We start from the raw sequence: 115,343 nt of genomic DNA on the forward strand, positions 1-115,343 counted from the left end.
TCTGTCCAAACAATTTTCTCTACTAACCATGGTCTGTTGATTCTTGTTAGTTTTGATGATGCTTCTTTGTCTAAAACAAAAACCACATTGTTATGCTCTTGCAAAAATGACGCAGGGATTCTATTAGTAACTTCTCCTTCTACAGATTTTTTTACAACGTCTGCTTTTCCTTCTCCCCAAGCTAATAGAATAACTTGTTTAGCTTCCATTATCTTTTTTACTCCAAGTGTAATGGCTGTTCTTGGTGTATTGTTTAATCCAAAAAAGTCTTTACTTGCAGCAACTCTGGTGATATGATCTAATGCTACTAATCTTGTTTTTGAGTTTTGTAAGGAACCTGATTCGTTGAATCCGATATGTCCATTTGCTCCAATCCCAAGAACTTGTAGATCGATTCCGCCCAGAGCTTCTATTTTAGCTTCGTAATCTGCGCAATAATCTGCTATTTCTTCTTTTGTTAAAAGTCCGTCTGGAATATGGTAATTTTCAGGTAAAATATCGACTTGATCCATCAATAATTCTTTCATGAATCGTACGTAGCTATTTACTGAATCTGGCTCCATTGGATAGTATTCGTCCAGGTTAAAAGTGATTACGTTTTTAAAACTTAATCCTTCTTCTTTGTGTAAACGTACTAGCTCAGCATATAATCCTTTTGGGGATGATCCTGTGGCTAATCCTAATACACATGATTCGTTTTTCTCTTGTTTTGACTTGATAAGTGCCGCTATTTGCTGCGCAACTGCTTTGGATGCATCGGTGGAATTCTCAAAAACTACCGTGTCAATATTTTCGAATCGTTTTTCGAAACCTGTCGCCTTATCTATGGAACTTTTTAACATTATTCGCTTCTTTTTATATTTACTTTATTTATTTATCCTGTTTTTTATTTGCGTGACCAACTTCTGTATTTATGTCCTTTGAATGCAAAAAATATAATCATTAAGTAGCATGGCACTAACATTAAATATGCTATCTGATTTCCGCTTTTAGCCGTTTTAGCAACTCCATTTGCTATATTGGCTGCATTAACACTTTCTGCCCAAGCTCCATAAATTAAAGGAAAGATTGCTCCTCCTATAATACCCATGATTAAAATTGCGCTTCCTATTTTGGTATATCCTTTTAAATCCTGTAATGCCATTGGCCATATTGCCGGCCAACAAAGTGCATTTGCAAGTCCCATTAATGCTACTAAAATAACAACTAATGGTATCGCTGGAATCCCCGAAAACTGAACTGTTATTGCAGGTGATATTACAACTATTAAAATTACTAAAATTAATCCTAAAATTCCAGATGCTTTTAATGCAGTAACTTGCGAAAGATATTTAGGTATTAATGTAATCCCTAAAACATATCCTACTACCATTGCTGACATTGTAAATGAGGTTAATTTTAAATAAAAATTACCGTCTTTACCATATACTCCCAAATGTTTTCCGAATCCTCCAATGGAATCTCCTGCTAAAACTTCGGCTGCCAGATATAGCATTAAAGTTATTACTCCTAAAACTAATTGTGGATGCTTGAAAGCATTTTTTATTTGCTTAAAAATACTTAAATGTAGTACATCACCTTCTTCATCTAAATCAATTTCTGGTAATGGTGATAGCTTAACTAAAAGTGCCAAAACCAAAATAACCAATCCCATATAAAGATATGGTGTTTGCAATTGTAATGTGAGCAAATTTAAGGCTTCTGTTTTAGAAACTTCATCTAAAAGTGCAATTTTATCTGCTGTGTATTCTTGCATATTTGATAACACCAAAGCTGTCAGGGCTAATGGGGCTATAAATCCTGCAAACTTATTTGCAATTCCTAAAACGCTAATTCTTGCTGCTGCGCTTTCTCTCGGTCCGATAACAACTACATAAGGATTTGCAGCGGTTTGCAAAATTGCTAAACCTGTTCCCATGGTAAATAATGCTAATAAAAAGAATACGAAAGTTCTTGTTGCTGCTGCTGGATAAAACATAAAAGCTCCTACTGCAATTACAATTAAGCCAAGCGAAATTCCGTTTTTATATCCTACTTTCTCGATAACCCAAGAAGATGGAATTGCCATTACAAAATAGGCAATGTAGAAAGCAAATGTTACAAAATAAGCTTGAGAAGCAGTTAACTCACAGGCTAATTCGAAAAAAGGAATTAGCGGCCCGTTAAGCCAGGTAACAAATCCTAAAATAAAAAATAATGCGGTTAAAATAACCATAGGAATAATGGTACTCCTCTGGTCTATACGTATTGCACTTTCAATCTTTGACATAGTTATTTTTTGGTTGATGGTTAATAGATTAGTTATTTTTTTTCAATCTAAAATAGCACCAACACTTTCATAATTTTTGCAAATTAATCACGGGTTGTGCGATTTTTTTGCAATACTACGACAAAAGTAGCTCAATAAGTTCTTCTTATTCCTAAATTAGATATGAAATTTTTGTTAATTTTTTATGATTCCCAGTTTAGTTCTGGGTAGTTTTTTTTAAGATATTCTTTTACTTCTGCAATATCTTCTTTGGCAGTTAAATCTGGAACATGTTCCGAAAAAGGGATTCCTAAAGCTGCATTTGGGTTGTCTTTTATTGTATTTAAAAGCACTGTAGGCAATTCTTTTTCGTCTCTTTCTGGATTAACCGGACAATTTTTTAAATAAGGATACAGCATTGCTCCATCAAATTTAAAAGCATTCATACTTACTCTTAATTTCCCTTCGGAATCTTTGTAATTTTCTAAATCGTCTGCGGTTGGTTTTTCCAGAATATCCAATAAGTGATTATTTTTATCTAGTTTGGCTATTGCAAAACGAGAAATTCTTTCGGATGGAAAATCCAATGCGTCACGGTCGTAGCCAATAAAAGCATTTGGGCTGTTAGTTTCTCTTAGCGCCAGCAAAGCTGCTGTAGAATATAAATTATCACTATTGCAAGCTGAGTAACTTTGGGTGTTCATCTCTGGATATTGTTCTACTGCCTGAAATAACGCATCGGCTGTGCCAAATGGTTTTACTCTGCCTTCGGGAATATACTGTACAGCAAATGAAATATTTAATCCATGAAAATCATTGTTTTTATCTTGATTTCCGTAGAATTCTTTAAACAAATCTCCTTGCTCTCCTATAATGATGATGATATTTTTATATCCTGCTTTTTTTGCATTTAGCAAAAGATAATCTAACAAAGGTCTTCCATTAGGACCAACTCCTATTAATCCTTTACTTCTTTCATTCGCCTGAGCGATTTCTTCTTCGGTTAAATTATTTAATACAACTTCTTTTTTCATTCGAGAAGATGCACCGCCTGCTAAAATAATTAAATTGTCATGCATAATTTGTTCTTTAAAATTTTAAAATTATTATATTACTCTTGCTCCCGGATCAACGGTTACAGTATATGCTTCTTTTGCTCCTGCTGCTAATATTGCAGCTACAACCGCATCTTCTTTTTTAGGATCTGCAATTACAACAATGCTTCCGCCTCCGCCTGAACCAACAATCTTGGCACCATAAGCTCCAGCACGTAAGGCTGCATTAATCATATCGTCGATTTTTGGTACTGTTATTTTTAATAAATCCCTCAAAACAGCATGGTGCATGTTCATTAATTCACCAATTCTAACCAAATCAAGTGTTGGTTTATCAAATTCTTTTAAAGCTTCTTTTGTATATTGATAGTTCTTTATAGCTGCTTCAAAAAACGGAATCAATCTGTCTGGCAAATAATTACGATATTTATCTATATCTTCTAATTCGGTTTTATGTAAATCAAAATCTTTAAAATTTTGCTTTATAATATCGATAGCCAATAATGCATTGCCTTTTAATTCTCCTATCAACCCAATTGTTTCTTTTGGAACTCCCGAAACACCTGTAATTAATCCTTTTAATTGTGTGCCAATTATATTGTACGAGAACGGAACGCTTGTATTAATATGAACAATATTCCCTACTCCTATACTAAAATGATCCATCATTCCGCCTGGTTCTCCATGTTCCAAAACTTCTGAAGCATACCCCATTTGCGCAATAAACTCTGGAGTAACTTCGCAATCAACTCCATAAGCTGTAATTAAAAAGTTAATCCATGCCATTAATAATGCCGATGAACTTGACGTTCCTGAATTAATCGGAATATCTCCTTTTACAGTAATATCATATCCAACTGTAGGGATACAACCGTATCTTCTTAAAACTCTCAGCGAAGAAGCGAAATAATCACGTGGTTCTAATTCTTCAAAAGTTGCATTGATATCAATGACTCTAACTTCATTAATATCCTCCATGTTTAGTTTAAAAATAGAAGTCTCATTTTCTACTGCTGTTAATTGTATATTTCTATTTATTGCACAAGCTATAACAGGTAATCCTAAATAATCCTGATGATCTCCAAAAAGGCACGTTCGTCCTGGTGCCAATGATATAATTTTCTTCACTTTTAAAATATATTAAAATACTGCAATACTGGTAATTACACTATTATTAGTTTATAAAATAGGCTTTTATTTTAGTTTTAACTTTACGAAACTAGATATTAAATTTTAATTAACCTAAGAAAAAAACAAAAAATGTGCTCGAACACACTTAAATAATGTTATCGAGCACACTTATATAGATGCCTGAAAATGTTGATAAAAATCTTCTTGAAATTTATTAAGATTTTTATGTTAATTGAAATTAAGAATACCTAATTTTATATTTTTGTTTTACATTCCGTTTTTTCAGTAAATTAACCATTTATTACACAACCAAATACTTCATTACAAATAAAAAAGCCATTTACTTTATAAATATCTCCTAAAAAGAATAAATACAAAGTTTTTATATATTTGCCTCCTTATGAATAAAAAATATACGATTAAAGATATTGCTAAATTAGCAGGTGTTTCGAAAGGTACTGTTGACAGGGTTTTGCATAAAAGAGGAAAAGTTTCTCCGCTGGCTCTAGAGAAAGTAAACGAAGTTTTAAATGTAATTGATTACGAACCCAATCTTATTGCTCGAAATTTAAAGAACAATAAGATATATCATATCTGTATTTTATTACCCGATCCTCAAATCGACCCTTATTGGCTTCCTTGCATTCAAGGAATTAAAGATGCTATTCAGGAATTTAAAGCATACAATATACGTGTTGAAACATTTTACTTTAATCCCGAAAAAACAAAATCGTTTACAAACACAAACGAAACGATTATAGAGAAATCGCCAGATGCAGTTTTGCTAGCTCCTTTATTTCATAAGGAAACATTAGATGCTATAAAAAAATACGATTCTTTAAATATTATTGTAAATACATTTAATAATCAGGTAGAATCTACTTTAATCAAAAATTTTGTAGGGCAAGATTTGTTTAGAAGTGGTCGTGTAGCAGCCAAATTATTAAATACAATTATAGATAAAGGCCAAATTGCAATTATACACATTGATGAAACTTACAAGAATGCAATTCACATGCAGGAAAAAGAAAGAGGTTTTAGAAATTATTTTAGCGAAAAAGAAAACCTTAATTATAAGATTACAACATTAAAACTAAAAAGCCCGAATGTTGAAGTCACTCTAAAAAACTTCATCAATGAAAATCCAGATTTATCTGGTGTTTTTATTACTACATCCAGAGCATATCAAATAGCCAAGACAATTAACGAGGTTAAGGATAGAAAAATTCGAATTATTGGTTATGACTTAATCGATGAGAATGTAAATAATCTAAATCTTGGCGTAATTGATTTTTTAATTCATCAAAACCAAAAAAGACAAGCATATCTTGGCATAACATATCTTGTAGAGCATTTCCTTTTTCATAAAGAAACACCTGCTGTTACGCTCTTACCTATTGATATTATTAACTCCGAAAATGCCGATTTTTATCTGGAATAATCTAGTTTTTCAAGGTTAAAATTCCAAATGATGATGCAATATGAAAATTAGGCGTTTCGGTAACAGGATCCACCCAAGTTATCCAAGTGGGTTCATAATCGGAATCATTGGTTTTAGAATACTTGGCTCTAAAAATTCCAGTTTCGATTTGATTGTTCTTTATTAAATTAAGCTTCTTTAAGGATGCAATACGTATTGCGCCTTCTACAACAAAAGAATCCTTATTTACAGATGATTTAACTAATAAATCATCTTTTGGCCAAGACCAGTCAAAATTAAGATTCTTATCAGGATACGCTATAAAATCCATTACTCTGGCTGCGGTATCAATCTCCATACAATAATACGGATTAAGCGAACTGTCTGGTCTAAAAAAGAGCTCTACCCTATCGGAATTATTGATACTATCAATACTATCGTCTTTCTCTACTATATGAATTTCAGAATCATAAACGGTAAAACAAAAAAACAATTGCTCAGCATCCCATAAGGCTTTAAACTCGATTCGGGAAACCGCTTTAGAATCCCAAGGCGAACAAAAATCATCCAGGATAATTGCTGTTTTCCATAAATCAGAATCGCCTTTTCCGGATACAATTAATTGGTTTGCAGCTATTGACTTTACTTCGTAATTCTTAATTCCCTGATTCATATTATTCTTCAATTATCTTTTTGACATAATATTACAACAACACAAATATAATGTGCTCGAACACATTTTACAATACTTTTCTTTGTTTAATAAAATATAATCTATAGTTTCGTTCCTATTAACCTCAAAAGAACAACCTTTTTAACTATAAATAACCAAATTTTTATCTTTTATGAAAGAAGAAAAAAACTCCCGTCGCTCATTCTTAACTAAGACTATTGCAGGTATTTCGGGAACAGTTATAGCAACAGGCTTACCATTATCAGCATTAGCATCAAACACAAATATCGAAGTATTAGACGTTAAACATGATTTTTTAACAAAGCCCTATTTGCAAGCTCCCACAAATGATGGCATTACAATAATGTGGCTCACTAACCAACTTTGCTTAAATTGGGTAGAATATGGCGAAACCGAAAAATTAGGGATCAAAGTCCAGCAATGTGCTCATGGTATGATGAATATTAATTCTAAAATCAATACTGTAACACTCACAAATCTTAAATCAGATACGACCTATTACTATAAAGTTTTCTCCAAACAAATTTTAGATTTTCAACCATATAAAATCACTTTTGGAGATATTATAAATAGCGAAACATATCATTTTAAAACACTCAATCCAAAAGCAAAAGAAGTAAGCTGGCTCGTTTTAAACGACATACACGACCGCCCGAAATCTTTTGGAGAACTCATACAACTTAACCAAAATAAACCTTACGATTTTGTTTTCCTTAACGGAGATATGTTTGACTATCAAACGGATGAAAACCAAATCATCAATCATTTACTTAATCCTTGTAGCATATTTTCAACTGAGAAACCATTTATGCTTGTAAGAGGAAATCATGAAACCAGAGGTAAATACTCAAGAAATCTATTAGATTATTACTACAACTACGATAAGAAAGAGTATTATACTTTTAAAATGGGTCCCGTTTTTACAATTGTTTTAGATACTGGCGAAGATAAAAAAGACTCACATCCTGTATATGGCGGAACTGTAAATTATGATTCTTATCGAGAAGAACAAGCAGTTTGGCTAGAGAAACAAATGAAGTCTAAAGCTTTTAAGAATGCTCCGTTTAGAGTAGTAATGATGCACATTCCGCATTATCATTCCGATGAAGAACACGGAACAACCGAATGTCGCAGGTTATTTGGTCCTTTATTCGAAAAATATAGAATTGATTTGTTTGTTGCAGGACACACACACGAATACGGAATGTTCGAACCAAATAAAGATCACTCCTATCATTTTGTTATTGGCGGCGGACCAGAAACTGGAATTAGAACTTTAATACGAATTGAAGCCAATCCTAAAGTTTTAAATTTGCAAATGCTTAATGATTCTGGTAAAGAAATTGGCTTGTTTCAACTTAATAGCAAAAGGTAATTTTTTAAGGTTTAAACTTTTTTAATATTCCGTTTGTATTCGATATTTCGATTACTATTTAAACTGAAATTACAGCCTGGTTTCTTTTCATTCCAAATTCACATTTTTTAACAAAAATTAACTTAAATACACACAATAAAAATCCTTCAAATGATTGCGGTCATCTGAAGGATTTCCTGTTATCTCCATTAAGCTAAAAAGACACACTAAATCTTAAGTTTATAATACCGTTATTGATACTATATTATCGCCTTTGTTAACACAATATTTCAGGAATATTTAATATTCAACTGTACCCTTATATAAGAATTTGATACTTTTTTTATCAATCCTCTTTCTTTATTTCATCTTCTTATGGTAATTACCATCAAAACACTAGTTTTTAAATAATCAAGAAGCTTCATATTTTTTAATAAGAAACTAGAATTTTATTACTAAAAAAACATTTTCCATAAAAAAAATGTGCTCGAGAACACAAATATTGTGTGTTCGAGCACATTTTTTGTGTTTTTCCTTGTTTAATAAAAATTAAATATATAGTTTCGTCATATCTTAAAAAATAAAGTACAATTTATGTTAAAAAAACATAACTAAATAAACAAGAAAAAGTGTACATATTTAAGATTGCAAAAATTGAATTTTCAGCTAATTAATAGTAAAAAAAGAATAGCATCACGATTTCATTTAAGGCAGATTTCCTTAAATCGATTATAATAAAAATGAATACCAGTTAACACAACAACACAAAACAAATTATTAACCAAACCCATTTTTAAGAGTATGAATTTATTAATTAAACAAAAACCTAGAAGTTTTCGGTTAAACGCCCCTTCTAGAAAGGAAATTAAATTAGCAATTCTTTCATTGTTCGCTTTGACTTTTCAAATTTCAAACGCTGCTTCATCAAAAGAAGTAAGCACAAATAGAATTGATTTATCATTGGTACAAAAAATTGTTAAGGGTAAAGTAACCGATTCTAATGGAATGCCACTTCCTGGAGTAAATGTTCTTATTAAAGGAACTGCTATCGGTGTACAAACAGATTATAATGGTGAATTTGCCATAGAAGTAGCAGATAATCAAACAGTATTGGTTATTTCTTATATGGGAATGCAAGAACAAGAAGTAACGATTGGAAAAGGGCCTATCGTTGTAACTTTAAAAGAAGCTGGAGAAGTAATGGACGAAGTAGTTATCGTTGGTTACAGCAAAATTAAAAAAGAAAGTCTTACTGGAGCTTTACAAACGTTAGATAATAAAAAACTTACTGATATTACTACTCCATCTGTAGAGAATTTATTAGCTGGTAAAGCTACCGGAGTTTATGTAAGTTCAGGAAATGGACAGCCAGGAGATACTGGTAAAATCGTTATTCGTGGAAAAACTACTGTTAACGGAAGTACTGATCCTTTATGGGTCATCGATGGTGTAATTGTAGGAAGTAGTTCTGGAAATATGAATCCAGCCGACATCGAAACCTTGACTGTACTTAAAGATGCAGCATCTACAGCGGTATATGGTTCACAAGGTGCAAATGGTGTAATCATTGTTACTACAAAAAGCGGAAAGAGTGGCAAGGCAACTATTAATGCCTCTATCAAAACTGCTGCAACAACTGTAAATACAGGAAATTTTGACATCATGAATGGTCAGGAATTATATGACTTATATGACTCTTTCCCTAACAAACAAGATTTTAGTAATGCATGGTGGTGGAACCCTGAATTAAGAAACAAAAATTACGATTGGTGGAAAAATGCTACTCGAACTGGTATTGCAAGAGATTTTAACTTATCAATTAACGGTGGTAGTGACGTATTTAAAAGCTATGTTTCTCTTGGTATATATGACGAAACTGGTGCTATAAAAGGATATGATTATACTCGTTATAACTTACTACTTAAATTTAGCTATAAAGTAAACAATTGGTTAACCATACGTCCTCAAGCTAATATTACACGTACAGAAACTGAAGACAAACAACATTCTGTCGGTGCTATGTATGGCAATATGCCTTGGGATAGCCCATATCTTCCTGATGGAACTTTGGTAGGCAACCAACCAAATCCTACTTGGGTAAACACAACGGGTTCTAACTATTTGTATGACTTACAATGGAATTATGGAGAATCTGAAAGATATAGTGTTCGAACCAATTTAGACTTTGATGCTAAAATTAATAGTTGGCTATCATTCACTTCTACAAATAACTATACCTTCTCAAATTATAATTCAATGACCTACATTGATCCAAGATCTTCTGAAGGGTTATCAGTAAAAGGAAGAATTACAGATGAAACTACTAGTAGCAATCGTTTTTATACTAGTCAATTATTCAAATTCAACAAATCATTTGGAGCACACGCTATAAACGCAATTGCTGGATACGAATGGAATGAATATAATGGTAAAAGTACTGAAGGTGTTTCAACTGGAATACCTCCAGGATTTATTGTTGCAGATGCTGCAACTGTTCCAGAAAAAGTTAAAGGTAACAGATCTCAATGGGCGGTTCAATCTTTGTTTACCAACATCAACTATACATATGACGACAGATACATGGCACAATTTTCTATACGCCGTGATGGGGCTTCTAATTTTGGAGAAAATGCAAGATATGGTAATTTCTTTTCTATTAGTGGTGGTTGGAATATTCATAAAGAAAAATTCTTTAAAGCCGATTATATCAATAACTTAAAACTTAGAGCTAGTTATGGTTCAGTAGGAAACAGACCAAATGGTTTATACTTGCACTTACCTTTATATTCTGTGTCTTCTGGTTATAATGAAAATCCTGGTGCGCTTATTTCTCAAATAGGAAACCCTGATTTAAGCTGGGAAAAAACGTTTACAACTGGTATTGGTTTAGATGTTAGTTTCTTAAACAGAATTAATCTAACATTAGACTATTACAATAAAGACACCTCTGGTTTATTATACGAGGTACCCTTACCTGGAGTAATTGGAGTAACAAGTATCTGGAGAAATGTTGGGGCTGTAAACAACAAAGGTTTTGAGGCATCTATTAACGTAGATATCATTAAAAATGAAAACTGGAGATGGAATGTAGATGCTAATATTGGTTTAAATAGAAATGAAGTGACAAGCCTTTACGGAACAAAACAACAAATTATTGTTCCTGATGGAACTGGAATCTCAGGTTCAGCAAACAAACTATTAACACCTGGTAAAGATGTAGATACTTGGTACCTTACAGAATGGGCTGGTGTAAATCCTGATAATGGAAAGCCAGAATGGTTTACAACCAATGCAGCTGGAGAACGTGTTAAGACATCTAACTATGGAGATGCATCTAAAAATCAAATTGCTATCGATGCCTACACGCCATCTTATTACGGAGGATTCTCGACTAGTTTAAATTATAAAAATTTCGATTTTGGAGCAACATTCAGTTATTCAGTAGGTGGTAAAATTTATAACTATGCTCGTGCAGAATTTGATTCAGATGGAGCTTATACAGATCGTAACCAAATGAATCTTCAAAAAGGATGGAGTCGTTGGGAAAAACCAGGGGATATTGCTACACACCCACAAGCAATTTATAACAATTCGAGCAACTCAAATAAAGCATCATCACGTTTCTTAGAAGATGGGTCATACTTAAAAATGAGAAGTGTATCATTTGGATATAATTTATCTATTGAGCGTTTGAATATTTCTAATCTAAGAATATTTGTATCTGGTGAAAACTTGTTTACAATTACCGATTTCTCAGGTGTAGATCCAGAAATACCTCCATTTGAAAGAAATGGTGTAAGAACAATAACTGGAGTTTCAACCTCAGTATATCCACAGACACGCAGATTTGTATTAGGTTTTAATCTTACTCTTTAAAAAACAGAACCATGAAAAAAATATTCATATTATTTATTACCCTTAGTTTTCTATCTTCATGTGAGCTGGAGCGAGAACCATTTGGCTCATATACAAAAGATAAAATTATGCAGGATAAAGAAGCTGCTGTCGAAGTACTTCTTAACGGATGTTATGCACAACTTAAAGGTTGGTCAGATGTAATGCACCGTGTTGGTGAATATCCTGGAGACAACATCATGATTAGAGGTACCTCTACAGATGCATTCTATACTTTTATTTCTTATCAGCATAGCCCTGTCAATGATAGACTATCTACTTTCTGGAATAATAGTTATAAAGTTATCTCACAATCTAGTGACTTAATGAAAATGATTTCTGAAGGAGAAAGCCCTAAAATGGATCAGCAATTAGGAGAAGCTTATTACCTAAGAGGAATGGTTTATTTCTATTTAGTTAAAACATACGGCAGACCTTATGCACAATCTCCAGAAACTAATTTGGGTGTACCAATTGTTAACGGATTACCGGAGGATATTGCCAACATCAATCTTCCGGATAGAGCTACAGTAAAAGCATCTTATGAGCAAGCTATTAGCGATCTTAAAAAAGGAGAAGCATTAATGAATGAAAGCAGAACTGCTGCTTATGCAACCAAAGAAGCTGCTCAGGCAATGCTTTCAAGAGTATATTTATACATGAGTGGAACTTATGAAACGCCAAATCAACAATACGCTGATTTATCTATTGAGTATGCTAACAAAGTAATTTCTAGCGGTCGTTATAATATGCTTAGCAGAGCTGATTTTATGAAATATAACACTTTTGCACCAGATGCAAGCGGACAAACAGAAACTATTTTTGCTGTTAAACGTGTGGCTTCAGAGTACTCTGGTTTTGATCATTATTATGGTATTGGTGGTATGTATGCTAATATTCAAGGACAAGGTTGGGGAGAAATGTACGCTAGTGCAAAATACTTAGATTTATTACGTAAATCTGGTTTAAAGAAAGATGCAAGATGGGCTTTTATCGATCCTCAATATGCATTGGATGCTGCTAACAATAAAACAGAAGCTTTCCGTTTTATAACAGATGCTTTTAATGCCGCAGGAGTACAAACGGGTTATAACTATGTACAACAACCTCTTAAAACTAATTCTAGCGGTTCATACTATATTACTATAGCAAATACAGATTACAATCTTACTGTAGTAAATGCTGCCGAAAATAGTTATTCAATAAATTATGCTGGTAAAACCTATGTAGGAGAAAAAGATTATATGATGTTATTAAATCGTGTATATCCTATGTACTACGTTACAAAATGTTCTTTGCAAGACAATAGCTCTCACCTACACTCGCCTATTATTTCAAGATTAGCCGAAATGTATTTGAATATGGCCGAAGCTTATGCTAAAAAATCAGATTATCAGAATGCTCTTAAGAATTTAAATATTGTTAGAGAAAGATCAATTGTAGGTGGTGGATATACTTCTTTAACTAGTACAAATGCTGTACAACTTATTGATGAAGAACGCCAACTGGAACTAGCTTTTGAAGCACAACGTGGATATGACGTTTATAGAAACGGACAAACAATGACACGTCATTACCCTGGTCCTCATACACCAATGGTAGATTATCCGGCAACAAGTCCAAGAGTAGTACAATACATTCCGCAATCGGAAATAAATGCTTATCCTGGAACTTTAACTCAAAATCCTTAATAAAGATTTTGAAAAACTAATTTTGAGTTTAATGGTTAGTTAGTAAATAAGGCTCTCTTTAGAATTTCCCTCTTATATAAATAAGGGGGATTCTAGAGAAGTTAAATGCAAAAACAACAATAGCTAAAATCAGGCTAAATGAAATATTATAAAATTATTTTCTCTTTCCTTACATTGCTGCTTATTAGCACAAATGTATTAGCACAAGATTCAAAAAACGAAATCCATTTGCCACTTGGCGGAAATGCTTTTAGTTCTTACAATCTTGAAAGTAATAATACTATAACCGATAACGGAATAGAAAACTGGACAGATCCTAAAGAATACTTTACAGTTTATTTTAGAGTTTCAACTCCAGGATTAATACGAATCTCAACAGATGAATTTGTAAATATTCAAGGAAAATCTACATTAGAATTTGGTATTAACAAAGAATTCAAAAAAATCGAATTTGACGAAAGTAACAAAAGACCAATTGTAATAAACGAATGGAAAATTATTGATACAGGATATGTTGCTTTAAAAATAAAAGGGATTAGTAAAACACAAAACAATTTCCCTTCTATTTCTAAATTAATCATTAGCGGATCAGCACTCCAAGGAAAAACTGCTTTTGTACCTAATAATGATGACAACTTTTTTCACTGGGGACGAAGAGGTCCTTCGGTACATTTAAATTACGAAGTACCCGAAAAAGTAAACGTTCAATGGTATTATAACGAAATTACCGTTCCTGTAAACGAAGATAAAATAGGTTCTTATTATATGGCAAACGGTTTTGGCGAAGGGTACTTTGGAATTCAGGTAAATTCTGAAACAGAGCGCCGCGTATTGTTTTCTGTTTGGAGCCCTTTTGTTACAGATGATCCAAAAAGTATTCCTGAATCGCATAAAATTAAAATGCTAAAAAAAGGAGAAAATGTACAAACTGGTGAATTCGGAAATGAAGGTTCTGGTGGACAAAGTTATTTAAGATACAACTGGAAAGCTGGCAAAACATATAAATTCTTGCTTAACGGAGTTCCTCAAAATGATAACTCAACCACATACACTGCATATTTTTATGCACCCGAAGCAAACAAATGGATGTTAATAGCAAGTTTTAACCGTCCGCAAACCAATACTTATCTAAAAAGATTTCATTCTTTCTTAGAGAATTTCGTGCCACAACAAGGAAATAAATCTCGCAAAGTTTTGTTTAACAACCAATGGTATTGCGATGATAAGGGCGTTTGGACAGAAATAGATTCGGCTATTTTTACAGTAGATAATACTGGAAGAAAAGGATATAGAATGGATTATTCTGGTGGAGTCGAAAAAGATTTTTTCTTTTTAAAAGGCGGAGGTTTCTTTAACAAATATACTAAAGCCAAAACTAAATTTACAAAACCATTAAAGCATAATAAGCCAAGTATAAATTTTAGTACTTTGCCATAAAAAAACAGTAAGACAATCCCAAAATAGATTGCCCACAATTTTAAATTAAAATTAATTCAACATGAAAACTAGTATCTTTAAATTTATTCTGATATCCTGCTTCTTTTTAGGATATGCTACTTCTTCAGCTCAAATGATTAAGACACCTACTCCTGCGCGTGCCAAAGGACAAAAGGATGTATTACGTTTGGCACTTGCTCCAATCCCAACAGTTCGTGTAGCCTTTATTGGTTTAGGAATGCGTGGTCCTGGTGCAGTAGAACGCATGACACATATTCCTGGTGTAGAGATTGTAGCACTTTGTGATATGCTTGAAAAAAATACCAAATCAGCAAACGAAATCCTTACTAAACAAGGTCTTCCTAAAGCAAAAGAATTTTATGGTGATGAGAACATTTGGAGACAAGTAACTGCGCTTCCAAACGTAGATTTAGTTTATATCGCTACCGACTGGAAACACCACGCTATTATAGGAGTTCAAGCTATGAAAGATGGTAAAAACGTAGCTATTGAAGTTCCTGGTGCAATGACTATGAAAGAAATTTGGGATCTTATCGATACTTCCGAAAAAACTCGTAAACACTGTATGCAATTAGAAAACTGTGTGTATGATTTCTTCGAGCTTACTACATTAAACATGGCTCAACAAGGTTTATTTGGAGAAATTCTTCATGCAGAAGGATCTTACATTCACGGTCTTCAACCATTTTGGGGAGAGTACTGGAATAACTGGCGTATGGATTATAATATAAAACACCGTGGTGATATTTATGCTACACATGGTATGGGGCCAGCTTGTCAAGCATTAAATATCCACCGTGGTGACAAAATGAACTATTTAGTTTCTATGGATACAAAAGCAGTTGGAAACCCTGCTTACATCAAAGAAAAATCAGGAATCGATATTAAAGATTTCAGAAACGGAGATCATACAATGACTATGATTCGTACTGAAAATGGAAAAACTATCCAAATTCAGCATGATGTAACATCTCCACGCCCATACAGCCGTATGTACCAACTTAGCGGAACTAAAGGATTTGCTAATAAATATCCAGTAGAAGGATATGCATTAGATTCTAAATCTATTAGCTCAGACATTAAGCCTGATCATGAAAACCTAAGTGCACACAAATTCGTACCAGAAGATGTGAAAAAAGCATTAATGGAAAAATACAAACACCCAATTGTAGTAGGAATCGAAGAAAAAGCAAAACAAGTTGGTGGACACGGTGGAATGGATTTCATCATGGATTACCGTTTAATTCACTGCTTACAAAACGGATTACCTCTTGATATGGATGTTTACGATCTTGCTGAATGGTCTTGTTTAGGTCCATTAACAGAAATTTCTCTTGACAACAATTCTTCTCCAGTAGAAATCCCAGATTTCACACGTGGAGGTTGGAATAAATTAAAAGGTTTAGAATTTTCTAAATAAAATAAAATTTTGAAGTTAGTTAAATTGCATCAAGAGGGCACCCTTATAAAGTGCCCTCTTTTTGTTATAATCATTTGCTTAGGCAAAATGTCAAACTAATTTCATTCAACTTTACTCTAGATAAACTTAATCAATATCAAGCTTAGTCAGGAACGCGGATAATACGGATTCGTCAAAGACGGAAACGCAGATAAAAACGGATTTTTCTTATCCTTAATTAAAAAAAATCTGTTTTTATCCGCGTCTTTACGGAGTAAATCTGTGTCATCCGCGTTCCCAACTAAGCGCTATTGAAACTCAATATAGCGCTTCGCCTCAGGGTGACATAATTAATAACCAACCTCTATAAACCCAAAAACACAATAAATTATAATCTTTAATTCAATTAAAAATGAAAAAAGTTTATTTAACCCTTCTGTTTTCTTTCTTTATACTCTCCCCACTAGTAGCACAGCAAAAACAAACTTTTGCCATAAGCGATGGAAACTTTTTGCTAAATGGCAAACCAGTACAAATACATTCAGGCGAGATGCATTACTCGCGTATTCCTCAACCGTATTGGCGTCATCGCTTAAAAATGATGAAATCTATGGGATTAAATGCCGTTGCTACCTATGTATTCTGGAACTATCATGAAACAGCTCCCGGAGTTTGGGATTTTAAAACCGGAAATAAAAACTTAGCCGAATATATAAAAATAGCTCAAGAAGAGGGTTTGTTCGTAATCCTACGCCCAGGTCCTTATGTTTGTGCCGAATGGGAATTTGGTGGTTATCCGTGGTTCTTGCAGAATATTCCTAATATGGTAATTCGTGGTTACAACACAGCATATTTGGCTGCGACCAAAGCCTATTTTACCGAATTATATAATCAGGTTAAAGATTTACAAATTACCAAAGGCGGTCCAATAATCATGGTACAAGGTGAGAACGAATTTGGTTCTTATGTTGCTCAACGCAAAGATGTTCCTCTCGAAGAACATAAAAAATATAGCGCAGCCGTATTTCAGCAATTAAAAGATATTGGTTTTGAAGTTCCTTTCTTTACCTCTGATGGAAGTTGGTTGTTTGAAGGAGGTGCTTTACCAGGTGCATTACCCACTGCAAATGGTGAAAGTGATATCGCTAAACTAAAAGCAGTCGTGAATCAATTTAATAATAATCAAGGTCCTTATATGGTAGCTGAGTTTTATCCTGGTTGGTTAGATCATTGGGCAGAACCATTCCCAACTCAAAAACCAGAACAAACTGTTCGACAAACGAAAAAATATCTGGACAATCAGGTTTCATTTAATTATTATATGGTACACGGAGGAACTAATTTCGGTTTTACTTCGGGCGCTAATTATGATAAAGAACACGATATTCAACCCGATATGACATCGTATGATTATGATGCTCCGATTAGTGAAGCAGGTTGGGCAACTCCAAAATATAATGCTTTAAGAGAATTATTAAAAACAAATGAAACTCCAGCTATTCCTGACCAAATACCAGTAATCACTATTCCGAATATAAAGCTGACAAAAGCAGTAGATTTAGCCGATTTAAAATCTAAAATCTCACCTGTAATCGAAGATAACCCACAAACATTTGAACAATTAAACCAAGGCGATGGTTACGTTTGGTATAGCAAAAAATTTACTCAACCAATTAGTGGGAAATTAGAATTAAATGGATTACGCGATTATGCAATAGTATATGTAAATGGAAAAAAAATAGCGGAGTTAAATCGTTATTACAAAAAATACGATTGCGAAATAGAAATTCCATTTAATGCCACATTAGATATTGTTGTCGAAAACATGGGACGCATTAATTACGGTTCACAAATCAATGCCAATAATAAAGGAATCATAAGTCCTGTTATTATCAATGGCGAAACAATTACTGGCGATTGGGAAATGTATAAATTACCAATGACTACAGAACCAGATCTAGCGTCTTATAAAAATTCAGCAAAAGTGAATCGACCAACTTTATACCAAGGTAATTTCAATCTTAATAAAACTGGAGATGTATTTCTGGATATGCGCGATTGGGGCAATGGAATTGTATTTGTAAACGGAATAAACATTGGTCGTTATTGGAGTGTTGGCCCACAACAAACACTTTACCTACCTGGTTGTTGGCTTAAAAAAGGTAAAAACAACATTGTTATTTTTGAGCAAAAAAATGAAACCATTCAAAAGGAAGTAAAAACCATCCTTACTCCTATTCTTGAAGATTTAAGACCTGAGAAAGGATTATAGAATCATTTCAGTAAATACAAAAAGCCATCAAAGAATAATTCCTTGATGGCTTTTTAAATATGTGTAAAACAAAATTACTTCCAGTTAAAAGTAATTCTCTTTTCGATATCAGTATTCAAACTTAGGAAAACTGGACAAGTCATTCCTGCACGTTCCAGAATTGTTCTACTTTTTTCATCTGCAACACCTTGCATATCAAAAACAATTTCTATTGCTCCAATTCTTCTTGGTTCAGCATTCATTATCTTAGTTACTTCGGCAGTTGAGCCAATGAAATCTACATTTAAATCACGGGCTTTAATTCCCATAATGGTCATCATGCAACTTGCCAAAGCATTTGCAACAGTATCGGTTGGAGAAAAAGCTTCTCCTTTTCCGTTGTTATCTATAGGTGCATCAGATATGATTTCATTTCCTGATTGCACGTGTACTGATTTAGTTCTTAAATCCCCTAAGTAGGTTACTTTTGATGTCATTAGTTTGCTTCTTTAATTGTTAAATCACTATCATAATATAAGATGTAAACGCCTTTATTAGCAAATCCTCCATCTTCTTTTTTATAAAACTGAAATTTATTATCTACTTGTTCAGTTGCAATTTCACTTGCAGTTTCTTCATACGTTTTTCCTTGTGATAATCGCATCATAGTATCAAAAGTTACATCAAAACCTCTCGTAGCATACGTATTTGGATTGATTTTATTTTTGTTCCTATACTCTTTTTCAAAGATAAGCGCTCCCGCAGATTCATTTTCACGTGTTACCGATGGGTACATTAATTTCAATTTAGTTAAACTTTCAAAACTAACTTCGTCTGTATCTAATGTACTGTTTGGTTCTAAAATCACCAACTGTACCTGATATGATGACATAGAACTCAACATAACTTTAATCGTAGCATTAATCATAGCTGTATTTCCTGTTTCCATTACAACATAATTCATTCTGTTAGGTACAAACTGAATTTTTAAACCTGCCGGATTAAAATCTCCTGCTTCAGTAACTGGTGCAAAAATTACACCTTTCTGATTTTGCTGAATATACTGTCTTATTGATTCTTTTTTCTTATCAACAACTGCAACTATATTACCTCCTTTAGAACGCATGTAATCAAACATTGCATTTTTTAGAATATCATTAGATGGGATTGTTTGATATAAATTATCAAATGAATTTCCTTGATCTTTAGACAACGGCGAAATTACAGGAACTTTATTTTCTCCTAATAACTTAGCAGTTGCTTCGGCATTACTTTGATAAAATGGTCCGATAACAGCATCAGCTTCTTGCAATCTGTTGTTTTGTATAATAGCCGCTACATTTGATCCGTTTTTGGTTTCCTGAGAATCAAAAATCGAAACATCTATTGGTAGTCCAAGAACTTTAGCAGAATCTATTGCCATTAATGCTCCAGAATAAAAATCTAAAGTCATATTCAAGAATTTATCTTTTTTCAAACGAGTAGCAGCACTGGTAGTATCACTTTGAATTTTAGATAAATTAAAAGGCAATAATAACGCTATCTTCTTACGGTCATTACTTCTCTTTTTAGTCAGAGTAACGATCTCTTTTGCTTCCTCTTTAATTTCTGGTCTTGTCTCAGATTTAATTTCTGGCGGAGGCATAATTCCTGCAGGAACTTTTAAAATCATTCCTTCCTGAACTCCTCCAGATAAAGTAGGATTTAATTTAAGCAACTCATCTTGCGACACACCAAATGTTTTAGACAAACTATATAATGTCTCTTTTGGTTTTACCTGATAATCTGCATACGATACTTTTTTGGTAGTTTCGATTACAGGAGCTTTTACTTCGTTTTTAACAGGAGTAGTTGTTGGAACAACTGTTTTTGGAGCTGTTCCTTTTATTGTTAAACGATATCCTACTGGCAAACTCGGCACCACTTCTGGATTACGTTTCTCTAATTCTTCTATTGTAATACCGTATTGTTTTGCAATCGAATATTTAGTTTCTTTTGCCAAAACATCATGGTAAACATATTTATCTTGTTGCTTAGCAGGAACTAATTTTGTAGCAGGTATCTTAGAATCTTTTGATGCCGCTTTAGAACCATTTCCTGAAGGAATAGTAAGCGTCTGTCCTATTTGTAAACCATCTTTTTCAAGAAATGGATTTGCTTTTTTCAAAGCTTCATCCGAAACATTATACTTTTTTTCAATACCAAAAAGCGTTTCTTTAGCAACTACTTCATGCGTAGTTGCTCCGTTTGCTTTTTTAGGAGTAACGGTTGCTGTAGATTTATCTGAACTTGTTGTTTTTCCTGAATTATTCGGAATCAACAAAACACTATCCAACTTTAATCCACTTTGTGCATCTGGGTTAAGCTTATAAATATCATAAGGTGTTACTTTGTACTTTTGGGCAATTTGGTTAATTGTTTCTCCTTTGGTAACCGTGTGTTTACTAATTTTATCCTGTGGAAAAACAGAATAAGACATCAAAAAAGCAGTTGTAATTAGTATTGAAATGTATTTCATAATAAGATAAAAAATTTTAAACAAGATAGTATTTCTGTATAAAACAAGATTCCACAAGCTTGTTAATTATTTGCTAATGTATAATTCTAATTTAGCGATACTCCAATTTTTATAAAGCGGTGAATTTTCTTTTTGTTTGTATTTATACAAAGCTTCTTCTATGTTTTCAAAACTCTCAGCATAAACATAATACGACTGACTGTTTACATTATAGAAAAAACTAGCATTAAAATCCCCCGAATCTATTAGTTTCATAATAAATTGATCCCTTGGCGTAGCGTCTGTAAATATACCTAAAACCAAGTAATATCCATTGGGAACTGCTTTCAGGTTATCAAAAAATTCAACTTTAACATCTTTATTAGTATAAAGAGGATCTTCTTTTATTTTCTGTTTTATTTCGTCTAATGATAACGCTACAATTGAAGTTTCAGTATTTCCCTGATTCTGAATTGCATTATCTTGGTATCTTTTTAATTTAACCAAAGCTACTTTATCATCAAATGCTCTGGCCTCAGATCCATAAAATGATGCTTTACTAATATGTCGCTTTACCTCAATTTTTTTCTGAGTATCTAATGAATCAATTTTGGCAATCAATTTCTGATTCTGAGCATCATTTTTCTCCTGATCAATCTTATAATACTTGATTTTTTCTAAAGAAAGACTTTGCAAAAGTGTTTCATCAGTTTTATTCTTTGTGTTTTCACGAACCTTTCTCTTATACTCTTGATTTTCTTCTACAGCAATTCGCTCTACTTTATTCATCAAACCTGCATACGATTTTCTGTTCTCGGCCAATTCTTTTTTAAGTTGAGAAGAAAGTTCATTAGTTTTAGCAATACCTTCGTATGATAGTTTTTCTAAACGTTTGGATTCTTTCATATTCAAGACATCCATCTTTTTTAAGTCATATAAATCATCAGTCATACTAACTACTAATGAATCCAATTTTGACATTAAAACCTCCTGAACATTTTTATTAGCTTCCAGAACTAGTCTTAGTTTCTCTACCGAATTTCCTTTTAAACCATCCATTCCCTTAAGATTAACATTAAGGTCATTGATTTTAATAACTTTCTCGTTCATCTCTTTCTGAACTACCAATCTATCTTTCAAGTCTTCTAGTTGAATAGTCTTGGCTTTCGTTTTCTCAACTACAACTTGTTTCTCTGCCAATACAAGCATCAACTCTTCATTGTCGTTAGTAGGCGTAATTTCTTTGGTATTGATGGCTAGTTTATTTCCTTCAACTAATCCGTTTACAATTTCAGGATTTTGAGCTTCGAGCTGATCAATTGTAATTCCGTATTTTTTAGCAATCGAATATTTTGTCTCTTTTGGTGCTACAACATGAAAAATAGTTTCTCCGTTGATAACACGAACACGACCATCGAGTGTTTTTCTTTTATTCGGGATCGCAATTGTTTGTCCTATTTGCAAACCATTTAATAAGGTTTCTTTATTTAAGGTTTCTAAATCCTGAACCGAAACATTGTATTGTCTGGCAATACTAAATAACGATTCTTTAGCCAAAACCTCATGTGTCACTTTTGATGAAGTAACATTATTTGCAGATGCAATCTTAATTATACTGGCAGTATCTTGTGGAATAATAAGTTCCTGACCAATTTTTAATCCATCAGTAAGAATTGAAGCATTTGCATTTTGAATGGCTTCAACACTCACATTGTATTGTTTTGATAATCCAAACAGAGTTTCTTTGGCAGCAACTGTGTGCGTAAGTTGTTTGGTTTCTTTCTCCTTGACTGGAGAATGTACTGGAATTCGGATAATCTGACTATCCTTTAATCCGCTTTGCGATTCGGGATTTAATCTGTAAATCTCGTCTAAGGAAACTTTATACTTCTGAGCAATGAAATAAGCAGTTTCTCCTTTTTGGATTTTGTGTTCAATAATTGATTCTTGCGCAGTTATTTTGTTAAAAGACAAAATAAAGACAAGAGAAATCGTTAAAAGTTCTCTCATAAATAGTAGGTTTGAAAAAATTAAGGCATTACAAATGTAATGCCTTAATTTGAAAAAAAATACTATTCCCACTCAATTGTTGCAGGTGGTTTTGAGCTGATATCGTAAACTACACGATTCACGCCTTTTACTTTATTTATAATGTCGTTAGAAACTTTCATTAAGAAATCGTACGGTAAATGTACCCAGTCAGCAGTCATACCATCGGTAGATTCTACAGCTCTAAGCGCTACTACCTTTTCGTAAGTACGCTCATCGCCCATAACACCAACACTATTTACAGGAAGTAAAATTGCACCTGCTTGCCAAACTTTATCATATAATCCCCAAGATTTTAACCCGTCGATAAATACGGCATCAACATCTTGCAAAATTTGTACTTTTTCTGGAGTAATATCTCCAAGAATTCTAATTGATAATCCAGGTCCTGGAAAAGGATGTCTTCCTAATAACTCTGGATCTATTCCTAAAGTAGCACCTACTCTACGTACTTCATCTTTAAAAAGCATACGTAATGGTTCTACAATTTTCAGTTTCATGTAATCTGGTAATCCACCTACATTATGGTGTGACTTAATAGTTGCCGAAGGTCCTTTTACAGAAACCGATTCGATAACATCAGGATAAATTGTTCCTTGTGCCAACCATTTTACATCTTCTATAAGGTGCGATTCATCATCAAAAACTTCGATGAATACACGACCAATCGTTTTACGTTTGGTTTCTGGATCACTAATTCCTGCTAATTGAGACAAGAAACGATCTCCAGCATCTACTCCTTTTACGTTCAATCCCATTCCTTTGTATTGATCTAATACATTTTGGAATTCGTTTTTACGAAGTAAACCGTTATTTACGAAAATACAATATAGGTTTTTACCAATAGCTTGATGCAATAATACAGCTGCTACTGTCGAATCTACTCCTCCAGATAATCCTAAAACTACTTTATCATTACCTAGTTTCTCTTTTAATTCTCCCACCATCTCTTCTACAAAAGCATTTGGTGTAAAGTTTTGAGGAACTTCAGCAATTTTTACTAAAAAGTTTTCTAGCATTTTTGATCCATCTGTAGAATGGAATACTTCTGGGTGATATTGAATACCATAAGTAGTTTCACCTTCAATTTTGTAAGCAGCAAATTCTACGTCGTGTGTACTTGCTAATTTCACTCCATTTGTAGGCAAAGCTTTAATACTATCACTATGACTCATCCAAACTTGACTGTTTTCAGAAACACCTTCAAAGAAAACTTCGTTCTCTTTAATATAAGTCAAATTGGCTCTACCATATTCTCTAGTATCAGAAGCAGCTACTTTTCCACCACTAAAATGAGCTAGATATTGTGCTCCGTAACAAACTGCCAACATTGGAAGCTTACCACGAATTTGAGATAAATCAGGATGTGGAGCATCTTCTGCGCGAACAGAGAATGGACTTCCTCCTAAAATTACTGCTTTATAACTTGATAAATCACTCGGAAAATGATTGTAAGGGAAGATTTCGCAGAATATATTTAATTCGCGAACTCTACGCGCAATAAGCTGAGTATATTGCGATCCGAAATCTAAAATAAGTACGTTGTGTTGCATGCGCAAAAATACTTTTTATATTCCGAATTGAAAAATTGAATTCTGATTTTTTTTTCAAAATTAGGATCAAAGCTTCAAAGCCACAAAGGTTCTGAGATTTCAAAAGCATTACAATAACGTCTTATCGTTTTGAACGTTTATCTTTTAAGGTTTTATCCATTCTTAAGCATACATCCTTTATTCATTTTCAAATTTACCCGAAAATTTTATTACAAGACTTTATTATTAGTTAGCTGTCTGACTTAAACACACACACAAAAAACAAAATCATTACTAACTAAAAACCAGTACTTTATGTAATTTTTAAAAGCCAAAAACCTACAAAATAGTTAAATATTAGTCTAAATTTTGTGTAAATTATTTTTACAAAAAGAGCAACGAAATAACTCTTTAATAATCAATAACTTAAAAATTGAACACCAATTAAACATTTTCTATATTAAAATCATTTTTTTTCAGAATAAAAACTATCTCAATTGCTCTCAAAAGAAAAAAACCATTTTAATATTAAGAAAAAATTTACATAAAGATGTTCTACATTTGCAAAAAATATAATACTTTTTTTACAAAAAAATATTAAATATTAATTACGTCCTTTAAATTAAATCTATTTTTTTAAGGATAAACTAAAAAAACAAGTCAATGAAAAATAAAATTACGCTATTACTCTTTTCGGTCCTATTCACCTTTTTAGGATTAAAAACATCGGTTGCGCAAACCAAAAAAAATCCAATAAATGCTAATGATGTTTCCTATGATGTAATTTTGGTTGCGGGTCAATCAAATACACATTATGGTTACCAACTTAACAAAGCTATTGATACGGTAAGCACAAGAGTATACTCTCTTAATAGGTTTGACGGATTAGATTACAGAATCGCACCTGCTAAACCAGTACTAGATTTCTGGACAAGAGCAAATGACAGAGTCGGCTTTGTTACGACTTTTTCTAATCTTTATGTAAATGATATTTTAAAGAATTCAAAAAGAAGAGTTCTAATTATTCCTTGTGGTTATTCCGGAAGCAGTATTACAAGCTGGACAAAAAACCAAAACTTGTATAATGATGCGATGCAAAGAGTAAACTATGTTTTAAAGAATGTTCCAGGTAGTAAGTTAACAGCTATACTTTGGCATCAAGGTGAGGCTAACGTAGGTTGGGCAGATTATCAAAAAACACTTGATAAAATGATTGCAGATATGCGATCCGACATTGATCAAAAAAACATACAAGACGTTCCTTTTATACTTGGTGGTATGGTTCCGTATTGGGTAAATGCAGCAAGCAACAGAAGAACACAGCAAGAAATTATAAAAAGTACACCAAGTAGAGTACAAAATACAGGATTTGCTGATTCAGAGTTTCCAACTGTAATTACAAAGCCAAATAATAATTTCGATGATATTCATTTTGATGCAGCTGGACAAAGAGAAATGGGAGCAAGATATTATAAGGAATTTTTAAGAATGCTTAATAATGATACAAAACCTCAATTATTAAGTACATCCAAAGTAATTGAACCAACGGTTGAGAAACAAGCGGTATTAATTGAACCGGCAATTGAGGCACAAACGGTATCGATTGAACCTGAGATTACAGCAGAAAATGTAATGGTTTATCCAAATCCTACAACTGACAATATAACTGTATCGGCAACGTCAAAGATTAAAAATATAACCATTTTTAATCAAAGTCAGCAAGTAGTCTTTCAAAAAAAATATGACCAAAATGAGGTTGTAATTGCAGTAAACCATTTTCAAACAGGAATTCATATTGTATCGGTAACACTTGAAAACAATGTGACTAAACAAATAAAAATTATCAAAAAATAATCGACATGAAATATATAAAATTACTATTAATACTATTTTGTTTCCAATTATCAATTGCACAAAACAATACAAATTTAGATCAAAGTGAAGGTTATGACATCGTTTTAGTAGCTGGACAATCTAATACGCACTACGGTTATCAACTTAACAAAGCTATCGATACGGTAAGCTCAAGAGTTTATTCGCTTTATAGATTAGACGGACTTAACTATAGAATTGCACCTGCAAAACCAGTACTAGATTTCTGGACAAGAGCAAATGACAGAGTAAGTTTCTCTACTACGTTTTCTAACCTTTATGTAAATGACATTTTAAAAAATTCAAAAAGAAAAGTTTTAATTGTTCCTTGCGGATATTCAGGAAGTAGTATTACTAGCTGGACAAAAAACCAGAATTTATATAAAGATGCTATGGAAAGAGTAAATTATCTATTAGATAATATTCCTGGAAGTAGATTAACTGCTATACTTTGGCATCAAGGTGAAGCCAATGTTGGGTGGGCTCCATATCAAACAACGCTTGATCAAATGATTGCTGATATGCGTAGCGACATTCATCAGGAAGATATTCAGGAAGTCCCATTTATACTTGGTGGTATGGTTCCTTATTGGGCTAATTACAACATTTCAAGAAAGCAACAACAGCAAATTATTAAAGCTACTCCTGATAGAGTTATGAACACAGGATATGCTGATTCTGAATTTCCTACTGTAATTTCTAAACCTAACAATAATTTTGATGATATTCATTTTGATGCAGCTGGACAAAGAGAAATGGGTGCAAGATATTATAATGAATTTCTTAAAATGCAAAAAATCGCATTAGGTTTGAAGATTAATAGATACCATGAAGTTCAATATCAGATTGACTCAACAAAAACTATTGCTGTTGATAAAATTGATGTTACAGCCAATAAAAATTTAAAATCAGGAATTGTGTATGATAGTACTGGAAGTAAAGTACTAGAAGTAGATAATCTTACTAGCAACAAATTTTCTATAGAGGTTGATAAATTGCCTTTAAGCGACAGCCCATATAAATTACAAATTATAGATTCGTATAATCTTACTCACGATTACAAATTCTTTCGCTAGGCTAAATATAAATTAGCTTAACTCTTACTTTATAAATCCCTTATTTTGTTTTAATTGAATTAACGATTAAACAGAATAAGGGATTTTTATATAATAAAGGTAAACAGTAAAGCAAAACCTTAAAAGAAACCTTTGCAGCTCTGAGCCTTTGTAACTTTGAACCTCAAAAAGAGAAACCTTAGAACCTTTGTATCTCAGTACCTTTAAAAAACTAAATTCTATCCTATTTTAATCATAGCTCATGGTTTCAACCGTATAATACGGTTTGCGATAATGCATTGTGCTCCAACGGTTGAAACCGTTGGCAATGTTTATAACATGTTATTTGTATTTACAATACGCTGTAGAGCTATTGGTTTGATTTATATGGCATGAGTTTCACTCACATCAAAAGACAAGAATGTTTCTGTTTCTATAAAAAACCTCAGAACCTTTAAACCTCAAAGAATGAACCTCAAAAAGAGAAACCTTAGAACCTCAGAACCTTTGCACCTCTGAACCTTTAAAAGACCTACTCTTCCTTAGTAACTACTACAGATGCTTTAAATCCAGCTGCAAGATTGTTCCAATAGTCATGAACAATCACATTTTTTTGATCATCTAGTATTTGGATTTCGGCAGTATTACCTCCTAAAGTACCTATATTTAGTGCTTCGAACTCCATTTTATTAAATCCTTTTTCGAGAATGATTTTGATGTCTTTAAAATTAACATCCAAAAATATTTCCGACTGTATAACTTTATCATTAGAAGATACCTTAACCAAATCGCCATCAATTGCTCCAAAATCTCTAAGCCTGATAATAAAATAATTTGCTTTGGTTTTAAAATCTCCAAACGAAATATTCTGTTTAAGCAACGTCCCTCTTCCTTCTTTTAAACCTTGATCTTTTAGTGTTTTATTCAAATCTTTTTCCATTCCTGGTATGAATCTATCTCCAGGATTTGCAAATTCATCAGAAGGTGTCATTGTAAAGCTATCTTTTTTACCTATTTGATATGTAGAGTTTAATTGTGACTGTACGGGCGCAATACTTGTGCTATTAAAAACATTTGGTGCTTTTATACTAGGTATTTCAGGCGGAATTGTTCCCGCAGGCGGTATTTTTTTAGGCTTAATGCCAAAACTTGCCGGAGGAATTGGTTTAAACTTAGTATTAAATTCTGCTTGAGCTGATGCTGTAACAGTTGTGATTAATAGTATAAAAAATAAAAGCTGTTTCATTCGGGTATAATATTATGGAATCAATTTTTAGATTTTTTTAAAATCAAGAGTATACGCAAAAATAGCATAATTTAAATGGGCTCTACAACTTTAAGAGTTTTATAACAATATATTAGGCTAATTTTTAGATACAAAAAACCTGCCAAAAAATTATAAAAGACTTAATTAGCATTACATAATATTAAAACTTTTCTTTCAAATTTTTAATATAAAAAAAATATACTATTTTGATAATTAATAACTTATTCATAACTTCAATGCTTAAATTTACCATTATTAAAACCTCATAAAAATGGATTATATAGACTATTATAAAACATTAGGAATCACAAAATCTGCGACTGAAGCCGAAATCAAGAAAGCGTATAGAAAGCTGGCTAGAAAGTACCATCCTGATTTGAATCCGAATGATAAAGAAGCCGAGCAAAAATTCAAAGAAATAAACGAAGCTAATGAAGTTTTAAGCAATCCTGAGAATCGTAAAAAATACGACAAATACGGAAAAGACTGGAAACATGCTGAGGAGTTTGAAAAAGCAGGATATGATCCTAACCAGCAACAATATTCCAGACAACAACAAAGTAATCCCGATTATTCTGGTTTTGGCGGAGGTGATTTTTCGGGAAGTGATTTTTCTGAATTCTTCAATTCTATGTACGGTTCTGGCGGAAGAAGTTCCAGAGGTCAGGCTAAATACAGAGGACAAGATTTTAATGCCGAATTACAATTAGATCTGGCATCGGCCTATACTACGCACAAACAAAATCTGACTGTGAACGGCAAGAATATCAGAATTACAATTCCTGCTGGGGTAGAAAACGGACAAATTATAAAAATTCCTGGTCATGGCGGTCCTGGAGCAAATGGTGGCCCAAATGGCGATTTGTATATTACGTTTGTAATTGCAAACGATTCTGATTTTAAAAGAGAAGGAAATAATCTATACGCTGATGTTGATCTTGATTTATACACGGCAATTTTAGGAGGCGAAGTTTTAGTAAATACTTTTGATGGAAAAGTAAAAATTAAAGTTCCTGCAGAAACTCAACCCGGAACTAAAGTTAAACTAAAAGGGAAAGGTTTTCCTGTATATAAAAAAGACAATCAGTTTGGAGATTTGTATATTACTTATACCATCAAAATTCCAACAAATTTATCCGAAAAGGAAAAAGAATTATTCCAAGAATTAGCTAAAATAAGAAATCATGAATAGTGAAAATTTAATCCAGATAAAGCAATTTTGTATATATCATGAAATTGAAGATACCTTTATAGCTAAGCTAAATAATTATGGTTTAGTAGAAATTATTGTTCTGGAAGAAGAACAATATTTGCAACCTGAACAATTACCTGATATCGAAAAAATGATACGCTTGCATTATGATCTCAAAATTAATTTAGAAGGTATCGATGCTATTGCTCATTTATTAAATAAGATTGAATCATTACAAAAAGACCTTACTGCGACCCAAAATAAGCTTCGCCTTTTTGAACAATATCAAGTTGACTAATTTAATTAGTATACTTAATTATAATGATGTTGCTTATACGAATATATTTCTTCGGAATAATATTCCTTTAATTCTAAAAGACTTCTTGCTTTTAGTGATTTTCTTTATGAAACTTAACTAAATGCAAGTAGTCTTTTTATTTTCAAATTACGCTGACAAGAAATAAATGGATTCATTCAATTAGTTTTTTCATCCTCTTAAAACAGGTATTTATACGTAACGACTAGATTTTTAAATGCATTAATTTTGAGTCATATTTTTTTTAATACAGTCTACAACTTCCTAAAAAAAATGCACTATGAAAAACAATTTCACCCCAACTTCCAATGCTTTAATTACAATTCCCAGAGGTTTAAAACCAATAGATCATTTTGAAAAAGGAGATGCTGTATCGGCAATATCAGTAAAACTATACAGGGGAAAAATTAAATTATCATCATCTAAAGCAAAAATTTCTTTTAGTGCAGGTAATCAATACCAATCGAATAAGATGGTATATATGACTTTAGATCGTAATGATACTCCTTATTTAGTTTGTAACTCTAATTTGCCTTTTTTACTCCCAAATGGAAAATATACCAGAGCCGACAAACTTTTTTCTGGACAGGAAATAGTTGATAAAAACGGAAAATCATTAAAAATAGATAATCTTAGTATTAAAAATCAGAAAGGTAGCTTACCTCATATTTCTACAAACATAAAATGGGACAATACTCCAAATGGTCACTTATTGTTAGTAAATGATATTGTAGTGGGTGATTTTATACTACAAGTCTATTTTGACCAATTACCACATGAAATGATACAGTAAATCTGATTATTTCTTAATTTTAAACCACATCTATATTTTAAACTATGCCTTGGAATATTCTTGAAAATCTATGGAATCGTACTTTAAACCCAAATACGTTTACTACTAATAAAAATATAACTTGGGATAAAGAAATTGAAATGCTTTACCAATTTGGAATTAGCATGGAAGATACTTTACAATATCTGTATTTTGAGAAACCCGATTTTGAAGCTTTTAAAATTTGGATTAACAAAAATAAGAAAGACAAAACTTTAGAACCTGAGGACCTTACTGAAAATGTACTGTCGGATGATGATCTAGCTTTTTGGAATAAAAACGGTTATGTTATTGTAAAAAATGCTATTTCTAAAAAAGATTGCAAAGACACACAACTTGCTATTTGGGATTTCTTAAAAATGGATCCTGATAAAAGGGAATCATGGTATAACAATCATCAAGATCAAAAAGGATTGATGCTTAATTTTTCTGATCATGAAACGTTAAATAAAAATAGACTTTCTCCTCGTATAAAAAAAGCGTATGAACAGCTTTATAAAACTAACGGCATATATAAAACGATTGATAAAGTAAGCTTTAATCCGCCAGAAACTCAGAAATTTGTTTTTTTAGGCGGCGCTCTTCATTGGGATGTTAGTTTAAGTTTGCCTATTAGTTTTGGCTTGCAAGGACTACTTTATCTAACTGATTGTGGCGCTCAAGATGGTGCTTTTCATTGTGTTCCTGGATTTCATAACAAAATAGATTCTTGGTTAAAAAACCTTGAGTCTGATATAAACCCTCGAGAGGAAATTTTTAAAATAACTCAACCTGTGCCAATTGTCGCAAATGCCGGCGATTTTATTATTTGGCAAAATACATTGCCTCATTGTGCATCTGCAAACCGAGGTACATCTCCTAGAATGGTACAATATCTTACTTATTTCCCTAATGATTATACTAGCAACGAAAAATGGATATAGGTCACAATATGCTATAAAACACTTTCTTATTTGTGTTAAAAAACAATCTTTAATTGGTTTAAGAAGTTTCTCTTATTCGCAATCTCGCGTGAGGGATGGCAACAGAAAGCCCACAGCCTGACGAAGGAAGTGCGAGGACTTGCCGTGAACAGCCCGACCCGTAGGGACACGCCCAAATCTTGAAATTTTATCACAAAAACTGGTTATTTATAAGGAATTATTAGCGCTGTTTTACAGATTTTCTTGTGCATTTTTTATAAATTGCAGCATATTAATCTAACTATGAATTGCTCTTTAAAACCACAAAAAAGCAGTTCGAAAACACACAAAACAACCTTATAATGAAAAGAGAAAACATCTTGACGGGATCACCATGGGAGGACAAAATGGGATACTGTCGCGCAGTTCGCATTGGTAACATCGTAGAAGTTTCGGGAACTGTTGCAATTGTTGATGGCGACAAAGTTAAAGCAGATGATGCTTACGCACAAACTTTGAACATACTGGAAAGAGTCGAAAAAGTATTGGAAGATTTAGGAATCGGCATGAAAGACGTAATTAGAACACGAATTTTTACCACCGATATTTCGACTTTTGAATCTGTAGCTGGAGCACATTCGGCGTTTTTTAAAGATATAAAACCAACAACTGGTTTTTACGAAATTAGTAAACTTGTATCTCCTGAATACTTGGTAGAAATAGAATTTACTGCTGTAATTGTAGAATAACAAACAATCATTAAATTATAAAAATCAAACACGACTCGAGCCTGAAAGAGCGAACAGACGAAGTAATTTCACTAATTACCACAAATTCATTTGTGAAATTAATATCACAAACTAAGTTAGCCTTTAGAATTAGTGGTAATTAGTGAAATTTGTGTTCAAAACTGATTTATTATATTTGTACCCACACAAGCACAGTTAACCTTCTTTAATGAATTTAAAAGCAACTATACTTCTCATTCTCAAATGGATTTTCATTTGTGTTTTAATAGGTGTTTTATCGGGATCTGCTTCGGCGTTTTTTTTAATTACTTTAGAATTTGTTACTCAATATAGAATCCTACACGATTGGATTATCTGGCTTTTGCCAATTGGCGGATTACTTGTAGGTTTTAGCTATTATTACTTAGGGAAAGATGTTGTAAAAGGCAATAATTTATTGCTCGAAGAATATGAAAATCCTAAGCAAATTATTCCGCTAAAAATGGCCCCTTTAGTTTATTTTGGAACTATAATCACTCATTTATTTGGTGGTTCGGCTGGTCGCGAAGGTACTGCAGTACAAATGGGCGGTGCAATTGCTGATCAATTTACCCGAATCTTTAAACTTGATAATTCTGAAAGAAAAACATTAATTATCTTAGGGATTAGTGCTGGTTTTGCTTCTGTTTTTGGAACACCATTAGCTGGTGCTATTTTTGCCCTTGAAGTTGTATATTTTAGTAAAATTAACTTAAAAAGCATTTTGCTTTCTTTTTTAGTGGCTTACGCAGCTTATTTTACTGTCGAAATTTGGCAGGTAAAACACACTCATTATAGTATTCCGCTTGTGCCGGAAATCACCGCGACTAATCTATTTTATACTTCAATTTGTGGAGCTTTATTTGGGTTTGCTGCTTTATTATTCTCCCGTAGCACACATTTTTGGGGTTCGTTATTCTCTAAAACGATAAAATATCCTCCACTTCGTCCTTTTGTTGGCGGAATCATTCTGGCAATTGCTATTGCTGGTTTCGGATTTTCAAAATTCTCAGGATTAGGAGTTCCAGTAATTGTTGACGCTTTTACAAATACTAATGCCTGGTATGATTTCTTACTCAAGATTCTCTTTACCGGATTTACTTTGGGTGCTGGTTTTAAAGGCGGAGAAGTTACCCCCCTGTTTTTTGTAGGCGCAACTTTTGGTAGTGCTTTATCTCTCATTGTTCCTATGCCGATTGCGCTTCTTGCCGGAATGGGTTTTGTTGCCGTTTTTTCTGGTGCAACCCACACTCCTATTGCTTGCACCGTTATGGGAATAGAACTTTTTGGTATTGAAAGCGGAATTTTTATTGCCATTGCCTGTGTTATAGCCTACTTATCATCGGGTTCTGTAGGCATTTACAAATCGCAAATTGTAAGAGGTCCTAAATATGATTTGTATCAGAAATGGTTTTGATATAGCATTTAGTTACAGTATGCAGTTGCAGCTCTCAGTACCAGTCTCAGTTTTCAGTTGCGATTGCAGTTAAAAAATCAAATCTAAAGTTGTTCACTGAAAACCGCAACTGCGACTGAAAACTTAAAGTTATAAACTAACAACTATAAACCAACAACTATCAACTAAAAATAAGAAGATATAAAAGCATGTTAATGTCTAAAATGTTTTCAGGTTTACAGTAAAAAAATGTAAATTCGCACACTATGAAAATACAAGACATTCAAGCCATAAAGTTGTTACTTGCAACTCCCAAAAAAATTGCCATAATTCCGCACAGAGGTCCCGATGGAGACGCCATGGGCTCAACCTTAGGTTTATACCACTTTTTATTAAAAAACAATCATGAGCCAATTGTAATTGCTCCGAATGATTTTCCAGATTTCCTTGCTTGGTTACCAGGTTCTGAAACTGTAAAAGTATTCGAAAAAGATATCGATAACTGCACTAAAATTCTTGAAGAAGCTGAGCTTATTTTTACGCTAGATTTTAATGCTTTACATCGCACTGGCGAAATGGAACATACTTTGGCAAAGCTAAAAGCTCCATTTATAATGATTGATCATCACCAAAAACCTGATGATTACTCCGCTTACACCTATTCTGATACTTCGTTTGGATCGACTTGTGAGATGGTTTATAATTTTATTTCTTTCTTAGACAAAAAAGAAGATTTAGATAAAACTATCGCAACTTGTATCTATACTGGAATTTTAACCGATTCTGGTTCTTTCCGTTTTCCTGGAACAACTGGAAACACGCATCGTATCATAGCTGAGCTTATTGATTTGGGTGTCGAAAACACGCAGATTCCGATTTTGCTTTATGACAACAGTTCTTACAGTCGCTTGCAATTACTTGGAAGAGCACTGCAAAACCTGAAGATTTTAACTGAGCATAAAACTTCTTATACTTCTTTAACTCAAGCCGAATTAGATGAGTTTAATTATGTAAAAGGTGATACTGAAGGAATCGTAAATTACGGTTTAAGTATGAAAGGTATCGTTTTTACTGCTATATTTATTGAAAATAAAGACGAGAAAATAATCAAGATTTCTTTCCGTTCTCAAGGTGGTTTTGATGTAAATGAGTTTGCTAGAGCTCATTTTAATGGTGGCGGACATAGCAATGCTGCTGGAGGAAAATCAGTTGATTCGATGGAAGAAACTTTGAAAAAATTTGAAGATTTAGTAACCAAACTAAAAATATAACCTACCATGAACTATCCTAAAATATTTGCTTCAGCTATTGTTTTAGCCATTTTAGTTTCGAGCTGCAAGCAACATGAAGATGCCAGAAGACCCATTTCTATTTCTTCGGGAACTTTCATGAAAAAATCTATCGAGCGAAATAAAAAACTTGTAGCTACTGAAGAAGAACAAATTAAGGCTGTTATAAAAAACAATCCTAAAATAAAATATATTGCTTCGACAAAAGGATATTGGTATGCTTACGAAAACCAAAATACTACAGATACTATAACTCCTAAAAAAGGAGATGTTGCTTTTTTTGACTATGAAATAAAAGACTTAAAAGGAAATGTTATTTATAGTGAAATGGAATTAAGACCTCAAACTTATTTTGTAGATAAACAAGAAATCATGATGGGGTTGCGCGATGGTATTAAATTAATGCACAAGAATGAAACTGTAAATTTCTTATTTCCATCTCATATGGCTTATGGTTATCATGGTGATGAAAAAAGAATTGGAATTAATCAGCCTTTAATCTGTACGGTTACGTTACACAATTTTGTTCCTGAAACTGCTTATAGAAGACAAATGGAAACAAAAAAACCAAAATCTGAGACTCCTAAACCTACAACACCTGCAGCTCCTGCAATAAAGAAAGATTCATTAAATTAATAAAAACAACTAATATTTTTAAAATGAAAAAAAGCCTCATATTATTATTACTTGCAATTACAACTCTTTACTCTTGTAAAGACGAACATAGCAATTTACCTGATGGTTTATATGCCGAAATTGAAACAAATAAAGGAAATATCATTGTTGAATTAAATTATCAAAAAGCGCCTATTACTGTAGCCAACTTTGTAACGCTTGCAGAGGGTAAAAACGAATTTGTTACTAATCCTGAATTAAAAAAGAAACACTTTTTTGACGGATTAAAATTTCATAGAGTTATCGAAAGTTTCATGATCCAAACTGGGGATCCATTAGGAACTGGTTCTGGAGATACTGGATACAAATTTAAAGATGAGTTTAGCGATTTAAAATTTGACAAAGGTGGTGTTCTTGCAATGGCAAATAACGGACCTGCTACAAATAGTAGTCAATTTTTTATCACGCATGTTGAGACTCCTTGGTTAGAAGGAAAACATACTATTTTTGGTCATGTTGTAGACAAAGGAATGGAAGTTGTTAACCAAGTTAAACAAGATGATTACATCAAGAAAGTAACTATTATCAGAAATGGCGAGGCAGCTAAGAAATTTGATGCTGTTAAGGTTTTTCATGATTATTTTTCTGCTGAAGCGAAACAAAAAAGCGAATTTGAATCTAAATTTAAAGGAGTTCGCGACGAGAAATTAGCTTACTACGCTGGTTTAAAATCAAAAGCTACAAAAACTAGTTCAGGTTTAGAATATGTAATTACTGAAAAAGGTTCAGGTAAAAAACCTGCTGCCGGAGCACAAGTTTTTATACATTATGCTGGTTTTCTAGAAAACGGAACTTTATTTGATACTAGTATAGAAAATGTAGCTCAAACTTTTGGGAAATTTGACGCAGCCAGAGCTGAAGCTAAGCAATACAACCCAATACCATTTCAAGCTGGTAGCAAAGAAGGTATGATTCCTGGTTTTATCGAAGGTATCGAGAAACTTTCTTTTGGAGATAAAGCAGTACTTTTTATCCCTTCTCATTTAGCTTATGGACAAGCTGGTGCAGGAGGTGTAATTCCGCCAAATGCAAATATTATATTTGAAGTACAGTTGTTGGAAAAAATGCCACAACAATAAGTTTATTTTAGAAATTAACAGATTTTAAAATCGAATAAGATGAAATTAAAAATTCTATTTTTATTTTGCTTGGGTGTACTTAACCTACAAGCGCAGACTAAAAAGCCTGTTCCAGGCAAAAAAACAACAATTACAAAAGTTGAAACTAAGCCTTCTGTTAACGAAGGAATTTTTGCTACAATTGCAACAAAAAAAGGGAATATCGTATTGCAACTAGAATACATAAAAGCTCCTATTACCGTTGCTAATTTTGTATCATTAGCAGAAGGAACTAATCCTTATGTGACTATTGATAAATTAAAAGGAAAACCTTTTTATGATGGTTTAAAATTTCATAGAGTTATTAATGACTTCATGATTCAAGGTGGTGATCCTGACGGAAATGGTTCTGGTGGTCCTGGATATGCATTTAAAGATGAGTTTGTATCTGATCTTAGATTTGATAAAGGCGGAATTCTTGCAATGGCAAATTCTGGTCCAACTACAAACGGAAGTCAATTTTTTATCACTCATAAAGAAACACCTTGGTTAAACGACAAACACAGTATATTTGGTCACGTTGTACAAGGAATGGATGTTGTTAATCTTATTCTTCAGGATGATGTAATGCTTACTGTAACGATTACTCGTAAAGGAGCTATGGCTAAGAAATTTGATGCTCCAAAGGTATTTGCAGCTTATTATGAAAACAAAGCTGAAGATGCTAAAAAACAAGCTTTAATTGAGGCTGAAAAGACTAAACAAGCACAAGCTGCTGCTCTTGAACAAGAACGTCTTTACAAAGAAAAATATGCGACTGTAATTGCTGCTAAAAAAGCATACCTAGAAACTGCTAAAGCAACTGCAACAACTACTCCATCTGGTTTAAGTTATAAAGTAATTCAAAAAGGTACTGGAGAAAAACCGGCAAATGGTGCTACTTTCTATTTTAAGTATGCAGGATATTTTGAAGACGGAACTCTTTTTGATAGTAGTATCGAAGAAATCGCTAAAACTTACGGAAAACATGATACAAATCGTGCCGCTCAAGGAGGATACCAAGCATTTCCTTTTCAGGCTGGTAAAAAAGACGGTATGATTCCTGGTTTTATCGAAGGTTTAGATCTTATGTCTTATGGTGAGAAAACAGTATTCTTCCTTCCTTCAAAACTTGCTTATGGAGAAAGAGGTGCAGGTAATGTGATTCCTCCAAATACAACGCTTGTTTTTGAATTGGAAATCTATAAAGATCAACCAACACCAAAACAATAATTTCCATAAATTATATATCATAAAAAAAACCGATAGTTACAACTATCGGTTTTTTTTATACTCTATTTTATTTTATTTTTTAGCTGGAAACTTCCAATCGAATTCATCTTTATTATTGATGATTGCTCCGATTTCAAATTTTACTACTTCTTCAAATTCTGTCTGGAAGATAATCCAGTTTTCTTCGTTAAAGTAATTCTCGAAAGTATCAAACTCTTCTTGTGTGAATTTTGTAATTTCTTTGGTTGCCAAATCTTTTTTTACATCAGCAATTTTTCTTCCTATAATTTTAAAACCAAAGATCTCTAAATCTGGACTTGATGCCACAATATAACCCAATTTTAAAGCTTCTTCCTGATAGAATGTCAATCTTATTTTATGCTTGTTGTAAGCAAAAATTACATTATCATCTTCGTCTTTATAGTTTCTATCTGGTTTACCATAAATAGCTGTAACATCGTTCTGTTTCATACCGAACAACAACTTGTCTATTCCGTTTTTTGGATTTATTTTCATGTGTCTCTTTCTATTAATTTAAAAGGCAAATTTCGTGAAGTTTTTTACAAACTGCATTATGTTTCTATTTTAATTCAATAAAAAATTAAAGACAAGAAACCGAACCATTAAGAAATTAAGGAAAATTAAGAGCTACCCTCAAATCTTCTTAGAAATTCTATTCCTGCAAGGCTTTTTTTAACCTTGTAGGTCTAAATTTAATACCTAACAATGTAAAAAAATTCTCCTACCCTTATCTAACTCTTTATTAAATCACAATAAAGTAAGTCCCAGTGGGACGTTATATTTATAGAAATTTTAATTATTTTTTAAAGAACCCCATCGGGGTGACATGCTTCACAATTAGAAAATAATCGTAGGTATCGCTCCGCTGGAGCTTTTACAGCAAGAACGTATATATTAGCTATAAACATTTCGCTCCGCTGGAGCTTATAGAGTATTTACTCAATATTTTTTTATACCAAAAAAATCTGCTACTCTAACAATAACAAACAGGCGAAGTAAATCTGTAATAAAAAAAAAAAACTTGACCTCATAAGTCTTAATACCTACAAGGTCATAAAAGACCTTGCAGGACAACTGCGAACGCGAACCACCTAATCAATTAATTATCTCACACTTAAAAGCTTTACACTCTCTGCATAAAACCTTTGAATCTTTAAATTTTTGAACCTTATAAAATTAAAGATAAAAAAAATGAACCATTAAGAAATTAAGGAAAATTAAGTGTTATCCTCAAATTTTCTTAGAAATTCTATTCCTGCAAGGTTTTTTCTTGATCTTGCAGAATGATAACGTAAAACTTCTATTCTACACTAAAATAATATAAACGGTTAAAATGCTTTTTAAATTCATCTGTAAAACCTTTGAACCTTTGCGACTTAGAACCTTAGTACCTTAGCCTCTTTTATAGATATATTTTCTTATTTGGCTTACTACTCATATAAAATGTAATCTTTCCTCCGTTTACAATATCACTGTGTTTTATAACAGGACTTGTTAATGGTTTTCCGTTTAAAAGCACTTTACTCACAAATACATTTTTATCGGATTGATTTACTGTAGCAACTTCAAATGTTTTTCCGTTTTCAAGATTAAAAATAGCATTTGCTACTAGCGGGCTTCCTAAACTATAATCTTCTGATCCTGGTGCTACGGGATAAAATCCTAGACTGCTAAAAATATACCAAGCACTCATTTGTCCAAAATCATCGTTTCCTCCTAATCCGTCAGGACCATTTTTATACATTCTTTTAAGAATCATCCTGATTTTATCTTGCGCTTTCCAAGGAGATTTTGTCCAATTGTATAAATAAACTACGTGATGCGAAGGTTCGTTTCCATGCACATAATTCCCTATTATTCCCTCTTTGGTAATATCCTCAGTATTTTCAAAATATTTATCTGGTAAGTGCATAGAAAAAAGAGAATCTAACCTTCTTGTAAAAGCATCTGCACCATTCATCATTTTTATCATTTCAGCAGGATCTTGTGGCACATACAAACTGTAGTTCCAAGAATTTCCTTCGATGAATCCTTGCCCATGTGTGTCTAATGGATCAAACTCTTTCTTGAATGTTCCATCATCGAGTTTGGGTCTCATAAAACCTGTTTTGGCATCGTATACATTTTTATAATTTGTTGCTCTTTTAGAGAACTCGTTGTAGATATCTTCTTTCCCTAACTTTTTTGCTGCTTGTGCAATTGCCCAGTCATCATAAGCATATTCTAAAGTTTTAGATACCGATGAACCATTTTTGTCTTCTGGAACAAATCCTTTTTTCATATAATACTCTAATCCGTCATAATAGGGAACTTTAGCTGTATTTACAGTTGTAAGAAGTGCTTTATCTACATCAAAATTGGTGTTACCTTTTACTATCGCGTCTGCAATTACCGAAACGCTATGATACCCAATCATACACCAGTTTTCATTGGCATAATGTGACCAGATTGGCAGCATTTTATGAACACTCTGATCGTAATGCGCCAACATAGAATTAATCATATCGGAGTTTCTTTTGGGCTGAACCAGATTAAATAAAGGATGTAAAGCTCTATAGGTATCCCATAATGAAAAACTTGTGTAGTTCTGGAATGTAGTTGCTTTATGTATGTTTCCGTCTAATCCTTTGTAGTTTCCGTCTGTATCCATATATACCGTTGGGCCTAAAAATGCATGGTACATTGCGGTATAAAAATTAACCATGTCTTCTTTTTGGATGGTTTGTACCTGAATTTTATTCAGTTCTTTGTTCCAAACTTCCTGACTTTCTTTTTTAACTCTTTCAAAATCCCAATCCGGAATTTCTGCTTTCATATTTGCCAAAGCTCCTTGGGTACTTACTGGAGAAATAGCAAATTTTATTTTGACTTTTTCATTTTCATTTGTATCAAAATCAAAGTATAATTTTAGGTTTGCTCCTGCCATTTCTGGGAAGTTTTTGGTTTGATCAAATCTGCTCCAAAAACCTTTATACACACTTTTTTCGGGTGTAGCTTGTCCGTATCCTTTTATTGGCTTACTAAATGACATTGCAAAATATACTGTTCTTGTTCTTGCCCAGCCATTTGTTTGGCGATATCCTGTAATTAAAGTGTCGTTTTCTACGCGAACAAATGTCCAGACATTCTTTTTATCATAATTATAAATTCCTGCTGTAAGATCTAAGATTATATGCGCTTGATCTGATTTTGGGAATGTATATTGATGCATCCCAACTCTGGTTGTTGCAGTAAGTTCGGCTTTGATATTATGATCTTCCAGGAGAACACTATAATAAGCTGGTTCTTCTTTTTCGGTTTTATGCGAGAATACTGATCGATATCCTGTTTCAGGATGCGCTGCTGTACCAGGATTTAACTGTAATTTTCCTGTTGTAGGCATAATAAGGAAATCTCCTAAATCGGAATGCCCTGTTCCGCTAAAGTGGGTATGACTAAACCCTACAATCGTTTTATCTTCGTATTGATATCCTGCACAATATTTGTAAACATCTTTATTATACTTACCATTTGTTGCGTAAGGAATTGTATCGGTTTCAGGACTTAATTGTACGCTCCCAAAAGGTACTGTTGCGCCTGGATATGTATGCCCCATCATGGCAGTTCCTATCATAGGATCTACATATTGAACTAAATCTTTGAGTTTATTAGTTTTTTCCTGCCCAATCATTTTATGTGTATGACTGAGCATTAAAACTGATAATCCGAAAAGGAAACTTTTATAATTTACAATATTCATCAGGTCTTTTTTAGTTTATGGTTTTGTGTTTATAGCATTATTCGTTTTTACTAAAACGATTTAATAACAATTTCAGGTTAGAAAATTACAATAAATATTGGTTTTTTAAAAATTACTTTGCGAATTCTATTAATGAAAATTGTTACTGAATTATATTAGCTCTGATATACTATCATATATTCTCTTGTTTTTAATAAGGCTAAAAATGAATATCTTTGAGTATTCAAAAAAGTAATTGATCTCATGAAAAATTTCATTTTATTATTCTTCTTCTTTTATTCTACAATTAGTTTTTCGCAAGCTGTACAAAGCAAAGTATTAAGCCAAACCGAAATAACCGAAAGAGATTTAGATGGTGGTAAATTCCCCATTTTTAGAGCCTATGAATATCAAGATAAAGGTGGTGTTTATGAATTGGTTCTAAGCGAAAACCAAAAAGTAATTTCAGACAAGGATACGCTAAATACCAAAATTGAAGCTGTTTGCTATTTAAACGATCATGGTGGTTATATCGAAAAATGGAAAATAAATGATTTAATTGAAAGTGCCGAAGTTGAAGAAACTTCTATTTGGTTCTGGACAAAATATTGCAGCACACAAGATTTAGACGATGATGGTTATATTGAGCCAGTACTTGTTTATGGCACAAAAACAGATGTTGGTGACTTAAGACGTATTAAAATTATTACTCTTTATAAAGGTAAAAAGTATGTTATACGTGCTGTTGAATGTGACTTAGATTATTGCAGAAGCTTTAAAAAAGATAAAAACTGGAATTCATTACCTACAAAAGTAAAAACACATATTGATAAGCTTGTTGTAAAAATTAGGAAAGAGCAAAATGTTATTCTTGCTGATGGTTAGAAACAAGTTTTAATTGCTTTTTGCTAAACTAAAAAATAACAGATTGATCATAAAAGATGTGGAATAGCCATCGCAAACTTGTCTTTCTGAGGAACGAAGACACGAGCGCTAGCGAACTGGCGAAGCAATCTCCGTAAGAAGCTAACATAAAGTATTTCTAGATTGGCGAGCTACTCGCGGAGATTCTTCGTTCCTCAGAAAGACAATATTGTGGTTGTTTTGTGATAAACTTTGTAAAAAAGTTTTTTAACTATAAACTTAAAATTTTGCTTGCTTTGTGTAAACCATTGCGAACTTTGCGGTTAAATCATAGCAACAATTAAAAAGATAATGGAGTTTCTTACGATTCTTCGACTCCGCTCAGAAAGACAATATTGAGGAGAAGCTTTGCGTGCTTTGCGTAACTCTTTGCGCCCTTTGCGTTTATTTTTTTTGCCACAGATTATGGAGTTTCTCGTGGAGATTCTTCGTTCCTCAGAAAGACAAAATTGAGGAGAAACTTTGTGAGCTTTACGGTTAATTTTTTACCACAGATTAAAAGATTACACCAATTTAAAACCTTTGCAGTTAACCTTCTTAACGAATTACACCAACAACTTATTTTACAGCTTTTTCCTCAAGTTTTCTTTTACCTCATCAAACCATTCTTCTCGCAGAATACTCAAGATAATTGAATCTCGGCGTGCTTCGCTGCCAAAAGTAGGCATATGATTACGTAAAACTCCTTCGACTTTGCAACCGATACTTTTCATGGCTGCGATGCTTCGTTGGTTATTATTATCGGCGCGGAATTCTACTCGTTCCATTCCCATGGTTTCGAATGCGTATTGTAATAACAAGAATTTACAATGTTTGTTTAATCCTGTTCCTCTAAAGGCTGAACCGTACCAGGTATATCCTAATTGCAGGGTTTTAAACTGAAGTTGCATATCGTAAAAACGGGTGCTTCCTGCGTATTTTCCTGATTTTTTATCAAAGACTATAAATGGGAATTCTATTTTCTTTTCTCTTGCTTTTAAGGCAATGTCTATATAGTTCTCTAGGTTTTCTTTTCCGTTGGCACGAATTAACGAATATTCCCAGGTATTGGGCTCGTTGATAGAAATTTCTAATAAATTCTCTACATCGGTTTTTTGTAACGGACGTAATAAAACTAAGTCGTCTTCGAGTACTATATTTTCAGAGAAATTGAAATCCATTTTGTAAAAAAAATAATTTTATAATCTATTTAAAAACTCTTTTTGTTATTCGCTCATTTCGTCGTAACGCTCTGGAACTTGCGGGTCGTAAAGCGGACATTTAAATTCTTCTAAGGCACCTACCAGAATATCCATGGCTTTTCCTTGGGTTCCGTAACAGTCTATTCTAACGCTTTGCGGTGTAGTTATAACTTGAAATGCTCCTTTTCCTTCGTTGTTTTTCCAGCTATTATCATCGACTTTTTCCCATTTGGAAAACAATGAACCTATCCTGTTTAGGATTACAGTAACTGGAAGTTCCTCTAAACCGTCGACTTCCTGCTCTTCGATAAGTGCTTCGTAAACTTCGTGATGGTTTAAATAAATTCCTTCTGAGTATCTCCAAAAAAGTAATTCGTACATGATAACGTGATTTTTAGCCCCGATAGTAGCGACATCCTTTTTGGGCGGTGTTCGCCCGAAAAGATATAGCGGATAGCGGGATTAGCTCCTAAAAAAGCTATTATTTTAATGATGTCTTTAATATTAAAAGGCAATGTTAGACGCACTGCGGTGCGTCTCTACTACCTTAAAATATTAATATTCGAATGTACCGTATTCGCTGGTAATTGTCAGTTTCTTATCGTCGGCTGCTTCTACTCTTCCTACGATTTGTGCATCGACATTAAATGATTTTGAAATAGCAATTATGTCTTCTGCAAGTTCTTCGGGAACGTATAATTCCATACGGTGACCGCAATTAAATACTTGGTACATTTCTTTCCAATCGGTTTTAGATTGTTCCTGAATAAGCTGAAACAATGGTGGAACTGGAAATAAATTGTCTTTTATAATGTGCAAATTCTGTACAAAATGAAGGATTTTTGTTTGTGCTCCTCCACTGCAATGTACCATTCCGTGAATTTGTTCTGGTGTATATTTATCTAATATTTTCTTGATAATTGGTGCGTAGGTTCTTGTTGGCGAAAGCACCAATTGTCCTGCATCTATCGGGCTATTCTCGACAGCATCGGTAAGTTTTACTTGTCCTGAATAAATTAGTTCTTCGGGAACTGCTGCGTCAAAACTTTCTGGATATTTGGTTGCCAGGTATTTACCAAAAACATCATGACGTGCAGATGTTAGTCCGTTGCTTCCCATACCACCATTATAGCTTTTTTCGTAAGTTGATTGTCCAAATGAAGCTAACCCTACGATTACATCGCCTGCTTTGATGTTGGCATTATCTACTACTTTTGAACGTTTCATTCTTGCTGTTACAGTAGAATCTACGATTATGGTACGAACGATATCGCCCACATCGGCAGTTTCTCCTCCTGTAGAATGGATGGTTACGCCAAAGGTGTCTAGTTCTTTTATTAATTCCTCGGTTCCGTTTATGATTGCTGAAATTACTTCGGCTGGAATTAGGTTTTTATTTCTTCCGATTGTTGATGAAAGTAGGATATTATCGGTTGCTCCTACGCATAACAAATCATCTATATTCATGATTAATGCATCTTGTGCAATTCCTTTCCATACTGATATATCGCCTGTTTCTTTCCAGTACATATATGCCAAAGATGATTTTGTACCTGCTCCATCGGCGTGCATGATAAGGCAATAATCCTGATCTTGGGTTAAATAATCTGGGACGATTTTACAAAATGCTTGTGGAAACAATCCTTTATCAATATTTTTTATGGCGTTGTGTACGTCTTCTTTAGATGCCGAAACTCCTCTTTGTGCGTACCTTTTGCTAGAATCTGAACTCATGAAATTAGTTTGTGTTGTTGATGTGGTGCAAAGATAACCAGTTTTTTTAATTGTTGGGTTTTATGGCTGTCTGAAACATAAAAAAATCCGATAAGTTTGAGACTCTTATCGGATTTTTAGAAAAAAGTGTTTGGAAATCTAGATCCATACCACGCTTATTTCCATTCGGGCATTGATGCGTTTTGAAATAGTGTGGTTCTTGACGATGCGGAACCACTTGCACTATTAACACTTACTTTTTGTACATTTTGTGCTGATAATCCATCATTGGATGTATTTACAAAAATAACTTCGGCTTCATTTGGTGAGAATTTCACGTCTAAATCGTTAAAACCATTCTGTTTTTGAGTTGTTAATTCTGCTGCAGTATTGTTGGAACGTGTGTACATGAAAATTCGGGAATCTAATCTTCGGTATGTTGTGTTTTCAAAACCGGAAACGTCTCTTGTAAAAATCACTTTCTGATTATCTATAGAAATGTTTAATCCGCTTGTTGCACCACTTAAACCTGTTTGTATTGTATATAAAACTGTTCCCGCCATATCTATCACATAAATTTCTACATTATATCCTGATCTGTCGTTTACTTTTAATGCTATTTGTGATCCGTCCTGACTCCAATCGCATTCGGATATAAATTTTCCGTTTGGTGTTTGAAATAACTGAATGAGTCCTCCTCCATCTGAATCTATACGATATAGTTTATCAAAATTTGGATAAATTATCTGACTTCCGTTTGTGTTCCAGCAGTAATTTACATACTCCATATTAAATCCTGCAACGGGTACAAAATTTGTAACTCTAAATACTCCAGATCCATCCGGGTTCATCGTATATATCTGACTCTGAGAACCATCAGAACTAAGGTACGCAATTTTATTTACACTTAGGTTTTTTCTTGGTCTAAAACTATTAACAGTTGATGATGTTAGTTGTAATTGATTCCCTGCTTCGTCTGCGGTGTAAATTACGTTGTTATTATTTATTTTTTTGACAAATAAAAATCTTGGATTTGGAAATGCCAATGTTGTAAATGAATTGGTTACACTATTAGTTGGTTTATTAATTCCGTCTGAAACGGCTACCTGCCAATAGTATTTTGTACTATAGTTTAAATCTTTTATCGCCAGCGTTTTTTCTTTAAGATCTGGATATGTTTTAATCTCATCGGTCGTTCCATTTTTTAAGGTAACGGTATAAGTTAAAGAATCAGATTCTTTATCGGCTGCTGTCCAGGTTAGATTTAAATTTAACGGTTGGTCTTTTGCATTATCTACTGGAGCTGTTAAAACCGGAATATCTGGCGGTTTGTTGTTTGCTGTAGAAATTTGCAATTCGAATATAATTTGTATTGTTGCATCGGCAGTAACTTTTCCGGGTTCGAATCTGGCAATATAACCGTCTTTTTGAGCCTGAAAGGAGTAATCTCCAACCAACACTTTCTCTAAAGTAAAATAACCGTCTTTATCTGTAAATACCGTACTTGTTGCAGGGCTCGAAGATATTCGTACATTTTCGATGGGAGTAAATGTTCCCGATTCGACTACTCTTCCTTTTACAGTTCCACTTGCTCCATCCTCTAGCTGTTCTTCACTACAAGAAATCAAAAGAATAAAACACACTAAAATTCTTAATCCTATTTTCATTTGTAGATTTTATTTTGTTAGACTTTATCGAGTTTATTCGACGAATTTTTTGAATGATATTTTTTTACATCTTTTTTTTCTTGTGATAGTTTTTCGGGAAGTAATATGTTACCCCTAATCCGAAACGCCAGTAATAATCATCCCTGACTCCGCTATCGACATAATCTATCATATCTGTGAAATTTATATTGTATTCTCCGTACAGTTTGAGTCCAAGATTACTTGTTACCAAATATTCTAATCCTCCTCCAAACTGTACTTTGGTATGCCTATTTTCATACTTAGAATTAAATCCTATTCCGCCGCCGCCAAATATGTAAGGCGTAAAGTTGTCATAGGGCAATACCAATAATTCTAGATTTAGATCGAGGGTTGCATACCCAACATCTAGCTTATCTTTATTACCGAGTTTAAAAACATTTGTCGAGGCACTTATATCTAAATTTGGTGTAAAGAAATATTTCACGGCTCCTCTTCCCATTGGTTTTGCAACCGGACTAGGATAATCCCCTTTCATAAGGGTTGCTCCTCCTGCTACTTCTATACCAAAACGACCTCTTTTTTCGGCTAGGTTTCTTCCGTATAGTTGTGCTAAGTCGGCTTCGCTTTTTTCGTTGTCATAATTGGCAATAAAATTATCAACTTGGGTTTGTGGGGCATTTACTTCCCATAATTTGTCTTTGATACCATCTACAATAAGTCCTTCGACTGCTTTTTCTATAGCTTCGGTAACGGCTAATTGTATGGGTTCGTTTCGGGTAAATCCTGTTTCGACTTCCAGAAGTCTGTTTAGGTTTACATATCGAAATAAATTGGCATCGACACTTTGTGATAAAATTGTTTTGGAAACATAAACGGTATTTAAGATTTTACCATTTGATGTTGAAACAAGTCTTAGATAAACTGTAACTCTATCTTGTCTATATCTTACTGAAGCTCCGGCGCCAAAATATCTGGCTCCAAATCCTCCTGTAATTATATTTGTGTCATAGGATATAATACCTCCTTCCAGTAAAACTCCGGCAAATAAAAGAGGCGTTAATGGGGCTTCTTTTTCATTGGGTTTGGTAGCATATTCTTGTCTTGTGGATCTAATGATGTTTCTTTCATTAAGCAAATTCCCCAAGTTTTCTCGTTCTATTGGAATAAACCATTTTGAGTCTTCAAGGGCTTTTATCAAGATAGAAGTTGCTCCTTGTGTAACTGCTGTACTAAATGTACTACCTAGTTCTACGGCTTTGTATTGCCCAGTTTGATCCTTGAATTTATAAACCCCTACAACAATTTGTTCTTTGGGTTTAGGGATATTGGTTAATGCCGAGGTAGCTGGTGTATTCTCTCCATAAACAGCTTTTTGTACTCCAACGGGTTGATTAAAATAAGCACCACAACCTGAGAATAAAATAGCTATTAGGACTCCAAAAAGTGATTTTTGATTCATAAGTGATTTTTTATTAACTTATTAGCGATAAAAAATGTAAAACTTATTACTAGGAATAAAAATTTAATCCTAATTGTTTCCAGGAACAATTACTTGCGTTTGTTCTCCTGTTTCTATATCCAGGATATCTACAACAAGCCCAAGATTAGAGTCATATACATCTACAGAGAGTGTCCCAAAGACATAAGATCCCGGTTTTATTCCTCCTCCTGTACCACCAGTACCTATACCTCCTCCTGTACCTGTACCAAACTGATCCTCGAATAATGAATTAGAAAGTTTGTTTAGTAACTGATTGTTAAGATTTTCCTTGAAACGTTGTAAATCTGATTTTTGTTCGAATCCAGTTGTCTTATCTTCTTTGTAGTCGTTTTGTGCTTGCGCTGAACTAAGTAGCCAATTGTAGTTAAACGTATCTCCGCCAAAAGCTGGGTTGATAGGTTTATAGGCCAAATCTTGCGCAACCGAAGTAAAACATATTCCTAGTAAACAAAATAGTAAAGTTATTGTCTTCATTTTGGTATTTTTAGGGTTTAAAAATAACTGCCAAAAAACATTTAATTAATCTATTCGAATGTCAACTAATTAAATGCACAACTTAATACTGAGTGATTAATTTATTTTGTCTTTCGATATTTTTAAAATACTTGAAAATTTTGGCCGAAGATGATTCTGCCATGTATTTTAAAAAATCTTCGTCTGGTCTTGAAATAAATTCATCAATTATTTCTCCATCAACATCTATCATTATCTTAGTTGTTCTCCCGAAGGTTAATTCTTCTCGAACTGTAACGATTTTATGTGATTTGATTTTTAATTTCGAATATTCTGAATAAAAATAATCGTAAAAATCATTGCCCAATTTAGTCTTGGTATCGTTAGAAACTATACCAATCATTTCTAATCCGTCTGTAGGTGTTTGAATCTCTGTTTTAGATTCATCTTTTCCTCCAAATATTACTTTGTCTTTTCCTATTACTGCATTATTATCATCATAAATTAATAATAGAATAATTATTTCGTCGTCTTTAGTAAAATTTACTTGTGTTTTGGAGAGGTTTACTTTTTGAATTGGTTCTAGTGTAACTCTGCCGTCTTGTGCATTATTGGATTTATTAGTATTGGATTTATTTACTTTTAAAACTGATAATTTATAGGAGATGTTTTTAAACTCTGCTTTTAAATTTTCTGCAGTTCCGGTAATTGCCAATGAATTTTCGATTTGTTCAATTTCAATTTTAGCTTTTACCTCTGTATAAACCACTTGTGCAAATGTGTTTTGCACTACTAACATCATAATAATTAAAATAATATTTAGATTATATCGCTCCATAATATTAGTGATTGAAAATATAAATAGTGCCTGAATTTCCGGTTTGGGTAATTCTCATTCCCTCTGATATTGAGTTTGAGCCATTATTAAAAATGGTCAGATTATCTCCTCTTTGATTAATCGACATATTTATAGCTCCACTGGAGTATAAAGAAAAGTCGCTTACCATATTGTTATTTCCAGACTGAACAACTGATTGATTAATTTCAGGTGCTTTCTTATACATATTTATATAATTGTCATTACCAATTTGATTAAGAACTACATTGGATTTATTACTAATGATACTTATATCTGTAGCATTGTAATTTCCAATTTGCATAATTTTTACAATATTATTATTTTGAACAAACAGATTTGCATTTTGGTTTCTATAGTCATTATTACTTTCTAATGCTTTTATAGCATATACATCTAAAGGATTTAACTCCTGTGTGAAAGCAATATTTGTAAATAAAAGTAATATTAAATACACTGCTGGTTTCATGACATATTTTTAAAATAAATCTTCTTTAAAAATTTATACCAGTTTCATAAATAAAACTGGTATAAACTGAATTGTAAGCAGAATTAAATTCTACTCTTTTCAAGTAAAGCTTAGTTAGATTGGAAAACTATAGCTCCGTTTGCAATACCTGTTTGAGTAATTGTACTCATGTGGTCGTTTCCTAATTGTAGTGTTAACGCAAAGTTAGCAGTACCATCTTGGTAAACACTAGATGTATTGTCATAACCAAGTTGTGCTGTAATTGCTGTGTTTCCATCTCCTAATTGATAAATATCTGAGGTGTTAAACCAATAAGATTGTACAACAAATGCATTGTTTCCATCCCCATCTTGTTCAATAGTTGATGAGTTACCTACAAAGAATTGTAATGTTGTAGCACTATTGTTGTCTCCAGATTGAATAGTTGAAGCTGAGTTAAATGCTCCTAATTGTACAGTTAATGCATCATTATCATCTCCCATTTGGTCGATTGTTGCCACGTTTGCCAGACCTAATTGTGCTATAGTTGCACTATTATCATCTCCGTTTTGATTTACAGCTGCGATATTAAAAATACCTGCTTGTGAAACATCTGACTCATTATCATCTCCAGTTTGACTAACAAATGCTAAATTTGCCAAACCAAATTGTGTAACTTGTGAATCATTTGAATAACCTACCTGAGATACCAAGGCTCCATTTATCCAGCCTGTTTGATCTACATCACTAACATTAGCTTGCGCAATTGCAGCTGTACCAACAAATAGCATCGCGGAGATGCTTAAAACTACTTTTTTCATAATAAATATATTTAATTGGTTATTAATACAAATTATTATGTAGGTTTCGTGACGGGGAATCACTGCAAAATTGTAATTATCGATAGGTTAAATAAAGGGGAAAGTGTGAAGCTTTATTTCTTAATTACGATTCAAATTTAAAGAACTTTCTGCTAACGAAATAAATACAAACATCTATTTTTCAATAAGTTAATCACCTTTTCGATGAACTGCAAAACAATAACGACGAAATGCTAATTTTATCTTAAATTGCTATCAGAAAAAAGTTACTTTATCATTAAATCAATATTCAGATTTGAATTTCATTCTAAAAAATGCATTTTAAACCCCATTTTTGAATTTATTATACAAAAAAGGTCCAGCAAAATGCCAGACCCTTTTATAATGCGCTTTAAGCTCTTATTTTGTAAACAATAGCTCTCTATATTTAGTCAATGTCCAAATTTCATTATCTACAAGTAGCTCTAGTTTATCGCAATGATTACGTATATCCTCAAAATAAGGTTTTACGTTATTACAATACGCTTCGGCCATTTCTTGTGCATCTGTAAGATGGTTTGCTTTCTTTCTTTCGTTAGTCATCGCTTCTACTTTAGAATTAATTCCTTCGATATGTCCAGAAATTTGTTTAATCAATACTATTTGCTCTTTTGCTATAGTAAGGAAATCGTCTCCAAAGATTTCTTTTAATCCTTTTACATTCTCTATTAATGTATTTTGGTAACGAATAGCTGTTGGGATAACGTGATTTTTAGAAATATCTCCTAAAACTCTTCCTTCTATTTGAATTTTCTTAGTGTACTCTTCCAATTCAATTTCGTAACGTGCCTCAACCTCAACATGGTTCATGATACCCAATTCCGAGAATAAATCTAAAGCTTTTTTAGATGCTCTGGCTTTTAATGCCTCAGGAGTTGTTTTATGATTACTCAAACCTCTTTTGGTAGCTTCAATTTCCCATGCTTCACTATATCCGTCTCCTTCAAAAAGGATTTTTTTAGAAACTTTTATATACTCTCTTAAAACATTAAAGATAGCATCATCTTTCTTCATGTCTTTTAACTCAATCAATGCATCAACTTCAATTTTAAAGTCTTTTAATTGTTTTGCAACAATTGCATTAAGAGTTGTCATTGAGTTTGCACAGTTTGCAGATGAACCTACTGCTCTAAACTCAAATTTATTTCCTGTAAAAGCAAATGGTGAAGTTCTGTTTCTATCAGTATTATCTAATAATACATCTGGAATTTTACCTACTACATTTAGTTTTAAATCTGTTTTTTCTTCTGGAGATAATTTTCCAGTTGTTACACCTTCTAATTCAGCCAAAACCTTTGTTAATTGCTCACCAATAAATACAGAGATAATTGCCGGTGGTGCTTCATTTGCTCCTAATCGGTGATCATTACTTGCTGTAGCAATTGCTGCTCTTAATAGTTCTTCATAATCATTAACCGCCTTAATCGTATTGATAAAGAAAGTTAAGAACTGTAAATTACTCATAGGAGTTTTGCTTGGACTTAACAAGTTTACTCCTGTATCTGTTGCTAATGACCAGTTATTATGTTTACCTGAACCATTTACTCCTTTAAAAGGTTTTTCATGAAATAATACTTTAAAATCATGGCGTTCTGCCACTTTTTGCATTACATCCATTAATAAACAGTTATGATCTACCGCTAAGTTTGTTTCTTCAAAAATCGGCGCCAACTCAAACTGATTTGGTGCTACCTCATTATGACGTGTTTTTACTGGTATACCCAATAACATACATTCTTGCTCCAAATCTCTCATGTATAATAAAGCACGAGTAGGAATAGAACCAAAATAATGATCATCTAATTGTTGCCCTTTGGCAGATGTGTGTCCTAACAAGGTTCTTCCTGTCATCATAAGATCAGGACGAGATTCTGCAAGAGATCTATCTATAAGAAAATATTCCTGCTCCCATCCAAGGGTTGCAGTAACTTTCTTTACATTTTTATCAAAATATTTACAAACATCTGTTGCTGCATCATCAATTGCAGATAATGCTCTTAATAAAGGTATTTTATTATCTAATGCTTCTCCTGTATAGGAAATGAAAACGGTAGGAATACATAAAGTAGTTCCAAAAATAAATGCTGGAGATGTAGGATCCCAAGCTGTATATCCTCTTGCCTCAAATGTGTTTCTTATTCCTCCGTTTGGAAAACTAGAAGCATCTGGTTCTTGTTGTACTAATTGTGCTCCTCCAAATTTCTCAACCGGATCACTGCCATCATAAGAAATCTCAAAAAATGCATCATGTTTCTCTGCAGTTGTTCCTGTTAATGGCTGAAACCAGTGTGTATAATGAGTAACCCCTTTAGAGAGTGCCCATTCTTTCATACCCATCGCAATATAATCGGCCAGTTTTCTGTCTATCTTAGTTCCATGCTGAACTGCTCCTTGTACTCCTTTAAATGCATCCGAAGTCAAATACTGCTTCATCGCTTTATCGTTAAATACATTAGATCCAAAAATGGTTGATTTTCTGTCGGTTTCTTCAAACTGAACAGATTTTCTTGTTGAAGCTTCTTTTAAAGCTTGAAAACGTAATGTTGACATGCAGACAAATTTTAAGTTATTATTAATTTAGATTTGATAATAAAGTGCAAATATAATAATTAATCCCCTTTATTATAGCCCCCTTTGTGCATTTTATGAAACTAATTCAAACCACACCCCTGTCTTTTCGAAGTAATTTAACAAAAGAGCAGCTTTTTCGGTATTTATAAAACAATTTACCAATCGCGAAACCTTGCTCATTTTCAAAAACACCACCCATAATTGCGAAATTATTTTTTATCCCCCTCTAAAATTACCTATTTTTAAATTTAGGGCGCAAAAATTAAGCTTATGCAAAAAATAACATTACCCTAAATAAAAACTACCCCTGTTTTTCTAGCAATAAAAAAATAAATATATATTTGACCCAACAAAAAAATCCAAAAAAAAAGAAAAATTAATTTATATTATTATGGCTAAAATAAAGTTAGAGTACATTTGGTTAGATGGATATGAACCAACTCAAAATCTTAGAAGCAAAACCAAAGTTGAAGAACACGAAAATTTTAAAGGAACACTAGAAGAACTTGGTAATTGGTCATTTGATGGATCTTCTACAAAACAAGCCGAAGGTGGATCTTCTGACTGTTTATTAGTTCCTGTTGCAATTTACCCAGATCCAACTCGTATTAATGGATACTTAGTAATGTCTGAGGTTATGTATGCTGATGGAACTCCACATCCTTCTAACGGTAGAGCTACTATTGATGATGATAATGATGATTTCTGGTTTGGTTTCGAACAAGAATATTTCATCATGGACACTAAAACTTTATTGCCATTAGGTTTCCCTGTTGGAGGTTATCCTGCTCCACAAGGTATGTACTACTGTTCTGTAGGTGGGAAAAATACTCACGGAAGAAAATTAGTCGAAGAACATGCAGATTTATGTATCGCAGCTGGAATTAACTTTGAAGGTATCAACCAAGAGGTTGCTTGCGGACAATGGGAGTTTCAATTATTTGCTAAAGGTGCAAAAAAAGCTGGTGACGAAATTTGGATTGCAAGATACTTACTAGATCGTTTAACAGAGAAATATGGTTACTATATCGAATATCACCCAAAACCACTTGGTGATACAGATTGGAATGGATCTGGAATGCACGCTAATTTCTCTAACGAAGTTTTAAGAACTTGTGGAGACCAAGCTACTTACGAAAGAATCTGTGAGGCTTTCCGTCCTGTTACTGCTGAGCATATTGCGGTTTACGGAGCTTACAACGATTTACGTTTAACTGGTAAACACGAAACTGCTTCTATCCATGATTTCTCTTACGGTATTTCTGATAGAGGAGCATCAATAAGAATTCCATTGATTACAGTACAAAAAGGTTGGAAAGGCTGGCTAGAAGACAGAAGACCTGCATCTAACGGTGACCCATATAAAATTGCTGCAAGAATTATCAAAACTGTAAAATCAGCATTGTAATTTCATAGCTTCATAAAACCAAAAAGTGCCTCATATATATGTAGGCACTTTTTTTATGCCCTTTATTTTTGTAAAAAAGTTTTACCATTAAGAGGTTAAGAAAATTTAAGAATAGTACCAAATCTTAAATTGTCTATATAAAGGGACGCAGATTAAACCGATTTACAAAAAGTAAAGTCGCGGATGAAAAACGGATTTAAAAAAACAACAGATAGAAAATCCGTTTAATCCGTGTTTTCGCTTTAGCGAATCCGTTTAATCCGCGTCCCCTTCGCATAGAATTTGAAACTTAGCGACCTTTGCATATCCGACGCTTCGGGATTGCGCTCTTTGCGGTTAAATCCCCTACCACAGATCAAAACTTAATCCCCCTTAATCTCTTAATGGTAAAATTTTTACTTTTCTCTTTTACACAATCCAAAAGCATCATTAAAATATTGGAAATATGCTTTTTAGGTATAAAATCAAAAACTATCTTTGTAATTCACTAAAAAAATCGGCTTATGATAGTCTGGATACTTTTTTTAATAGCAGTACTACTTATTCTTGCTCTAGACCTTGGCGTATTTAATAAAACACCACATATTATAAGCACAAAAGAAGCTAGCAGATGGACTCTTATCTGGGTAAGCGCTTCGTTTTTATTCTCTGGCGTAATATATTGGTTATATGGTACTGATTATATAGAAAATCCCGATGGACTAAAACCAGCCGCTGCCGCAATAAAATTCATTACCGGATATCTAATCGAATTATCTTTAAGCGTAGATAATATTTTTGTGATTGCTATTATTTTTACTTCTTTTAAGATTCCACAAAAATACCAGCATCGCGTTTTATTTTGGGGAATTCTAGGCGCTGTCATTTTCCGCGGATTGATGATTTTCTTTGGCGTAATGCTTATCAATAAATTCACCTGGACAACTTATGTATTTGGTGCTTTCTTACTGTTTACAGCAATGAAAATGTTATTTTCGGGCAAAGAAGAAGATTTTCATCCAAAAGACTCTTTTATATATAAGGTATTAGGAAAAGTAATTCCGATTACTTCTCACATGGAGCATGAAAAATTTTTCACTTTAACTGAAAAAGGAAAAAAAGCTGCCACTCCGCTATTTGTTGCTTTAATAGTAATTGAGTTTATGGACGTTTTATTTGCAATCGACAGCGTTCCTGCAATTCTTGCCATTACCAAAGATCCTTTTTTAGTCTTTAGCTCTAATATCTTTGCTATTCTCGGATTACGTTCGATGTATTTTTTCCTTGCTAATATGTTAGCTAAATTCAGTTATTTAGAATACAGTCTAATTGCCATCTTAAGTTTCGTAGGTCTTAAAATGTTACTACACGATTATATCGAAATACCCGAATGGGGTTCACTTACTTTTATCGGACTTTCACTAATTATAGGAATTATTGTTTCATTGCGATTAAGCAAAGAGAAAATTTCTAAAACCAAATAATAGAAATACAACAGTTTTTTTTCGAACCATTAAGAGATTAAGGTTTATTAAGAATCCTCTAACTCTCCCCTAAATGTAGATGGAACGCGGATGATACGGATACGCTAAAGCGAAAACACGGATTAAAACGGATTTTTTCACCATTAAGATATTAAGGTATATTAAGAATAAAGTTTAATCTTTCTGTCTTTCCCTTAAATGAGAAAGGGAACGCGGATTAAAACAGATTTTTTTGCACATTTTACTTTTCTCATTTTCTAATTCTCTAATTCTCCTGTATCCTCGAATGTTAAATTATAAGAAAAATAATATATTTAATAAAAAATTAGTATATTGATTGTAAGATATTTAATTAATTAATTTAAATTTTAACTTATGAGAAAGAAATACTTTTATTTCGTTTTAACGCTCTTATTTAGTACTACAATTCTATTTGGGCAAAAAGTGACCCTTACACCATTGCTTGTCAACGGTAAAGGTTATACTACTGGACCTATAAACCTTGAATCGACCCCTGTATCGAGTGTTTCTTTAAGTGTTAAAGTGGATTCTCCTGGAGCTACAGGAAACGATGGCACTATAACCGTATATTATATTAACCCTGCAGCATTAGGAGGTAACGTAGCTTCTGGTGGTAATGGAGGTCCTCTTCTTTTTGGAGGAGGAAAAACAGCAACACGCAATTTTGTAATCTCCTTAAACTGGAGTAATTTCAATACTTCAGGAGGATACGTGTATGCAGAATATAAAAATAGTGCAGGTGTAATTTATAAAAGCGCTAGTCTCTCAGTTATAAAGAATGCAACTATGGGAGGCGGAACTTTAACTCCTCCAGCCGATGCTCCTAACCCCGCAAATATTGCAAACTCTCTATGCTGCAACCAAACAGTAAGGCTTGGGGAAAGACCTGCCCCCATAGTAGGCTCTCAATATGCAAACCCATATAAAGATTATAATTATGGAATAAATAGTTCTTGGAGTGCGAGCGGAAATAGCAGTATCAAACTTTTAAGTACTGAGAACCATACTCTAAATATGGATTATATAACCGAGCTTAAAAACTTTACAGTTTCAAGAAGTCTTGGCTATAATAACACTGTCAATCTCACAAATAAAAGTAATACGGTTACTGTTACTGTAGTTCCATCACCAATAGCCGAAAATGAAATTTCGATTGATGCAGGCATAGATGGGAATGGCTTCGCAGAAATAATAAATACTAATCCAAAAATAATACAAGGAAGCCAAACATATGTAAATCTAAACACTTTGCAAGACCCTTTTAATATCCCAAAAAGAACAGACACAAGAGCAGATATTGAAAGATATGAATGGGAATATGGTTTAACAAATAATATTTATCCAATAGTAAATAATTGGACTACTCTCCCTAATGAAAATAGTGTTTCATTAAATTCATTAAATATTCCAAATCTTAATAGCTCTGAAGATAACTTTTATTTAATAAGACGAATTGCTATTTACAAAAATTTAAAAATAGCTAGTAACTCTTTAAAAATAACATTAAGAACTGTGCGCAATAACAATACTATTTGCTGCGATCAAACTTTACAAATATCAACGTCAAATGTAATTGAAAGTCCTTCTCTGATTACAGGTGCTACTGCAATTTCAGATAAAAACCAGTATTTATATTATCAATGGCAAAGTCAATCCACTGCGACTCGTCTAAAACCTAGTGGGAATTGGTCAAATATTAAAGGCGCAACATCAAAAGATTACTTCCCTCCACCTCTTCAATTTGTTCCTAACAGTGGTGGAAGAGATGGAAGTGAAACTACAATTCCTACGTACAATTATAGACGCATAGTAGAAAGCAATATCTACAATACAGAAAAATCTTATAGCAATGAAGTGAATTTAACTTATAAATATCCTGGTAGAGAGACATCATCATCTCTGACTATTTATCCAAATCCAGCCACTTCAACAATCAATATTAAAAATACAAATGCAAGATCATATACGTATGGAGATCCAAATTTAACTAATGCTACTGTCAATATTATAAATATCATGGGAACTATTGTAAATTCAAACAATTTTTCAATAGTAGACCCAAGTCTCATCACTATTGATATTTCAACCTTAATAACAGGAACGTATTTTCTAAATATTTCAGGTAACAGTAGTGATGGAATACCATATACTAAACAATTTACATTTATAAAAAACTAAACCAACAAAAAAGGGAATCTTACGATTCCCTTTTTTAGTTTTTATAGAAGTTTTACTTCAATTCTTTTACATTACTATCATCAATATTATATTTCTTGATAACAGCATTATAATCAGAGTAATCTGGTTTATTAACAGATCTGTTTGTAAAACTTCCTGGCACAATCACAATTCTAAATGTTTGATTATCTAGAAAATCTGCTGCTGTAGTTTCTAAATCATAATTAGCACTCACATAAATTTTAAAATCCTTTTTACTAAAATCATAGTCATAATCCACAACACGATTATTAGTTAAAAAGATAGTACTTGGAATTAATTGCCAAACTGGAGTAGTTGGGTCTATTACATCAACTAATCTGTAAATTAATATTGTACTAGCATCAGCTATAAATGGATTAAATGTTCCATATATATTAAATCCATCAGCATCACTATATGCAAAATCTTTATTTTTAATTTCAAAAACTTTATTAACATTTTCTCCATCATATCCCGGAGGTCCTATTGGCCCTTCTGGTCCTTCGCAACTAGAGAACACTACCAATCCTACTATTGCAAAAAGTGTAATTATCTTTTTCATGTTTTTTTATTTTTTAAGTTATACATAAAGGTATTCCAAAAATCAAACCAAAAAAAATAATATGTACTATTTTCTTGAAAAAAAATTACACAATCACATACAAATCATTAATTTTCAATACATAACATTTAAATCATAAAAGGCTATATTTTTAGAATTGTATGGTTTTAATTTACCACAATACCATTTTTAGCCAATACTTTACTAAAATACAATACATGATACGGTAATGAATTTTCCCAATATTCCCAAGTATGTGCTCCTGGTCTTTCGGTATAATCGTGATCTACTTTACTGTAAACCAATCTTCGGTGTAGTTCGCGATTGGGTTCGATTAAAAAATCATCTACTCCACAATCAATTATCAATGCTAGTTTATTGGCTTTCATTTTATCAACCATACCAAGTACAGCATATGATGCATATACTTCTTGTGGCGCTCCTTCTTTACCAAAAACGGGTTCCATTAATTTAGTTACCTGTACTGCGTCACGATTAAGCATTCCGCCCATATCTACTGCGCCACTCATGCTTCCTGCTGCGCAAAACAAATCTGGATGCTTGGATGATAAATACAATGCTCCATGGCCTCCCATCGAAAGCCCCGAAATTACCCTTCCTTTTTTATCATTAATAGTACGGTAGGTTTTATCTATTTTCTGAATTACTTCTTTGGTTATATAAGTCTCAAACTGACTTCCTTTATTTACTGGACTATCTAAGTAAAAACTAAATGTTTCTCCTTCGGGCATTACGATTATCAAATTGTATTGATCAGATAAATTTTGCACTAATTTTTTATCTGGTGTGTTTTTTAGCCAATCTCCAAAATGTCCATAAGCACCATGCAACAAATACAATACAGGAAACGAAGCTTTACTTTTGGCATACGAATTTGGTAAAACAACTGCTGCTTTATATGTTTTTCCCATTGCAACACTCTCAATTTGTAGAGTATCTACTTTGGCACCATAAGATAAAAGGGAGCTGCATAAAAAAACAGCCAACAATATAATTTTAAAGTTTTTCATTTGTTTTTTAATAAAGGTTCTGAGATTCTGAGTTACTAAGGCTCTAAGATATGAAAAAGGTTTAGAAAAAGGTGTAAAGGCGCAGAGGTTCAAAGGGACAAAGGTTTGGATTGAACATACAGCAAACGCAAACTTTTTTCTTCCAAAAAAAGAATCTCCATAAGAAACTGACTAGTTTGTGTCAATTCCTTGCGGAGATTACTCTTATCTCTAAAAAATAAGTTTATGTTTATTTTGTGTTCAAAACTCTTTGACTCTCTTTGACAAAGACGCACTGCGGTGCGTCTCTACAGAAAACCTTTGAACCTTTTTTAAACCTTATAAAAACTCTGAACCTCCAAAAATACGCCCAGCGGTGCGTCTCTACAAAAAACCTCTGAACCTCTGAACCTCTGAACCTTTTTTAAACCTTTGAACCTTAAAAAAACCTACCAAATAACTACACGTAAACTATCTGGCTGATACATTTTATCTCCTTTTTTTACATTAAATGCTTTATAGAATTCTGGCATATTGCTTAAAGGTCCATTTACTCTAAATTGTTCTGGAGAATGTACATCGGTCATGATTTGATTAATTTTAGACTCATCTCTTCTATTGATCATCCAAGAATAAGCATAAGAAAGGAAATAACGTTGATCTGGCGTTAATCCGCTAATTTTCTCATTATTTTTATATTGAGCCGTTTTCTTAAATGCCTCATAACCTACTACAACACCCCCTAAATCGGCAATATTTTCTCCTTGTGTTGCTTCACCGTTAACGTGCTTACCAAGTACAGTAAACTTATTATATTGATCTACAATCAACTTCGTTTTAGATTTAAATTTTTTCAAATCTTCGGCAGTCCACCAATTATTTAGGTTTCCTTTATCATCATATTGGCTTCCCTGATCATCAAAACCATGCGTGATTTCATGTCCAAAGAAAGAACCTCCAAGAATTCCGTATAAGATAGCATCATCAGGCATTCTTCCTTCATAACCAGGAACGATAATATTACAAGCCGGAATCACAATTTCGTTATTACTAGGATTATAATAAGCGTTATATGTTTGTGGTTGCATACTCCATTCGGTTCTATCTACAGGTTTACCGTATTTGTTAACCATATCATTGTAATGCCAAGAATTAGCTTTTAATACATTACTACAAAATGAACTTCTATCAGTAGAAAGCTTACTCATATCCTTCCATTTATCTGGATATCCAACTTTCATAACGATTTTATTTAATTTTTGTAATGCTTTCTCTTTTGTAGCATCACTCATCCAATCTAATTTCTTGATATGCACAGCAAATACATCACGTATGTTATTACCTATTTCTAGTAATTTTTCTTTAACCCCTTTTGGCATATATTCGGCTACATATACTTGTCCTACTAATTCACCTAAATAGCTGTCTGTTTGCCCAACAACTCTTTTCCAACGTGGTTTTTGAGTACTAACTCCATTCATTACTGTCGAAAAGAATTTAAAGTTTTGCTTCTCAACCGCTGCATTTAAATATTCTGCATACGAATTTACCAGATTCCATTTAAGGTAAGTTTTCCATTCTTCAACAGGATATGTTTTTAATAACTTATTTAAAGAAGTAAAAAACTCAGGCTGACCTACAATTACCGTATCTGCTTTGGCAATACCCAAAATTGGTAAAACAGTTTTCCAATCAATATTTGGAGTCGTTTTGCTAAATTGTTCAACTGTAAGTTTATTATAATTTTTTACTGGATCTCTAAGCCCTTCTAGTTTACGAGAAGATTTTGCCAGATCAGTTTCCAGCTTCATGATAGTTGCAGCGCTTTTGGCAGCCGTTGCTTCGTCTTCGCCCGTAAATTTCATCATCGTTTTAAGATGAATTAAATACTCCTTACGAATAGATTCATTTCGCTTATCGGTATCAAGATAAAAATCTCTTTGCCCCATTCCTAATCCGCCCTGACCAAAAAACAACGCATATTTTGTACTTATTTTATCGTCTTGACCTACATAAAATGAAAAAGCCGGACTTGTACCAAGAGTTTGTAAATGTGCTATAGAATTTACCAAAGAAGGAACATCTTTTATAGCTGCAATTTTTTTCATTTCGCTATTAAGCGGAGATAAACCTGCTTTCTCGATGGCAATTGTATCCATACCTGAAGCATAAAAATCGCCTATTTTTTGTTTGTTACTTCCTTTTGCAGCCGATTCATCTGCAGCCGATTTTTCGCAAATACTTTTTATTTGCTCATTAATTGTATCCATAACAATCCTCCCAATACCGTTGCTACTATCGGTACTCGGAATTGGATGTTTCTTAAACCAACCATTATTGGCGTAGTTAAAAAAATCATCTGCAGGATTTATTGTTGTATCACGATTGGTTATTAAAGGATCCGGAAATACTGCTGGTTCTTTTTTGCCACAGCTTGAAACAACTATTCCCGTAAGTGTAAATACGATGAGTGTTCTAAATAAATTCATTAAGTATAATTTTGATTGTTTTGATTAAATCTAACTAATTACTACTTGTTTGTTACAATATTCGAAAAACAAGAATGTAAATATAATTTTTTCTCACATACAAAATGAAACTTCAATTCTAAAAAATGGATTATTACCGCCCAGTATGGTACGTCGGATATAATTCAAATTATAAAAGATTATCTAAAAAGGGAACGCGGATGACACGGATTCGCTCAGCTTAAAATTAACCGCAAAGCACGCAAAGGTTTTACGTAAAGTTCACAAAGCCGATAAAACATACAGCTTTGCGAACTTTGCGTTTTTATAGAATCTCACTTATAAAATCTTTGCGCCCTTTGCGGTTAAACTCTTTGCAGTTAAAACTACTTAATCACAGTTTTTAACTCCTGACGGTACTGCATGGCACTTTTCCCTGTATAAGTCTTAAATAATTTACTAAAATGACTAAAATTATTAAATCCGCTTTCATAACAAACCTCATTAATGCTAATAGGCTTTTCGGCCAAAAGCTTCGAAGCGTGTACCAAACGGTATTCATTAACAAAAGTAGTAAAGGTTTTATTGGTGATTTTTTTAAAATATCTACAAAAAGAAGGTGTAGTCATACTTACTAAACTCGAAACCTCATCGATAGCAATCGATTCCTGAAAATGGTCTTTTACATAATTAAAAACAACATTAATACGGTCATTATCCTGAGTGTATAATTCTAACGAAAACCCATCGACGTTAAGCACCGTATAATCTTCAGAAGATTCTAATTCGTCTAAAATACTCAGGAGTGTTAGCAATCGTTCTAATGGAAGTTGGTTTTCCATCATTTCTATTTTCTTCCCAATTCGTTCTTTGGTTTCTCCTGTAAATGCGATTCCTGCTTTGGCTTGACCAAAAACATTTTGAACTTTTTTCATCTCGGGAACTCCAAAAAAATCATTTCCTAAAAATTCTGGTTTGATATGGATAACGATTTCGTTTTTATTCCCAGTTTGTTCATTGGTAAAACCACAATGAGGCAAATTGGCTCCAATTAAAATCAAATCGCCATTGGTGTAATATGAAACATGACTTCCTATTTGTCGTTTTCCTGCTCCTCCATTTACATAAACCAATTCGATTTCGGGATGATAATGCCATAAATGGGATTTGCTATTGGTCTTTTTGGCATGCCTAATATAGCTAAAAGAGCTTCCGTAGGAGTTTGATATCACTTCAAGAGCTGGGGCGGTGTTCTTCATGATAAGTTCTTTGAAAAATAAAAACAAATTTAACTAAAACACCTAATATAATTCAAACTTTAACCTATAACGCTTTCGTAAATGAGAATATAGCATAGAAATTGGCAAATAGAGATGTGTAAAACAATATATTCTTAAAGTAATTTAGCATCAGAGAATTAAACTAATAATTAAAAAACTAAAGCCATGAAAAAGATTCTAAAATTAAGTCTAGTATGTGCAGTACTTTTTACAGGAATGAGTACTTATGCAATTGATGGAAATACCGATTTTGCACTTCATGTAAGAAAAGGCGACGGTAAACTAATTACATTTGCTTTAAACAATGTATCAAAAGCAAATCTTTCTATTTATGATAAAGATGGTATCTTAATTTACTCTGAAAACGCAACAGGTAAAGGCGGAATTTTAAAAGCATTTGATCTGACAGAGTTTCCAGAAGGAACTTATTTTCTGGATATAGAAGACAACGTAAAAAAATTGAGATATGAAATTAATGTTACCAATGGAGAATCTACATTGTCTAATAAATCTATTTCACAAACATACAAAACAACTAATGCTAAAAATACAGCCGTAGCATCACGTTAGAAAATTGCATTCCCACTCCTTTATAAAAATGAATTAATTTAGTTAGTAAAGTTAAAAACGTCATCGTTTAAAAACAGCCCTTTTATGGTTAAAAGAGCTGTTTTTTTTGTTTATAATAGTATCAAATATTCAAAAGAGAGCTGTTTTTTCAATCATTTTTTATTCTAAATTTATCTTTTGTGCGTCAACCACTACAAAAATGCAAAATACTGATTTGACAAAAGTTATAAAAATAACATCCGAGAATCTTATAAATCCGTATATAATCACGTGTTCAGCCGAAACACTTTTAAGTCAACGACTTAGGGCTAAAAATAATATAAAAAATATTTTGTAGTTAGCTAACTATTTGTAGTTTTGCGCACCGCGATTTGAAAATTAAAAAACAAAAACAAAGACATGAAGAAGATTTTAGGATTAAGCTTAGTATTGGTTATTTTTTTGACATCAATGAGTACTTATGCAATTGATGGAAAAGGGGATTATATCTTGAATATAAAAACTGGAAATGGTAAAGTAGTTAGTTTTACTTTGAATGGAGAGCAGAAATCAAATTTCTCTATTATTGATAACGAAAGTCATTTGATATATAAAGGAATAGCAACTAATGAATTAGAAACTTCAAAAACATTAAGTTTAGAAGAATACCCTGCGGGAACTTATTATTTAGAATTTCAAGACAATGCTAAAAAAGTAAAACACGAAATTATCGTAAAATCTTCAAAAGCAAACAAAACAACTGACGAATCTTTTAATCAAAGCCCAGCTTTTCGTCGTTAATTTATTTGCTTTTTATTAAGCAAAACAATTACAATTTAGTTATTATAGAAAGCCCAATTCTCTTTAAGAATTGGGCTTTTATCTTTAATTTGTTTCCGTAATAATTTTATACAATTCGGTACAATAATCAGCCTTATCTTTTTGTTGGTTTCTTTTATTTTCCTCTCCAGTTTCATAAACTATAACCTGAAACCAATATAATGCTCTAATAACCATATTCTGGGTTGGAATATCATTATTATCAAGCTTCATCGCATTCAACTTCTTCATTTCGGTATTCCAAAACTTAAAATTAGTATTGCTCTTAGCCGATTTTAATTCTTGATCAAAACGAAGCGAAAGTTTGTCTAAAATTTCATTTTCCTGAACCTTTATCTTCTCCATTTTTGCAACTTCATCCTTATACTCTCTAGTTTTTTTGATTTCGGCAATCTTGGTTCTTAAAAAATTGTCTTCATTTGTATTAAAAAAGGTAATCCCTTTTTCATAAGCAATCACCGAAGCAATCATTTCTTTATTAGCCTTTAAACTATCAGCTATTCGCAAATTGGTATCGTAAATCCTTTTAATAATGGTATCGTTCTTCGGCCTGATATTTTTTTTATATGCCTGAATTTCCAACCAGTCAAATGCGCGAAGCATCTCGGCTTGTTTAGGCCAAACATGTTCCTCATGTGCAATAAAAAGTGTATTTACAATCTTTGCATTATCCAGCCATTCTTTGTTTGCAATCATTTCCAGGTAATTCATATCTCTATCTCCAACCATACCTACATAGGAAAAATTGTTTGAAGGAGGAATAAGCTTATCCATACCATTAAAAGAAGCCCCACAAGCAATAACTCCTTGAAAAGCCCCCGAAGATATTCCGTAAAAACTAGCTAATCTTGCTCCACCCGAAAAGCCCGAAATATAAAGTTGGGAAGTATCAATGGCATAAGTTTGCAATACATTATCAAATAATCTATTAGCAACTGCAATATTAACTTGGGTAGATCCATTTTTTAAAGTATTAGAGCATACCAAAATATAATTATACGTTTCTGCAGCCAGTATAAAAGGTTCAATTGCTATTTTTCCTCTTGCATCTGGATCAAAAATAAAAACCAATGCCGTTGGAGTTTTGGCATCATACTTTTTTGGGAAATAAATTGCATACGATTCTGATGGAGTCGTTGCAATTTTCATCGAATCGATAATAACTCCCGTTTGTAACAATTGCTTGTCTTGAGCATAACTAAAAACCGTAACAAAAAGAAACAGAATATAATAGGTAGTATTTTTCATAACACTAAAATATAAAAAAACCTTTCATCTCTGAAAGGTTTTTCTAAATAACTTATATCTAAATATTTTACATATTTCTTCTATACTGTCCTCCTGATTACTATAATTTGCATAAAATAATCAGGGGAGAAATAAATCTTACTTAAATAAGTTATCAATATCATCCTGCATTCCAAAAACATCAGTTATTGTATACAAGCCCATCGGCTTATCTAAATGCGCATTAAAGGGCGTAGCTTCAACACAAGCAGCTATTAATTTTATTTGATTTGCTAAGTCTGGTAAAAATTTAATCCCTGCAACCGAAAATTTAGAAATTCGTGCAACACCACTGTCATTCATTCTTCCTTTTGCATTTATTTTTTCTAATTCTTCAATTTTAGGCACACTATCAAATATCTTATCATAAAACTCAAGTACAGGACTTTCATTTGGACGCTCATGGCTATGTATATAGGCACAGAAATATTGTTTTCCTAATTGAATAGAAATTACATCCTTCGGTCTGTAAAAAGTAATATTATCCGGAGATGATGGTATTCGTTTTAATTCCGTCGGTTTAGAATTTATGAAAGTTTTTATCTCGGCTGTTTTTCTAAAAAAATCATCACCTAAAACAACTTCATTATTTAAATCATCAATAGCGTTTATAGCCTTTTCCTTTATTATCTCATCTGTTAGTCCATATTTATGAAGCGTTAACGCCAAAGCAATATTGGCTTTACGTTTATAATTAATTGTCACTTCTGTACTATCTGCTTCTAATATACAATTCCAACGTAGTAACATTTTAGGAAGTATGTAATTCGTTAAGTTTGCTGCTATTTCTTTATCATGTTTGGCATACCTCATCGTAGTAGCAGTAAGTCTCGCCAAATCCTCATCAATATTTTGAACTAATGATTTTGCAGCCAGTTTATCTAAAATTTGTTGATGTGTCATAATTTCTAATTTTTCCCAAACTTAAAAATAATAAGTAATTCTTTGGGGTATTCTTCCCATAAAAAACAAGAAAACAACAACAAAAAAACAGCTCTGGATGGAGCTGTTTTTTAATTAGTAAATCTTTATAGAGAATATTATTTTCCTGCCAGTAATTTTTCTAGATATTCGATTTTATCTTTTTCAGCTTGAAGCAAACGCTCGTAAAGATTCTTGTTTTCTTCTACAGTTTCCATTAACTTATCTAACGGATTGAAAGTGCAATTATTTCCAAAATTTACATTACTGTTTTTTGTATCAGTAAAACTATTGAAATAATTAATCGCAGCTTCGTCCGAAAAATTCTTAATTGCTTCAACCGTTACACCAAGTGCTTTTGCTACTTCAATAAGTTTTTCTTCATCTATAGTTTCGCTATTCTCTAAAGCAGATATAGCCTGTTGGTTTGTTCCTAAAGCCTGTGCCAAAGCTTCTTGTTTCATATCTCGAAGTTCACGAATACGGCTTATTTTTCGCCCTATATGATTTGGTTTTGTTAGTGTGCTCATAATTCAAAGATAATAATTAAGTATAATAACTGGCAATAAGTAAAAAACATATTTAGTAATGTACAATACGGCTAAAAATGATTTGGTACGGTACAATCTATCACTTTCTTCGCCGAGCTAAACAAAAGTACAATTTTTCTTATAATAAATTTATAAAAGTCAAATTGTAAAACGATTAACAATATACAACTAATAAAAATATATTATCATGGAAACCAATGAAACTAAAACTTTAGAAAATCTAAAAAGATTAACCGCCTTACATTTCCGTACCCTAAAACCTGCCAATGATAAATCGAAAACTTATATCGCTCAAATTAAGTTTGTAAATTATTTTGAACTAGGTTGTGTTATTACCGAAATCCTAAAATTATGTATTGTGGCATTAGATCATGATGCACATAAAACCTCAACCACAATAAAACATTCACCTATTAATGTAGGGCTAATTTTAGAAATAGTGTTAGAAATGTTTCCTATGGATGAATTTGAGTTTTTAAGTGATGTTGCGGAGATGGTTGGTGGGAAATGAATATAATGTTTTACCTTTTCGTTTATGTGAACAAAGAGGTTACGCTGAAAATAACCACAATATTGTCTTTTCGACGAAGGAGAAATCTTCACAAGTAACTCCGTAACGAAAGTCAATCTTTGTCGAGCTTCTCGCGAAGATTTCTCTGTTCCAAAATTATTTTTTTGATTCTCTTTTGCGGATTATTGGAATGGGTACAAAGTCGGGAGACTTTGTACAGCAATTAATGGCTAGTGAATAATATGTTTGACTGATTTACTTTTTGAATTATCAAAATTTTCTCTTTTTTATGTTTTAATCTTTTCAATATTCTTATTTTGATTGGTCAAAAATCTTTTAAAATATTTCTTGATTTTTAATTATTCCTCGATACAAAATTGAAAAGTTCCATTATTAAGTATTAATTTATATGTAATGTTATTTTGCTTCCATATTCTTCCATTCCATTTCCCATTAATAAATTCTTCTTCTTTTACTCTTCCTATTTTTTCAATATCAGTACCAAAAAGCTCTGTAATATCATCAACTAATTTAATTACTTGTTTAGCATATGTAATATAATTATAAGACTTATTTTGACTTAACAAAAGACTTATATAACTATTATCATTTGGTATATATACGAGAATTTTATTGAAAAAATCAAATAAATAATATGGTAAATAGTATGTCCTTAATTTACCACCTTCTTCTTCACTCTGATAAAATTGCTGATTTTTTAACACATCATATGCTATAGGTAAATTTAGACGAACATCTTCGATATTTAAATATCTATTATAATAATCAACGAATTCATCAGGTTTAAGTACAATAGTATTTATTGAAAGTTTTTCATATACCTTTTTTGTCTTATTATATGATTTCTTATCATTTAAAATATAAAAACTACAAGTAGATGCAAATGATGCGTGAAATGCATCTTCTGTGGTATTCTTAAAAGTTTCTTTGCGCCCCTTCTTTACATTAACATTATCCTCTTGGTATCCAAACATATCTAATAAAATATATTCATTAGAAACCTTGTTAAACCATTCAGGAGCATTTTTAGAATTATCAATATATCCGTCAATTGCAAAACCTTTGTTTTTTTGCTCTTTTTCTATTAATTTATATGGTTCTTCTAAATTGAAAATCTTATCTCTATTAATACCGAATCCATCTTGGACAATTTCTCGTAAATGCTTATAATCATCGTTTTCATTAAGAGCAATATTCATTTTACTAAAGCTTTGAAAAAAACCTTCCATTGTTGGATTCTCTTTTAACCCAGGAAACAATTTATCCATTTGTTCGGCAGTTTCTGGGTTTTCAAGCGCTTGAATAAATTCCTCTCCTAACGAAATAGATTTTAAAGAATTAATATACATTTCTCCTATCTCCTTTGTTGATTCATCTTGAGAGAACATTTCACTTAAACCATCGAGGCTTATATCTTTAAAGGTGTCTTTTAATTCAACTCGTTGGCTGAATAAATCAAAAGGTGGTGTAAAATCTAAAATTATTTCTTTTCCATTGTTGGAGATACAATGGTCTTTAGTTAATTTGCTTAAATACTCTAAATCTAATTGTATTAATTCCTTTTGTTTTTCAGTTTCGTTAAAACTTGAAAAAATATCTCCAATGTGTGAAGTTGAATATGGTATTAGAAATTTTGGATTGTCAAATATTATATCATTCAATTCAGTATGATTACCGTTTTTCATTTGTGATATTACATTCCAATCAAGATAAACTTTAATCATAGTTTTATTTAAACTTTAGTTGAATAAATTTTTATACCCAGAATATATTAGTGCTTTTATTAAATTTCACTACCACCTGTTATCGAATGAAATATAAATTTTTTGTTCATAATCCCATCAAATTCACCTTTTTCATTCACCCATATTTGCTTGACATTCTCAAAAATTGTTGTATCAAGTTTTATTTTTGCATTTGGATTATGGTAAATAGTTAAACTTTCTGCCCAATTTTCAGTCACTTCGCCTTTCTTAACTTGATAAGTAAAATCTTTGGCTTTCGTATTTGGTTTAGAATCATCATATTCATATCCAGAACGAATAATTATTAAATTTCTATTAGACAGATTATGTTCAAATCCCATTCTATTAAATTTGTGTAGGTCACAGTTATTTGAAAAAATTACTGCGCTAACATTCTCTGTATCTGGTTGCGAAAAAAAATTAGAAGGAATAATTTTCCCTTCATGAATATGCTCCTCTACTACTACATTTTTGGCATTTAATAATAACCCATCTATCTCATCAGAAGTTATTTTTACACCGTACAAATATTCCATAATTTTAGCGTCAGGAATGAATTTTGATATGTAATTATGTGATGGAGTTACAGCAAATACCAATGGCTTGTCTTTAACCCAATCTAGTTCCCAATATCTTTTATTCAGTTTTGAATATAACACACTACCCATTCTTATTGAATAATAATCTATCAACTCCTTTTGAATTTTTAAATCCTTCTTTTCAACTGCTTCTCTAATAAATTCTCGTGAGTATCTCTCTACTTCCTTTTCCGAAGATAAACTTGCCTCAATAAAAAAATCATATCCATTTTTTTGTACATGAAAATCAGGTCTATTCACATCATCAATTTGTTCAAAATTATTTTCATGTAGAAATATAAATAAATATATTTCCCACAACCTTGCATCAAATCCAGTACTTTGAAAATCTTTTATGAAATTTCCATCTTTATCCTCAAAAAGATTGCAAATATTTTCAATAATGTTTTTTGCAGGCTCAAAGAAACCAGTTTCTGTTAATAATTTAAATCTTTCATGAAGTTTTTCTTCTGAAACTAACAAATCATAAATGTTTTTCATTTTTAAAATTTTATTAGAATTGTTTTTATTTTACACCAATTAATTCACGAAATTCAGTTGCTAATTCTAATCTTAAATTTTTAATTTCATTTTTTGTTCTTTTTTCAGCAATTTTCCATAAATCTAAAGAACTTTTGTTTCCAGGAAAAACCACGTTATTATCTTCAGATTCATATCTTGCTTGATTTTTGGCTTGTAACATTTGTTCAATTACTTCACTGTAATTATCTAAAGCTAAAGAAAGTTTATCACATAGATTCTCTGGAAAATATATTCGACTTCTTTCTAATCTTTCACAAGTATCCGTATATTTTTTAATTGCATCTTCATCTCTCTTTTTGTCAATTGTCCATCCAGATCCCTGAAATATTGTAGTCAAATGTTCTAGTTTTGTTTCTAATTCATAAAAATCTTGATAAATTATCTCTATAATTTTTGCTCTTTCTTCATGTAGTTTTGAAAACTTAATTTGATGTTCATTTTTTGATATTTCAAGTTGATTTTTATAGTTTTCTAATAAAAGCTCAGAGCTCTTTGAAAGAATAAACTTTCCTAAATAAATAATTACAGCTCCAATTGTACAGCCTCCAATAGCAAGAGCAAATATTTCTTTTAATAATTCCATAAGCTATTTTTTATAATACTAAGATATTTTTTCTATCAACGAATATATAGAAAGATTTCTCTACAAAATTGAGAAATCCCGTAAAGCAGTAAAATTAATTTCACATAACAAAAAAACCTCTCATTTCTGAGAGGTTTTTGAATTATTTAAAGATGAGAATATTACATATTTCTTCTATACTGTCCTCCTACCTCAAACAATGCTGAAGTAATTTGACCAAGCGAACATACTTTGGTAGCTTCCATTAAATGAGCGAATAAGTTTTCGTTTTTAATAGCTGCTTCTTGCAAAGTATTAAGATGGTCTTTTACCGATTCTTTATGATACTCATGTAAGTTGTTCAACATATCTATCTGATATTGTTTTTCTTCTTCCGTTGCACGAATAACCTCTGCAGGGATAACTGTTGGAGATCCTTTTGAACTCAGGAAAGTATTTACACCCACAATTGGGAAATCTCCGTTATGTTTTAAGGTTTCGTAATACAAACTCTCTTCCTGAATTTTAGAACGTTGGTACATCGTTTCCATTGCACCAAGAACTCCGCCACGTTCTGTAATACGGTCGAACTCTTGTAAAACAGCCGCTTCTACCAAGTCGGTTAATTCTTCGATTATAAACGATCCTTGTATTGGGTTTTCGTTTTTGGCTAAACCTAGTTCTTTATTAATAATCAATTGTATTGCCATAGCACGACGAACAGATTCTTCGGTAGGCGTTGTAATTGCTTCATCATACGCATTGGTATGCAATGAATTACAGTTATCATAAATAGCATATAATGCTTGCAATGTAGTACGAATGTCATTAAAATCAATCTCTTGTGCGTGTAATGAACGTCCTGAAGTCTGAATATGATATTTAAGCATTTGTGCTCTTTCGTTAGCACCATATTTAATCTTCATGGCTTTTGCCCAAATTTTACGTGCTACACGACCAATAACTGCGTATTCTGGATCTACTCCATTCGAGAAAAAGAACGATAAGTTTGGTCCGAAATCGTTGATATTCATTCCGCGGCTCAAATAGTATTCTACATAAGTAAAACCATTAGAAAGCGTAAATGCCAATTGCGTAATTGGGTTTGCCCCTGCCTCGGCAATATGATATCCTGAAATAGAAACCGAATAAAAATTACGTACGTTTTGCGTAATAAAATATTCCTGAACATCTCCCATTAATCGTAAAGCAAACTCGGTAGAGAAAATACAAGTGTTTTGCGCCTGATCTTCTTTAAGAATATCAGCTTGAACTGTTCCACGTACTTGCGAAAGTGTTTTGGCTTTTATATCATTATAAATATCAATAGGTAAAACCTCATCACCTGTAACTCCCAGAAGCATTAATCCTAAACCATTATTTCCCGCTGGCAAATCGCCTTGGTATTTAGGTCTTGTAACTCCTTTTTGTTTATATAGTTTAATGATTTTTTGTTCTACCTCTTTTTCTAAATCATTGGCTTTAATGTAATACTCACATTGCTGATCTATTGCTGCATTCATAAAGAAACCTAACAACATTGGTGCTGGTCCGTTAATAGTCATACTCACAGATGTTAAAGCATGAACTAAATCAAAACCTGAATATAGTTTTTTGGCATCATCCAGACAACAAATAGAAACTCCAGCATTTCCGATTTTACCATAAATATCTGGTCTTACATCGGGATCATTACCATATAATGTTACACTATCAAAAGCTGTCGAAAGACGTTTTGCAGGCAATCCTGCACTCACATAATGAAAACGTTTATTGGTTCTTTCTGGTCCACCTTCTCCAGCAAACATACGAGATGGATCTTCGCCCTCACGTTTAAAAGGATATAATCCTGATGCAAACGGAAATTCTCCAGGAACGTTTTCTTGCAAACACCAACGCAAGATATCTCCCCAGGCTTCATATTTAGGCAAAGCTATTTTTGGGATTTGTTGGTGCGATAAACTTTCGGTATGTGTTGCTATTTTTATTTCCTTATCACGAACTTTAAAGCTGTAAACAGGATTTTTGTATTTATTTACTTTTTCATCCCAAGTTAGGATCATCTCCCAATTATAAGGATCTAAATCCATTTTTACCTTATCAAATTGATTTAGTAAAAGATTCAGGAAAACACGATTTTCATCAGCTTCATTTATAAAAGTACTATCATCTATTCCTGCTTTGGTAATCACAGGAACTTTCCCCGTAACACTTTCGATAGTTTTAAAAATACCGTATAGCTTTTGTGCCACTTGTTGTTGCGACAAAGCTGTATCATCATACTTACGATTGTTCTCGGCAATTTCAGATAAATATCTCGTTCTGTGAGGTGGAATTACAAAAATTTTCTCGCTCATTTCACGAGTAATTTCGAAAGTCGATTTTAAATCTGATTCCGTTTTTTCGACAATTTTGTCCATGATAGATTTATACAACGTATTCATCCCTGGATCATTAAACTGCGAAGCAATTGTTCCAAAAACAGGCATATCATCAGGATTTTTATCCCAAAGATTATGATTGCGTTGGTATTGTTTTTTCACATCACGTATGGCGTCTAGTGCACCACGTTTATCGAATTTGTTTAATGCTACTAAATCGGCAAAATCAAGCATGTCGATTTTTTCTAATTGTGTTGCAGCTCCAAATTCTGGTGTCATTACATATAAGGAAACATCTGAATGATCCATAATCTCTGTATCTGACTGACCAATTCCTGAAGTTTCTAAAATGATAATGTCATATTTAGCCGCTTTAAGAACCTGAATCGCTTCGGCAACATATTTAGATAAAGCTAGATTTGATTGACGAGTTGCCAACGAACGCATATAAACTCTGGAGTTATTAATAGCATTCATTCGGATTCTGTCTCCTAAAAGTGCTCCACCAGTTTTACGTTTTGATGGATCTACAGATACGATTCCGATAGTTTTTGTTGGAAAATCGATTAAAAAACGACGTACCAATTCGTCTACCAATGATGATTTTCCTGCTCCACCTGTTCCTGTAATTCCCAGAACTGGAATTTTAGAAGTTGCATTGTTTTGATGTATTTTATCAAAAACAGGTTTTGCAATTTCAGGGAAATTCTCGGCTGCAGAAATCAAACGTGCAATTGCTGTTGGATTTTTATCTTCTATATGATTTATTTCATCAGTAAGTTTATCTCCAATAGGATAATCAGAACGTTCTACCAAATCATTAATCATTCCTTGTAATCCCAAAGAACGCCCATCATCTGGAGAATAAATTCTTGTGATTCCGTATTCGTGTAATTCGGCAATCTCGCTTGGCAAGATTACACCACCACCACCACCAAAAATCTTGATATGTCCAGCTCCTTTTTCATGAAGCAAGTCATACATATATTTAAAATATTCGTTGTGACCACCTTGATAAGAAGTTAACGCAATAGAATTTGCATCTTCCTGAATAGCTGTATTTACAACTTCTTCGACACTACGGTCGTGACCTAAATGAATTACCTCAACTCCAGTGGATTGAATAATACGACGCATTATATTAATTGCCGCATCATGTCCATCAAAAAGTGATGCTGCGGTAACAATTCTTACTTTATTTTTAGGAATATAAGGTATTTGTGGTTCCATTTTGAGAATATGATAATTTTAGGAGAGCAATTTACAAAAAAATTTAATGATTCTTGAATCTAGTTTTAAACCTTATCAAAAAAAATACTCTTTTTAAAGCAGGCTCAAGTTATATACGGAAAAAAAAACTTATTCTGTTCATTTTTTCTTACTCAAAAGCATTAAAACATACGTTTTTTCTTATATATTTGATTTTACTTAAACCTAAATAGACATTTATCCAATTATATAGAGTGTATGAAAAAAATAATAGTATTTATTACAGCAATTAGTATCGGACTTCTTTCTGTCAGATGCATGAAAAACCGAACTACGCAAACTGATGATTCCTTATTAAAGTATGATAAAATAGAGGCTTATCAAGGGGGATTTTCTGCTGTAAAACTAAATGGCAAATGGGGTTTTATAAACGCAACTGCCAATGAAATTACACCTATAAAATATGACAACATAGCTGCTTTTCACGAAGGCATGGCTTATGTTGAACTAAATAATAAAAGTGGTTTTATTGATGCGACAGGAAAAGAAGTTATTCCGTTAATATATGACCCAGCCGATTTTTCTTCAAGTTTTTTCTCTGAGGGCTTAGCATTAGTATCCAAAAATGAAAAATATGGATATGTAAACAAAAATGGCAAAATTATAATTCCGATTATCTATAAACTGGCAAATGCTTTTGAAGATGGCTTAGCCAGAGTTGTACTCAATGGTAAATGGGGAATGATAAATAAAAACGGAGAAACAATCGTTCCTTTTGAATACGATGATATGGCAAGTTTTTTTTCAAAAGATAAAATCATGGTTATGATAAATAACAAATGGTTCGTTATCGACAAACCTAAAGTAAAGTAAAGAATATATTCAACTCCTAATCATCATAAACACCTTATTATTAAATAACTATTCTACTTATCATATCCATAAACATTTTAAGAATAGAGATATTTTATTAAAACATAAAAGATCAAGTACATTATAATCGAATACTATTATATTCTTTTCAGATTAAATTATTTTACGAAATCACATACTTATAATAGTATTCTTACTTATCAATTCTCTATTGCCAAAAACAGCAAAAAACTACCCTAACTTGCTAATTTTAAAACTTCTAGTGGCGTAAAACAGCTTTCTTTAAACAGACCTTTGCACTTTGATTTAAGAGTTATATATGACTTTTCTTGAATCGCAAAAAATACTGAATTAGAAGTAGTTATATTTTAAACAATAAATAAATGCGAATTTTTATGTGATTAAAATTTCTTAGTCACAATACTTTTAAAACAGAATCAAATTTTTATTTAATTATTAAAATACCATTTGATGCAAAGTAAACAAAAAAGCGTCCAAATTTTAGGCTTCACATCCCTAAGTACTCTTCTTATACTGATAATCATTTTTATTATTGCTCCAGCAAAAATTGAGGATTTCTGCAAATTTTCTATCGTTGTAATTACTCCTCTCACGCTTTTAGCAGCACTTATATTATCAACAATAGCAGTTTACTATAATAAAAGACACATCTTCGGATGGATTTCATTACTATTTATCATCGCAGTTTTTTCGATTACAACTTATTTAATATTAGGGTCAAAGATTCTTTCGCTTTAAGGATTGCCCTGTCAATTTTCTTTTCTGAAATATAACTTATAAAAAATCTAAAAATGAAAACGAATAACACTGAAGGACTTACTCTTTTTGAAATAAAACAACTAATACAACAAGGAGGGAAATTTGTTGCATTTCCTTACACCGTTTCCGCCCTTTTTTTATCTTATAAAAAAGAGTCACCTATTTATTTTGTTCGCCCTAACGAGAATACGCTCAAGTACTCTTTTAATTATTTTATGCTAAATTTAATTTTCGGTTGGTGGGGACTTCCTTTAGGACCAATTCATACAATTAGCTCGTTGTATTATCATATAATTGGAGGTAAAGATTGTACCCAAATGATACTAAATGACCTAGAGCAAAACAATCCTGTTTATGCTCCTGATCTTCATTATTTGCAATTTGCATAAAAGTCAAAACAAATAATTCTGTACACAGAACTCATAAAATTAAACTTTAAGAATTTTCCCACAAGCTGGCTTCCAGTCTCTACAATCATTTTTCACTTCAATATTACCTTAACCTAGTAGTTTTAAAACTTATAATAGTATTAATCACCATTAATTAAGAGAACCTTTGTTGTTTCGACAAAATTATTATTTAATAAGTCAAAAACATTCAGACAAAGATTGTTTTGTTCATTTTTAATTACAAAACATTACTTAATCATCATGTTATTGACACTGTTAACAAAGCCTAATAGGCAATGCAAAATGAAAAGCTGGCAACTATTAATTCTTAGCATTTTTTTTACTAATTGTAAAGACAATCATCAAGATTTAAAGGATAACACTAATAGTTCAATCATTGAAGATGAAAAAACTGACTCATTTAAAATTATTCCAGACTCAACTACCGTTTTAAAAAAAGATGCTCAATACCTAGAGTTAGAATTTATTCTTTGGGGCTATACCAGGACAAATCATATACCATCTGACAGAAAAATAAAAATTTCTCGCTATACCCAATTGTAATTATAAAAAAAATACCATGAGAAAATTTGATTTAGAATCATTTTACAAACACAAAAAAAACGGCGCTACTTATTGCCGATATATAACTACAGATAGTAATGGTAATGCCTTGGAAATTTATCTCTTGGAACATACAGATTCTTACCAACAAACAGTGACATACTTAAATACACCTATAAAAAAAAGGCATTTGTATGATAAGAAAACTTTAAATGTAACAAAAGAAATAGAAAGCTTTTATGATTGTATTATTGGTTTCCGGAGAGAATTTAATGAAAAAGGAGAACTTATAAAGGAGATAAATAACGACAAACCTTTTAAATTTAGTTGGCAAGATTTGGTAAAGAAAATGAAACAGGAATATGATATAGATCTTATGAATGAAAATGATCAAATCAAGACTAATAATTATGTTTCGTCTGTATCTAGAAACTCACAAGTAATGAAGTATTTTATTATTATTCCATGCGAATTTACTCCTCATGGTGTAAGCGAGGAAAGATTTGAGATTGATGCAACAACAGGAAAAACTATTATCCATATTAAAAACAGAGCAAAATCTTACCCAAAAACAACTCTTTAATTAATCATATTAATAAGCTTTTTTGTTCTATTTCCTAAATAAACATCATCAATAAAACCTAAAAACATTACCCTAAAATACTCGTTTTTAAACTTATAATAGCCTGAAATAACTTTAATAAAAATGATATTCGCATATAACTAAACTGAAACTATTTCTCAATAAGTGCATTTAATTGTAATTATTTTGGTTACAAACATTCTTATTGAGAATACTTCTTATCACTATTAATTCCAAAATTATTAATGCTATGAAAATTACCACGATCAAGTTATTTCTTTTATGTATTGTAATGGCTACTACCGCATGTTCATCTAGTGATGATAATGAAGACCGTCCTGTACTACCAGAACAAATCTTGTACGATTACTATATAAATAGTACCATGCAAAAATCGATTGACCAATTAGGGATTATCATACACAAAGGCACTACTCCACCTCTGGTAGAAGGTGTTTACACCATTGACCCGTTTTATTGTGCTAAATCCAACTTTGCAGATCTTGCATCAGGAACTACATTCGGTACATCGACTCTTACGCTCTCTAACCAAAATACGGCTAAATTAAGTATCGATTTTAAAAATTTTCTAATTTATTCCTATGATAGCAATAATGAAATATGGGAAGGAAAAGGCACTTTTATATCTGGCGAAGGCAATAAATTCACTATCTTATTTCATAGTAATGGCGAGCTAGATAAAGGGGCTTATATTGCAAAATATCAAAATCTGATTATCTTATCCGGTGAACTTGATGTTCAGGACAATAAAATTAAGGGCATCAAAAATCTACAAATGGCATCAATCATGTCCGATGATTACAAAGACCCATACAATACTTTAATATCTATAGGCGAAGGACGCCTTTTTACCGATAATTACGCAGATATAAAATAAACACAATAATCAAAATCGATAAAGTCATACAATGGGTTTTATCGATTTTGATATTTATAATTCACATAGATTAATTTAAAACCAATAGAGAATATGAAAACGACGGAAGAAATGAGCGAACATTTTTTGGATATGTTATATGAGGATGTAGTTTTATTGGGCACTAATTTATACAAAGAGATATACGAAAAAACTACTGTAACCGATGACCTAATCCCCTATTACAAATCGGCTTTAAATTTATTTAATAGCTTGTCTAAAGAAAACCAAAAGGTGTTTTTTGAAATTATACAAAATACGATTACAGAAACTGTTGTAGATGTCTTAGGAATCTTAGACGGAAATGTAAATCCGGATAAAAAACTGGAACCACAATTACTTTTGAATGATGAGAATACAGACGGAATCTTGCAAGAACTTTTTGTTTTAAACTACATGGAAGAAGCTTAGTTGCTAAAATTTAATAACTACAAATGAAAAATACTTTTTTAATATATAAAGACGGGATTGATGATTATAAAATAGACATGAATCCTAATGAAGTGGAGAAAATATTAAAACAAAAAAACGAATTCAAACAGTATGAAAAATATACAAATGGATCTCGTTTTACATTAAGCTCAACAAAAGAATTTGGTTATTATTTTTACTTTAAAAATGATAAATTAAAAACTATAATTTTAAACGATGCTACTAGTATCGAAATAGACAAAACCAAATATACGATAGGTAATGAGGACGAAAAAAACCTCTTTTTATCAAAACACAACCCATATATTGTAAATCGAGATTTAATATTCACCGATTTAAACATGATGATTAGTGGCCTGTTGTCTCCTTATGAAATAATTCAGATTGCCGTTTATTCCGAAAACAAAAAGAAGAAAGAAGAAAAAGAAATTGTTTCGGGCAGAACTTATAATAATATTTATGGTCCTGGTAAAAAACTAGCGCTTAATTCTGTTTTAAAACCTGGAGTAAGTTTAGATTTTTTGAAATTTGGCATGACAAAAAAAGAAATAAAGGAATTGATAGGAAAATTGCCTTTACAAGAAGAAAAAAAATATCAGGTCTGGGAAGATTTTAAATTAACTTTTGGCAAAAAGAATAAATTAAAAAAAATCAAACTCAACTCGGCCACAACAATAGATATTTACGTTGAAGAAACTAAAATTTATTCGAGTAAAGATAAAAAGCTTATCTACCCAAATGATTTTACTGAAGTGAAAAGTCCGTATACAAAAAAAGGAATATTCAAGAACAGAAAAGCATTTTATAATAAAGATCTAAGAGTATTATTTGAACCTAATGATGTATTTATTTATCCAATTGAGATACATAGATGAGGATTTAAAAAAAAGGTTCAGAGGTTCAAAGGCTCAAAGGGACAAAGGTTTTTAGGAAGGTACTGAGGTTCTTTAAAAAAAGGTACTGAGTTACAAAGATTCAAAGGTTCAAAGAATTAAAACTTTGCTCCCGACGCTTCGGGATTGCGTATCCCGATAGCAATCGGGACTGCGCACTTTGCGATAAAATCTTTTGCAGTTCTATTTACATACAAAACAATCGTTACCACTTTTTCTATTTTCTTGCCTCTATCATCTTGTTTCTATTATCTTGCTTCTATCATCTTGCTTCTATTCTCTCACATCTAAAATTCTCTCCTAATACAAACTATTTTTCCTAATCTAGCCCCGATGGAAACGGCATCCCGCGCTCTTTTTGGCGCGGATATAGTGTACAGCGGGAACATTGTTACTAATAAAACAAAATGTTTCTGCTCCTAAAATAAAATTGTGGCTTTGTTTTTGAATAAGTAGTATTTTTGAAACTTATAAAACTAATATTTAATGAAAAAGATTTTACTCCTTGCGTTGACATTTTCTCTAACTGCTTGTGCACAAATAAAAATACCGAAAAATTTAAATGAATTATCTTCGCAAATACAAACTTTGGGCGGAGGTGCTGATATTGCATCGGGCTTAAAAGAAGCTTTGGATAAAGGAATATCTAAACAAGTAACAAAATTAACAGCTACCGATGGGTTTTATAAAAATGAAGCGGTTAAAATTCTTATGCCTGCCGAATTGCAAAAAGTAGATGCTACTTTAAGAAAAATTGGTCTTTCGTCGCTAGCGGATGAAGGTATCAAAGTATTAAACCGTGCTGCTGAAGATGCTGTAAAAGAAGCTACGCCTATATTTGTTTCGGCTGTAAAAAACATGTCTTTTAACGATGCTAAATCTATTTTGTTAGGCAATGAGAATGCTGCAACAACTTATTTACAATCTAGCACTACTACTGCTTTATACAGCAAATTTAATCCTGTTATTAAAAACTCTTTTAGTAAAGTTGGTGCCGATGTAATCTGGTCGAACATTATCTCTAAATACAATAGTATTCCGCTTGTCAAGAAAGTAAATCCTGACTTAACAGATTACACTACTAACCAAGCTCTTGCTGGAGTTTTTAAAATGATTGCTGTAGAAGAAAAAGGCATTAGAACTGATATAAGCGAAAGAACTACGCCTTTATTAAAAAGTGTTTTTGCTTTGCAGGATAAGAAGTAATTTTACGTTTAACCGTTTAATCGTTTTTTGTTTAATTGAAAAAACTGAATATAATATATGCAGCTAACCGATTAAAAAAAACGATTAAGCAATTAAACAAATAAACAGCTAACCGATTAACCAAAAAATAAAATGCAAAAAATAACTTTTCTTATTCACTGCAAAGACCAAAAAGGTATTATTGCGGCTGTAACCAATTTTATCCTAAAAGTTGAAGGAAACATTACTTACATTGATCAACATGTGGATGTGGAGCAAAATGTATTCTTTATGCGATTGGAATGCGAACTTACTAATCGTAATATTGGTATTGAAGATATAAAAACCGACTTTAGTACTACTATCGCAACCGATTTCCAGATGTCGTGGCAATTATATAATCAGGAACAAAAACCTAAAATGGCATTGTTTGTTTCTAAATATGACCATTGCTTATTTGATATTTTAGGGCGTTATAGTGCTGATGAACTGGGTGTAGAAATTCCGGTAATTATAAGCAATCATAATGATTTAAGATCGATTGCCGAACGTTTTGATATTCCGTTTCATTGTGTTCCTTTTACAAAAGACACTAAGGAAGAAGGCGAAAAACAACAAATTGCATTATTAAAAAAATACGATATAAATTTTATTGTTCTGGCGCGCTACATGCAAATTATCACACCTAGTCTGATTGCGCTTTACGAAAACAAAATCATTAATATACATCATTCATTCTTACCCGCGTTTCCTGGAGCAAAACCATATCATTCGGCTTTTAAAAGAGGGGTGAAAATTATCGGGGCGACAAGTCATTATGTAACTGAGGAACTAGATGAAGGTCCGATTATCGAGCAGGATATTGCACGTGTATCGCACATACATTCAGTAGATGATTTTATTATGAAAGGGCGTGACCTGGAACGCATTGTTCTGGCAAGAGCTATAAAATTACACGCTGAGCGTAAAACGATGGTTTATAGTAATAAAACTGTTGTATTTTCTTAATTGGTTTAATTAGATTTTAACCACAAAGGATTTTACCGCAAAGTGCGCGAAGATTTACGCAATCCCGAAGTGTCGGGAGCAAAGTTTTAATTCTTTGAACCTTTGTAACTTAGTCCCGAAGCTTCGGGATAGTCCCTTTTTAAAAACCTTTGCAACTTAGAACCTCATACCTTTAAAACGAAAAACCCGCCAGATTTTTAAAATCTGACGGGTTTTTTATTTAAAATCTAAGATTAAGCGTTCTTTAAAGCTCTTTGTAACTTTGTAACTCTGAACCTTTGTAACTTAAAAAAGACTTATTTAACCTCAATTAATAATCTTGGATCACTAAAATTGTTTACTTCATCCATTGTCATTCCTAATGCATTTGCAACACCTTCTCCATAAGCTGGATCGGCTTTAAAGCAATTACGAATGTGTCTTACCTGAATAAACTTTTGTGCTCCTCCTACTTGTGCAGCAGTATTCTTGAATAAAAATTGTTTTTTATCATCGGTCATTAAGCGGAAAAGTTTTCCTGGTTGAGAGAAATAATCGTTATCGTCTTCTCTAAAGTTGTGAGCATACGCATCTCCGTGAATTGATAAAGGTGGTTCTTTAAATTCTGGTTGTTCTTGCCATTTTCCAAAACTATTTGGCTCATAATGTTTTTTGCTTCCGTAGTTTCCATCTACACGCATAGCGCCATCTCTGTGGAAACTATTTACTGGGCATTTTGCTGCATTTACTGGAATCTGAGCATTATTAACTCCTAAACGGTAACGGTGAGCATCTCCGTAAGAGAATAAACGAGCTTGTAACATTTTATCTGGAGAATATCCTATTCCTGGAACTATATTGGCTGGATTAAAAGCTGCTTGCTCTACTTCGGCAAAATAGTTATCTGGGTTTCTGTTTAATTCAAACTCTCCAACTGGAATAAGTGGAAAATCTCCTTTTAACCAAACTTTAGTTAAATCGAATGGATGATATTTATAGGTTTTGGCTTGCTCCTCGGTCATGATTTGCACAGACAATTTCCATTTTGGAAAATCTTTTCTTTCGATAGCATCAAATAAATCTCTTTGGTGGCTTTCTCTGTCGGCTCCAACTAATTTTGCAGCTTCTTCATCGGATAAGTTTTCGATTCCTTGTTGTGTTACAAAGTGAAACTTAACCCAATGTCTTTCGTTTTTATCATTGATAAAACTAAAAGTGTGGCTTCCGAATCCGTGCATCTGACGGTATGATTTAGGAATACCTCTATCACTCATTACAATTGTTACCTGATGTAGTGCTTCTGGAAGTAATGTCCAGAAATCCCAATTGTTATCTGCGCTTCTTAAATTGGTTTGTGGGTCACGTTTTACGGCGTGATTTAAATCAGGAAATTTCATTGGATCACGGAAAAAGAATACTGGCGTATTGTTTCCTACTAAATCCCAGTTCCCTTGATTGGTGTAGAATTTCATGGCAAAACCACGTATATCTCTTTCTGCATCGGCAGCACCTCTTTCGCCAGCAACTGTAGAAAAACGAACAAACATGTCTGTTTTTTTCCCAATTTCCGAAAAAATGTCTGCTTTAGTATATTTAGTAATGTCATGAGTTACGGTAAATGTTCCGTAGGCTGCAGATCCTTTGGCGTGCATTCTTCTTTCAGGGATTACCTCTCGGTCAAAATGTGCCATTTTTTCTAAAAACCAAAAATCCTGCAATAATACCGGACCACGAGGTCCTGCAGTCATTATGTTCTGATTGTCTGGTACAGGCGTTCCTGTTGCCGTGGTAAGTTTGTCATTCGATTCCATAAGTAACAAATTTTAATGATTATATTCAAAGGTAACGTACTTGCGTGCATAAACAAAATTGATTGTTTTTATATTCTAATAACTACAAACTATTGAAAAGTTTTAAATTAGTACATTTTTAATTTACCTAAAAGTAATCAAAAAAAAGTTAACTTATGTACAACAAAGTAATAACAAAACCTTAACAGGATAACATTGGCTTATGTCTGATCTTTGCAATGTAATAAACTGGTTATTTATTATTTTGGTTTTGGTTAGTTAAATGATTGCCGGCATCTGTTAGATGTCGGCTTTTTTTTGCATTATAATTTCCTACATTTTAAAGCATGTAAAAACCAATGCTTCCTATTGAAGCTTTAGGAGCACTTTTGTTTTAATGGAAATTCTCTATAAAAAAATATTATTGCAAGCGTTCGTGCATTTGCTTAAAATAGGAGAATGCTTTTAGCAAACGGGTTCCATACCAAGAAAACATTTCGCCATCGACAAAAACAGTTTTGGCATGATGTGTAAATCGCCCAATCTCGAATGCATCTTCTTCTTTAAAAGGATAAGGTTCTGAGGATAATAAAACGACGTCGGGATCGCCCTCTAAACGCATTTTCTTAAGCTCTATTTCAGGATAACGTCCTTTATCAAGATATATGTTTGTAAAGTGATTGAGTTTAAGTAACTCATTGATATAATTATCTGAACCTGCTACCATAAAAGGATTTTTCCAGATAAAGTAAGCTGCTTTTTTAAACGGCTTGTCTTTTATATAAGATTTAAAATCCTGCAACCCAAAAGCTAATTTATCGTTCCACTTTTGAGCTTCGGTACGGCAATTAAACAATTGTCCAAAATCGGTAATCATTTGAAAATTATCTTCGATGGTCAAGATATTAGTAACCCAAACCGGACATATCTCTGATAGTTTTTCGACAATTTCCTTTGTGTTTTCTTCTTTATTACAAATGATAATATCTGGATTCAATAATCGGATTTTCTCATAATGCACTTTCTTCGTTCCGCCAACCATTTTCTTTGTTGATTTAAAATGATATGGGTGAACACAGAACTTGGTTATTCCGATGATTTTATCTTCGAGACCTAAATCATAAAGTAATTCGGTTTGCGAAGGAACAAGCGAAATAATTCGTTTTGGTGCAGTTTCGAAAGAATGTGAAGTACCGATTTGGTCTATTAGGGTTTTCATTTGTTTAAAGTTTAAAGTTGCTCTACTTTGAGAATTTTACCGCAAAGGTTACGAAGAGTTACGCAAAGAACACAAAGCTTTGCGGACTTTGCGTAAATCTTAGCGCTCTTTGCGGTTAAAAAATTAAACCTTTGAACTCATAATCTCTTCCATTTCTTGTTGTACTTTCAAAGCTTCTTCTCTTGCTTTATCAGCAAAATCAGTTCCTTTAGAAGCATAAATAATAGCACGAGAAGAATTAATAAGTAATCCTACTTTATCATTCATTCCGTATTTACATACTTCTGCTAAGTTTCCGCCTTGAGCGCCAACTCCTGGAACCAATAAAAAACTATCGGGTACAATCTTACGAATCTCAGTAAAATATTCGGCTTTTGTAGCTCCAACAACATACATTAGGTTTTCGCTATTTTTCCATGTTTTAGAAGTTTCCAGAACTTGTTTGTATAATTCGGTACCATTGGTAATTAAAGTCTGGAAATCGAATGCGCCTTCATTAGATGTTAACGCCAACATTATAGTGTGCTTATTTTCGAAAGCTAAGAAAGGCTCTACTGAATCTTTCCCCATATAAGGTGCAACTGTTACACTATCAAAATTTAAATCCTCAAAGAAAGCTTTGGCATACATACTCGATGTATTACCAATATCGCCACGTTTGGCATCGGCAATTGTAAAAATATCAGGATGTTTCTCATTGATATAGTTAATCGTTTTTTGCAGCGACAACCAACCTTTTATTCCGTAAGCTTCATAAAAAGCTGTATTGGGTTTGTAGGCAATTGCCAAATCGTGTGTGGCATCAATTATTGCTTTATTGAATTCGAAAATTGGGTCTTCGGTTTCTAGAAGATGTTGTGGAATTTTGGTTAAATCGACATCTAAACCGATGCATAAAAATGATTTTTTTTGAAGAATTTGTTCGTGTAGTTGTTGTGTTGTCATATTGTAATTTGCTAGTGCGGCAAAATTACAAATAATATTATTGGTATTCGAATTTCGGCAAACATAGAATTCTTATAAAACAGGGCGGTAATTGTGTAACAAGTCAAGCTGTTGTTAAAACTAAATTTGGAAAACAACGTTTAAAGTAAATTACATGAAACCCAATATAGGAATAGCTCCAAAAGATTTAAAGAAAAGTGCCGACATCTTAACCTCAATTTTATCAAATGAAATGATCTTATATGTAAAAACAAGAAAATTTCATTGGAACATATCTGGAAACAGTTTTATGGAGTTACATAAACTATTTGAAGACCAATATGGTGTTCTGGAAACTATCATTGATGAAGTAGCCGAAAGAATTAATCAGCTTGGCGAAAAAACAATCGGAACCATGACAGAATTTATTGGTAACTCGACATTAAAGGAGTTTCCTAATAAGTATCCGTCGCAAAAAGAAATGCTAAGTGAGTTATTAGAAAATCACGAACAGGTTATTACGGAATTTAGAAAATACATTCCTGCTTTCGAAAATGAAAATCATGATATAGGTTCTGCCGATTTTATCACTGGTTTATTAGAACAACACGAAAAAATGTCCTGGATATTAAGACGTTATCTAAGTTAAATTTTTACTAAAATGGGAATTCTGCAACAAATACCCGTTTTAATATAACTATTTAACTCTCAATATTTTGTACATTTACATACTATACTTTTCGAAGTTTAAATAAATTAAAATAAAGAAAACGGGTTATAAAGAAAAGTTGAAATATTACGTACTACATTTTCAGATGATGATTTGATGTTTGCTGAAGTGAGGAAGTCGAAATTATTATTTAAGACTTCAGCAAAAATTAGGGAAATCAAAAAAAGTAGAGAATCAAATCAATCTGATTTGTAAATTCTTTTTAACTCAGTTAGTACCGTCTAATTTTATATTAGGCGGTATTTTTTTGTTAATTACTAAAATAATAACAATCACTCCCCTACACTTACTTTACTGCTCATTTTATTACTACTTAGCAATAATTTTTTATCTATCTTTAGCAATATTTTTTAAACGATGAAGTTATTTATTAAGTTTGACATTAATACAGTTTGCACCCAATTTCTGAAACAGAAATTAGGCGAACGCCAAATAAATTATACACCGTTGGGTTTTGGAGAAATTGAATTGGACAAAAACCTAACATCCGAAGAATTGGATAGCATGAAGAATGAGTTAGAGCCTTTTGGGTTAGAAATTGTAGAGAATCAGAAGAGTGTTTTAGTACAAAAAATAAAAGATGCTATTATAGAAATGGTTTTTATGGATGAAAACGGGAACAACTTAAAAAGTTCTGTTTATCTAGCCGAAAAATTAAATCATAGTTACGGATACTTATCAAACGTATTTTCGGAAGTTACTTATTCGTCTATTGAGAATTTTATCATTTTACAAAAAATTGAACGAGCCAAACATCTCATTATTATAAATGAAATGAGCTTGACCGAAATTGCATTTTTACTCAATTACTCTAGCGTTGCGCATTTAAGCACACAATTTAAGAACACAACAGGAATCACTCCTTCGGCCTTTCAGAGAATCATAAAAAAACGACGCGAAAACCTAAAATAAAGAATTTATAAATGCAAAAAAACGCATTACATATTTTACTGGCAGATGATGATGAAGATGATCGCCTTTTTTTCAAAGACGCCTTTGAAGAAGTAAAAATACAGACACAAGTACAATTTGCTCATGACGGAATAGAGTTGATGGAGCATTTAATGCATCCTGACACCATATTACCCGATATTTTATTTCTGGATTTAAATATGCCTAAAAAAACAGGTAAAGAATGCTTGATGGAAATAAAAAAAACAGATCATTTAAAACACCTTATAATTGCTATCTACTCTACTTCTTCATCAGAGGAAGATATTGAAGATACTTTTATACAAGGAGCAAATATTTACATTAAAAAACCAAGCAATTTTAATGCTCTAAAAAAGATTATTAATGAAGTTGTAACTTTAAATTGGCATTATCACACTTCTGGTTTAAACCGTGATACATTTTTGTTACGCTTAAAATAATTAAAATCGGATGAAATTGATACCCAATTTTAATTCCCCACGTGCGCTGAGGATTATTTTTGCAATATCGATATTTATTTTATTGTTTATTTCATCGGTATCCTATCAACACAATCGTGACTTGCAGAATTCTAGCAAGTTAATGATGCATACCTATGAAATAAACATTCAATTAGAGCGACTACTTTCGTTTGTAAAAGATGCCGAAACGGGACAAAGAGGCTATATAATAACCAAAAACAGCCGTTTTCTTGCCCCTTACCTATTTTCTCGCGATAAAGTAAATCGATCCTTTATCGCACTTAGGAAATTAACGGCAGACAATCCTAAGCAACAAAAAAATCTTAAAAATCTATTCGATTTAATCATCCAGCGTTATACCTATCTTGAAGGTTCTTTAAAATACAGCAACGAAAAAACCTACGACAAAAGGAAACTCGATAACTGTATGTTTGGAGGAAGAATTGTAATGGAAAACATTCGTTTTCAGATAGATGAAATGAATGATTTTGAAAAAGACATCTTACAAAAAAGACAAAAAATATACCAAAGCGAGATTTCATTAACTCCAGTCTTTACCATATCCTTATTTCTGGTAGCGCTTTCGCTTATTTTACTTTCGTACAGACAAATTAGTAATGATATTGATCGCTTGCGTGTATTTAATAAAAAGCTATTAATTTCTAGCAAACTAATGGCTGAGTCCGAAATAATTGGAGCTTTTAGCACTTGGCAATGGGATTTAGGAACCGATAAAATGGTTTACTCTGATAATCAATATCGCTTATTAGGCTATCCGCCAAACTATTTTGTTCCAGAAAAAGATACCTTTCTGGATTTTGTACATCCCGAAGATAAAGAAGCTTTCTCAAACCTAATGCAAGGGATTATCGAGAATAAGCAGCTTCCGCTTATATACTATAGAATTATTCGAAAAAACGGCGATATCAGATACTTTAAATCTATTGGTAAACTTTTAATAGATGAGCAAGGAAGTAAAATCATGTTAGGAATAACGTTTGACATTACCGAAGAACATTTTCAGAATATTGCAATTTACGAACGTAACAAAGAGTTAGAGAAAACGAATAAGGAACTAGCATCCTTTAACCATGTGGCGAGTCACGATTTACAAGAACCACTTCGTAAAATCCAAACTTTTATTTCGAGATTTTCTGATAACGACAAAGCAGCTATGTCTGAAAGCGGACGAGAATACATCAACAAGATTGGAGTATCTGCTAAAAGAATGCGTATTTTAATCGATGATTTATTGTTGTTCTCCAGAACTAATACTACCAAGAAAGAATTCTTAAAAACGAATTTAAACGACTTACTCGAAAAAGTAAAACTAGAATTCACTGAAGTACTTCAGGAGAAAAACGCCATTATATTATCGGATAAACTACCAAAACTACATGTTATTCCGTACCAAATAGAACAGCTATTTATTAACCTAATTAGCAATTCTTTAAAGTATGACCAACCAGATGTTTTACCAAAAATCAATATTTCGTGTACCAAAATTCATGCTACAGAATTTCCTGATTTGCTAGAACAATCTATAAAAAAATATTACAAAATTACGTTTACCGATAACGGAATGGGATTTGATCCTCAGTTTAAAGAAACCATTTTTGTATTGTTTCAGCGTTTACATTCTAAAACAGATCAATATCCTGGAACTGGAATAGGTCTGGCTATTTGCAAAAAAATTGTCGAAAACCATAAAGGTCATATCATTGCCGACAGTACACCGGGCAAAGGATCTATTTTTACCATTTTTCTACCCGAATAATCCTCTCAAAAAACTAACTTTTATCGTTATATAATTCATATTATGGGAATTATATAACGATTCTTTTTTATGCTGTAAAGTATTAATTGTATTTAGGTTGCAACTTTGTAATATAAACTTTTATGAAGTGAAAATTAACCCACTGTTCCCCTCTAAATTTTTGCTTGTTAGAGCAATTTTTGTCTTTTTAATTCTGACGACAATGCTTTCATGCAAAAAAAGCGAAGCGCTTGAAAAAACATCAGATAATGAAGTTTTTAGCAAAACGGCTTCAGAAGAAATTGATGCTTATTTTTTAATAGCTACAGCTAATATTAGTAAAGCTATAATATCAAAAAGCCAAATCGCACAGCAGAAATGTCAAGAGGGTAAAATAAAAAAATTAAGCAGTGAAATAGAAACCAATCAGAATGAATTGCTTCATGAAATAGCCAGAATGGCCAACCAAAAGCTAATCATTATTATAAATACCGACGAAAAGGAAACTAATAACGATTTATACTCTTTGATTGATGCAACCAAGGCCGATTTTGATAAAGCATACATAGATTTAATAATCGAATCTATAAGCGATCAGATTGAGTTATTAAAATCGATAACAAGAGAAACCAATGATACTGATATAATAAAATTATCGATTAAATATTTGCCAACACAATACCGCTTTCTTGACACAGCAAAAGCGATAAAAAAAGAATCATGATTATTTAAATAGCAACAACGTAATTTATAAGCCCTAAAATTTTAAAACTATGAAAAACAAAGCCCAATTATTACATGCCGTGACATTATTTATTTCAGCTTCTTTTGGAGTATTACAAGCCCAAAACGCTCCCGTAAATGCCGAATTCGGGATAAAAGGAGGAGCAAATATGTCTAATCTTTATTCTGGAGAAGTCGATGACAAAAATGCCATATATGGCTTTAATGTCGGAGTTTATGCTGCATTTCCTATTGCAGATAATATCTTCATACAACCCGAAATATTATACACTACCAAGGGTGCAGAGCTAGAATACAATAGCAATTTTGTGAGCGGTGTAGGTCGTTTTAGACTTAACTATATCGAAGTTCCCTTATTAGTAAAATTTAAAGTAACACAAAACTTCAATGTACATGTAGGGGGTTACGCCTCTTATCTGGTAGACGGAAAAGTTACCAACGAATCTAGTGCTGGTACAGCTTTTGACTTTGAAGAAAATATCAATGCCGATGATTTTAATCGATTTGATGCTGGATTATCAGCAGGTGTCGGTGTCGACTTTGACCCACTTAGCATAGGATTACGTTATAATTACGGATTAACAACCGTAGGAAAAGAACGCAGTTTCTTAGGAACCAACTATACTTTTCCTGATGCCAAGAATAGCAATTTAAGCTTATACCTTGCGTATAAATTAAACTAAGCATTCTTATTATTAACCCTTAAATATATATGCCATGTCGAATTTATTATACACCATCGCCGTTATTTTAGTCATTATGTGGGCTCTGGGATTCTTTGTTTATAGCCTGGGAAGTATTATTCATATTTTATTGGTTATTGCAATTATCGCAGTATTGTTCAGATTAATTAAAGGTAAAGAAGTTTAGAAACAAGTTATATTATTAAACACTAAATACAAATATTATGAAAACTAGTAACACCATTTTAGGAATTATCGGAGCTGCAGCAGCAGGAGCATTATTAGGAGTATTGTTTGCACCAGATAAAGGATCAAAAACGAGACAAAAAATAGCTGACAAAAGCAAAGATTACAAAGACGAATTTAAAGGCAAATTAGATAATATCGTAAGTACTGGAAAAGATCTTATGAATCAAGGAAAAGCCAAATACAATAATGCCAAAGCCGAAGTAAGCGACGGAATTGAGCACGTAACTAATTAAGAAGAAGTGTGATTTTATTTAATAAGCAAACACAATCAGATGGAAACTAAAACGACAACAACAACAGATACACTTTTTGATAAGGCCGAAAACTATACCAAAACAAGCTTTGAACTTTTCAAACTTAAATCGGTATCTGTATCCGCCGATGTACTATCATCCCTAACATCACAAATTATTGTTGCTGTTGTTGTTGTTTTTTTTAGTTTATTCCTCAACATTGGACTTAGTTTATTAATTGGCCAGCTCCTTGGCGAATATTATTATGGCTTTTTTGTACTAGCATTTGCTTATTTAATTCTTGCAATCGTACTGTATAAAAATCAGAATAAATGGATTAAGAAACCAATAGGAAACATCATAATTTCGCTTTTATTAAAAAACAGGAGTTAAATGATTTGAAATTAATTTTAAAATAATTCATCATGAAAACCAATAACGCAACCGATGATTTAAATCAGATGATTTTGCAATTAAAAAATCAGCAAGAAGCCGAATGGATTGATTTAAAAGATAAATTTCATGACCTAAAAGAGCATTTAAAACCACTGAATATAATAAAAGATACCTTAGAGGAAATTAATAGCGGTATCGATATAAAAAGTAATTTACTTCAATCTATCTTTAGTATTGGCGCAGGATATTTATCCAAACGCATATTGGTAGGAACCACACATAATAAGGTTACAAAATTCTTTGGCTCGATATTTCAGTTAGTAGTAACTAATTTTATTTCGAGAAAAACCGCTGCGCATAGTAAAGATTAAACGCAAAATTTTTTTTTACCGCAATTTAACCACAAAGTTTTTTTTAACCGCAAAGGTCGCAAAGCTTTATCCAAAAAGATTGTAAAATTTTTATTTTGTCTTTCTTTAAAAAACTTAGCGACTCAGAACCTTAGCAACTTAGCACCTTTTAAAAAAACCTTTGAGCCTTTGCACCTCAGAACCTTAGTACCTTAAAAGAAAAAATACCACCAAAAAAAAAGCCGAATTACAAAGTAATTCGACTTTTTCATATCTTAGAAACTCAGAAACTTAGCACCTCAGTACCTTTTTTTTAGAAAACTTCCGAAGCTTCTTTTAATTTCTCAGTATTATTTACCAATTGTAATTCATCTACAATTTTCTGGATATCACCATTCATGATATTACCCAAATCGTATAAAGTAAGACCTACACGGTGATCGGTTACACGACCTTGCGCATAGTTATACGTACGAATCTTAGCCGAACGGTCACCCGAACTTACTTGCGAAGTACGCTTAGTAGCATCCTCAGCCTCTTTTTTGGCTAATTCTTGTTCGTATAAACGAGAACGTAATACGTTTAACGCTTTATCTTTATTCTTGTGTTGTGATTTCTGATCCTGACATTGAGCCACTAAACCAGTTGGAATATGCGTTAAACGCACAGCCGATTTAGTTGTATTAACCGATTGTCCTCCAGGTCCTGACGAACAGAAAAAGTCAACACGTACATCGTTCATATCAATTTGTACATCAAACTCTTCGGCTTCAGGAAGTACCATAACCGTAGCTGCCGATGTATGCACACGACCTTGAGTTTCTGTCTGAGGAACACGTTGTACACGGTGCACACCAGCTTCAAACTTCAATGTTCCATAAACATCCTCACCAGTAACCTCAAAGATAACCTCTTTAAATCCTCCCGAAGTACCCTCGTTCATATCTACAACCGAAGTTCTCCAACCGCGGTTTTCGCAATATTTAGTGTACATACGAAAAAGATCTCCAGCAAAAATACTTGCCTCATCTCCACCCGTACCAGCACGAATCTCTACCATTACGTTTTTGGCATCTTCAGGATCCTTAGGAATCAACATAAACTTAATTTCTTCCTCCAGTTCTGGTAATCTATCCTTAGCTTCGTCTAATTGCATTTTGGCCATTTCGGTCATATCGGCATCGCTACCGTCTGCAATAATTTCGTTTGCCTCTTCTATATTTGCCATCAAAAGCACGTATTCGTCGCGTTTTTCGGCCAATGCTTTTAAGTTCTTGTACTCTTGATTCAATTGCACATAACGTTTCTGATCCGCAATAACATCCGGTTGGATGATTAAATCCGAAATCTCGTCGAAACGTTGTTTTACTATTTGAAGTCTATCTAACATTTTATAAGTCCTTTATTTGGACTGCAAAATTACAAAATTTTTGTTTAAAATTCTATCATTAAAGTTCTGAGTTTTTTAACCACAATTTCATGATGAATTTTAGCAGAGTTATGGTCTTTTTTAGGAGCTATTTACTTCGTCAGTTCGCTTCGCTCGTGTCCTGCTATCCGCTTGTATCTTTTTATTTTTAAAGAAAAAATAAAAAAGGATACCTCCCGACACTTCGGGGCTATCAGGGCTAGGGATTTTGTTTATTTATAGAATTTACGGTTTTCAGTAAAATTCTTGAATCAAAACGAGTTAGTTTTGGGAAATCTTTTAAATTAAATACTTTTTATTAGTATTATCGTTGTTAATTTATATATTTGAAGAGATAATAAATAACGTTTATTATTCTTAACTATTGAAAAAAGTGACTTAACTAAGGCTTTATTATATTAAAACTAGCTGACTGAAAGTTTTGCTCAAAAAGAACAAAAAAATAAATGAATCAAACATTACTACTTATCATTTTATCAACAATAATTCTATTAATAGAAATCTATTCTGAAACTCATTTAAAAAATTACGGAACATTCCTTGAAAGAATAGTTTATTTATTTAGTATCAAAACACTCTTTAATCTTTTAAAATTTAGTTGCCTTTTTAGTTTTTGCTATGTATTATTAAAGTTAAACAAAACAATACTAGACATAAACTTGATAAATACAAAAATAATAAATATTGATTTTGAAAATATATTATTATATTATGTTCCATCAGGAATATTTTCAGTCGGTGTAATTTTTTCAAATTCAAATGAATTATTTAGACAATTGCAGGGTTACTCAATAGAAAACGAAAAATTAAATCAATTGGCTGCAAATTTAAAATATTTGCTTTTTAGAGTAATTTCATTTACTTTAACATTCTTTATTTTTAAATATACATTAGAGTATATACTTAAACTTGATTTATATTTTAGGAAAGATAATTTATCAATATTTGATTGGCTCGAATACAATAAAAATGAAATAGATAATTATAATAGAGGTGTTTATTTCTCCCTTTTGTTAACTATTATTATTTTCTTTTTATTCAATAACTCTTTCATTAAAAAGAATAGTAATTATTGGGATTATCGCGCAATAAGTTTTGACTTTTTTAAATATTTTTTCATTTCAATTATTCTTAGTCTTGGGCTTTTCTTTGGTATTTTCTCAATATTTAATGGAATTTTCAATATTTTTAATTCAAGTCTTACCCAATGGATCAGTAAAGAAAATATTTTAGGAATATTACCTATAAGAATTTCTTCATTATTAATTCTAGTATATTTGATTGGGTATATTTATAAAGAAGTATTAAACAAAAACTTAATTCATTTTCTAGTTTTAGGAATATTTCCCATTAGAACAATTTCAAAATATTCTCAAAGTATAGTTTTTGAAAAAAGAGAAACTTTATTTTTTTCACAAATTTCATTTTATATCTTAAATATTGCACTAGCAGAGTTATTTGTCATTATTGGGTACAAAAGTATCTATTTAAGTATTTTAAATTTTGCTATATTATTCATTCTAGATGATTTTAAAATAATTAATGATTATTCAAACGGATTAAGAAGTATTTTACCTTCGCATTTTATTAGAATTTGGATTTTTAATATAATAATGATTGTCGTAGCATTAATTTTACTTGCCAACAAAGAATACTATGAGATTCTAACGATGTATTTATTATTTACATTCATCTTATTTCGATATTATTTTAAAAATTTTCATTTAATATCTTTAAGATCTCTTTATACTTAAAAAAAATGCTAATAGTAATGTATATAGCAAGTTTCAAAAATTAATCATAATGGAAATAAACAAAATTATCGCTATCGCAATCAGTGAATATGATGACGTGGAGTTAAACAAAATTCAGAATACTAAAAGTGACATTGCTGAAATAATTTCTATTTTAACTGATAAATATGTATTTGAAGATATTGAATTTATCTTCGAAAAAAAAGATACCACGAGAAAAACACTTTTCTCAAAACTTAATTATTCTTTTGTCAATGCCTCAGAAGATGAAAATATTCTTTTATTTTTTGCTGGTCATGGAGAGTATAATCAAATCCTTGAAACTGCTTATTGGCTACCCTCTGATTCAGACCCAAAAGACCCTTCTACGTGGATAAATATCAATGACATACTTACTTTCATTAATGCTTCAAAAGCATTTCATGTATCAATTATTTCGGACTCATGCTTCTCTGGAGCAATTTTTGAAGTTCCAAAACGAGGGGGTGGTATTCAAGCTTATGAAAGTAAAAAATCAAGACTAGCTCTGACTTCAGGAGGAATTGAAAAAGTTAGTGATGGAGCACGGGGGAAAAAGAGTCCTTTTGCTGAAAACCTGATTAAAGAATTATTGGAAAATAATTTAGAAGAAATGCCTTTTAATATTCTTGCTAATAATTTAATTTTAACCTTCAATGAAAATCGCATTCAAACCCCCATGTTTGGCGCTCTACATGGTGTAGGTCATCAAGGGGGAGCTTTTATATTTAAATTAAAAGGAGTCGAAATCGCTCAACCTGATAATATAAATGACTATTTAAAATCAAGATTAGCACATTTGTATATTCCAATTGGAAAAGAACATATACAAATTATTAGACAGATTCAACCAATTAATAAAGAAAAACATGAATTGGTTAAAAACCAAAAATATGAAAAAGCCATGGAGCTACGAGATGAAGAAAAAAGGCTTGAAGATTTCATTTATAAAACTTGTCCAGAATATCTAGATAACAAATTTAATAACGTTAAAATATCAAAAGAAAACTATTCTAAAATTGAAAGTGTTAAAAAAAGCATAGTTGAATTTGATCTAGAGCATTTAGACAAAAAAAAGATTATTACTAAAAATTTGACTACCTTAGAACTTGAACATTTACAAACTCACAAAGAACTCACGTCTGAACATAAGCTGATGCTGAAAAGCATTGCCGAACGTAATGCTGGTTATTTCGATTTTCTAAATCCAAGTAGAGATTTCTTTATGAGTGAAAAATCAAACTTGATTGAAAAATACCTTCTAAACATTTCTAATTTGTATACTTACTTTTTACAAATTAAAGCAAATTCAGATATTGATTTTCTTGAGCAAAAAAAAATAGCGTTAAGGAATATATTAATAAAAATATATGAACTTGAAATAAAAATACTTTATAGATGGTACTCAGATGATATAGATGAATTCATTGCTTTAAAAAAATTAGACATCGAATTACTAAATTGGATTAGAAATTAAAACAAACCTGATTGTACGGATACTATTTTTGATTTCTAATCCACACTATCAAGTTATTACTGATAGAGAAACGAAGATGAACATTAAAAATATCATTTGCGATTTCTTATAAAACCTTTTAATAGATATATAGTTTTTTTAAATCTATACCTACTGCAATAGTTTTATATATTTGAGAGAACAACAAATCCTTTACGAAATAACATCAATCTAAATAAACAAATGAGATTGTAGAAACATTTTTAACAGTAAAACACATAAATGAGAAACTTTCTTAAGAATTCAATTGATATTTTATTTGACAAATCACTTATCGTATCAGGTTTATGCCTTATAATTTTAACAGCAGTTGACATATCGAATATAAATGAATGGAAAGCCAACTTTTTTGGAATAAACGATTTTCAATATGGCAGAATTATTTATTACTTAACTATGATTTTCGCTTTCATATTTGGAATAATCTCTGTGTTAAGTGGAAAAGAAATTTCTAAACTTGAAAAAGATAATAATGAAAAAAGTATAAAGATTAATGATCTAGAGAGTAAATTAAATGAAGTAGTCAATGAAACAAATGAATTATTTAATTCGTATTTAAAATTACTAGTTAAAAATTTAGGTTTTACTCACAAAGAACGAATAAGCGTATACAAAGTTTATCAAAATAGATTTAAATTAATAGGCAGAACATCTGTTGACCCCATTTTAATGGAAATAGGGAGATCAGAATATCCCCTTAATGAAGGCTTTATAGGAAAAGGATGGAGAGAAGGTGAATATTTCATTAATGATTTACCTGAAATCACTACTGGAAGAAATGGTTTGAATAATTATTACAATAGAGTGAATTCAATACATCCTATTCCAAGAGATGTAATAGAAAACATGAAAATGAGATCAAGAACTTTTTTTATTTATAGAATTAACGGTTATGATGGTAACCCTAGAGCAGTATTAGTTTTTGAAAGCTTAAATGAAAACTCATTTGCTAAAGAATTTATAATAGATAAATTAAATGGCGTAAAGCAACCTTTAGTCATGTTTATTGAGAAAAATAATGGTATCTTAATCACTGAAAACTTATTAGGTATATGAAAAATCTAGAAACCTTAATTAGATATATTCTATTACACTATCCTAATCCTTTAGAATTATCAAAACCAAGATTAGTAAAACTAATCTACCTAATAGATTGGAGATATACAATTGAAACTGGTTCTCAGTACACCAACATAAATTGGATATATAATCATTACGGTCCCTATGTTAATGATATAATTAATTTAATGAAAGAAGAAAAAGGAATTTTTAAAGTGGAAAGCTATCGAAATAGCTACGAAGGAGTTACAGATAAATTCACATTAATAGATAAATCAGAGGTAGATTTTGAAATTATTATTAAGAACATTACTGATAAATTTATAGACTATACATATAAACTAACTTGGTCTGATTTCATTAATTTAGTTTACTCATCTTACCCTGTAAAAAACAACTTAAAATACAGCTCATTAGATCTACCTAAATTAGCTAAAGAATTCAATAAAAATACTCAAAAGTAGTCACGAGCGGGACGCCCTCTCTGCGAAGTGTTCCTTATTAAAAATTCACAATAGCTGTACGAAGTCTCGCGACTTCGTCCCAGATGGAACGTATATATCTTCACGTTCGATAGCGCGGATTTCCAATCCGAACTCACAACAGTGAGATACATTATAAAATAACAATACTGAATATTTAACCTTTAAAATTTTATAACTATGAGCAATCAAAGACCACCCAACGGACCAAGTACAACAGGAAACCCATCAGGACCAGGAAGAGGAAACAACCCTCCAAGTTCCCCTTCTAGACCCTCAGCACCAAAACCTTCTAAATAGCCTCAGCTCTCCGAAGTATTCCTTTTTTAAATATCGGAATAACTGTGCGAAGTCTTCGGACTTCGTACAGCATTCTAAATTTTAATGATTTGCCTTTCAAGAATGCTTATTCTGCATCAGCCTTCAAATAAATCTTATGCAAATCATCTAATAATTCCATTTCTTCCTCTGGCAAAAGCTGCAAAGCAATTCCTAGCAAAGTCATTACATTTGTACACAGATGCGCGGATAATCTCAAAAAACAAAGGTTCTTAATTAATATAATTAAGAACCTTTTGTTTATAATAGAAAACCGTTAAGCTATTCTATTGCCAAGTTACGTCTAATATTAATGTAACATTTTGACTTTCTAGGAATGGGATTGGGTTGTTAGGGACATAATTTAGAGTAATTGTTTTAGGGTATGCATTTACACCAGTAGTATAATCTTTCATTATAGCAAACATACTCCCGCCAATTGTATTACCAGACCATCCTTCAATTTTACTGATTGAAAATTCATATTCTAACGAAAGATCCTTAATTACTTTTGGTTCAGTTAGAGTCCAAGAAAAAGGCAATTGTGTTTTTGAAATATTTTTAAAAATTTCAGAACTTACTTGATCCATATAAGTTTCTTTATCAACAATATGAAATCTAATATACGCAGTATCGTAGCTATTAGCATCTGCATCCATAAATGGCATTTTAACTATCGTTACCTTTGTTATTTTAACACTAGTAGCAACTGGTTGCGCTGCAATAATTACGGTATTTGTTGTTGTAGCCGTACCTCCCGCTCCTGTTGCGGTTAATTTTACTAAATACGTACCAGCAGCAGTATAGGAATGACTTGGGCTTTTTTCTAATGAAGTAGTTTTATCTCCAAAATCCCATAAATAATTAGTTGCGTTTGTAGATTTATTCTCAAATAATATCGTTTTAGGTGCCGTTACTTCAGCCTTGAATAAAAAATCAGCAGTAGGCAATGTTGCTGGTTCTTCTTTTGGCATCTCATTGTCTGAAGAGCAACTTAAAAAGAATATAAAAAATAAAGCGGTAATTGATTGTAAAGTTTTTTTCATCATAGTTAATTAATTTAATAAGTATTCTCACAAAGAAATAAAATAAAATCAACTTATATAATAAAAAACAATTTTTATTATAAAGAGCTATTTACTCACTCTACAAAGTCTTTTAATCGCTTTGCTTAATGCAATTCAAAACTATTCAGTTTTATAAAATCATTTAGAGAAGGTTACATTAGACTTCAAATGAATCTTATGCAAATCATCCAATAACTCCATTTCTTCCTCTGGCAGAAGTTGCAAAGCAATTTCAAGCAAAGTCATTACATTAATATCAGCATTAGTTGTAAGATTTGACAAATTCTCCGTTTTAAGTATCAAAATACTTGCTTTAAGCAAATCCGAAACCATAAGATTAAGTTCATCATAACAAGATACTTTTAGTGTTACACTAAACGAGTTATCAATACTGTTCTCTGGTTTTAGTTTTGTGAAATATTTTCCTTTATTCATTAATTCTAACAATTCTGCGGCTGATTCTTTATGTTCTATTTCCATTATTGAATTGGATTATGTTTTACTAATTGAAAAACAAAACTACAAAATATTCGGTTGTAAACAATCGATTTTTTACAATCAAACAAAAACAATCTATTACTTGTAATTTCATCTTCATGAAAAGAACAAGAAAAAGTGAGGTTCCTGAAGTTGTAATACAATTAGGAATCAGAATAAAAAATATAATAGAAGACAATCAACTCAAACAAAGAGAGGTTGCTCATGATGCCGAACTGGATGTAGAAAACTTAAGAAAGTACATCAAAGGTTCTCAAGAAATGAAAATAAGTACTTTGTTTAAAATTGCTCAATCTTTAAAAATAGATCCAAGCGATTTAATTAAAGATTTACAACCTAAATAATACAGACTTCTTTCAATCTGATAAAATAAAAGCTACAAGAAAATATTTTTGTAGCTTTTTAACATTTATAAAGAGAAAAAATCAATCTTTGTAAGTAATCACATTTTTGAAAAAAATCAATGAAAAAAATCATAGGAATCATTTTAGGATTGTTAATAATTGTAATTGCTTATAATTACGTCACTGATTTTCTATGTAAATGCGAAATTAAATGCAAAAATTGCCCTAAGACATCCGAAAATATTAAATTTTCAAAAGAATCTGGATTTTACATTGGTAATTATAAGCCTACATTAGATACAATCAAACTAAAAAACTACAACGAAAAAATTATCATAACAAATGTTTGGATTGAACAATCTTGGCTAATAAATACTGATGATTGCAAATCTCCTAAACGCGAAAAAATCGAAGGATATAATGTGATTCTTGAATTCAAAAAAACTAATAAAGATTTCATTTTTAATTTAATGCCTTTAACAGAAGATAAATTTGGTAAAAGATCATTTGGACTTAATGAAAATAAAAAAGAGATGCATTTTGAAAATTTGCCAAATAAATTAGAAATAATTGTGACAGAACGAAATCCAAACGAAAATATTGGCTGGACAAAAAGTATTATAACTGACACATTAGTATTTAATTTAACAAATAAAAAAGAACAATAATGATGTAATACACTCAGATATCCTATTTTAACCTTGATTTATAAAGTCTTTCACTCCATACAATGATTCACAAATAATAACCAAGAAACCAAACATTAACCAACACTTACAAACCTCAAAACCATTTCGATGAAGAAATTATTACTTTTATTTTTATTAGGATTTTCAATAAGCACGTATTCTCAGGAATCAGGAGAAAAACTTTTTAAAGCCATTTTTGACCATAATTTAGATGCTGTAAAAGCTATTGTCGAAAAAGATAAATCGCAGGCTAATTATATCCGAAAAATAAACGAATCCTTTTATATCCCTGTATTAATGCAAGCTGTAATGAATGATGAGTATGAAATCTCAAAATTCTTGATAGAAAATGGTGCTGATATTAATAAAACTGATGGTTTTAAAATGTCTTGTTTAATGTGGGCAGCAGCAAACCAAAACATAGAGCTAACAAAATTATTATTAAATAAAGGTGCCGATAAAAACATCAAAGATGATAACGGAATGACAGCTTTAAAAGCGGCAGAAGAAACAAAGAATAACGAAATCATTCAACTTCTAAAATAGTTTCTTCCCTCCGCAAACAATCAGTTTTAAAACCATAAAAGACTAACCAAATAAACCAACCAAAACCATGAAAAAAAAACTGTTTTTACTATCATTTTTTGCCCTTAGCAATTCCATTCATTCTCAATCAGACGAAGTCGATCTTGCAATAAAAGAACTAATGCAAAAAAATAAAATTGTGGGTTTACAATTGGCAGTAATCAAAAACAATAAAATCGTTAAAAAAAATCATTATGGTTTAGCGAGTATTCAGGATTCCATACGTGTTGACAATAAAACTGTTTTTAGCATTAATTCGATGGCGAAAGCTTTTACGGGTGTTGCCATTATGCAATTGGTAGAAAAGGGTAAATTAAAACTAGAAGATCCTATTTCTAAATATCTGGACAGTCTGCCAAACTCCTGGAAAAACATTACCGTAAAACAAATAGCAACCCACACATCTGGAGTTCCTGATATTTGGGAATCGCCAGAACATATGTTGTCTGAAGACAGTAAAACTTTATTCAAAAAGATAACAGAATTACCTGTGGTTTTTCAGCCCGGAGAAGATCGAAGATACAATCAAACAAATTACATGCTGCTTGGAATGATTATCGAAAAAATAAGCGGAAAATCGTATGAGCAATTCCTTGTAGAAAATCAATTTGAAATAGCGGGTATGAAAAATACCATCAAAGCTGGTTTAGGAGATTATTATAAAATAGTGAATCACTCAGCCAGACCTTATTCTTATTTTAGAAATGGTAGTTTAACCAATGTTTACGAAGTGATCCCAACAAATTTATATCCAGCAGCAAGTATATATTCTACCGCAACCGAAATGGCAAAATGGGTTATTGCTTTACAAAACAACACTTTACTTAAAGCCGAAACGCTAAAAACACTTTGGACTCCTACTCTATTGAACAATGGAAAAAAACCAGGTTCAGTCGATTCTACCAACGGAACCGCAATTGGTTTTGATACTAATTTAAGAGATAAAAACCCTGTAATTACTGCTTTAGGCGGGGCTAGAAACGCTTTATATATTTATCCGAAAGATGATGTTTCAGTAGTTATTTTGACCAATTTACAAGGAGGACATCCACAACGTTTTATAGAAGATATTGCAAATTTATATCTAACGGATAATAAATAAAGGACATAATGATGACTCTTGGCGTGAGCAGTCATTAAGCTAAGCAATAATTTTAAAATGCTTTAAGATTTTTGATTTCAGATATATGAAACCTCTTAAAAACAGGCTTTTTTTATGTATTAACACCAAATCAAAATAATGCGATAACATAAACAATCCATTTTTAACACCAATAAAACCAAACCAATGAAACTATTAATTACCACCTTACTTTTAATTTTCAACCTGACATTATTCGCACAATCGACTCCGTTCGTTGGCGATTATAATCGTACACTTAGTGAAGAAGGAAAACATGAAATCGAATATAAACTAACCTTAAATCAAGACGGAACTTTCTTGTTTCATTCCTATTCAAAAATTAAAGGCGGAAATCCTCCAGAAGTAGATAAATACGGAAAAGGAAAATGGAATGCAAAAGACAATGTAATCACTTTTTCTTCAGATAAAAAAGAAGACTTTGATGAAAAATATACGTTAGATTTTAATAATTCTAAAGCTAGATTTATAACCAAAAATCCTAGAGATAAAACAGATCAGGTAATTAAAACAAAACTTACGTTTCTAGAATCAGGAATTTTCTGGATCAAAAAACTTGATGTTTTTAAAGTATAAAAATCTCAAAATCGAACAAATTATTTTGTAAGTAAATATTTATAAAAAATAATGTATTTTTGCGATACTAATTTTTAATAATGAATATTCCAAAATATGATTTGCTTACAAACACAGATTCAACTCTCTTCAGATTTGAAAGTATTGGAACTAGTGGCGAAATATCTAAAGGCATTGCTTATACAAAGACAAAAAATAAAACATTATACAATTTAGGTTTTGGAGATTTAATTTTTGACCCAGCCCAAAATAGATATATCATTGATGATTTAGCTGTAAGTGATAATGGAGATAGAAATGTAGTTCTAGCTACTGTTGCCAAATCTGCTTATACATTTTCCGAAATATATCCAGACAGAAATATTTTTATTAGAGGTAGTACTAAAGCAAGAACACGATTATACAGAAGAGCTATATCGCTAAATCTTAAAGAATTGTCTGAAACATTTCATATCTTTGGTGCAATGGAAGATGAAAATGGAGATATTTTTGATGTTCCTTTTGATTCAAACGGTGATTTTTACGGATTTATTATTAAAAGAAAATAGTATGAAAACACTAATTAAAAATACTGCAGTTATTAAAAAAGCAAAAGTAAATTCTACGGTAAAAATAGATGTAGAATTAGATAAAATAAAAAATATAAAATTTACATCTAATAAACCTGAAGAAATAAGTAAAGTTGAATTTAAATTAAGTTTCAAATAAATTGTTCTGCCATAAAAAACTATGCATATTACAAATTAATTAAACCGCTGCAAGAGTGTTCTTGTAGCGGTTTTTATTTATGAATTTTATTTAAATCTCCGCTCTGCGAAGTCTCCCGACTTCGTAGAGGATCAAGCTTCAAAAACATATTTAAAATGGTTTATAAACTATAAACAAGCTCAAATAACATCAGTTAAATAAAAATGGATATAACTTATAGAAAAGGAACTAAAACTGATTTAAAAGGCTTAAAAAAATTGGCTGTAAAATCTTGGGGACAATTTGAGAAAAACTTAACAACCGAAAACTGGGGAAATTTATCTGATACCTTGATGGATGATAGTACCTATACCGAATTACTTGATAAATCGCATTGCATAGTAAGCACGACAGACAAAAACGAAATAGTAGGAATGGCGTTTTTAGTTCCTAAAGGCAACCCAACTGATATTTATGACAAAGAATGGTCTTATATCCGTTTCGTAACCGTCGACCCAACCTTTGGAGGGCAAGGAATTGGAAAGAAACTAACAACCTTATGTATTAACATTGCACAACAGAACAATGAAAAAGTTATTGCCCTTCATACTTCGGAGATTATGGATAAAGCAAGGCATATTTATGAAAGTTTAGGATTTAAAATTTTAAAAGAAATAGACCAACGACTCGGAAAACGATATTGGTTATATAAACTTGACCTAAATGAAATTGATAAATCAGTAAAATAATACTCCGCTTTTTAAAGTCACAACTGCTGCAATTTTCACTTTCGTGAAAATGTAAGGAATCGAAGTTAAAACACACCACAAAAAAGCTACAAGAAAATAATTTCTGTAGCTTTTTTTATAAACAGAAAAAATCAATCTTTGTGGAAAGAGATTGTAAATTCTTATTATTGAGTTCATACCACATTATTAAAATACCACACTATTAACCATGACAAAACCAGAAACCAACGTTTTAAAACCAAAACAACATTTTGAAATCCTTGATGGATTAAGAGGAATAGCCGCAGTGGCAATAGTAATTTTCCATTTTATGGAAATAGTTTATCCTCCCAACGAAAACTTCATCGCTCACGGATTTCTAGCCGTCGATTTTTTCTTTTGTCTCTCTGGGTTTGTTATTGCTTATGCGTATCATGACCGAATTGATAAAATGAAAATTACCGATTTTTTCACATTAAGACTTATCAGGTTACATCCTTTGGTTATTTTTGGTTCAGTGTTAGGATTGTTGGCTTTCCTATTCGATCCTTTTGGCAGTCAATCTGGAACCTACGAAACAAGCAAGCTGATTTTGATATTTCTGGCTTCCGTTTTCCTTATTCCTTTCCCCGTAATGGCAGATCGTTATTTTAATCTATTTGGTTTAAATGCACCAGGTTGGTCTCTGTTTTGGGAATATGTAGCCAATATTCTATATGCTCTTTTCCTATATAAATTAAGCCGTCGTTCCCTGTTTTTACTAACCATTTTTGCCGCAGCAGGAATCTGTTTTGTCAGTCATCGTGCGGGAGGTTCGTTAATGGGCGGATGGAGCGGAGAAAACTTTTGGGATGGATGTGCTCGTATTTCGTATTCCTTTTTGGCAGGAATGCTTATTTATCGTTCTAATTGGATTATTAAATCAAAACTAGGATTCATAGGTTTATCCGTATTACTACTTCTAGCCTTTTTAGTACCGTTTTCAAGCTGGAATTGGCTTACAGAACCTATCGTTGTATTACTCTATTTCCCTTTATTAATCGTATTAGGAGCTGGAGCAACGCTGGCACCAGTATTCAAAAAACTATGCATCTTCTTCGGGAAAATATCATATCCTTTATACATGACGCATTATGCCGTAATGTGGATGTTTGCAGGCTATTACACAAAATACAAACCAGATACAAGCCAACTGACTTTTATTATAATCATAGGAACAATTCTTCTGGTGGGTATCGCCTATCTTACAATGGTTTTGTATGATATTCCGGTTCGAAAATATCTAACAGATAGAAGAAAAAAAGAGTAATTTTAGAAACCGATTGTTAACTTAAAACGTTCTCACTTTTAAAACCTTAAGGAGCTATTTCCTGTCGTCCACTGTATCTTTTCCTGGCTAAAGAAGCCAGAAAAAGGATGCCGTTCCCATCAGGGCTAGGTCTTCGATTTTCATCAGAATATTTTTTGCAATATTATCGGCAGAACATACCAAAACGTCAAGACAGAATAAAACAATTTCTAAAGACTTTGAAACTTTTCGCCTTCACGAAAACATTACAATGCTAAACTCAATTATAAATAAAAAATGAAACTATTTCCAACAAGCGATTACACTTTCAAAATAATTGGAGAAGAAACTAATGCCCTTGATCGTTTACAACGAAGAACAGAATTTTCTGAAAGCTTGACTTCAAAAATAACCGACAAATCATTTCGCGGAATCGTTAAAAATAATACATTTAGAATAATCTCATCAGAAATTGGAAAAGGCGCTTTTTGTGTTTTAACAGGAGAAATTAAGAACCAAAACGGACAAGTACATGTAGAAATAAATAAAGCCTTCCGAATTATATTAAGTATATTTTTATGCTTTCCTTTTTTAGGTATAATTTCTCAAATTATATTTAGTGAAGAAAAATTCACAATCATTTTTATTGTCGTGGCTATTCTTCAAGTAGTTATGATTCGATATTTTTTTATTGAATTAGCTTTCAGAAGATTTTCTAAATCAAGCCTAAATAAATTGAGTGACGTATTAGACATTGAACAGCTTGAAAAAATTAAAGCATAACAAACCATTATAATCTAGAAATGATAAAGATATATAGCTTCCTTATTTTATTCATATTAGCATCTTGCCATCAAAATAAGCAAGCCGCTAAGGCCTTTCAAAAATTAGATAGTAAACCGATAAAAAATGTGGCTGAAAGAAAACCAGATTCTACGCATGAAACATATCCGGTACTAATTGATACGCTAAAAATTGATTTGCAAAAGTTTATTGTTATCCAAAATGACCCTAGAGACGATAAACAAATGAACCTTTCTATATTAAATAGTAAAAAGGATACCATTTATGTGCATGATACTTATGCTACAAATGGCTTTAACTTTGAAGATTTTGATAATAATGGCATTCTAGACATAAGACTTGACCAGATTACTAATGTTGGCGGAATTAGTGAGTTGATTTTTTATGACAAAAACAATAAAATTTTTAAAGCTGTCGAAGACTTTTCTAATTATCCAAATCCAACTAAAATCAAGAACACAAAATATTGGTATTCTTACCATCGAAGCGGATGTGCTGATATAAACTGGGGAAGTGAATTATTTAAGATTGAAAACTTTAAAGTAATCAAGATTGGAGAAATTGAAGGAATTGGATGTGAAGAAGAAAAAGAAAATGGCATATTCATTTATAAAACAAAAGGAGATTCGAGAAAAAGAATATACTCTGAAAAAAGAAAACCTGGTTATTACAGCGACAAATGGGATTATATAGAGAACTATTGGAATAAAAACTACAAGAAGTTTGAATAAAAAAACCGATCTACTTTCCAGCAATACAAAAACTAAACACCTACAAACAAATACGTTAATACAAAATAAAGATATAAAAACCATCCATTCCCATCAATATTTTCGTTATTAATTTCTATATTTGATAGAATAATGCATTCTTTTTATAAAGAGTAATACCACACTTATTAGCGTAAACTTCAGTTCAATTTATTCAGTAATTAATACCTCACTAAATAATGAAAACATTTACCAGTAAAGACATCGAAAATTATTACGACCAAACAGAAGTTCACTATAAATTGCATTGGGAACTAGAAAAATCAATGGGACTTCATTACGGCATATGGGATAAATCGACTAAAACACTTCATGAGTCGATAATCAATACCAACTTTTTACTCATGAAATTTGGTGAAATCAAACCATCAGATTCCGTATTAGATTGTGGTTGTGGCATTGGCGGATCAGCCATATATCTTTCAAAAAAAGTAGGCTGTCAAGTTACTGGTGTAACACTAAGCGCAAAACAAGTTGCTACGGCAAAAAAACTGGCAATAGAAAATTCTGTTGACCAATTAGTGTCTTTTTATCAGCTAAACTATCTTGAAACTGGTTTTGCAGATCAATCTTTTGATAAAATATGGGCAATGGAAAGTTTTGGTTCTTCTTTTGACAAACAACTTTTCTTTAAAGAAATGCAACGAATCTTAAAACCTGGTGGGAAAATCTTGTTTGCCGATACATTTAAACCGTATTCATATGATATCGACCAAGAAATTGATATGCAAATAATGCTTAATGGCTGGGCAATTTCGGATATATTATCTCTCGAAGAATTAACCAAACTAGCACAGGATCATAACTTTGAAACTCCTCAAATAAACGACGTAACAAAAGATGTCAAAAAATCTGTCGAAAGACTGTATTCCCTTTCATTGGCTGGTATGGTAGCATCCAAAATATATAATTTATTCAAAAAAGTAAGTCAATTTTCAAAGGTGCATTATAAGACTGGTATTGCCCAAAAGAAAGCCTATGAAAATGGTAAATGGGGATACTATCTCGTTATGGCAGAAAAGAAAAATGCTTAATATTTTTTTGTGCAATAAATGCTTTTCGAAGTCCGACGCCTATTTACAAATTGTTACGCATAAAATGGAACGCGGATTAAACAGATTCGCTTTCACGAAAACGCGGATAAAAACGGATTTAATGATGTTTAGATAAAAATCCGTAATTAATCCATGTCTTCACAGAGTAAATCTGCTCTAATCTTTTAACAATCTGAGTGAAACAAAAAAATTGCGCCTCTACGATATTTAAAAAGAACCTTTGTGTCTTTGTTCCTAAGAACCCTTGCTCCTTTCTTATAAAAAATCGTTAATTTTGCCTTCAAATAAGAAGGAGAAAAATGAAGGTATGTATTGCTGAAAAACCAAGTGTAGCACGCGAAATCGCATCCGTTTTAGGAGCCAATACCAAACACGATGGGTATTATGAAGGCAACGGATATGCCGTAACGTACACTTTTGGGCATTTATGTACCTTAAAAGAACCTAACGATTACAAACCACACTGGAAAAGCTGGGATTTGAACAACCTACCTATGCTTCCCGAGAAATTTGAAACCAAAGTGGTGGAAAATTCAGGAATCCAGAAACAATTTAAGATTGTAAAAAGTTTATTTGACAAAGCCGAAGTAGTTATAAACTGCGGGGATGCTGGACAAGAAGGAGAGCTCATTCAGCGTTGGGTGATGAATGAAGCCAACTATAAAGGCGAAGTACAACGCTTATGGATATCGTCCTTAACAACCGAAGCCATAAAAGAAGGTTTTGAAAACTTAAAACCATCTGCCAACTACGATAATTTATTTTACGCCGGATTTTCCAGAGCTATTGGCGACTGGTTATTGGGTATGAATGCCACTCGTTTGTACACCGTAAAGCATGGTGGTTACAAACAAGTATTGTCTATTGGTCGGGTACAAACGCCAACACTGGCAATGGTTGTAGATCGCTGGAAAGAAATTGAGAATTTTAAACCCCAACCCTATTGGGAACTACAAACTTTGTATAGAGAAACACTTTTTAGCTATGAAGAAGGACGTTTCTTAAAAAAAGAAGATGGTGAACTCTTAGCCAATAAAGTCAAAAAAAGTGAGTTTGAAATTGTTTCGGTTGAAAAAAAGAACGGAAACGAATTTGCGCCTAAACTATTCGATTTAACAGGTTTACAAGTATATTGCAATACCAAATTTGGATTCTCGGCAGATGAAACGCTTAAAATTGTGCAAACTTTGTACGAACAAAAAGTAGTTACCTATCCCAGAGTTGATACTACATTTTTACCAAATGATATCTATCCAAAAGTACCTGGTATTCTGCAAAATTTAACCAATTATGCTGCATTGACCCAACCACTTTTAGAAAAAAAGATTAAAAAATCGCCTAAGGTTTTCAACGATAAAAAAGTAACGGATCACCACGCAATTATCCCAACTGGCGTACAATCTAATTTGCAATACAATCAGCAGCAAGTCTATGATATTATTACAAGGCGATTTATTGCCGTATTTTATGATGATTGTTTGGTTGCCAATACAACAGTAATAGGAAAAGCAGCCGAAGTGCACTTTAAAACCACAGGAAAAGAAATCTTAAAAAAAGGATTCCGTGTTGTTTTTGAAGATCCTAACGCAAAAGAAAAGGAAGTCGATTTATTACCCAGTTTTGTTGTGGGAGAAAAAGGACCGCACGAACCTTCGTTTTTAGAAAAAGAAACCAAACCACCCAATCAGTTTACAGAGGCAACATTATTACGTGCCATGGAAACCGCAGGAAAACAGGTTGATGATGAAGATTTACGCGAATTGATGAAAGAAAACGGTATCGGACGTCCATCTACCCGAGCTAATATTATCGAAACGCTGTTTAAACGTCAGTATATTGTTCGAAACAAAAAACAGGTTTTACCAACACCTACAGGAATTCAGCTTATTGATACGATTCAGAATGAATTAATAAAATCGGCAGAACTTACGGGTTCTTGGGAGAAACAGTTGAAAGATATCGAAAAAGGAACTTTTACCGCTGGTGCTTTTATTATCAATATGAAACGCATGGTAGAAGCCTTGGTATATGAAGTACGAAGCGAAACCAGACACGCCAATATTTCGCATGCACAAAGTATTCAAAAACAAGTAGCGACAGTCGAGAAAAAGAAAGCTGCAGGAATCTTGGCAGAAACCTGTCCGAAATGTCAAAAAGCAACACTTATAAAAGGAAAATCTGCTTACGGTTGTGGCAATTATAAAGCAGGTTGTGATTTTGTATTGCCTTATACTTTTGCTGACAAGAAAATATCCGAGAACCAATATTTAAGATTAGTCCAAAAAGGATCAACAGTAAATATAAAAGGCTTTAAAACCGATGCTGGTACAGTAGAAGGTTTAATTCGTTTTGAAGAAAATTACAAACTAAAACTAGAACCTAAGAAAGCAACACCAAAAGCAGCTTCAGCAGCGACACCCGACTCATTAATATGCCCTAAATGTAAAAAAGGAACAATTATGAAAGGAAAAACGGCCTATGGTTGTGGCGATTATAAATTGGGTTGTGATTTTAAAGTGACTTTTGATGTAGTTAGAGAAAAACTAAAAGATCAAAAACCTACAAAAGAGTTAGTTTACGCTATTTTACAAGAAAACGTTTAGTTTTTTGCACCAGATTTAAAGGATTAAAAAGATTTTTTCGTCACGATTTTTTTCACGCAGATACTACAGATTTAAGCAGATACTAGCAGATTTATATAATTTTAAATCAAAATTAAATTTGCCCTAATCTGCAAAATCTGCGTGAAACAATAATTCCTTTTAATCCTTTAAATCTGTGACAAGTTTCAAAATAAATTAGTGAAATTTGTGGCTAACTTTTTTTTCATACTTTAGTACTTCCAAATAACATCAAACATAAATACATAATGACTCAAAAAATTACTCTCATACTACTTTTATTGGCTGTTGTTTCTTGTAAAAATGCTGAAGCTCCAGAAAAAGACAAAATAAAAACAGCTGATTGGCTTATCGGAAAATGGGAAAACGTTTCTCCTCAAGGAACCTTAACCGAAACATGGAGCAAAGTAAACGATAGTACTTTTCAAGGGAGTTCTTATTTTATAAAAGGAAAAGATACCATTCATTTTGAATCGATTAAACTACAACAAAAAGGCGAAGACTTAACTTATAACGCTACTGTAAAAGGTCAAAATAATGATCAAGCAGTCGCTTTTGAGTTAACTACTTCGACCGAAAAAGGATTAGTTTTTGAAAATCCAAAACACGATTATCCACAAAAAATTAGCTATACCAAAGACGCAAACAATACTTTAACCGCAGAAATTTCAGGGAAACTGCAAGGAAAATTATCTTCGGAGAAGTTTGTAATGGTTAAGAAGTAGTTTTTTAAGGTTTTAAAAACAGAAATTCAACATTAATAAATACATTTTGAATGTTTCCAACTGACTCCGAATTCTCATTTTTGTATTTAAGCTATATTGTTGTGTTTCTTTATTTTAGTTTAGGTTACTTCTTGACCAAAATAAAAAGCTTCAAACTGAATTTAATAGTCTTTTCAGTCTATACCCTTTTCATGCTTTATATTTTTTCTGATGAAAATAATTTTAAATATGGAGGTTCCTTATCCGTCTTATTTTATGGTTTAGTATTTCTAATACTACACTTAATTATATACGGAATCATCGAACTTGTTAAAGCGCTAAAGAAATGATTTAAGATTTTTGACTAACGATTTTTGATTTCATATGTAAAGAAGATGTTTTTTTTATTTATTCACACGAAATCTGAAATCGTTAGTTAGCATTCAAAGATATTGTAGTTTAATAGCTTAGATTCTTTGTACCTCTGATACTTCAAAAAAACCTTTCTCACTTAGAACCTCAGCAACTTAGAATCTTAGCATCTTTAAA

The 115,343-nt window shown here is 32.1% G+C and carries 102 protein-coding genes; 63 read left to right on the plus strand and 39 right to left on the minus strand.

Annotation, left to right across the window (positions count from 1 at the left end; genetic code table 11):
• From nagB to OA93_RS00020, 4 genes are all read right to left on the minus strand, one after another.
• Nucleotides 1-842, minus strand: an 842-nt coding sequence (nagB, locus tag OA93_RS00005) for a glucosamine-6-phosphate deaminase (protein WP_039111037.1), incomplete at its 3' end; no start/stop codon positions are given.
• A 44-nt stretch (nt 843-886) separates the two neighbouring features.
• The gene (gene gluP / locus OA93_RS00010; RefSeq protein WP_039111038.1) at nt 887-2,269 is read right to left on the minus strand and encodes a glucose/galactose MFS transporter; all 1,383 of its coding nucleotides are present in this window, start codon (nt 2,267-2,269) and stop codon (nt 887-889) included.
• A 182-nt stretch (nt 2,270-2,451) separates the two neighbouring features.
• Nucleotides 2,452-3,327, minus strand: coding sequence for a sugar phosphate nucleotidyltransferase (locus OA93_RS00015; protein WP_039111039.1), 876 nt, complete (start codon nt 3,325-3,327; stop codon nt 2,452-2,454).
• 27 nt (nt 3,328-3,354) lie between these two features.
• Nucleotides 3,355-4,431 (minus strand): galactokinase family protein, encoded by a 1,077-nt coding sequence (locus OA93_RS00020; protein WP_039111040.1) that lies wholly within the window; start codon nt 4,429-4,431, stop codon nt 3,355-3,357.
• A 403-nt stretch (nt 4,432-4,834) separates the two neighbouring features.
• Between OA93_RS00020 and OA93_RS00025 the strand changes: the two genes are divergently transcribed.
• Nucleotides 4,835-5,875 carry a LacI family DNA-binding transcriptional regulator gene (locus OA93_RS00025; RefSeq protein WP_039111041.1) on the plus strand — a complete coding sequence of 347 codons (1,041 nt, stop codon included), beginning with the start codon at nt 4,835-4,837 and terminating at the stop codon, nt 5,873-5,875.
• 1 nt (nt 5,876) lies between these two features.
• On the opposite strand, the gene OA93_RS00030 is transcribed toward OA93_RS00025, so the two are convergent.
• Entirely contained in the window at nt 5,877-6,527 is a 651-nt protein-coding gene (locus OA93_RS00030) for a sugar-binding protein (protein ID WP_082001740.1), read from the minus strand.
• 172 nt (nt 6,528-6,699) lie between these two features.
• Here OA93_RS00030 and OA93_RS00035 point away from each other — a divergent pair, with 172 nt between their 5' ends.
• From OA93_RS00035 to OA93_RS00060, 6 genes are all read left to right on the plus strand, one after another.
• Nucleotides 6,700-7,923, plus strand: coding sequence for an FN3 domain-containing metallophosphoesterase family protein (locus OA93_RS00035; RefSeq protein WP_039111042.1), 1,224 nt, complete (start codon nt 6,700-6,702; stop codon nt 7,921-7,923).
• A 780-nt stretch (nt 7,924-8,703) separates the two neighbouring features.
• Nucleotides 8,704-11,778: a TonB-dependent receptor gene (locus OA93_RS00040; RefSeq protein ID WP_039111043.1), complete on the plus strand. Its 3,075-nt coding sequence runs from the start codon at nt 8,704-8,706 to the stop codon at nt 11,776-11,778.
• Nucleotides 11,779-11,789: 11 nt separating this feature from the next.
• The gene (locus OA93_RS00045; RefSeq protein ID WP_039111044.1) at nt 11,790-13,487 is read left to right on the plus strand and encodes a RagB/SusD family nutrient uptake outer membrane protein; all 1,698 of its coding nucleotides are present in this window, start codon (nt 11,790-11,792) and stop codon (nt 13,485-13,487) included.
• 138 nt (nt 13,488-13,625) lie between these two features.
• Nucleotides 13,626-14,924, plus strand: coding sequence for a DUF3472 domain-containing protein (locus tag OA93_RS00050; RefSeq protein ID WP_039111045.1), 1,299 nt, complete (start codon nt 13,626-13,628; stop codon nt 14,922-14,924).
• A 61-nt stretch (nt 14,925-14,985) separates the two neighbouring features.
• The gene (locus tag OA93_RS00055) at nt 14,986-16,365 is read left to right on the plus strand and encodes a Gfo/Idh/MocA family oxidoreductase (protein ID WP_117615790.1); all 1,380 of its coding nucleotides are present in this window, start codon (nt 14,986-14,988) and stop codon (nt 16,363-16,365) included.
• A gap of 391 nt (nt 16,366-16,756) precedes the next feature.
• Entirely contained in the window at nt 16,757-18,616 is a 1,860-nt protein-coding gene (locus OA93_RS00060) for a beta-galactosidase family protein (RefSeq protein ID WP_039111046.1), read from the plus strand.
• A 74-nt stretch (nt 18,617-18,690) separates the two neighbouring features.
• Here OA93_RS00060 and OA93_RS00065 read toward each other — a convergent pair whose 3' ends face one another.
• From OA93_RS00065 to guaA, 4 genes are all read right to left on the minus strand, one after another.
• A complete protein-coding gene (locus tag OA93_RS00065; protein ID WP_039111047.1) occupies nt 18,691-19,092 on the minus strand; it encodes an OsmC family protein in 402 nt (133 codons plus the stop codon).
• A complete protein-coding gene (locus OA93_RS00070; protein WP_039111048.1) occupies nt 19,092-21,113 on the minus strand; it encodes a LysM peptidoglycan-binding domain-containing protein in 2,022 nt (673 codons plus the stop codon). Before OA93_RS00070 ends, OA93_RS00065 begins: the two co-directional genes overlap by 1 nt.
• A 66-nt stretch (nt 21,114-21,179) precedes the next feature.
• Nucleotides 21,180-23,102 carry a LysM peptidoglycan-binding domain-containing protein gene (locus OA93_RS00075; RefSeq protein ID WP_039111049.1) on the minus strand — a complete coding sequence of 641 codons (1,923 nt, stop codon included), beginning with the start codon at nt 23,100-23,102 and terminating at the stop codon, nt 21,180-21,182.
• A gap of 62 nt (nt 23,103-23,164) precedes the next feature.
• Nucleotides 23,165-24,694 carry a glutamine-hydrolyzing GMP synthase gene (guaA, locus tag OA93_RS00080; protein ID WP_039111050.1) on the minus strand — a complete coding sequence of 510 codons (1,530 nt, stop codon included), beginning with the start codon at nt 24,692-24,694 and terminating at the stop codon, nt 23,165-23,167.
• A 642-nt stretch (nt 24,695-25,336) separates the two neighbouring features.
• Here guaA and OA93_RS00085 point away from each other — a divergent pair.
• Both OA93_RS00085 and OA93_RS00090 read left to right on the plus strand, forming a co-directional pair.
• Nucleotides 25,337-26,527 carry a sialate O-acetylesterase gene (locus OA93_RS00085; RefSeq protein ID WP_039111051.1) on the plus strand — a complete coding sequence of 397 codons (1,191 nt, stop codon included), beginning with the start codon at nt 25,337-25,339 and terminating at the stop codon, nt 26,525-26,527.
• 5 nt (nt 26,528-26,532) lie between these two features.
• Nucleotides 26,533-27,621: a sialate O-acetylesterase gene (locus OA93_RS00090; protein WP_039111052.1), complete on the plus strand. Its 1,089-nt coding sequence runs from the start codon at nt 26,533-26,535 to the stop codon at nt 27,619-27,621.
• Nucleotides 27,622-28,132: 511 nt separating this feature from the next.
• Here the strand turns inward: OA93_RS00090 and OA93_RS00095 are convergent.
• Nucleotides 28,133-28,846, minus strand: coding sequence for a hypothetical protein (locus OA93_RS00095; protein ID WP_039111053.1), 714 nt, complete (start codon nt 28,844-28,846; stop codon nt 28,133-28,135).
• A 292-nt stretch (nt 28,847-29,138) separates the two neighbouring features.
• Here OA93_RS00095 and OA93_RS00100 point away from each other — a divergent pair, with 292 nt between their 5' ends.
• From OA93_RS00100 to OA93_RS00145, 10 genes are all read left to right on the plus strand, one after another.
• Entirely contained in the window at nt 29,139-30,059 is a 921-nt protein-coding gene (locus tag OA93_RS00100) for a J domain-containing protein (RefSeq protein WP_039111054.1), read from the plus strand.
• Nucleotides 30,052-30,357 carry a chaperone modulator CbpM gene (locus OA93_RS00105; protein WP_052259320.1) on the plus strand — a complete coding sequence of 102 codons (306 nt, stop codon included), beginning with the start codon at nt 30,052-30,054 and terminating at the stop codon, nt 30,355-30,357. The genes OA93_RS00100 and OA93_RS00105 overlap by 8 nt, the downstream gene beginning before the upstream one ends.
• Before the next feature lie 298 nt (nt 30,358-30,655).
• Nucleotides 30,656-31,168 (plus strand): hypothetical protein, encoded by a 513-nt coding sequence (locus tag OA93_RS00110; protein ID WP_039111056.1) that lies wholly within the window; start codon nt 30,656-30,658, stop codon nt 31,166-31,168.
• A 44-nt stretch (nt 31,169-31,212) separates the two neighbouring features.
• Nucleotides 31,213-32,130 (plus strand): phytanoyl-CoA dioxygenase family protein, encoded by a 918-nt coding sequence (locus tag OA93_RS00115; RefSeq protein WP_039111057.1) that lies wholly within the window; start codon nt 31,213-31,215, stop codon nt 32,128-32,130.
• A 341-nt stretch (nt 32,131-32,471) separates the two neighbouring features.
• On the plus strand, nt 32,472-32,858 hold the full coding sequence (locus OA93_RS00120) for a RidA family protein (protein WP_039111058.1): 387 nt from the start codon (nt 32,472-32,474) through the stop codon (nt 32,856-32,858).
• A gap of 208 nt (nt 32,859-33,066) precedes the next feature.
• The gene (locus tag OA93_RS00125) at nt 33,067-34,293 is read left to right on the plus strand and encodes a voltage-gated chloride channel family protein (protein WP_039111059.1); all 1,227 of its coding nucleotides are present in this window, start codon (nt 33,067-33,069) and stop codon (nt 34,291-34,293) included.
• A gap of 245 nt (nt 34,294-34,538) precedes the next feature.
• Entirely contained in the window at nt 34,539-35,543 is a 1,005-nt protein-coding gene (locus OA93_RS00130; RefSeq protein WP_039111060.1) for a bifunctional oligoribonuclease/PAP phosphatase NrnA, read from the plus strand.
• Nucleotides 35,544-35,549: 6 nt separating this feature from the next.
• Entirely contained in the window at nt 35,550-36,197 is a 648-nt protein-coding gene (gldI, locus tag OA93_RS00135; RefSeq protein ID WP_039111061.1) for a gliding motility-associated peptidyl-prolyl isomerase GldI, read from the plus strand.
• A 23-nt stretch (nt 36,198-36,220) separates the two neighbouring features.
• Nucleotides 36,221-37,315: a peptidylprolyl isomerase gene (locus OA93_RS00140; RefSeq protein WP_039111062.1), complete on the plus strand. Its 1,095-nt coding sequence runs from the start codon at nt 36,221-36,223 to the stop codon at nt 37,313-37,315.
• 39 nt (nt 37,316-37,354) lie between these two features.
• Entirely contained in the window at nt 37,355-38,566 is a 1,212-nt protein-coding gene (locus OA93_RS00145; protein ID WP_039111063.1) for a peptidylprolyl isomerase, read from the plus strand.
• Between the two features lie 72 nt (nt 38,567-38,638).
• Here the strand turns inward: OA93_RS00145 and OA93_RS00150 are convergent, their stop codons facing one another.
• The gene (locus tag OA93_RS00150) at nt 38,639-39,082 is read right to left on the minus strand and encodes a hypothetical protein (protein WP_039111064.1); all 444 of its coding nucleotides are present in this window, start codon (nt 39,080-39,082) and stop codon (nt 38,639-38,641) included.
• Between the two features lie 907 nt (nt 39,083-39,989).
• Nucleotides 39,990-42,326 (minus strand): GH92 family glycosyl hydrolase, encoded by a 2,337-nt coding sequence (locus OA93_RS00155; protein ID WP_039111065.1) that lies wholly within the window; start codon nt 42,324-42,326, stop codon nt 39,990-39,992.
• A gap of 243 nt (nt 42,327-42,569) precedes the next feature.
• On the opposite strand from OA93_RS00155, the gene OA93_RS00160 reads away from it, so the two are divergent.
• Nucleotides 42,570-43,190: a hypothetical protein gene (locus OA93_RS00160; protein ID WP_039111066.1), complete on the plus strand. Its 621-nt coding sequence runs from the start codon at nt 42,570-42,572 to the stop codon at nt 43,188-43,190.
• A 602-nt stretch (nt 43,191-43,792) separates the two neighbouring features.
• Here OA93_RS00160 and OA93_RS00165 read toward each other — a convergent pair.
• The 10 genes from OA93_RS00165 to OA93_RS00215 all read right to left on the minus strand — a co-directional run bounded on the left by OA93_RS00165 (nt 43,793) and on the right by OA93_RS00215 (nt 54,440).
• The gene (locus OA93_RS00165; RefSeq protein ID WP_039111067.1) at nt 43,793-44,389 is read right to left on the minus strand and encodes a GNAT family protein; all 597 of its coding nucleotides are present in this window, start codon (nt 44,387-44,389) and stop codon (nt 43,793-43,795) included.
• Nucleotides 44,390-44,434: 45 nt separating this feature from the next.
• Nucleotides 44,435-44,791, minus strand: coding sequence for a hypothetical protein (locus tag OA93_RS00170; protein ID WP_039111068.1), 357 nt, complete (start codon nt 44,789-44,791; stop codon nt 44,435-44,437).
• Nucleotides 44,792-44,965: 174 nt separating this feature from the next.
• Nucleotides 44,966-46,144 (minus strand): AIR synthase related protein, encoded by a 1,179-nt coding sequence (locus tag OA93_RS00175; RefSeq protein ID WP_039111069.1) that lies wholly within the window; start codon nt 46,142-46,144, stop codon nt 44,966-44,968.
• Nucleotides 46,145-46,299: 155 nt separating this feature from the next.
• Nucleotides 46,300-47,790 carry a carboxypeptidase regulatory-like domain-containing protein gene (locus OA93_RS00180; protein WP_039111070.1) on the minus strand — a complete coding sequence of 497 codons (1,491 nt, stop codon included), beginning with the start codon at nt 47,788-47,790 and terminating at the stop codon, nt 46,300-46,302.
• Between the two features lie 64 nt (nt 47,791-47,854).
• On the minus strand, nt 47,855-49,231 hold the full coding sequence (locus tag OA93_RS00185; RefSeq protein ID WP_039111071.1) for a CsgG/HfaB family protein: 1,377 nt from the start codon (nt 49,229-49,231) through the stop codon (nt 47,855-47,857).
• A gap of 69 nt (nt 49,232-49,300) precedes the next feature.
• Nucleotides 49,301-49,747, minus strand: a complete 447-nt coding sequence (locus tag OA93_RS00190) for a curli assembly protein CsgF (protein WP_039111072.1) — start codon at nt 49,745-49,747, stop codon at nt 49,301-49,303.
• A gap of 82 nt (nt 49,748-49,829) precedes the next feature.
• Nucleotides 49,830-50,564, minus strand: a complete 735-nt coding sequence (locus OA93_RS25305; RefSeq protein WP_052259321.1) for a CsgE family curli-type amyloid fiber assembly protein — start codon at nt 50,562-50,564, stop codon at nt 49,830-49,832.
• Nucleotides 50,565-50,568: 4 nt separating this feature from the next.
• Nucleotides 50,569-51,051, minus strand: a complete 483-nt coding sequence (locus tag OA93_RS00205) for a hypothetical protein (protein WP_039111073.1) — start codon at nt 51,049-51,051, stop codon at nt 50,569-50,571.
• 110 nt (nt 51,052-51,161) lie between these two features.
• Nucleotides 51,162-51,851, minus strand: a complete 690-nt coding sequence (locus OA93_RS00210) for a hypothetical protein (protein WP_039111074.1) — start codon at nt 51,849-51,851, stop codon at nt 51,162-51,164.
• Between the two features lie 399 nt (nt 51,852-52,250).
• A complete protein-coding gene (locus tag OA93_RS00215; protein ID WP_039111075.1) occupies nt 52,251-54,440 on the minus strand; it encodes a glutamine synthetase III in 2,190 nt (729 codons plus the stop codon).
• A 412-nt stretch (nt 54,441-54,852) separates the two neighbouring features.
• Between OA93_RS00215 and OA93_RS00220 the strand changes: the two genes are divergently transcribed.
• From OA93_RS00220 to OA93_RS00230, 3 genes are all read left to right on the plus strand, one after another.
• Nucleotides 54,853-55,869, plus strand: coding sequence for a glutamine synthetase beta-grasp domain-containing protein (locus OA93_RS00220; protein ID WP_039111076.1), 1,017 nt, complete (start codon nt 54,853-54,855; stop codon nt 55,867-55,869).
• A gap of 503 nt (nt 55,870-56,372) precedes the next feature.
• Nucleotides 56,373-57,332: a TerC family protein gene (locus OA93_RS00225; RefSeq protein ID WP_039111077.1), complete on the plus strand. Its 960-nt coding sequence runs from the start codon at nt 56,373-56,375 to the stop codon at nt 57,330-57,332.
• A 375-nt stretch (nt 57,333-57,707) separates the two neighbouring features.
• Entirely contained in the window at nt 57,708-59,531 is a 1,824-nt protein-coding gene (locus OA93_RS00230) for a T9SS type A sorting domain-containing protein (protein WP_039111078.1), read from the plus strand.
• A gap of 52 nt (nt 59,532-59,583) precedes the next feature.
• On the opposite strand, the gene OA93_RS00235 is transcribed toward OA93_RS00230, so the two are convergent.
• The 4 genes from OA93_RS00235 to OA93_RS00250 form a co-directional block, all read right to left on the minus strand.
• Nucleotides 59,584-60,114: a hypothetical protein gene (locus tag OA93_RS00235; RefSeq protein ID WP_039111079.1), complete on the minus strand. Its 531-nt coding sequence runs from the start codon at nt 60,112-60,114 to the stop codon at nt 59,584-59,586.
• Between the two features lie 167 nt (nt 60,115-60,281).
• Nucleotides 60,282-61,145, minus strand: a complete 864-nt coding sequence (locus OA93_RS00240; RefSeq protein WP_039111080.1) for an alpha/beta hydrolase-fold protein — start codon at nt 61,143-61,145, stop codon at nt 60,282-60,284.
• A 428-nt stretch (nt 61,146-61,573) separates the two neighbouring features.
• Nucleotides 61,574-63,613, minus strand: a complete 2,040-nt coding sequence (locus OA93_RS00245; protein WP_039111081.1) for a M13 family metallopeptidase — start codon at nt 63,611-63,613, stop codon at nt 61,574-61,576.
• 365 nt (nt 63,614-63,978) lie between these two features.
• On the minus strand, nt 63,979-64,851 hold the full coding sequence (locus OA93_RS00250) for an AraC family transcriptional regulator (protein ID WP_039111082.1): 873 nt from the start codon (nt 64,849-64,851) through the stop codon (nt 63,979-63,981).
• Between the two features lie 186 nt (nt 64,852-65,037).
• On the opposite strand from OA93_RS00250, the gene OA93_RS00255 reads away from it, so the two are divergent.
• Entirely contained in the window at nt 65,038-65,442 is a 405-nt protein-coding gene (locus tag OA93_RS00255) for a hypothetical protein (protein ID WP_039111083.1), read from the plus strand.
• 399 nt (nt 65,443-65,841) lie between these two features.
• Nucleotides 65,842-66,222 carry a hypothetical protein gene (locus OA93_RS00260; protein WP_039111084.1) on the plus strand — a complete coding sequence of 127 codons (381 nt, stop codon included), beginning with the start codon at nt 65,842-65,844 and terminating at the stop codon, nt 66,220-66,222.
• An 84-nt stretch (nt 66,223-66,306) separates the two neighbouring features.
• Here the strand turns inward: OA93_RS00260 and OA93_RS00265 are convergent, their stop codons facing one another.
• From OA93_RS00265 to OA93_RS00275, 3 genes are all read right to left on the minus strand, one after another.
• Nucleotides 66,307-67,509 carry a hypothetical protein gene (locus OA93_RS00265; RefSeq protein WP_039111085.1) on the minus strand — a complete coding sequence of 401 codons (1,203 nt, stop codon included), beginning with the start codon at nt 67,507-67,509 and terminating at the stop codon, nt 66,307-66,309.
• A 138-nt stretch (nt 67,510-67,647) separates the two neighbouring features.
• The gene (locus OA93_RS00270; protein WP_039111086.1) at nt 67,648-68,451 is read right to left on the minus strand and encodes a hypothetical protein; all 804 of its coding nucleotides are present in this window, start codon (nt 68,449-68,451) and stop codon (nt 67,648-67,650) included.
• A gap of 137 nt (nt 68,452-68,588) precedes the next feature.
• Nucleotides 68,589-68,999 carry a helix-turn-helix transcriptional regulator gene (locus tag OA93_RS00275; protein WP_039111087.1) on the minus strand — a complete coding sequence of 137 codons (411 nt, stop codon included), beginning with the start codon at nt 68,997-68,999 and terminating at the stop codon, nt 68,589-68,591.
• 208 nt (nt 69,000-69,207) lie between these two features.
• Between OA93_RS00275 and OA93_RS00280 the strand changes: the two genes are divergently transcribed.
• A complete protein-coding gene (locus tag OA93_RS00280) occupies nt 69,208-69,531 on the plus strand; it encodes a hypothetical protein (protein ID WP_039111088.1) in 324 nt (107 codons plus the stop codon).
• Nucleotides 69,532-69,890: 359 nt separating this feature from the next.
• On the opposite strand, the gene OA93_RS00285 is transcribed toward OA93_RS00280, so the two are convergent.
• The 4 genes from OA93_RS00285 to OA93_RS00300 all read right to left on the minus strand — a co-directional run bounded on the left by OA93_RS00285 (nt 69,891) and on the right by OA93_RS00300 (nt 76,591).
• Nucleotides 69,891-71,276: a hypothetical protein gene (locus OA93_RS00285; RefSeq protein WP_039111089.1), complete on the minus strand. Its 1,386-nt coding sequence runs from the start codon at nt 71,274-71,276 to the stop codon at nt 69,891-69,893.
• Between the two features lie 59 nt (nt 71,277-71,335).
• A complete protein-coding gene (locus OA93_RS00290) occupies nt 71,336-72,376 on the minus strand; it encodes a hypothetical protein (RefSeq protein WP_039111090.1) in 1,041 nt (346 codons plus the stop codon).
• A gap of 25 nt (nt 72,377-72,401) precedes the next feature.
• Entirely contained in the window at nt 72,402-73,001 is a 600-nt protein-coding gene (locus OA93_RS00295; protein WP_039111091.1) for a hypothetical protein, read from the minus strand.
• Between the two features lie 161 nt (nt 73,002-73,162).
• Nucleotides 73,163-76,591, minus strand: coding sequence for a methylmalonyl-CoA mutase family protein (locus tag OA93_RS00300; RefSeq protein ID WP_039111092.1), 3,429 nt, complete (start codon nt 76,589-76,591; stop codon nt 73,163-73,165).
• Between the two features lie 237 nt (nt 76,592-76,828).
• Here OA93_RS00300 and OA93_RS00305 point away from each other — a divergent pair, with 237 nt between their 5' ends.
• From OA93_RS00305 to purU, 9 genes are all read left to right on the plus strand, one after another.
• A complete protein-coding gene (locus OA93_RS00305) occupies nt 76,829-77,443 on the plus strand; it encodes a WG repeat-containing protein (protein WP_082001741.1) in 615 nt (204 codons plus the stop codon).
• Nucleotides 77,444-78,255: 812 nt separating this feature from the next.
• The gene (locus tag OA93_RS00310; RefSeq protein ID WP_039111093.1) at nt 78,256-78,612 is read left to right on the plus strand and encodes a hypothetical protein; all 357 of its coding nucleotides are present in this window, start codon (nt 78,256-78,258) and stop codon (nt 78,610-78,612) included.
• A gap of 303 nt (nt 78,613-78,915) precedes the next feature.
• A complete protein-coding gene (locus OA93_RS00315; RefSeq protein ID WP_131474435.1) occupies nt 78,916-79,176 on the plus strand; it encodes a hypothetical protein in 261 nt (86 codons plus the stop codon).
• Between the two features lie 16 nt (nt 79,177-79,192).
• Complete coding sequence (locus tag OA93_RS00320) at nt 79,193-79,759, plus strand: PTS ascorbate transporter subunit IIA (RefSeq protein ID WP_039111095.1); 567 nt, start codon at nt 79,193-79,195, stop codon at nt 79,757-79,759.
• Between the two features lie 250 nt (nt 79,760-80,009).
• On the plus strand, nt 80,010-80,657 hold the full coding sequence (locus OA93_RS00325) for a hypothetical protein (RefSeq protein ID WP_131474436.1): 648 nt from the start codon (nt 80,010-80,012) through the stop codon (nt 80,655-80,657).
• 93 nt (nt 80,658-80,750) lie between these two features.
• Nucleotides 80,751-81,107, plus strand: a complete 357-nt coding sequence (locus tag OA93_RS00330) for a hypothetical protein (RefSeq protein ID WP_039111097.1) — start codon at nt 80,751-80,753, stop codon at nt 81,105-81,107.
• A 23-nt stretch (nt 81,108-81,130) separates the two neighbouring features.
• Nucleotides 81,131-82,003, plus strand: a complete 873-nt coding sequence (locus OA93_RS00335; RefSeq protein ID WP_039111098.1) for a hypothetical protein — start codon at nt 81,131-81,133, stop codon at nt 82,001-82,003.
• 504 nt (nt 82,004-82,507) lie between these two features.
• On the plus strand, nt 82,508-83,227 hold the full coding sequence (locus OA93_RS00340) for a DUF4197 domain-containing protein (RefSeq protein ID WP_039111099.1): 720 nt from the start codon (nt 82,508-82,510) through the stop codon (nt 83,225-83,227).
• A 132-nt stretch (nt 83,228-83,359) separates the two neighbouring features.
• Nucleotides 83,360-84,214: a formyltetrahydrofolate deformylase gene (gene purU / locus OA93_RS00345; protein ID WP_039111100.1), complete on the plus strand. Its 855-nt coding sequence runs from the start codon at nt 83,360-83,362 to the stop codon at nt 84,212-84,214.
• A 296-nt stretch (nt 84,215-84,510) separates the two neighbouring features.
• Here purU and OA93_RS00350 read toward each other — a convergent pair whose 3' ends face one another.
• The 3 genes from OA93_RS00350 to pyrF all read right to left on the minus strand — a co-directional run bounded on the left by OA93_RS00350 (nt 84,511) and on the right by pyrF (nt 88,147).
• A complete protein-coding gene (locus OA93_RS00350) occupies nt 84,511-86,004 on the minus strand; it encodes a catalase (RefSeq protein ID WP_039111101.1) in 1,494 nt (497 codons plus the stop codon).
• Nucleotides 86,005-86,404: 400 nt separating this feature from the next.
• A complete protein-coding gene (locus OA93_RS00355; RefSeq protein ID WP_039111102.1) occupies nt 86,405-87,202 on the minus strand; it encodes a helical backbone metal receptor in 798 nt (265 codons plus the stop codon).
• Between the two features lie 123 nt (nt 87,203-87,325).
• Nucleotides 87,326-88,147 (minus strand): orotidine-5'-phosphate decarboxylase, encoded by an 822-nt coding sequence (gene pyrF / locus OA93_RS00360; RefSeq protein ID WP_039111103.1) that lies wholly within the window; start codon nt 88,145-88,147, stop codon nt 87,326-87,328.
• A 154-nt stretch (nt 88,148-88,301) separates the two neighbouring features.
• Between pyrF and OA93_RS00365 the strand changes: the two genes are divergently transcribed.
• The 10 genes from OA93_RS00365 to OA93_RS00405 all read left to right on the plus strand — a co-directional run bounded on the left by OA93_RS00365 (nt 88,302) and on the right by OA93_RS00405 (nt 94,682).
• Nucleotides 88,302-88,775, plus strand: a complete 474-nt coding sequence (locus OA93_RS00365; RefSeq protein WP_039111104.1) for a DNA starvation/stationary phase protection protein — start codon at nt 88,302-88,304, stop codon at nt 88,773-88,775.
• A gap of 438 nt (nt 88,776-89,213) precedes the next feature.
• On the plus strand, nt 89,214-89,768 hold the full coding sequence (locus tag OA93_RS00370) for an AraC family transcriptional regulator (protein ID WP_039111105.1): 555 nt from the start codon (nt 89,214-89,216) through the stop codon (nt 89,766-89,768).
• 11 nt (nt 89,769-89,779) lie between these two features.
• Entirely contained in the window at nt 89,780-90,229 is a 450-nt protein-coding gene (locus OA93_RS00375; RefSeq protein ID WP_039111106.1) for a response regulator, read from the plus strand.
• A gap of 10 nt (nt 90,230-90,239) precedes the next feature.
• A complete protein-coding gene (locus OA93_RS00380) occupies nt 90,240-92,027 on the plus strand; it encodes a CHASE3 domain-containing protein (RefSeq protein ID WP_039111107.1) in 1,788 nt (595 codons plus the stop codon).
• A gap of 202 nt (nt 92,028-92,229) precedes the next feature.
• Nucleotides 92,230-92,730, plus strand: a complete 501-nt coding sequence (locus OA93_RS00385; protein ID WP_052259323.1) for a DUF4142 domain-containing protein — start codon at nt 92,230-92,232, stop codon at nt 92,728-92,730.
• Between the two features lie 49 nt (nt 92,731-92,779).
• Entirely contained in the window at nt 92,780-93,433 is a 654-nt protein-coding gene (locus OA93_RS00390; protein WP_039111108.1) for a porin family protein, read from the plus strand.
• Nucleotides 93,434-93,467: 34 nt separating this feature from the next.
• Entirely contained in the window at nt 93,468-93,620 is a 153-nt protein-coding gene (locus OA93_RS24750; RefSeq protein WP_117590099.1) for a lmo0937 family membrane protein, read from the plus strand.
• A gap of 37 nt (nt 93,621-93,657) precedes the next feature.
• Complete coding sequence (locus OA93_RS00395) at nt 93,658-93,915, plus strand: YtxH domain-containing protein (protein WP_039111109.1); 258 nt, start codon at nt 93,658-93,660, stop codon at nt 93,913-93,915.
• Nucleotides 93,916-93,954: 39 nt separating this feature from the next.
• A complete protein-coding gene (locus tag OA93_RS00400) occupies nt 93,955-94,308 on the plus strand; it encodes a hypothetical protein (protein ID WP_039111110.1) in 354 nt (117 codons plus the stop codon).
• 32 nt (nt 94,309-94,340) lie between these two features.
• On the plus strand, nt 94,341-94,682 hold the full coding sequence (locus OA93_RS00405; RefSeq protein WP_039111111.1) for a hypothetical protein: 342 nt from the start codon (nt 94,341-94,343) through the stop codon (nt 94,680-94,682).
• Nucleotides 94,683-94,974: 292 nt separating this feature from the next.
• Here the strand turns inward: OA93_RS00405 and prfA are convergent, their stop codons facing one another.
• Nucleotides 94,975-96,051 (minus strand): peptide chain release factor 1, encoded by a 1,077-nt coding sequence (gene prfA / locus OA93_RS00410; RefSeq protein WP_039111112.1) that lies wholly within the window; start codon nt 96,049-96,051, stop codon nt 94,975-94,977.
• 698 nt (nt 96,052-96,749) lie between these two features.
• Between prfA and OA93_RS00415 the strand changes: the two genes are divergently transcribed.
• The 4 genes from OA93_RS00415 (at nt 96,750) to OA93_RS00430 (ending at nt 100,901) form a co-directional block, all read left to right on the plus strand.
• Entirely contained in the window at nt 96,750-97,844 is a 1,095-nt protein-coding gene (locus OA93_RS00415) for a hypothetical protein (RefSeq protein ID WP_165572079.1), read from the plus strand.
• Between the two features lie 49 nt (nt 97,845-97,893).
• Complete coding sequence (locus OA93_RS00420; RefSeq protein ID WP_039111114.1) at nt 97,894-99,339, plus strand: UvrB/UvrC motif-containing protein; 1,446 nt, start codon at nt 97,894-97,896, stop codon at nt 99,337-99,339.
• Between the two features lie 261 nt (nt 99,340-99,600).
• On the plus strand, nt 99,601-100,434 hold the full coding sequence (locus OA93_RS00425) for a hypothetical protein (RefSeq protein WP_039111115.1): 834 nt from the start codon (nt 99,601-99,603) through the stop codon (nt 100,432-100,434).
• Complete coding sequence (locus tag OA93_RS00430; RefSeq protein WP_039111116.1) at nt 100,431-100,901, plus strand: Panacea domain-containing protein; 471 nt, start codon at nt 100,431-100,433, stop codon at nt 100,899-100,901. Before OA93_RS00425 ends, OA93_RS00430 begins: the two co-directional genes overlap by 4 nt.
• A gap of 623 nt (nt 100,902-101,524) precedes the next feature.
• On the opposite strand, the gene OA93_RS25495 is transcribed toward OA93_RS00430, so the two are convergent.
• Nucleotides 101,525-102,286: a PKD domain-containing protein gene (locus OA93_RS25495; protein ID WP_082001742.1), complete on the minus strand. Its 762-nt coding sequence runs from the start codon at nt 102,284-102,286 to the stop codon at nt 101,525-101,527.
• A gap of 156 nt (nt 102,287-102,442) precedes the next feature.
• A complete protein-coding gene (locus OA93_RS00440; protein WP_039111118.1) occupies nt 102,443-102,784 on the minus strand; it encodes a hypothetical protein in 342 nt (113 codons plus the stop codon).
• Nucleotides 102,785-102,900: 116 nt separating this feature from the next.
• Here OA93_RS00440 and OA93_RS00445 point away from each other — a divergent pair, with 116 nt between their 5' ends.
• The 14 genes from OA93_RS00445 to OA93_RS00510 all read left to right on the plus strand — a co-directional run bounded on the left by OA93_RS00445 (nt 102,901) and on the right by OA93_RS00510 (nt 114,815).
• Nucleotides 102,901-103,146 (plus strand): helix-turn-helix transcriptional regulator, encoded by a 246-nt coding sequence (locus tag OA93_RS00445; protein ID WP_131474437.1) that lies wholly within the window; start codon nt 102,901-102,903, stop codon nt 103,144-103,146.
• A 119-nt stretch (nt 103,147-103,265) separates the two neighbouring features.
• A complete protein-coding gene (locus tag OA93_RS00450) occupies nt 103,266-103,814 on the plus strand; it encodes a hypothetical protein (RefSeq protein WP_039111120.1) in 549 nt (182 codons plus the stop codon).
• A 129-nt stretch (nt 103,815-103,943) separates the two neighbouring features.
• On the plus strand, nt 103,944-104,381 hold the full coding sequence (locus tag OA93_RS23980) for an ankyrin repeat domain-containing protein (RefSeq protein WP_052259324.1): 438 nt from the start codon (nt 103,944-103,946) through the stop codon (nt 104,379-104,381).
• A 67-nt stretch (nt 104,382-104,448) separates the two neighbouring features.
• Nucleotides 104,449-105,522, plus strand: coding sequence for a serine hydrolase domain-containing protein (locus OA93_RS00460; protein WP_052259325.1), 1,074 nt, complete (start codon nt 104,449-104,451; stop codon nt 105,520-105,522).
• A 186-nt stretch (nt 105,523-105,708) separates the two neighbouring features.
• Entirely contained in the window at nt 105,709-106,137 is a 429-nt protein-coding gene (locus OA93_RS00465; protein ID WP_039111121.1) for a copper resistance protein NlpE N-terminal domain-containing protein, read from the plus strand.
• Nucleotides 106,138-106,217: 80 nt separating this feature from the next.
• On the plus strand, nt 106,218-106,685 hold the full coding sequence (locus tag OA93_RS00470) for a hypothetical protein (protein WP_039111122.1): 468 nt from the start codon (nt 106,218-106,220) through the stop codon (nt 106,683-106,685).
• 1 nt (nt 106,686) lies between these two features.
• The gene (locus OA93_RS24970; protein WP_165572080.1) at nt 106,687-106,845 is read left to right on the plus strand and encodes a hypothetical protein; all 159 of its coding nucleotides are present in this window, start codon (nt 106,687-106,689) and stop codon (nt 106,843-106,845) included.
• Nucleotides 106,846-107,048: 203 nt separating this feature from the next.
• A complete protein-coding gene (locus tag OA93_RS00475) occupies nt 107,049-107,573 on the plus strand; it encodes a GNAT family N-acetyltransferase (RefSeq protein WP_039111123.1) in 525 nt (174 codons plus the stop codon).
• Nucleotides 107,574-107,781: 208 nt separating this feature from the next.
• Nucleotides 107,782-108,861: an acyltransferase gene (locus OA93_RS00485; RefSeq protein ID WP_039111125.1), complete on the plus strand. Its 1,080-nt coding sequence runs from the start codon at nt 107,782-107,784 to the stop codon at nt 108,859-108,861.
• A gap of 276 nt (nt 108,862-109,137) precedes the next feature.
• Nucleotides 109,138-109,623, plus strand: coding sequence for a hypothetical protein (locus OA93_RS00490; protein ID WP_039111126.1), 486 nt, complete (start codon nt 109,138-109,140; stop codon nt 109,621-109,623).
• A 20-nt stretch (nt 109,624-109,643) separates the two neighbouring features.
• Nucleotides 109,644-110,375 carry a hypothetical protein gene (locus OA93_RS00495; RefSeq protein ID WP_039111127.1) on the plus strand — a complete coding sequence of 244 codons (732 nt, stop codon included), beginning with the start codon at nt 109,644-109,646 and terminating at the stop codon, nt 110,373-110,375.
• 218 nt (nt 110,376-110,593) lie between these two features.
• Complete coding sequence (locus OA93_RS23985) at nt 110,594-111,448, plus strand: methyltransferase domain-containing protein (RefSeq protein WP_052259326.1); 855 nt, start codon at nt 110,594-110,596, stop codon at nt 111,446-111,448.
• Between the two features lie 320 nt (nt 111,449-111,768).
• Nucleotides 111,769-114,072, plus strand: a complete 2,304-nt coding sequence (locus OA93_RS00505) for a type IA DNA topoisomerase (protein WP_039111128.1) — start codon at nt 111,769-111,771, stop codon at nt 114,070-114,072.
• A 266-nt stretch (nt 114,073-114,338) separates the two neighbouring features.
• On the plus strand, nt 114,339-114,815 hold the full coding sequence (locus OA93_RS00510) for a DUF6265 family protein (protein WP_039111129.1): 477 nt from the start codon (nt 114,339-114,341) through the stop codon (nt 114,813-114,815).
• Nucleotides 114,816-115,343 lie beyond the last annotated feature (528 nt).

Origin of the sequence: Flavobacterium sp. KMS, assembly GCF_000813005.1 — a bacterium.
Classification (GTDB): domain Bacteria; phylum Bacteroidota; class Bacteroidia; order Flavobacteriales; family Flavobacteriaceae; genus Flavobacterium.

What these genes read in the sequence shown, in the direction of transcription:
- gluP (WP_039111038.1), bottom strand. Translation starts at nt 2,269, where the DNA reads ATGTCAAAGATTGAAAGTGCAATACGTATAGACCAGAGGAGTACCATT.
- OA93_RS00015 (WP_039111039.1), bottom strand. Translation starts at nt 3,327, where the DNA reads ATGCATGACAATTTAATTATTTTAGCAGGCGGTGCATCTTCTCGAATG.
- OA93_RS00025 (WP_039111041.1), top strand. Translation starts at nt 4,835, where the DNA reads ATGAATAAAAAATATACGATTAAAGATATTGCTAAATTAGCAGGTGTT.
- OA93_RS00030 (WP_082001740.1), bottom strand. Translation starts at nt 6,527, where the DNA reads ATGAATCAGGGAATTAAGAATTACGAAGTAAAGTCAATAGCTGCAAAC.
- OA93_RS00035 (WP_039111042.1), top strand. Translation starts at nt 6,700, where the DNA reads ATGAAAGAAGAAAAAAACTCCCGTCGCTCATTCTTAACTAAGACTATT.
- OA93_RS00040 (WP_039111043.1), top strand. Translation starts at nt 8,704, where the DNA reads ATGAATTTATTAATTAAACAAAAACCTAGAAGTTTTCGGTTAAACGCC.
- OA93_RS00045 (WP_039111044.1), top strand. Translation starts at nt 11,790, where the DNA reads ATGAAAAAAATATTCATATTATTTATTACCCTTAGTTTTCTATCTTCA.
- OA93_RS00050 (WP_039111045.1), top strand. Translation starts at nt 13,626, where the DNA reads ATGAAATATTATAAAATTATTTTCTCTTTCCTTACATTGCTGCTTATT.
- OA93_RS00055 (WP_117615790.1), top strand. Translation starts at nt 14,986, where the DNA reads ATGAAAACTAGTATCTTTAAATTTATTCTGATATCCTGCTTCTTTTTA.
- OA93_RS00060 (WP_039111046.1), top strand. Translation starts at nt 16,757, where the DNA reads ATGAAAAAAGTTTATTTAACCCTTCTGTTTTCTTTCTTTATACTCTCC.
- OA93_RS00065 (WP_039111047.1), bottom strand. Translation starts at nt 19,092, where the DNA reads ATGACATCAAAAGTAACCTACTTAGGGGATTTAAGAACTAAATCAGTA.
- OA93_RS00070 (WP_039111048.1), bottom strand. Translation starts at nt 21,113, where the DNA reads ATGAAATACATTTCAATACTAATTACAACTGCTTTTTTGATGTCTTAT.
- OA93_RS00075 (WP_039111049.1), bottom strand. Translation starts at nt 23,102, where the DNA reads ATGAGAGAACTTTTAACGATTTCTCTTGTCTTTATTTTGTCTTTTAAC.
- guaA (WP_039111050.1), bottom strand. Translation starts at nt 24,694, where the DNA reads ATGCAACACAACGTACTTATTTTAGATTTCGGATCGCAATATACTCAG.
- OA93_RS00085 (WP_039111051.1), top strand. Translation starts at nt 25,337, where the DNA reads ATGAAAAATAAAATTACGCTATTACTCTTTTCGGTCCTATTCACCTTT.
- OA93_RS00090 (WP_039111052.1), top strand. Translation starts at nt 26,533, where the DNA reads ATGAAATATATAAAATTACTATTAATACTATTTTGTTTCCAATTATCA.
- OA93_RS00095 (WP_039111053.1), bottom strand. Translation starts at nt 28,846, where the DNA reads ATGAAACAGCTTTTATTTTTTATACTATTAATCACAACTGTTACAGCA.
- OA93_RS00100 (WP_039111054.1), top strand. Translation starts at nt 29,139, where the DNA reads ATGGATTATATAGACTATTATAAAACATTAGGAATCACAAAATCTGCG.
- OA93_RS00105 (WP_052259320.1), top strand. Translation starts at nt 30,052, where the DNA reads ATGAATAGTGAAAATTTAATCCAGATAAAGCAATTTTGTATATATCAT.
- OA93_RS00110 (WP_039111056.1), top strand. Translation starts at nt 30,656, where the DNA reads ATGAAAAACAATTTCACCCCAACTTCCAATGCTTTAATTACAATTCCC.
- OA93_RS00115 (WP_039111057.1), top strand. Translation starts at nt 31,213, where the DNA reads ATGCCTTGGAATATTCTTGAAAATCTATGGAATCGTACTTTAAACCCA.
- OA93_RS00120 (WP_039111058.1), top strand. Translation starts at nt 32,472, where the DNA reads ATGAAAAGAGAAAACATCTTGACGGGATCACCATGGGAGGACAAAATG.
- OA93_RS00125 (WP_039111059.1), top strand. Translation starts at nt 33,067, where the DNA reads ATGAATTTAAAAGCAACTATACTTCTCATTCTCAAATGGATTTTCATT.
- OA93_RS00130 (WP_039111060.1), top strand. Translation starts at nt 34,539, where the DNA reads ATGAAAATACAAGACATTCAAGCCATAAAGTTGTTACTTGCAACTCCC.
- gldI (WP_039111061.1), top strand. Translation starts at nt 35,550, where the DNA reads ATGAACTATCCTAAAATATTTGCTTCAGCTATTGTTTTAGCCATTTTA.
- OA93_RS00140 (WP_039111062.1), top strand. Translation starts at nt 36,221, where the DNA reads ATGAAAAAAAGCCTCATATTATTATTACTTGCAATTACAACTCTTTAC.
- OA93_RS00145 (WP_039111063.1), top strand. Translation starts at nt 37,355, where the DNA reads ATGAAATTAAAAATTCTATTTTTATTTTGCTTGGGTGTACTTAACCTA.
- OA93_RS00150 (WP_039111064.1), bottom strand. Translation starts at nt 39,082, where the DNA reads ATGAAAATAAATCCAAAAAACGGAATAGACAAGTTGTTGTTCGGTATG.
- OA93_RS00155 (WP_039111065.1), bottom strand. Translation starts at nt 42,326, where the DNA reads ATGAATATTGTAAATTATAAAAGTTTCCTTTTCGGATTATCAGTTTTA.
- OA93_RS00160 (WP_039111066.1), top strand. Translation starts at nt 42,570, where the DNA reads ATGAAAAATTTCATTTTATTATTCTTCTTCTTTTATTCTACAATTAGT.
- OA93_RS00165 (WP_039111067.1), bottom strand. Translation starts at nt 44,389, where the DNA reads ATGGATTTCAATTTCTCTGAAAATATAGTACTCGAAGACGACTTAGTT.
- OA93_RS00170 (WP_039111068.1), bottom strand. Translation starts at nt 44,791, where the DNA reads ATGTACGAATTACTTTTTTGGAGATACTCAGAAGGAATTTATTTAAAC.
- OA93_RS00175 (WP_039111069.1), bottom strand. Translation starts at nt 46,144, where the DNA reads ATGAGTTCAGATTCTAGCAAAAGGTACGCACAAAGAGGAGTTTCGGCA.
- OA93_RS00180 (WP_039111070.1), bottom strand. Translation starts at nt 47,790, where the DNA reads ATGAAAATAGGATTAAGAATTTTAGTGTGTTTTATTCTTTTGATTTCT.
- OA93_RS00185 (WP_039111071.1), bottom strand. Translation starts at nt 49,231, where the DNA reads ATGAATCAAAAATCACTTTTTGGAGTCCTAATAGCTATTTTATTCTCA.
- OA93_RS00190 (WP_039111072.1), bottom strand. Translation starts at nt 49,747, where the DNA reads ATGAAGACAATAACTTTACTATTTTGTTTACTAGGAATATGTTTTACT.
- OA93_RS25305 (WP_052259321.1), bottom strand. Translation starts at nt 50,564, where the DNA reads ATGGAGCGATATAATCTAAATATTATTTTAATTATTATGATGTTAGTA.
- OA93_RS00205 (WP_039111073.1), bottom strand. Translation starts at nt 51,051, where the DNA reads ATGAAACCAGCAGTGTATTTAATATTACTTTTATTTACAAATATTGCT.
- OA93_RS00210 (WP_039111074.1), bottom strand. Translation starts at nt 51,851, where the DNA reads ATGAAAAAAGTAGTTTTAAGCATCTCCGCGATGCTATTTGTTGGTACA.
- OA93_RS00215 (WP_039111075.1), bottom strand. Translation starts at nt 54,440, where the DNA reads ATGTCAACATTACGTTTTCAAGCTTTAAAAGAAGCTTCAACAAGAAAA.
- OA93_RS00220 (WP_039111076.1), top strand. Translation starts at nt 54,853, where the DNA reads ATGGCTAAAATAAAGTTAGAGTACATTTGGTTAGATGGATATGAACCA.
- OA93_RS00225 (WP_039111077.1), top strand. Translation starts at nt 56,373, where the DNA reads ATGATAGTCTGGATACTTTTTTTAATAGCAGTACTACTTATTCTTGCT.
- OA93_RS00230 (WP_039111078.1), top strand. Translation starts at nt 57,708, where the DNA reads ATGAGAAAGAAATACTTTTATTTCGTTTTAACGCTCTTATTTAGTACT.
- OA93_RS00235 (WP_039111079.1), bottom strand. Translation starts at nt 60,114, where the DNA reads ATGAAAAAGATAATTACACTTTTTGCAATAGTAGGATTGGTAGTGTTC.
- OA93_RS00240 (WP_039111080.1), bottom strand. Translation starts at nt 61,145, where the DNA reads ATGAAAAACTTTAAAATTATATTGTTGGCTGTTTTTTTATGCAGCTCC.
- OA93_RS00245 (WP_039111081.1), bottom strand. Translation starts at nt 63,613, where the DNA reads ATGAATTTATTTAGAACACTCATCGTATTTACACTTACGGGAATAGTT.
- OA93_RS00250 (WP_039111082.1), bottom strand. Translation starts at nt 64,851, where the DNA reads ATGAAGAACACCGCCCCAGCTCTTGAAGTGATATCAAACTCCTACGGA.
- OA93_RS00255 (WP_039111083.1), top strand. Translation starts at nt 65,038, where the DNA reads ATGAAAAAGATTCTAAAATTAAGTCTAGTATGTGCAGTACTTTTTACA.
- OA93_RS00260 (WP_039111084.1), top strand. Translation starts at nt 65,842, where the DNA reads ATGAAGAAGATTTTAGGATTAAGCTTAGTATTGGTTATTTTTTTGACA.
- OA93_RS00265 (WP_039111085.1), bottom strand. Translation starts at nt 67,509, where the DNA reads ATGAAAAATACTACCTATTATATTCTGTTTCTTTTTGTTACGGTTTTT.
- OA93_RS00270 (WP_039111086.1), bottom strand. Translation starts at nt 68,451, where the DNA reads ATGACACATCAACAAATTTTAGATAAACTGGCTGCAAAATCATTAGTT.
- OA93_RS00275 (WP_039111087.1), bottom strand. Translation starts at nt 68,999, where the DNA reads ATGAGCACACTAACAAAACCAAATCATATAGGGCGAAAAATAAGCCGT.
- OA93_RS00280 (WP_039111088.1), top strand. Translation starts at nt 69,208, where the DNA reads ATGGAAACCAATGAAACTAAAACTTTAGAAAATCTAAAAAGATTAACC.
- OA93_RS00285 (WP_039111089.1), bottom strand. Translation starts at nt 71,276, where the DNA reads ATGATTAAAGTTTATCTTGATTGGAATGTAATATCACAAATGAAAAAC.
- OA93_RS00290 (WP_039111090.1), bottom strand. Translation starts at nt 72,376, where the DNA reads ATGAAAAACATTTATGATTTGTTAGTTTCAGAAGAAAAACTTCATGAA.
- OA93_RS00295 (WP_039111091.1), bottom strand. Translation starts at nt 73,001, where the DNA reads ATGGAATTATTAAAAGAAATATTTGCTCTTGCTATTGGAGGCTGTACA.
- OA93_RS00300 (WP_039111092.1), bottom strand. Translation starts at nt 76,591, where the DNA reads ATGGAACCACAAATACCTTATATTCCTAAAAATAAAGTAAGAATTGTT.
- OA93_RS00305 (WP_082001741.1), top strand. Translation starts at nt 76,829, where the DNA reads ATGAAAAAAATAATAGTATTTATTACAGCAATTAGTATCGGACTTCTT.
- OA93_RS00310 (WP_039111093.1), top strand. Translation starts at nt 78,256, where the DNA reads ATGAAAACGAATAACACTGAAGGACTTACTCTTTTTGAAATAAAACAA.
- OA93_RS00315 (WP_131474435.1), top strand. Translation starts at nt 78,916, where the DNA reads ATGAAAAGCTGGCAACTATTAATTCTTAGCATTTTTTTTACTAATTGT.
- OA93_RS00320 (WP_039111095.1), top strand. Translation starts at nt 79,193, where the DNA reads ATGAGAAAATTTGATTTAGAATCATTTTACAAACACAAAAAAAACGGC.
- OA93_RS00325 (WP_131474436.1), top strand. Translation starts at nt 80,010, where the DNA reads ATGAAAATTACCACGATCAAGTTATTTCTTTTATGTATTGTAATGGCT.
- OA93_RS00330 (WP_039111097.1), top strand. Translation starts at nt 80,751, where the DNA reads ATGAAAACGACGGAAGAAATGAGCGAACATTTTTTGGATATGTTATAT.
- OA93_RS00335 (WP_039111098.1), top strand. Translation starts at nt 81,131, where the DNA reads ATGAAAAATACTTTTTTAATATATAAAGACGGGATTGATGATTATAAA.
- OA93_RS00340 (WP_039111099.1), top strand. Translation starts at nt 82,508, where the DNA reads ATGAAAAAGATTTTACTCCTTGCGTTGACATTTTCTCTAACTGCTTGT.
- purU (WP_039111100.1), top strand. Translation starts at nt 83,360, where the DNA reads ATGCAAAAAATAACTTTTCTTATTCACTGCAAAGACCAAAAAGGTATT.
- OA93_RS00350 (WP_039111101.1), bottom strand. Translation starts at nt 86,004, where the DNA reads ATGGAATCGAATGACAAACTTACCACGGCAACAGGAACGCCTGTACCA.
- OA93_RS00355 (WP_039111102.1), bottom strand. Translation starts at nt 87,202, where the DNA reads ATGAAAACCCTAATAGACCAAATCGGTACTTCACATTCTTTCGAAACT.
- pyrF (WP_039111103.1), bottom strand. Translation starts at nt 88,147, where the DNA reads ATGACAACACAACAACTACACGAACAAATTCTTCAAAAAAAATCATTT.
- OA93_RS00365 (WP_039111104.1), top strand. Translation starts at nt 88,302, where the DNA reads ATGAAACCCAATATAGGAATAGCTCCAAAAGATTTAAAGAAAAGTGCC.
- OA93_RS00370 (WP_039111105.1), top strand. Translation starts at nt 89,214, where the DNA reads ATGAAGTTATTTATTAAGTTTGACATTAATACAGTTTGCACCCAATTT.
- OA93_RS00375 (WP_039111106.1), top strand. Translation starts at nt 89,780, where the DNA reads ATGCAAAAAAACGCATTACATATTTTACTGGCAGATGATGATGAAGAT.
- OA93_RS00380 (WP_039111107.1), top strand. Translation starts at nt 90,240, where the DNA reads ATGAAATTGATACCCAATTTTAATTCCCCACGTGCGCTGAGGATTATT.
- OA93_RS00385 (WP_052259323.1), top strand. Translation starts at nt 92,230, where the DNA reads ATGCTTTCATGCAAAAAAAGCGAAGCGCTTGAAAAAACATCAGATAAT.
- OA93_RS00390 (WP_039111108.1), top strand. Translation starts at nt 92,780, where the DNA reads ATGAAAAACAAAGCCCAATTATTACATGCCGTGACATTATTTATTTCA.
- OA93_RS24750 (WP_117590099.1), top strand. Translation starts at nt 93,468, where the DNA reads ATGTCGAATTTATTATACACCATCGCCGTTATTTTAGTCATTATGTGG.
- OA93_RS00395 (WP_039111109.1), top strand. Translation starts at nt 93,658, where the DNA reads ATGAAAACTAGTAACACCATTTTAGGAATTATCGGAGCTGCAGCAGCA.
- OA93_RS00400 (WP_039111110.1), top strand. Translation starts at nt 93,955, where the DNA reads ATGGAAACTAAAACGACAACAACAACAGATACACTTTTTGATAAGGCC.
- OA93_RS00405 (WP_039111111.1), top strand. Translation starts at nt 94,341, where the DNA reads ATGAAAACCAATAACGCAACCGATGATTTAAATCAGATGATTTTGCAA.
- prfA (WP_039111112.1), bottom strand. Translation starts at nt 96,051, where the DNA reads ATGTTAGATAGACTTCAAATAGTAAAACAACGTTTCGACGAGATTTCG.
- OA93_RS00420 (WP_039111114.1), top strand. Translation starts at nt 97,894, where the DNA reads ATGGAAATAAACAAAATTATCGCTATCGCAATCAGTGAATATGATGAC.
- OA93_RS00425 (WP_039111115.1), top strand. Translation starts at nt 99,601, where the DNA reads ATGAGAAACTTTCTTAAGAATTCAATTGATATTTTATTTGACAAATCA.
- OA93_RS00430 (WP_039111116.1), top strand. Translation starts at nt 100,431, where the DNA reads ATGAAAAATCTAGAAACCTTAATTAGATATATTCTATTACACTATCCT.
- OA93_RS25495 (WP_082001742.1), bottom strand. Translation starts at nt 102,286, where the DNA reads ATGATGAAAAAAACTTTACAATCAATTACCGCTTTATTTTTTATATTC.
- OA93_RS00440 (WP_039111118.1), bottom strand. Translation starts at nt 102,784, where the DNA reads ATGGAAATAGAACATAAAGAATCAGCCGCAGAATTGTTAGAATTAATG.
- OA93_RS00445 (WP_131474437.1), top strand. Translation starts at nt 102,901, where the DNA reads ATGAAAAGAACAAGAAAAAGTGAGGTTCCTGAAGTTGTAATACAATTA.
- OA93_RS00450 (WP_039111120.1), top strand. Translation starts at nt 103,266, where the DNA reads ATGAAAAAAATCATAGGAATCATTTTAGGATTGTTAATAATTGTAATT.
- OA93_RS23980 (WP_052259324.1), top strand. Translation starts at nt 103,944, where the DNA reads ATGAAGAAATTATTACTTTTATTTTTATTAGGATTTTCAATAAGCACG.
- OA93_RS00460 (WP_052259325.1), top strand. Translation starts at nt 104,449, where the DNA reads ATGAAAAAAAAACTGTTTTTACTATCATTTTTTGCCCTTAGCAATTCC.
- OA93_RS00465 (WP_039111121.1), top strand. Translation starts at nt 105,709, where the DNA reads ATGAAACTATTAATTACCACCTTACTTTTAATTTTCAACCTGACATTA.
- OA93_RS00470 (WP_039111122.1), top strand. Translation starts at nt 106,218, where the DNA reads ATGAATATTCCAAAATATGATTTGCTTACAAACACAGATTCAACTCTC.
- OA93_RS24970 (WP_165572080.1), top strand. Translation starts at nt 106,687, where the DNA reads ATGAAAACACTAATTAAAAATACTGCAGTTATTAAAAAAGCAAAAGTA.
- OA93_RS00475 (WP_039111123.1), top strand. Translation starts at nt 107,049, where the DNA reads ATGGATATAACTTATAGAAAAGGAACTAAAACTGATTTAAAAGGCTTA.
- OA93_RS00485 (WP_039111125.1), top strand. Translation starts at nt 107,782, where the DNA reads ATGACAAAACCAGAAACCAACGTTTTAAAACCAAAACAACATTTTGAA.
- OA93_RS00490 (WP_039111126.1), top strand. Translation starts at nt 109,138, where the DNA reads ATGAAACTATTTCCAACAAGCGATTACACTTTCAAAATAATTGGAGAA.
- OA93_RS00495 (WP_039111127.1), top strand. Translation starts at nt 109,644, where the DNA reads ATGATAAAGATATATAGCTTCCTTATTTTATTCATATTAGCATCTTGC.
- OA93_RS23985 (WP_052259326.1), top strand. Translation starts at nt 110,594, where the DNA reads ATGAAAACATTTACCAGTAAAGACATCGAAAATTATTACGACCAAACA.
- OA93_RS00505 (WP_039111128.1), top strand. Translation starts at nt 111,769, where the DNA reads ATGAAGGTATGTATTGCTGAAAAACCAAGTGTAGCACGCGAAATCGCA.
- OA93_RS00510 (WP_039111129.1), top strand. Translation starts at nt 114,339, where the DNA reads ATGACTCAAAAAATTACTCTCATACTACTTTTATTGGCTGTTGTTTCT.